Consider the following 94677-nt stretch of genomic DNA (forward strand, 5'->3'; position numbering starts at 1 on the left):
CATAAAAATAACCTCCAAACTGAGTAATTTTATCTTACATCAGTTTGGAGGTTTACACAAACTTTGGGATGCTCCCAAATGATCTCATAAGCCGTCATCGGCGCCACCTCCCTTCCTATGTATTCCGGTTGCCCGGTATCATAAAACTCGGGAGGCTACCACCCTGTCATGGGTACTTTCCTTAGACGATATTGTACCATAAAAAACAAAATATCTGCAATATACAATCCCACAAAATCACCCTTCAAATGACTGATAAATATTAATCACTTAAAAAGCTTTTAATCTCCTCACTTATTCTTCCATACTCATAATCATGCACATAATGTGGGCAATCCAATTCTATGTACTTCCCAGACTCCACTTCTGAGATGTATTTTTCCTGTATCCTTCTCCATGTTTCTTTATCAAAACCAGTTCCACCAGTACCATCAGAAATAAAAAGCAGCATAGGAACCTGTGGTACTCCATTTTGAGCTACAATTATTGCATTATCCTTAACACTCTTCGCTTCATTTATCATTGTTACAGTTGCCGTTCTGTTATAAAAAATTGCTCTATACCTATTCTTTTCGTCATTAGTCAACGTTCCATGCTTTATAGCATCACTTTCCGCAAGTGTAGGAATTAGTCTGGTAATTCCTAAATCCGCTGCATATTGTCCAAGTTTCATTAGTGGAAGATTTATTTTCATATTCTCGTAATATTCTGGCACAGCCATATCCAAACCTATGATTGATTCAATTTCATCCGGATATTCTTGTGCCCAATAAAGGGCTTCAATTCCAGACATAGAATGCGGACATAAAACATATGGACCATCAATTCCTGCTTTATTCAAAGCTAATCTTGTTTCAGATAATATAGTCTGTATGTTTCTGTCTTCATCAACAATATCACTATATCCATATCCAAACTTTTCAACAACAATAATTCTGTACTCGTCACTTAACAATGAATATAGAGATTTAAAATCCAGAATGGGAGAACATGTTCCGCTACCAGACAAAAACACAAGTGTTTTGGAACCACTCCCCTCAACATAAATGCTAATATTATTTTCATTTATATCTATAAGCTGCCCTAATGGTTCCCTTAATTTTTCCTCTTTCCTAAGCCTGTACCTATGATAGCCAAAGCAAATACATATTAAAATAACAATGATTGCTGCAACCCATAGAAAAACACGTAACATACTTTTAATTCTTTTTTTCATTATTTATGCATACTCCTCTTGAAATAAAAATGGCAATACAAATAATTATTACCTTACATATCATTGAAACAATTAGATTGCCACCAACTGATATTTGCGATAATGTATTAATCAATGCATGTGTCATTACACATATCCATAAACTCTTTGTTTTATAGTATAGTGCAGATAAAATAAAACAATTTATCAAAAGCCCAAGTAAAAAGCTACTGACCTGAACAAATTGTATTGATCCTTCAATATAAAAATAAAGAAAATGCCATATTCCCCAGAAAACAAATGTCACGCATGTCGAAAACACATAATTATGCCGTTCCTCAATTATTGGTTGAAACGTATATCTCCAGCCTATTTCTTCAATCCCACCGAACAAAATTGCTTTTACAAATAATATAACCGGAATATACCAATTCTTTACTTGTAACATTCCACCCATTAATAGATAACAAAACTCTATACTCAAAAACATAAAAACAAGCAAGTAGCCAAAGACAGGTTGCTTTATGTTCACAAACTCAATTACAATCCTCTTAAAATTTATTTTTCGATATCGAACTGTGACAATACTCCCCCACATTGCAGAAGATATTCCACCAATTCCAATTGCTATTATCCCTATCACCGTTGTATAATCCACAACAATTCCCATCCTACGCAATAGGTAGACAATAACTGCTATTACCGTTATTTGACCTATGGTTCCAGTTAAATATAATCTAATTGCATTTTTTCTATCCACAGAATTATCCATGTCATCTTCCTTCTTTAGTCAAAATCTATAAAAACTCTTTCCCATTACTCTCCCCACAAATAGAGCCAAACTAGAGCCATTTGATAAAACAAATGCCGGAAACCCGCATAAATACAGGTTTTCGGCATTTTAGTCCGTTATTCAAACTCAATCGTTCCCGGTGGCTTACTGGTCAGGTCGTAGAATACGCGGTTAACTCCCTTAACTTCATTAATAACACGATTCATAACCCTGTTCAGTACTTCATACGGAATCTCTGCGGACTCTGCTGTCATAAAGTCAATCGTCTTCACTGCTCGCAGTGCCACTGCATAATCGTATGTTCTGAAATCACCCATAACGCCTACGCTTCGCATATTGGTAAGAGCTGCAAAGTACTGGTTCGGCATCCAGGATGGTTCTTTGCCATTCTCAACTTTATAAGCTTCTGCTGCCTTATCAATTTCTTCACGGTAAATGAAATCAGCATCCTGCACAATGCGAACTTTCTCTTCAGTAACTTCGCCGATAATACGGATTCCAAGTCCCGGTCCCGGAAATGGCTGACGGAATACCAGCTTCTCTGGAATTCCAAGCTCCAGTCCTGCTTTGCGGACTTCATCTTTGAAGAGGTCACGAAGCGGCTCAATAATCTCCTTGAAGTCTACGAAATCAGGAAGTCCGCCTACATTGTGATGAGACTTGATCACTGCAGACTCTCCGCCAAGACCACTCTCTACCACATCTGGATAGATGGTTCCCTGTGCAAGAAAATCAACAGCACCGATCTTCTTAGCCTCTTCTTCAAAGATACGAATAAATTCCTCACCAATGATCTTACGCTTCGCTTCCGGCTCAGTAACTCCCGCAAGTTTATCATAATATCTCTGCTGTGCATTCACACGGATAAAATTCAGGTCAAACTGTCCATTAGGACCAAATACACCCTCAACCTCATCGCCCTCGTCTTTACGAAGAAGGCCATGATCTACAAACACACATGTCAGCTGCTTGCCAATAGCTCTGGAAAGAAGTCCTGCTGCTACAGAAGAATCAACACCGCCAGACAGTGCCAGAAGGACTTTGCCGTCGCCCACTTTCTCACGGATTTCTTTAATTGTATGCTCAACAAATGCATCCATCTTCCAGTCTCCGGCACATTCGCATACACCAAGTACGAAATTGGATAACATCTTCTTTCCTTCTACTGTATGGAGAACTTCCGGATGAAACTGGATCGCATACAGTTTCTTCTCCGCATTCTCGGCTGTAGCCACTGGACAGTCTGCTGTATGTGCAGAAATCTCAAATCCTGGTGCTGCTTGGGAGATATAGTCTGTATGACTCATCCAGACAATTGTTTTCTCTGATACTCCTTCAAAAATTCTGGAGTCTTTTTTGTCAACCAGCAGCTCTGTTTTGCCGTATTCACTTACATCTGCTTTCTCAACTTTACCGCCGAGAACATGCATCATAAGCTGTGCACCGTAGCAAAGCCCAAGCACCGGAATACCAAGTTCGAATAATTCTTTCTGGTAAGTCGGTGAATCAGCTTCGTAACAACTGTTCGGTCCACCGGTAAGAATGATTCCCTTTGGATTCATGGCTTTGATCTTCTCAAGATCGGTCTTGTAAGAATAGATTTCACAATATACATTACATTCTCTGACACGTCTTGCAACCAGCTGATTGTACTGACCACCAAAATCAATTACAATAACTAATTCTTTCTTCAAGGTTTTCCTCCTGTTTTTCCCTATAAATTCTCATTGGAATCGTTACTGTTCACACTGGAAAATCTCCGGTAAACAATAACCTTGAATCTTCTTTCCATTATAAATGAGTATTACAACTTTTACAACGACTAATTTTCTTAGCTGAATAAAATTTTCAATATATCGTAGATAGATTTTATCACCATGAAATTAAGTTTGAATGCACAGCTTTTTCATACTGTATATTCCTATGCCGGTCACTTCAGGTGCGTTCCAGTTTATAAGTTCTTTAGATTTTCCTCATATATTTTTCAATTTGTTCTCACAGATTCATCACAAATTCCGCGTATATTAATAAACAAATAAAGCGAAAGCTTTTTTACATAGATTATAAATATACTTTTTCTTTTTCATACTTGCCGGGCCAAAAGGTCCGGCCCTCCTTCTTTTTAGGAGAATTTTCGGAAGTTGCTTACGTCGGAGAATTCGAATTTGATTATAAATTTAACATAAAAAATCCCGGTCTTTAGAAAAGAACTGTCTTGATATTTCTTTTCTGACCGGGATTTTTATAATTCAGGTTCACTCTTCTTTTAACGAAAAAACACTGAGCCACAATAAAGTGTAGCCCAGTGTTTTTTCTTATAACTCATCAAGCCCATAATCTTCAAATTGGAGAGTTTCTTTATCCAATTTTAAAGCTGATCCGGTTTCTCAACTGTATAAACACTCTGATCCTGGATTGCCGTTGCTCCAGACATATCTGCTGTGTCGCTGTAGGAACCAGTTGTAATGGTGTACTCGCTGTCGCCCTGTACATACACAGTTCCGTCTGTACCCTGAATTGTTACAGTTTTTCCATTACTATCTACAATTGTTCCCTCATTTTCCAGAGATGAGACAGTACTGTCGCCAGTTACAGTCCAGGTGGAATCTGCGCTTACATAAACGTTGCAGTATCCCTCTCCGCCTTCGCCTGCATAGCTCTCATCATCTACAACTGCACCTGTCAGGCTGCTGCCTTCTGTGAGATAAAAGTCAAGATCACTGATAGAATCCCAGATCACATCTCCCTGCATATCCTGACTGATTCCTGTAAAGTGACAGTCAGCTCCGTTAACCCCAGACTGTCCCCAGCCTCTCTGGTTGGTGTTACCTGTGCACTGCAGGAAAAATTCATTGTCATCGTTATAGTTAATATCCACGTTATTTAAAGTAATCGTACTCTCTGTATTGGTTGTATAAAACACACCGCCGTTCTCAGAAGTCAGGCTGCCGCCATCCATCTGGAAGGTACTGTTACCAACCTCAGAATCACCAGACATGCTCTGGTAAAGGATTACAGTCCAGGTATTATCATTCTGATCCAGATCACTCATGTTTCCTGTCAAGTCACAATCATAAAGGTGAATAGAATTCAGACCTTCAATACAAATAGCCTCAGAACCATTTGCTGTCAGAGTTGCATTGCTTACCGCAATATCAGCTGTGCTGTAAATAGCCGGGGAACCAACGCCGTTGGAAACATAATTTCCACCATCGATCACCATTGTTCCGCCGCCTCTGTCACTTCGGATTGCAGCAGAAGACTCACCGTTCGTTTCTACATCTAAGTCCCATCCGTAAAGAGTACCACCGCCAGCTACATGAACACCACCAGAGGTATCCTGAGTCGTTTTCACAATTGTACCAGAAGCATATACAGTTCCATCACCATATGCAAAAAGCCCTGCACCACCTGCTGCATCTGTAGTCACGCTGCCATCTTTCACATAAGCAGTACCATCTGTTGCCAGAACAGCAGCTCCTACACCATAGAAGCTGGAATTGTCTCCGCCCTTGCTGTCCTCGGAAGTTCTAGTAATAGTATCATTATCAAGAGTAACACTTGCACCTGAAGAAATCAGTGCCGCATTCTCGTCAGTTCCTGTTGACTCAATTGTCTCATTTGATACAGTTGTATCTTCTGTATACTCATTTGCTGCCGTATAACTGTCCACACCCTGAGACTGGCCATCAGGACCTCCCTGTCCTGAAGCGCCTTGTCCATCACCGCCAGGCTGGCCCTGACCGCCCATTTCCATGGACATTACAGTAATGGAAGCAGCATTTCCATCCTCATCTAAAGTGATAGAAACGATATCGCCCTCCTGAATGTCAGAAAGTGAAATCTCCTCAGCCTCTGCGGACTGTCCGTTACCGTCTGGTTTTTCCGGCTCTTCTCCGTCCTGGCTATCTGTATTCTCACTTTCCTGGTTATCGTCAGCTGCGTCCTGACTGTCACTTGCTCCATCAGAAGAATCAGAATTCTGTCCATCCCCTTCCTCTCACGTCCCCCACCCGAAAAAAAACAGGGTGCCTCACGCACCCTGCTTCATCCTCTTAATAACTTTTAATCGCGTAAATTCCTCACGCTCTTTCTCCTCCAAAGCATTGGAAATATCCTTGGTCAGAGCCTCGAACTTCGGAATCGTAATATTCTTCAGCGCATTCGCCCTCTTCTGAGTCTTCTTAATATTGCTAGCCAGGCGAATCGCTGAATTCTCAATCATAGACAGCTTAATGGAAAGCTCCTTCACCCTCTCAAAAGCCGCCTTCGCCTCATCCAGAGACATCTTCGTACTATAATAAGCATATGTCGGCACATTTCCCGACTTATCATACTCTACCAGCGGAATCTCCGTACCCATAACACTACGTGTCTTAATACGGATAGAATTCTCCACCGGCACCGTATGGGAAATCTGATCCACAAACGCGATACCCATCTCCATATTCGCTTTCTGCAAAGCCTCATACGCAGTCCGGAACGTCTCGTCAATCTGTCCCTGGATATCCTTCGCCTGATCAACCAGATTCATCATCTCACGAATCAGAATATTACGCTTCTTATCCATCAGTTCGTAACCCTGACGGGAAAGAGCAAGTGAATTCTTAGCCAGAATTAAATTACCCTTGGTAGGAAAGGTATTCGGATCCATTCAAGTCACCTCACTCTTTATTTGGTAGTCTCGTGATAATACTGATCCAGAATCTTAGTATCAATACGGTCAAGCTCATCCTTCGGAAGCATACCAAGAAGCTCCCAGCCCTTATTCAGAGTATCGATAATACTTCTGTTCTCTGTATCTGTCTGACCGACAAACTCAGCCTCAAACGCCTTACCAAACTGCAGATACTTCTTATCCAGAGGAGAAAGCTCGTCCTCACCGATAACAGAAGCAAGGGCTCTCGCATCTCCAACCTTTGCATAACAGGAAAACAGCTGGTTGGCAACATCCTGATGGTCTGCTCTTGTGAAGCCCTCACCAATACCATCCTTCATCAGACGGGAAAGAGACGGCAGAACATTGATTGGCGGGTAAATACCCTGTCCATGAAGCTGTCTGTCCAGAACAATCTGACCCTCAGTAATATAACCGGTAAGGTCAGGGATCGGATGGGTAATATCATCATTAGGCATGGTCAGAATCGGGATCTGTGTAACAGAACCTGTACCACCGGAAACAATACCTGCACGCTCATATAAAGTAGCAAGCTCACTGTAAAGATATCCAGGATAACCTTTACGGGAAGGAATCTCTCCCTTGGAGGAAGAAACCTCACGCATTGCCTCACAGAAAGAAGTAATATCTGTAAGGATAACCAGAATATGCATACCTTTTTCAAAAGCAAGATACTCTGCTGCAGTCAGGGCAATCTTCGGAGTCAGAAGACGCTCAACAGTCGGATCATTTGCCAGGTTCAGGAACATAACAACATGATCGGAAGCACCGCTCTCCTCAAATGTTCTGCGGAAAAACTCTGCAACATCATACTTAACACCCATTGCAGCAAACACAATGGCGAAATTTTCATCGGAATCAGCACCCAGAGATGCCTGACGCACGATCTGTGCCGCCAGCTTATCATGTGGAAGACCGTTTCCGGAGAAAATCGGAAGCTTCTGTCCACGAATCAGGGTGGTCAGACCATCAATTGCAGAAATACCGGTATTGATGTAGTTACGCGGATACTCACGGGTAACCGGGTTCAGCGGCAGACCATTGATGTTCAGGCTTACCTCCGGTGTGATCTCGCCCAGCCCATCGATTGGCTGTCCAATACCGTTAAAGGTACGTCCCAGGATTTCCGGGGAGAGCCCGATTTCCATAGGATGACCGCTAAGACGTGTATGAGTGTTTCCAAGGGACATATTATCTGTACCCTCGAAAACCTGAATTACTGCTTTATCTTCGTATATTTCAATAATACGGCCAAGCTTTTCGGTACCGTCATCCATACGGAAGGAGACGATTTCCTCGTAGGAAGCGTTTTTAACGCCTTCCAGAACTACAAGAGGGCCGTTTATTTCACTAAGGCCTAAATATTCGATTGCCATAAAAAACTTACCTCCCTATCAGCCGTTTCTCTCTAATACGTTATCATAGAATCTGTCGATGTCAGCCTTATACTGGTCAAACATCTCAGGTTTGTTATTCGGAACATCATATTTGATAGCAATAACACGCTCAAAAATATTGTCCTCCTTCAGTACGGAAACCGGCATTCCCTGATTAACAAGGGAACGGCACTTCTCGTACAGATAAAGGATGATCTCCATCATATTGAACTGCTTGCTCATCGGTACACAGGTATCCTCTGCATGGAACGCATTCTGCTGAAGGAATCCAAGACGGATAACCCTTGCAATCTCCAGAGTCAGCTTCTGGTCATCCGGAAGAACATCACTACCGATCAGCTTAACGATTTCCATCAGGGAACTCTCCTGGTTCAGAATCGCCATCAGCTGATTACGGTCGCTTACAAATTTAGCAGAAACATTATCTCTGTACCATGGGGTTAAATCCTCCAGGTACTCACTATAACTTGTAAGCCAGTGGATAGCCGGGAAATGACGGGCATAAGCCAGAGATTTATCCAGTCCCCAGAAACAGCGGACGAAACGCTTTGTATTCTGTGTAACAGGCTCGGAGAAGTCACCTCCCTGTGGGGAAACTGCACCGATGATGGAAACAGAACCCTCTGTTCCATTTAAGTTCTGCATCATACCCGCTCTCTCATAGAAAGCGGAAAGCTTGGAAGCCAGATAAGCCGGGAAGCCTTCCTCTGCAGGCATTTCCTCCAGACGTCCGGATAACTCACGAAGAGCCTCAGCCCAACGGGAAGTGGAGTCTGCCATGATGGCAACGTCATAACCCATGTCACGATAATACTCAGCCAGTGTAACACCTGTATAAATAGAAGCCTCACGGGCTGCAACAGGCATGTTTGATGTATTGGCGATCAGAGTGGTACGGTCCATCATCAGGTTTCCGGATTTCGGGTCGATCAGTTTACTGAAATCCTCCAGAACCTGTGTCATCTCATTTCCACGCTCACCACATCCAATATAGATAATGATATCAGCGTCAGACCACTTTGCGATCTGGTGCTGTGTCATAGTTTTTCCAGTACCGAAACCGCCAGGAATCGCTGCTGTACCACCCTTTGCAATTGGGAAAAGGGTATCCAGGATACGCTGTCCGGTTACAAGCGGCACGCTTGCAGGGAAACGCTTGTAGGTAGGTCTTGGCACACGGATCGGCCATTTCTGCGCAAGTGCGATATCGCGCTCACTGCCATCAGAAAGACGAACCGTTACAATCGGGTCAAGGATAGTATATGCTCCGTCCGGAACTGCCTTGATAACCTCAGCCTCTCCAATTGTTGGCGGAACCATGGATTTATGAAGAATGGAAGCTGTTTCCTGAGTCTCGGCAATGATAGTACCTGCGCTTACCATATCTCCAACTTTAACAGTTACATGAACATCCCATTTCTTAGCAGTATCAAGGGAATCAACACTTACACCACGGGAAATATATTTTCCGGAGGATTTTGCGATCTCCTCCAGAGGACGCTGGATACCGTCGAAAATGTTATGAATGATTCCAGGTCCCAGAAGAACGGAAATAGCATCGCCTGTTCCCATTACTGTATCACCTGGCTTCAGTCCTGTTGTCTCCTCGAAAACCTGTACGGTAGTCATACCCTTTTTCAGACCAATGACCTCACCGACCAGCTTCTCAGGTCCAACATAAACCATCTCGGAAATCTTAAATCCCGGGTCGCCTTTCAGATAAATAACAGGACCGTTAACGCCGTAGATAATACCTGTTTTATTCATGGCTCAGCCCTCCGTCAAATTTGAATTCTTTTTTCAGCTTCTCATAAGCACTCAGGAAAGAGTTGTCGATCAGGATGTTTTTAGCCGGGATTGTGGCTTTGATACCACCCATAAACGGTTCATCGGAAATCTCAACTGTGAATCCGGTCTTTGCTACAATAGAGCGCTGTAATGCTGTATCTTCAGCGGAAAGATAGATAAAAATCTCATCATTTCCTGCAAATTCTCTTGCCTTCTGGATTCTGCTGCACAGATAATCCTGATACGCAGGACTCTCCATGAAATTCTCCAGATGATTCTTAACCTCTACAAAAAGCTCGTTTTTAAGCTCTGTCTGTTTGGCTGTCCAGTCACGTCTTAAAGTCAGCTGCTCAGCAGAAAGTGCCTTGTTTACCTCTCGGGTAGCATTTTCTGTCTCTGCCTTGATCTGTGCCTCGGCATCCATTTTTCTTGATTCTTTATGCTTTTCAAACATTTCTTCCAGACTCTTCTTATGTGCTTCCAGTGTATTCTCAGCCTCTGTCTGGGCTTCCGCAACGGAAGTGTCGTAGAAATGCTGCAGTTTTTCTTCAATTGTCATGCTTGGTCTTCTCCTGCCTATAACTTTAAGCCAATGGCTTCGTTAACATATCCGGTAATAAAATCAGGTTTGCGGCCTGTACCATGCCTGTCAGGGATTTCGATGATCAAAGGCGTTTTATGGTTCAGCTTTACATCGTCCACGATCTGGGGAAACTCCCTGCCGAATTTCTCGGTCAGGAGGAGAATCCCGATTTCCTTGTTGGCGATTGCTTTTTCCAGAGCGTCCTTCAGTTCGTCACGCTCATGGACTACCACGCCTTCCACACCTGCCAGTCTCATCCCTGTGCAGGTATCGATGTTGTCACTGATCAAAAACATTTTCATAATTATAATTTACCGATGATCATGAAGGAAATGATCAGACCGTAAAGAGCAACACCTTCGGCAAGACCTACGAAGATAAGGGATTTACCAAGAATGCTCTGATCCTCGCTGATTGCACCAAGAGCTGCACTTGCCGCACTGGCTACGGCAATACCACCACCAATACAGGAAAGACCTGTAACAAGAGCTGCTGCAATATATCCAAGACCTGTTGCAATACCTGCATCAGCGCCTGTTGCAGCCTGTACAGAAGAGCTTCCTGCAAACATAACCATTGCTGCTACTAACATGGTACCAAAGAAGAAAAATGCGTTTGTTGCGATTGTTGTTTTGTAACGTCCACGGCTCTTCTCGCCGATGAAATAGTAACCAAATGGAACGATAATGCTTAATACAAGCGCTACTGCTAAAATAATCTGTGTCATAACTGTCATGATAATTGACCTCCTCGTGTTTTAACATTTGTAATGTCACTGCATTTCACAGAGACATTTGATAAATATTTCACTACCAGCGGCAGTTTACTTTGCCTCCGCGTCAGAACGGAACGGCTCGAATTTTCTTCCGCTTCCTTTGTAGAAACGGCTAAACATCTCGTAATACTCAAGTCTCAGTACCTGGATACCAACGATCAGACCCTCAAGACCGCATACGAAAATATTTCCGAGAACAATCACTACCCAGTTCGGGCTTCCGTTCTCAGCACCGGCCAGCATCAGTACAACCTGCATCATAGCTGCATGGCTGACTGCATAAGCTCCGATACGCACGAAAGAAAGTGTGTTGGAGAAATAGCTCAAAAGGACTTCGAACATCTCGAAAAATCCCTGAACAATAAACATTCCCACACCGCCTTCAAAAGCTGCCGGCTTCTTTTCCACAAGGTTTGTAAGAGGCTCTTTTAAGAACATTACAAGCAGCGGAAGGATAAACATAATGCAAAGAACAATACCGCCAGGAAGCTTATGGCCTGTCATGAACAATGCAATTACAATCACTGCGGATCCATAGAATACAAGGCCTGCAACAGAGTTGGTATCAAACCATACTTTCTCTGTATCCTTTGCTTTCAGGGAATTCATAATATTAAAAATCATGCACAGAAGAATGATTCCCATACCAAAGCCAATAGCGATAATAAATACGGTATTCAGTTTTCCGATAAAAGGCACATTCATCATGGCATCCATAGGCCTTAACCATACAGGCTCTATAATATCTTCAAATCCGAAGACGCTGCCGAACATGAAGCCAAAGAATGTGGAAAAGATACCTGCACAGCTGATGATTCCGGCAAGATCAATATGCTTGAATCTGTAAAGAAGATATCCGCCGATCAATAAAACCAGACCCTGTCCTGCATCTCCGAACATTGCGCCGAAAATAAAGGAATAAGTGATGGCGATAAACCAGGTTGGATCCATCTCTCCATAAGCCGGAAGGCCATACATTTTGGTGTACATTTCGAATGGCTTGAAAAGCTTGGGGTTCTTCAGCTTGGTAGGCGGTGTCTTATGGGCATCCTCCTGCTCATTCTCATCAATCAGACAGAAAATACGGGAATCTCCGGAAATATCATTCTGGAAAGCTTTGGCATCCTTCTCTGTCATCCAGCCACAAAGGATATAAAATGGTTCCTTCGGCTTATAATCGGCTGCTGCCTCTCCCTTATTGTCCCCATGTGTGCATGCTGCCAGTTTACGGATATCAAAGTTCCGTGAAAACTGGGAAAGTGTATGTTTGCAGGAAACAATGTCGGATGCATTTTTTCTGAAGAAAGCTTTTCTTGCCGCTTTGTTTGCATCAAGATCTGCAATTGTTTTCTTGTACTGCGCTTCAAGTGCTGTGTATGCAGCTTTGGCAGTTCCATCATACTGATCCGGTACAAAGATTTTTTCAAAGTGCATAGCAGAATATACGGCATGAATTCGCTGTGCTTCATGAACGGGAACAAAATAAATTCCCCAGATATAACGGTCATCTTCATCACATTTAATGAAAATCGTATCCAGATTATCATAAATGTATGTTTTAAATTTATCGAAATAATCTTTCTCGATCCGTCCAAAGCGATAATGAATATAACGCATTTTCAGGATTGACTGCACATCAAAGTCTACATTTCGGAAAGGATAGATGATACGAAGTGATTCTGCCAGAGAATCACGTTTCTCTTCCAGTTCCTGACGGGTCTTGTTAAGGACATCCGCTTCATCTTTGATCTGCTGTACGAAAGAGAGAGCTTTTTCGATTGGCAGCTTCTTCGCAGAAGCCTGCTCCGGGTTCTCAACCTCTTCATAGAAGCTTCCGACTGTGCTTAAAGCTTCTTTATAAGGATTGATTTCAAGATAAGGGGAAAGATTCTTCACATCTGTGAGCTCAGTAAGAGCATTCTCCAGATGAATCTCATACCGGCTGAGGTAATTATTTACAACTCGGTCGATATCCTCTCTTGGCCCGGTAATGCTGACAAATTTCATTTTCTCAATCACATTGCTACCTCCGGGTTACTAATTGTTGTGAACATAATGCATTGCCTCGTCCGGATCAACCTGGTAACGAACACACTCCAGTGCGATGGTCAGACGGTTTACCTCATGCTCTTTGTGGTAAAGATAAGAATACAAAACAGCTACTGAATAAGGATCCTTGCGAGCCTCTTTCTCAAGCACGGTACGGAGCAGACTATTATAAAGCTCCTCCATGGAGATCAGGTTCAGCTGCTGATATTTCCTGCCGTACCAGGTACGGGAAAAGATCTGCTCACCTTCTTCTTTGCTGGTAGCTTCCACCAGAGCTGTGATTTCTTCTTTCTTTAGTTTATAATTCACGGGAATCAGCTGTGCGTAGATGGCTGCCGGCTCCATTTTGTAATAACGCTTGGATCGCAGGATAAACTGCAGATTCAGCATATCAAACTTCTCACCATAAGCCTTGGTGATCTCGTCCAGATCGTTTCCCTTGAATAACTTTTTGCGGACACTCCAGATCTGATTAAAATAATAAAGATCAAGAGCCATTCCGTAGTCAAATAAAAGTCCATTGCCGTTCTCATATACGCTCTGAAGCGGAGCATAGAATTCATTGCCCTTCAGGGCTGTCATGAACTCATCCATATTTCCGGCACCTGCCACTCTGTCAATGTCCAGCTTGGAATGGTGCAGGAAAAAGTCGCGGTAAGGACTCATATCCACAGGATCGGTGCTTCTGTGATCAAAAAGATTCGTCATGATCTCTTTCAGAACACGGATTTCGTAGCGCTTGGAATAAAGTGCCAGGAACTTGCGCTGCTCCTTGTTTGCAAAATTGTAAATGCGGGAGAAATTTCCGAAAATGGATTTCTTCAGAAGCTTCTCGATCTCACCTCGGTGAAGATTATTCTCATCAAGGTCTGACCATGCTTTCGCATATTCCGGCGTTTTCTTCAAATAAGCGGCTACCTGTGGAACGTCCGAAAAGCGGACGATTTCCTGAAGCTGTTCATCTGTCACCAGATGACTGCTCATAGCGCGTATTTTCGTGGAAATTCCGCTGTAGGAAAGAACGCTTCCCATTACATCACTTCCTCCTGAATGATCTTTTCAAAAATTTCTCTGGAAAGGCGTTCGTGATTCTTCGCATAGTAAGCGTCCAGCTGACTTAAGGCAGCCTGAGTGTCTTCCCGCAGGGATGACAGGCGCTTATCCTTCTCACCCTCAAGATTCCGGCGAATTTCCTTAATCTGCTCTTCTGTCTGTTTCTCCAGCTGGGTGTCGAATTCCTTGGACTGCCTTTCCATCTCAGCTGAAAGAGCTTTCCTCTTCTGCAGTGCATCCTTCATAATGGTCTCTGCAGTTGTCTCTATCTCGGATAACTTACCGATTATCTGTTCCATTTTTCCCCTCCTTTTTCAAGTTTTAAGTATCTTACACCCATTTTGATGAAAATACCAGTCAAACTTTGCCTAAAATTTTCACAAAAATTCAATACAATTCCAGATGTTTTGACTAAAAATTAACGATCTTATCAATTCCTGTCATATCGAAATTTTATACTAGGTACACGTATTAATTATAAATAGGAAGAAAATGCATATTTATACAGAGTTCTCCCACATTTTTCCGTTACTTTTCTTATTGACGCATTTCATATTCAGTCAAAATTGGTCAGTTTTTTCAATTAAAAGAACTTTGCGTTTTCCCCCTGACATAGAATGTGTTTGAAAAATCACGATATCAATATTATTGCGGAAAAGCAGGAAATCATGTATAGTAGTTTTGTTAAGAATGAATACAATTTCAGCTGATTCTGACAAGCATTTTTTACCACCCGGTAAACTTTTGCAAAGAGCCGGAATCAGTTTCATACAGCTATAAATATAATTACAGGAGGAACCTATGCGACTTAGAAATATACCAGGCGCCAAAGACGCAATTGCAGAAAGTATCTACGTGATCCAGAATCCCCAGGAGAATAAGGGAAACTGGGACAAGGTTTTCCCACAGCATCAGCCTGTCCATCTGGAGGTTGGCATGGGAAAAGGCCGCTTTCTTATGGATATGGCGAAGCTCCATCCGGAGATCAACTATATCGGAATCGAAATGTATGACAGCGTACTCCTTCGTGCCATTCAGAAGAAAGAAGCCCTTGCAGAAGAAGGACAGGAGCTTTCTAATTTAAAATTCATGCGCATGGATGCAAGACTTCTTCCCGAAGTTTTTGAAAAAGGCGAGGTTTCCAGAATCTATCTGAACTTCTCTGATCCTTGGCCTAAGGCCCGCCACGCTTCCCGCCGCCTTACCTCCCGGGAGTTTCTTTCCCGCTACGACAAGATTCTGAAAGAAGACGGAACCATCGAGTTCAAAACTGACAACCGCGGCCTGTTCGACTTTTCCCTGGAAGAAGTCCCGGAAGCAGGATGGAAACTGGAAGCTCACACCTTTGACCTCCACCATAACGAAGAAATGATGATTGGAAATGTAATGACCGAATATGAGGAAAAATTTTCCTCTATGGGAAATCCGATCTGTAAGATGATCATTCGTCGTTAAATGTTTCACCTTGCTGTATTTCTTTTCATATTATAAGGAAGAAATATCTGGCAGGAGTTTTTTATATGAAGCGAACCAGATCTTTGCAAAAATTTGCTGCTCAATTTGGCTATGAACATAAAAACAGAAGCAATCCCTTCTCCGGCATAAAAAAGCATGCCAATGAACTGTCCAAACTGCTGGACAGCATGTTTCCTAAGGATAAAAACAACAAAGAAAAATCATAAAAAGGAAGCCAAACAAATGAAAAATTCTCCGACAGAAGTGAAAAAGAAAGAAACGGAAGAGCGCAAACGTCAGGAAGAGCTGGAAAAACAAAAGCGTAACGAAACGTACCAGCTCCTTGGCGGTTCCCCAAATGACAGTGACACAGCCGACGATTCCTCATTAGACGGAAATATCCAACAGCTGGAAAATTACAGCTACTTTGACGGCGACAAAATTCTTGAATCCCTAAAGCTTGCCCCCAAAGACCGAAAAAACGGGGAAGCCATCTATCGCCAGCAGAAAATGAATGTCACAGATATTTCCTGCGGCTACGACAGGATGAACGGTCAGCGCCTTGGCCAGATTGAAGCAACCTTCCAGACTGGCAGAGATATCTTCGGCGTCACCCTTCTTTTCTCTCACGAGGAAGTTACTTATGCAAGATGCGGATGCCCGGAATGCCACAGAAAATACTGGGGCTGGTATTCTGATAATTCCAGGTGCCAGTATACAGCTGCACTTGCCTTCTATATTCGTGATTATGTAAACCACAGCAATTTTTCGGATGCCACTGACATGAACGGAGACTATCTGCTGAACTCCTATCGCAGAGGACAGCTCAAAAATGACCAGAAAGAAACACCGGCCCATGTTTCCGCAGGTGTTTCCCTGGTTCCAAGACTGACACAGAATGACAATAAGCTTTCCGTTTCTTTTAAGGTAGGAACTTCCAAAATGTTCGTGGTAAAAAAACTGGATGACTTCTGCCGTCAGGTTCGCAACGGTGAGACCGTTCAGTATGGAACCAGCACCCAGATCAGCCACAAAACGCAGGATTTCACAGAGGAGAGCCGCAAATGGATCCGCTATATTGACCGGATCGTCCGCGAGGAAGAGCAGTTTGTAGACAAAATCCAGAATTCCGGCATCTATTTGCCAAAAAAATTTAATGTTGGCAATTCTCTGGATCTTTTTGGCTGGCGTCTGGACAGTTTTTATGACAATATTTGCAATGATAAAATAGATTTTGAAGATAAAACTCCGGATGCTGCCCGTAAAAAAGCCCAGCTTCACTGCAAAACAGGGAATCCACGGATTTCCATACGGATTCTGGATGCCTCTAAGGACAAAAAGCAATTTGACAGTGTCACAGTGAAGGGATACATCCCAGAGCTTTTTCAGGGTATGGACTCTTCATACTTTATCCAGGATGACAGCTTCTGTAAAACCGAACCGGCCTTTATGGAGAAGGTCCGTCCATTGACAGCGCTTTCCAGAAATGGAGAATTCCACTTCCAGATGGGGCGTAATACACTGTCCAATTTTTATCACAATGTGCTGCCCCAGCTTCAGGAAGTGGCGGATATTACGGAGGAAAATCCGGAGAAATTCAGACAGTACCTCACGCCTGAAGCACACTTCGTATTTTATCTGGACATGGAAAACGATAACGTTATCTGCAAGGTAAGCGCCTTTTATGGAAAAAGAGAATTCTCTGTAGGAAAGCTTTTACTTCATGAGGATATCTCCCCGGACCAGCAGTTCCGTGACTTTCCTCTGGAAAACAGTGTGCTGGATCAGACCATGGAATGGCTGCCTTACTATGATCCCGACTTTGACGTACTTCACTGCAACCATGACGAAGAACTTAGCTATCAGATCATGGAGTCGGGAACTGCCGCCCTCATGGAGCTTGGCGAAGTACGCTGCACCAACCGTTTCCGCAGCAGACACACCTTAAAGACTGTAAAGGTTTCCGTTGGTGTGTCCGTATCCGGCGGACTCCTGGATCTGAATATTTCCACGGATGATATTTCCAGCCAGGAGCTTCTGGATATCCTGAAAAGCTATCAGCTGAAGAAAAAATATTACAAGCTGAAAAGCGGCGAATTTGTCAATCTTCAGGAGCAGAACCTGGAAATGCTGGCAGAACTGATGAAAACCCTTCATCTCACCCCAAAGGAATTTGTCAAAGGAAAAATGCACATTCCGGCATACCGCACCTTATATCTGGATCAGATGCTGGAGAGCAACGAAAACATATATGCCAACCGCGACCGTCATTTCCGTGAAATCGTAAAAGGCTTCAAAACCATTAACGATGCCGATTTTGAAGAGCCGGAAAGCCTTTCCAGAATCATGCGAAAATACCAGAAGAACGGTTATAAATGGCTGCGTACCCTGGAAGCATGGAAATTTGGCGGAATTCTCGCCGATGATATGGGCCTTGGAAAAACCTTACAGGTAATCGCAGTTCTTCTTGCAGCGAAACTTGAAGGAAAAACCGGCACATCCCTGGTAGTAGCCCCCGCTGCCCTTGTTTTTAACTGGGGTGAAGAGCTTGCCCGATTTGCCCCACAGCTGAAGGTATCACTGATCGCAGGAAGTCAGTCCGAACGTCAGGCGAAGCTTCAGACGTACTCAGATTTCGATGTTCTGGTCACCTCTTACGATCTTTTAAAAAGAGATATTGACCAATATGAGGAAAAAGAATTTTTATACCAGATCATTGATGAGGCACAGTATATCAAGAATCACACAACAGCAGCAGCCAAATCTGTAAAGGTGATCCACAGCCAGACCCGCTACGCACTTACTGGAACACCAATTGAGAACCGCCTCAGTGAGCTTTGGAGCATTTTCGATTATTTAATGCCTGGATTCCTTTATGGTTACGATACCTTCAAAAAGGAATTTGAAACTCCGATTGTAAAGAACGACGATGAGTCTGCCATGACCCGCCTGCAGAAAATGGTGTCCCCATTTATCCTTCGCCGTCTGAAAGAGGATGTGTTGAAGGATCTTCCTGAAAAACTGGAAGAAGTCCGTTACGTGAAATTTGAGGATGCACAGCAGAAGCTGTATGATGCCCAGGTTGTACATATGAAGGAAAAAATTGCCCAGCAGGACGAGGGCGAATTTAATAAGAGCAAATTGTGGATTCTGGCTGAATTGACGAAGCTGCGACAGATCTGCTGCTCTCCTTCTCTTTGCTTTGAAAATTACCGCGGTGAATCTGCCAAGGCTGAGAGCTGTATGCAGCTGATCCAGAGTGCTATTGATGGTGGGCACCGTATGCTTTTATTTTCCCAGTTTACTTCCATGCTGGCTCTTCTTCAGGCAGCACTGGAAAAAGAGGGGATTCCTTATTACATCATCACTGGGGAAACCTCCAAGCAGAAACGACAGGAGCTTGTGAAACAGTTCAATTCTGATACCACTCCTGTATTTCTCATTTCCCTGAAAGCAGGCGGCGTTGGACTGAATCTGACAGGTGCAGATGTGGTTATCCACTATGACCCCTGGTGGAATCAGGCTGTCCAGAATCAGGCCACTGACCGTGCCCACCGTATCGGACAGACAAAGAAAGTTACCGTGTACAAGCTCATCGCCCGCAATACCATCGAAGAAAAGATCCAGAAGCTTCAGGAAGCAAAGCAGGACCTGGCAGAGCAGATCATCAGCGGTGATATGGGACAGCTGAGTGGTATGAGCAGGGAGGATATTCTGGAATTGTTGTAGGAAATAAGGTACTATTGCTATTTAATGTGTTTAAGTTCCAGCCGACACACAGCATTTGGGCAATGTGTATTACTCCAGCGAGCCATTTCAGGCGCGCTCTTAGCGTAAGCAAAATCCAGCGCTTACGGAGACTTATGCGTGAGGGCTCTCCCGAACGCATTAGTCGCAGTTAGCGATTAGTTTGCTGGAGCGTTGCGCCGGCGAGTGAGTAATACACATTGTCCAAATGCGTCCCTCCTGAAGAACTTTCAACACACTAAATAGCAATCGTAAAAGTTTTCGAAAAAATTTAAAAAAATTATAAAATTCCTATTGACTTTTGTCCTACACTTGATATATAATACATCTTGCGTTGAGGAAATAACAAATCAACGAAATAGGAAATGCGCCTTTAGCTCAGTTGGTAGAGCACCTGACTCTTAATCAGGGTGTCCAGGGTTCGAACCCCTGAAGGCGCACTGAAAGCACTGTTTTTGCGGACAAAGCGATTGCCGCGGGGACGGTGTTTTTTTGTGCCTGCAAAGTCAGTAAGATCAAGGCTTTCGGGGATTTTAACCCTTTCGACTATAAATTGTAATCTCACGTTTTTCCAAAAACTGTTACATTTGGGGTAGTTACAAATGGTTACATTTGAATACATTTTTGAATACAAATAAAGTATGCAACTTTACCTTTCAATTTCTCTTAGCAAAAAGCCCTCTGCCATAAATCATATCTGATTCTGGCAAAGGGCTTTCTTCACTTGATTTTTATAAATTTTTCTCTTTCCTTATTCTCATAATTTGCTCCATTGGAACTCCAAATATCTGAGAGATCTCTGTAGCATTGTACTTAATATAAAAATCAGCTGTTCTGCGCCTGGGATACTCTCACGGTTGCCAACCGCATTCGTAATCCTATACTTTTTTGTCAGACATTTTATCGTTTTTGGCTTTAATTGTAATATTTTCCGCGAATATTCTATAATATTTTGATTTTGTAAAAGTCAATACCTTTTTGCCGATTTCTGTCGAATTTTACATTTTCATAACAATAACCAAAACATTTGTTTCGATTCCCATTATGTAAATCAACTCATCCACATGCTTTTCCATGTGGATAATGTGGATAACTTTGTGCATAACTTGATTTTTCAACATTTTTTCATATTTTTGAAAGTGGAAAACTTTCTACCTATTAATTCACCTATCCACATTTTTTTAAAGTCTTTGTGCAATCTGCTAATTTCAACATTTTTCGACATTTTTCCTTGCAAAATATCGTATTTACAATACCTTACAAAATACACACAAATCAATTTTATTCTCTCACTATTCCCCTTTGTATCGTGGCAGGCTCCCGCCACTGTACAAAAAGGCCGGGGAAACCTTCCCCGGCTGTAAATGTCAGAACAGGATAACCGGATTTCATATCTGTTTTATCAAATGCTCCGCTCCCTCACTCTTATTCACTAAAGAAGCCGTCCGCTTCAATATAAGTTCCTACTCCCACAGTCGCCTCATAATCATAGTTGGAAATCTTGATTCCAGACGCAGATGTACTTGCATGGATAATCTGTCCATTTCCAATGTACAGTGCCACATGGCTGATTCCGCTTCCATAGAAAATCAGATCTCCTGGCTCCAGATCTTCCACGCTTTTTTTCGCTGATTGATTATACTGATCTGCTGCTACTCTGGGCAGTGAATAGCCAAACTGTGCAAACACAGACATTACAAAACCGGAACAGTCTGCTCCGTTTGTCAGACTTGTCCCACCGTAAACATAAGGATTTCCCTCAAACTGCAGCGCAAAATCCACGATTTGCTGACGAAGCTCTTCCTCAGAAAGTACCTCCTCTGCCTCTGCAGTCTCTGTCATCCCAGCTACAAATGCCTCGCCCGCCTTTTCCACAGCAGCCTTAGTCGCTGCAAACGCAGTCTGTGGAAAAATCATCTGAGAACAGACCGTTATACACATTGTCATTCCGCAGATCAGTTTTTTCATTTTATTTTTTAACATTCATACACCTCTCAATTTATATAAAATCGCCCTTCAAAATGTTACATTTATATTAAGCATATGTAACAATTACGCATAATATCACAACAATCTGTTACCGTCAATTTTGCTCCCACAAATAAAAAAATCGCCTTTTCCGTGAAATCCAACAACTTCCCCATGACATCCCCAACTAATTTCGTCATTCCCGTCAGTCTTGTACACAAAATACACATAATCTTAAAACCATGGAACCAAATATTTCGCATACTACACTGAAATTCTCAATAATATAGTAGAAATCCCCCAGAGCAGAGGGCATCCTATGTCAAACAGACCAAAATTCACCGCCGCTATTCTGGCTTTTTTTCTTATTATCTGCTTCACATTTTCCTGGCTTTTCAGTCATGTCTTCTCCGAAAATGCCCGCTTCGAAAACTTCGCGGAGTCCATATTTGAAAAAGAGGTTTCCGGAAACGCCCTGAACCTTCATTATTCCCTGGCTTATCCGGAAAAACAGGGCATCTCACGCCCCCGCGCTACCCTTGGCACAATACATCCCAACAATGAAAAAGCCTCTGCCCAGTGCCAGGAATATGTAAAAAAGCTGAAAAAATTTTTCCAGTCAAAGCTCAGTACTTCCAATCGCCTGACCCTTGATCTGCTCCTCCTTTACTACCACACCGAAGCCTCTCTGGGCGACAATTATCTTTTGGAAGAGCCGCTTAGCCCAAGCCTCGGGATCCAGGCGCAGCTACCTGTACTGCTGGCGGAATACTCCTTCTACACCAATCAGGACATCACCGACTACCTGAATCTGCTCTGCAGCACAAAAGAATATTTCCAGAGCATTCTCGCCTTTGAACAGACAAAATCTGATGCCGGATTTTTTATGTGCGACGAAACCCTGGAACGCATTCAGGACCAGTGCCGTGCTTTTATTCAAAACCCGGATTCCAATTATATGCTGGAAATTTTTTCTCAGAAACTAAAAGCCTATGGAAAGCTTTCCGAAAAGGACCAGGAACAGCTGAACCTGACCCATAAACAGATTCTGAAGGAAAAGGTTCTCCCCGCATATCAAACGCTGATAGAAGGTCTGGAGCAACTTCGGGGAACAGGCAAAAATACCGGAGGACTGGTCAATTTTTCCGGTGGAAAGGAATATTACCAATATCTTCTAAAAAGCCAGGTGGGAATCTACATACCTGTGGAAAAACTGGAAAAGCGCCTCACCCAGCAGCTTTCCACCGATTCTCAGGAAATTTCAGAACTTTTGAAACAGCATCCACAACTTCTCACATTGCTAAATGAGAAAATGGATTTGCCAGATATGGAGCCCACACGGGTCATGGAGCTTCTGGAAAAAAATATTCAGCAGGATTTCCCCTCCACTGCTTCTGTAGATTTCGAAATCCGGTCTGTACATAAATCCATGGAAGAATTTCTCAGCCCGGCGTTTTACCTGACACCGCCAATGGACACAGGAGCGCCAAATGTTATTTACATCAATCATGGACGGCAAATTTCCAATCTGGAGCTTTTTACCACGCTGGCGCACGAAGGCTTCCCCGGTCATCTTTACCAGACCGTTTATTTCGGACGACAAAGTCCATCCCATATCCGGTATCTCATCGATTACAGCGGATACGTGGAAGGCTGGGCCACTTATGTGGAAAGTTACGCGTATGATTATGCAGCAGATTATCTGTCTGCCGGCACCTTATCCTCACAGGAAGCTTCTGCTTGCACGCGACTTTCCTGGCTGAACCGCAGCGTGAATCTGTGCATTTACTCCCTGTTGGATGTGGGAATCCATTACCACGGCTGGACTCCTGCGCAAGCCGCCCGCTTCCTGAAACTTTTCGGAATCCGTGATGCTGCTGTCACGGCCGAGATTTACCGATATATCACCGAAACACCTGCTAATTATCTGAAATACTATGTGGGATATCTGAATTTTCTGGATCTGAAAGAAGAACAGCAATCCCTCCTTGGCGAAAACTTTGATCTGAAAAGTTTTCATCAGAAGATACTGGAAATCGGCCCTGTGCAGTTTCCGGTTTTGCGAAAATACATGAACGAGAAATTGTGATTGCCTCTGAAGCTGCAGTATTTTCGCCCGGCTTCTGCCTGCCAGATCCACGCGCAATATTACCCGAAAATTCCCGAAATGCTGTAACATTTTTTTAAATATTTATGTAATAACTTCTTTCTTTGAGCACAATAATTTGCTATAATGAACTCACATTGAAAATATGCAGGAGCAATCTGATTTTCTGATCCTGCTGGTCATATTTTCCTACATTAGAGAAGGGCAAAATCATGAAAAAACGAGATAATCTCCCATTAAATTATAAAGAACGACTGAATTCCAGAACCAGCTTTCTGGTATCCGTCGCGGTTCTGGTGGTTCTCTGCCTGGTGTTTAACCAGATGGACTACACCATGATCCGCCAGCCAGCTGCCCAGGCGAAAAAGGCAGCTGACTTACAAAAACAGAAGGAAGAAGAGGCAGCTGCCACCACCCAGGAAGTCACTACAGCCACAGTTCTTGCAGTTGGGGATAACCTGGTTCAGCCAAGTCTTCTTGCATCCGGTCAGTCAGAAACCGGCGCCTGGAATTATGACAGTGTTTATGCTAATCTGAAATCCGATATACAGGCTGCCGACATTGCTATGGTCAATCAGGAAACACCTTTCACCACAGACCACAGCGCAGTCAGCGGTACCGCGCCTTACGCCACTCCTACAGAGGTTGGCGACGCACTTATAAATGCCGGATTTAATGTAATCACATCTGCCACAGCACTGATCGATGACAATGGTTCTTCCATGATCAACGAAACTTTAAATTACTGGGAAACCAGCCATCCGGATGTCACTCTGGTTGGTATTCATAAAAACCAGTCCGGTATAGACGCTCCGAAGATTGTAGAAATTAACGGAATCAAGATTGCGTTCCTTAACTATACCTTCCCGTCATATGGAAGCCAGACTGTAAGCTCCGGCGACAGCACCGATAATTCTGATGGTTCTGCAAACGACTCTGCCAGCTCGGATACTTCCGACAGTTCAACAGGAGATGCAGACAGTTCTGGAAGTACAGATACATCCACTTCCGGAAAAGGCTCTATGATTGACACGTTCAGCACTGCCGATGTTGCAGCCGCCATCAAACAGGCCAAAGCTTCCGCAGACTGTGTGATTTTCTCTGCAAACTGGGGCAAGACCGAAGAACCAATGCCTACCGAATACGAAAAAGAATGGGCCAACTTCCTTATGGAGCAGGGTGTTGACGTTGTGATCGGAACCAATCCGAATGTGCTCCAGCCATATGGCTACCTTACAGATGACTCTGGTCACAACATGCTGATCTACTACTCCCTTGGCAACTTCGTTACCGGTCAGGAAACACTGAAGCAGCTTCTTGGCGGAATGGCAGCCTTTACCATTCAGAAGACTGTAGACGGCGACCAGACCAGCATCCAGATCCAAGATGCCACACTGACACCGCTGGTTATGCATTACAGCTACGATACCCTGGAATATGCACCATATAAGCTGGACGATTATACAGACGCTCTAGCATCTGCACACAGCGTCCGCCAGTCCATCGGAGATGAGTTTTCCCTGGAAAACCTTCAGACAAAATATGATGAAATCATGTCCATGAACGTCACACCATCTACTAAGACGGATCTTCTGGATGTCACATTTGATTCCGACGGAAATATGCTGGATTCCAACGGAAATTACGTGGAGGATAATGATTCCATCACCTCCTCCTGGTACTATCAGACACTTGCCACCCAAAGCAGTTCCAGTTCTGACGGCTCTGGATCAGACAATTCCGGAGCAGACGCATCTGATGACAATTCAGAAGGTTAAATGTCACTGTTCACCGGTAACGTTCCGCGAGGTGTTTGTGTGAACAAAGTTCATACAAAACCCGAAACCTTTGACGCGAAATCATGCGAATGCATGATTTCTATGCATTACGAAGAGCGTTTCTGTGAACAGAGTTAGCAGAACCAAAAATAAATTACGCCCCATACCAGGTTCAATATTACTAATGACAAAATCTGCAGTACTATTATATATAGGCTGCAGATTTTTGTTATTCCGGCATTCCAAACATTTTTTTGTCATCAAATGGCTGGTATACAATTCCTATTTACTGCAAATCAGATAGTATCTATGTCTTATTGTCACGAAAACCAGTCATTTATCACATATAGGTTGTTTTTTCAGACAAAATCAGATAAAATTTATAGTAGAGTAGTAACGATTCCGCACATTCACAGTGATATCCTTCTGGATACACAGAAATCATGTTTTATACGATTTCGCGCCGCATTTCTCGTTTTTTCTGTGAACTTCGTTCACAAAAACACCTCGCGGAATAATGTCTGCTGAATCGTTATGTAGAATAATTAATAAAATCATTTTCGGACAATAACTGTACAAATTAACGAAACCACTATGTCTGCTCACACAGGCACCACCAGATATGAAATCCATGGTTTCTGCGCCAATGCACTCCTGCTATTGGCATCAGGTGGCATTCGTTTACATAATTTTTCCAGTCATTGACCGGTCAAAAAGAAAGGAGTTACAATATGGGACTTATTAAAGCAGCACTTGGCGCCGCAGGCGGTACACTTGCAGATCAGTGGAAAGAATTTTTCTACTGTGATGCCATCGACAATGACGTTCTGGCAGTAAAGGGGCAGAAGCGCACATCCAAACGTTCCTCCAATACCAAGGGAAGCGACAACATTATCACCACCGGATCCGGAATCGCAGTCGCAGACGGACAGTGTATGATGATCGTAGAGCAGGGCAAGATCGTTGATATCTGCGCAGAGCCAGGCGAATACACCTACGATGCTTCTACCGAGCCAAGTATTTTCTCCGGAAATCTGGGCGACGCCATCATGAACACTTTCCACACTATTGGCAAGCGTTTCACATTCGGCGGTGACACTGGCAAAGACCAGCGTGTTTACTATTTCAATACCAAAGAACTGGTGGACAATAAATTCGGAACTCCGAACCCGATTCCATTCCGTGTTGTAGACCAGAACATCGGACTGGACATTGATGTTTCTGTCCGCTGCAGCGGTGTTTATTCCTACCGCATTGCAGACCCACTTCTCTTCTATTCCAACGTCTGCGGAAACTTTGAACAGCAGTACGACAGAGAGCAGATCGAGGGACAGCTGAAAACAGAATTTATCTCAGCTCTTCAGCCGGCATTTGCCAGCATTTCCCAGCAGGGAATCCGTCCAAGCGCACTTCCGGCTCATGCAATGGAGCTCTGTGATGCCATGAACCAGGCTCTCACCCAGAAATGGAGTCAGCTTCGTGGTCTCGTGATCGTATCTGTTGCCATGAATCCGATCACTCTTCCTGAGGAAGATGCCCAGATGATCAAAGAAGCTCAGCGTATGGCTATCCTCCGCAATCCTGCCATGGCAGCCGCTACTCTTGCAGGAGCACAGGCAGACGCCATGAAGACAGCAGCAGGCAACGCTGGCGGTGCCATGACCGGTTTCATGGGCATGAATATGGCAGGCATGACTGGCGGTTTTAACGCACAGAATCTTTACGCTATGGGACAGCAGCAGGCAGCTCAGGCACAGCAGATGGCCCAGCCACAGCCAAATCCGGCCGTATCCCAGGCTCAGGCAGGCGGTTCTGCTCCGGCAGCCGACCAGTGGAAATGCTCCTGTGGTGCTTTGGTTTCCGGTAATTTCTGCCCGGAATGCGGCGCGAAAAAGCCTCAGACACCTGCAGCAAATGCAAGCTGGACCTGTTCCTGCGGCGCTGTAAATACAGGCAAATTCTGCACCAACTGCGGTTCCCCGAAACCGGCTATGAAGCCTCGGTACCGCTGTGACAAGTGCGGCTGGGAACCGGAAGATCCAACCAATCCGCCGAAATTCTGTCCGAACTGTGGCGATCCATTTAATGAAAACGATACCCAGTAAAAAAGCAGCATAAAAGGAGATGAACTATGTCCGATTTACTTGAATATAAATGCCCCTGCTGCGGCGGAGCAATCGAATTCAACAGTACGCTCCAGAAGATGAAATGTCCTTACTGCGACACTGAATTTGATATGGAAACCGTCAAAGAATTTAACGAAGCAGCAGCTAACCAGCAATCTGATGAATTGAACTGGGAGAGTGCTTCAGACAACTCCTGGAAGGAAGATGAAGCCAGCGGAATGTCCGTTTACATATGCCAGTCCTGCGGCGGGGAAATCGTTGCCGATGAAAGCACAGGTGCTTCCTCCTGCCCATTCTGCGGCAATCCAGTGGTAATGTCCGGCAAATTTTCCGGTACCCTACGTCCGGATTTTATCATTCCGTTTAAGCTGGACAAAAAGGCAGCCAAAGAAGGTCTGGTCAAACATCTTCACGGCAAAATCCTTTTACCCAAAGTATTTAAAAAGGAAAATCACATTGACGAGATCAAAGGTGTTTATGTGCCTTTCTGGCTTTTTGACACCGACGCTTCTGCAGATATCCGCTATCATGCCACCAAGACCCGTTTCTGGAGTGACAGCGACTATGATTATACGGAAACCAGCCATTACTCTGTTTTCCGTGCTGGAAACATCGGGTTCGACCAGATTCCGGTAGACGGTTCTTCCAAAATTGACAATGATTTAACAGAGTCTCTGGAGCCTTACGTAATTTCCGAGGCTGTGGACTTTGCCACTCCTTACCTGGCAGGATACGTTGCGGACAAATATGATGTATCCGCAGAAGAATCTGCTGAGCGCGCTAACCAGCGTGTGAGAAAAGCCGCTGAGGATGCTTTTCGCGATACGGTCATCGGTTATGACAGCGTTACCCCTGAAGATACCCGTATTCAGTTAAAAGGCGGTAAAACCCACTATGCCCTTTTCCCGGTATGGCTTCTTTCCACCACCTGGAAGGGCAACCACTATCTGTTCGGCATGAACGGACAGACTGGTAAATTTGTAGGAAATCTGCCTGTAGATAAAGGTATTTTCACTAAATGGTTCCTTGGACTTACTGCAGGTTTTTCCGTTGCTGCTTACGCCATTGCATGGCTGATTCACACATTTTGTTAAGGAGGAACATGCCATGAAAAAACAATCATTTGGAATTATTCTGGCGGCAGCGCTGGGAGCAGGAAGCCTTTTCAGTGCAGTTATTCCAGGCACGGATGCGCTTTTTACTACTGCTTTGCCAGGTACGGGAGCTGTTACGGTACAGGCCGCAGCTTCCAACAGCTTTGGCGGATCCGGCAGTGAGGAAGATGACTCTTATCAGGACTTTGCAGCCTCCGAATTTTCCCTTGTCCTGGACGAGGCGGATCTTCTCACAGATGAAGAAGAATCCCAGCTTCTGGATAAGCTGGAAGCCATCACCGGGGAATACAATCTGGAAGTGGCAGTTGCCACAGTAGAGTCGAAAGACGGCAATGAGATGAACTACTTTACAGATCATTTCTTCGATGAGAATGGTTACGGAACCGGCGAAAACCACGACGGAATCCTGTTCATGGTCAGCATTGGCGACCGTGAATGGCACATTACCACCCACGGATATGGTATGACTGCGTTTAACGATGACGGACTTGCTTATCTGAAGGAAAATGTAGAGCCTCTGTTAAAGGATGAAAACTTCTACGGCGCTTTCGATACCTACGCAGATCTGTGTCAGGATCTGTTGGAAATGGCTGCTAACGGGGAGCCTTATACAGAGCCCTTTTCTCCCATATGGATTCTCATTTCCCTGGGAATCGGTCTTGTGCTTGCGTTTCTGTGCACCATGGGCATGAGAGCCCAGCTGAAAAGCGTACGGACACAGGACAGCGCAGTGGATTATGTGCGCCAGGGAAGTATGGAACTGACAAGATCAAACGATATTTTCCTGTATCACACAGTTACCAAAACAGCGAAACCGAAGGATAGTGACAGTTCCTCCGGCAGCTCAGACAGCGATCACGGAGGTACAGGCGGAAGCTTCTAAAAAAGATTCCTTCTTGCAGAATTCTCCGCCTGCGGCAGGTCACCTTGAACGACACCTCCCCCATCCGCCGCAGTGCGATTCTGCCTGGTAATAGGAAATTCCAACAGCATTTTCTATTACAACATAAAAAAGAACTCGATTCATACATGGCAAATAAATGTACTTAGAGCCTCTTTGAAAAAGACTCCCGCATTTATTTACTTTGAATCGAGTTCTTTTTATATATCAGCTAAACAGACATTTCACCTGCCGGCAGCATCACCATATAGGAAAGCCAGCCGGATCAGTCGTCTTCCATCTCCTCTTTCTTCTTTGCAGTCTCAAACACATAGTCATTTCCCGGAAGAACGGCGTTCAGCAGGATTCCTACAATTGCAGCAAGTGCAAGTCCTGTAAGAGTAATATGTGCGCCTGCGATGGTAAATGTAAGTCCATCGGAAATGCCAAGACCACAAACCAGGATAACCGCTGTAATAACCAGGTTACGAGAACGTGTCAGGTCTACTTTGTTCTCAACTACATTACGGACACCAACAGCAGAGATCATTCCATAAAGAATAAAACTGATACCACCGATGATCGCAGACGGAAGGGAACTGATCACCTCAGCCATCTTCGGGATAAAGCTGAGGATAACTGCATAAATAGCAGCCAGACGGATTACCTTCGGGTCGTAAACACGGCTCAGAGCAAGAACACTGGTGTTCTCTCCGTAAGTTGTATTTGCAGGTCCACCGATCAGTGCTGACAGAGAGGTTGCAAGTCCGTCACCCAGAAGTGTACGGTGAAGCCCCGGGTCTTCGATGAAATTGCGGTCAACCGTTGCGGAAATAGCAGAAATATCGCCAATGTGCTCCATCATGGAAGCAATTGCGATCGGTGCCATTGCAAGGATTGCAGTAATGTTAAATTTGCAGAGGAAGAATTTCGGAATACCTACGATCGGCGCACTTGCTACTCCTGCAAAGCTGAGGATAGCACTTCCATCTACGTTTGTCATACCCAAGGCATTCATGATCAGGGCAACCACATAAGAAACAACAATACCCATCAGAATCGGAATAATACGGAACATTCCAACGCCCCAGATGTTGAAGAAAATAACAGTTCCAAGTGCGATCAAAGCAAGGATCCAGTTCTGGGATGCGTTGCTGATTGCAGACGGTGCAAGGCTAAGACCAATACAGATAATAATCGGACCAGTTACAACCGGAGGCAGATAACGCATGACGCGCTTTACGCCAATTACCTTAACGATCATTGCAAGTACCAGATACAGAAGTCCTGCTACAAACACACCACCGCATGCATATGGAAGCTTCTCTCCATAAGACATGTTGGCAAAAATTCCGGTGTCAAGCTCTGCAACGGTGGCAAATCCGCCAAGAAATGCAAATGATGAGCCCAGGAATGCAGGTACCTTCAGCTTAGTCAGCACATGGAACAGAAGTGTTCCGAATCCGGCACAGAACAGGGTTACCTGAATGGATAAGCCCTCACCGTGAAAATAGTTGTTTACCAGGATCGGCACCAGAATGGTAGCGCCAAACATGGCGAACATATGCTGGAGCCCCAGAATCAGCATCTGTGGGATTCCCAGCTTTTTGGCATCATAAATGCCCTCAACTCTGAATTTCATAAATATAGTTCCTCCTTTTCCCTTAGAGCGTGTTTGAAAAAGGCTTTCTGCAAGATGTGCGTCACAATTTGTGGGAGATTTTGTCCGGATGAAGGCGCCGTAGCGGGCTACGGCAACTGAATTCGGGCAAAATATACCGCAAAGTGGGGCGTGCAGATTGCGGGAATGATTTTTCAAACACGCTCTATCGCCTGTTCACGACCTGACTGGTAACGCGCTTCACAATGCACAGAAATCATACATTCGCATGATTTCTTCCAATACGGTCTATACTGTGAACAGCAATCTTGTTATAGTATAAAGTATGCGACAATTTTTTACAATTATTGACTTTCTATAGAAAGTGCGATATGATTTTTACAGTATTCCCATAAAGCATTTTCAATACGCTATAGAGCCTATTTGAAAAAAGTTCTGAAGGGATTGTTAGTTCCTGTTCACTGGTAACGTACCGCGAGGTGTTTTTTGTGAACAAAGTTCACTGAAAACCCGAGAATGAAGTTTGCGCAGCAAACGCTACTTCTTGTGCTTGTCACAAGAAGGTTCGTCTTTCTGTGCATCGCGAAGCGTGTTACTGATCACGGAGTGAACAGTAACGATTGTTATTGCATAGGGCAATGGCAACTTTATCACACTACGGAGGTTTTTATCATGTCAAATTTTTCAGATATGGACAATGTTTTTATTATGGATCACCCGCTGATCCAGCATAAGATTTCCATTCTTCGTAATAAGGAGACCGGAACAAATGAATTCCGCAAACTTATTGAGGAGATTGCAGTTCTTATGGGTTTTGAAGCTCTTCGCGATCTTCCCCTTGAGGATGTTGAAGTTGAGACTCCTATTGAGACTTGCAGAACTCCTATGATTTCTGGTAAGAAGCTTGCTGTTGTTCCTGTACTTCGTGCAGGTCTGGGTATGGTAAATGGTATCACCACTCTGGTTCCGTCTGCCAAGATCGGTCATATTGGTCTTTACCGTGACCCGGTTACTCATGAGCCTCATGAGTACTATTGTAAGCTTCCGGATCCTATCGACCAGCGTCTCATCGTTATGGTTGACCCCATGCTTGCAACTGGCGGCTCTGCTATCTCCGCCGTTAACTTCATCAAACAACATGGTGGAAAGAGCATTAAATGTATGTTTGTTATCGCTGCTCCGGAAGGTCTGAAACGACTTCATGAGGTGCACCCGGATGTGCAGATCTATGTAGGACATCTGGACAGAGAACTGAACGACCGCGCTTATATCTGCCCGGGACTTGGCGATGCAGGCGACAGAATTTTTGGTACTAAATAGATTTTTGACCAGAGCATATTTAAAAAAGACTGAATTCCGGAAATTATCTCATTTCCAGAATTCAGCCTTTTTTTGCCCGATCATGCTTTTTCCATCTTCGCCTTATACTCTACGCAAAGCATGGTAATATCATCAAACTGCGGTGCCTCTCCCACAAAAACATCAATATCTTTTTTCACTTCAGGCAGAATTTCTGATGGTGTTCTGTCTTTTACACGATTCAGAACCTGCTCCAGACGCTCCATTCCATAAAGCTGATTTTCTACATTTGTAGCCTCAGTCACACCGTCTGTATACTGGAAGATCAAATCTCCCACATCCAGCGTCATACTGCCGGCTTTATAGTTCATATCTTCAAATCCAGCAAGGACAAAGCCTGGACGGATCTTATATGCCTCAAAACTGCCGCCTGCTTTACAGATAAATGGCATTTCATGTCCAGCATTTACGAAACAGAACTCTCCTGTCACCAGATCCAGCACACCTTCAAAAGCAGTGATAAACAAGCCTTCACTGTTTGCCTCACAAAGAAGATTATTTACAGTAGAGAAAACCTCCCCCAAATCTCTTCCTGGTGTAGTGTGATCCTTGATAAGCGTTTTTCCAATGACCATAAAGAGCGCAGCCGGAACACCTTTTCCGGATACATCGGCCATAACAATTGCCAGATGTGTCTCATCTACCATGAAGAAATCGTAAAAATCACCGCCAACTTCCTTTGCAGGTGTCATAGTTGCATAAATATCAAATTCCTTACGATCCGGAAAAGCCGGGAAAATACATGGCAGCATGGATGCCTGAATATTCCTGGCGATATCCAGCTCAGTGCCGATTCGCTCCTTCTCAGCAGTCACTTTGGACAGATTGGCAATGTAATTTTCAAGCTCTTCCATCATAAAGTTGAAAGAGTCACTTAGTGCCTCGATCTCATCACCAGTTTTCATAGTAATTCTCTGATTCTCAAACTTTCCGCTCTCTGTAATCTCCTGGGTAAAATCAGCCAGCCTGCTGATCGGTCTGGTGATTGTCTTTCGCACAAAGACAATATACGCAGCCATCGTCACTGCGATAATGCAAAAAGAAATCAGCAGCATATTGATAAGAAAGGAATTCAGATAATTCCTGACCTCTTTCATATCCAGAATATACTGAATTTCTGCCAGAGCCTTTCCATTCTCGTCCAGAATCACCGAAACGCCCGTGTAATTATAGCCATAGCTGTTGTCCGTCACAAGCGGATGATCCACACCTTTATTCTGCTGATACTGGTTCCATATGGTAATATATTTCTCCATGTCAGCAGGATCATCAGGATTTGCAGCATCAGTGTACAAAATGTCACTTCCATAGGCGATCTGATTCGCAGGATCATCTCCCATTTCCTCAACCAGGGCATCTATGTAGAAATGAACACTGTCTTCATCCGGAACAACCAGAGACAGATATGTAACATCGCCGTCCTTTTTCAGCTTGTTAAACAACGTAACCATTTCCGAATATTCTTCTGTCTTGTCCCCACCTTCTGCCAGGATTTTCTTCACATCCGAAACCGACATCATATCTGCAATACTATTGCTGTTCGTCATTACCCTCTGTGCATATAGATTTTCCAGATAGGATCTGGAGCTTCTATAGCTGAAAAGAGAAATGGCAATGGTAAGGATTACACCGATCACGCCAAGTGAAAGTATAAATTTAGGAAGAAGTTTTATTTTCATTTGCAATTCCTTTCCTTAACTTTCTTAAAATAGACCTCTGCATCACACTTGCAGCGTCCTTTGCAATATGGACAATAAAGTTCTTTTTTATTATACCAGATCATCTTTGCAGAAAAAAGATGAACAAACTTACATTCCTGAAGTGCCCTTTCCAGAGGAACTTTACCGCCTGCATTCCAGCAGATGATAAACACTTCCCCTATGCCCTTCTCCACAAACTGATTCAATGCATAGTTCATAAGCCCAACTGCCAGACCCTGTCTGCGAAATGCTTCTTTTATTCCTACTGACTGAATCTTGCCAACAGGTGCCAAAGTATCCTGCTGGCATACCTGTTGGATTTTCTGTTCCGTAAGCCTGGTATCCTCTGCAATCTGCTTCTCATTGGTAAGATAGTAATAAATATATCCTGCAAGTTCTCCTTCTGCAGTTCTCAGCAGAAGGAATGCCCGTTCACTGCTTCCAATAGCCTGCTCAAGCTCTTCTTTCTGATACAGATTTTCGCCTACGCACCGGTCCATAAGCTGCAGTGTTTCCTCAATATCCTCTTTTTCCAATGAACACAGACAAAATTCTCTGCCAGAAGCCCCAAACCTCCCTGTCTTTTGTGTCATAAGCTTCCCTTCTCACAGGACAAAATCTGCATGCCCATTGTAATCTCCGATTCCTCACTCAGAATCAGCTGCTGAAGCTCTTCATAATTCTTCTTCAGCCAGTTCTGCCAGTCCTGATATTTTCTGTTATCCGGTTCTTCTGCCAGCAAGATTTCCACATCCTCGGGCAAATAGGAAAAAAAGGTCTGGAAAATATCTTCTTTTTGCTGCTGTTCGCCTTTGGCAGCGGAAATCCCCTTGCACCAGACATGGATATGATCGTATCCGCAGTTGGTCAGCCAGCCGGGAACGGCCTGACCGGTTTCTCTTTTTCCTGCGTATTTGTCCTCTTTTAAGATATCCAGAAACTGTCCAAGAAGATTCTTTTCATCTGGAGCCAAAGTGGATATGCGGTCATTGCTTTCTGTGATAAAAATCACTCCGCCTTTTTTCAAAAAATTCTTCAATGTGCGAAGCAGCTTTTCCCCATCATGCAAATGCATTAATACAAAAGAAAGACAGATCAGATCAAATTCTCTGTCTTCCGGTTCCGTGCATAGCTTCTGAAAATCCGCGGAAAACGAATCCCGATCCACATCCATCTGATAAAAAGAAAATTTAGTATTTCCGTACTGACTGTTGGCTCTTTCCACAAGCTGCTGATTATACTCCAGGCCAATCACCCTGGAAATCCTGTCATCTGAAAAGCGGTGAAAGGTTCGGGCTCCATCATTGCAACCAATATCCAGAACAGAAAGTTCTGGCTTCCCCTTAAAAAAATGCTCTAACGCAGGTTTCTCTGCCTGTGACAACAGCAAATTCTGTCTTCTCAGTCGTTCCCTCTCTTTTTCTTCCTGAAATACTAACTGACTTTGCACTACTTGTCTCCTTGTCCGTCAAAATTTACGCTCTGAATAATAACCGCTTCGCATTCTCTTCCGTCACTGCAATTACTTCTTCTGCAGTAATTCCCTTAATCTGCGCCAGGGCTTCTGCAACATAGGGCAGATTCAAGGAAGAATTTCTCCTGCCTCGATTGGGCTCCGGTGCCATATAAGGGCAGTCCGTTTCCAGAACGATCTGGGACAGCGGCGCTATGGCAGCTACTTCTTTCAGCTTCTTTGCATTTTTGAAAGTAAGCACGCTGCCAATGCCAAGATAAAGTCCCATTTTCAAATATTCCGCCGCAATCTCCTTACTGTAGGAAAAACAGTGAATGATTCCGCCGGACATATCTTTTTTCATATATTCCTTTACAATCTCCAGAGTGTCCTCGGCTGCATCCCGGCTGTGGATCATAAATGGCAGCTTCTCCTCCCTGGCAATGTCCATCTGGGCCCGGAACATCTCCTGCTGCTGTTTATGCTCCGCCGCTTCCTTATGCCAGTAATAGTCCAGACCAATTTCTCCGATGGCGACCATTTTCTTCAAATGGGAAAGACGCCGGATCTCATCCAGAGTATCCTGTGTCATAATTCCTGCATCGTCGGGATGAACCCCCACTGCGCCATACACAAAAGGATACGCTTTTATCAATTCCAAGGTCCCGCCAAATCCCCCGGCTGACGCGCACACATTTACAATACAGCCCACTCCCCCGTCTTTCATGGAAGAAAGGAGCTGATCTCTGTCTTCGTCAAATGCCTCATCATCATAATGTGCATGTGTATCAAATATCATTTTTCTGCCTCATTTTTCTTTGAAATACAACAATTATAGCATACTAAAATCATACCAGTAAAGTGTTATAAACCTCTTTTTGGAAGTTCTATTTTAGTTGTTACTGTGAATAGAACGAACATCGAACTATTTTAAACACAATTTCAAAAACACAAAAAATACTTGACAATTCAGAAGATTCGACAGATAATGTGAAGCTTGAAAAAATTGATATTCCTTATGTCTAGGTACCAGGCGGTAGCATTTTTGCATATATAAACGGAGACAGTACCGGAAAAACAGTTCTTCTCAGATCCGACATCGATGCACTTCCCATACTGGAATCCGAGACTAATCTAAAGAATAAAAAAGTATGTATTTCCAAAAATCCTGGTGTTATGCATGGCTTCGGCCATGACGGCCACATTGCTATGCTTCTTAGCGCCGCAAAAATACTGAAGAATATGGAAGCATCCCTAAATGGACGCGTTGTCCTTATGTTTGAGGAAGGAGAAGAAGGACATCGGAATATAGAAAAGCTTTTGGCTTATATGGCAGAAAAGGACATGAAGTTTGACACCTGCTACGCCTCTCATGTGCGTTGGGACATTCCCACAGGAAAACTTTCCTGCTGCCAGGGTTCTGCCATGTCAGGTCTTTACCACTTCGTACTTGAAATAAATGGAAAAGGCGGACACGGTTCCAGACCGGATCTTGCTCACAGTGTAATTGACTGTTTCCATGACATATATTCCAACCTTGATACACTCCGGTTAAAATACATAAAACCAAACACCGTTCTGACCTGGTCTCTGGGCTCTGTCAATGCAGGAGCAACCTTTAACCTGATTCCCGACAAGCTTACCTGCGAGGGAAGCATCCGAATGATGGATCGAAGCAGCGGAGAAGAATTTATCAAAGAATTTGAACGAATTGTTGCTGCAATTTGTCCTCTTAATTACTGTACCTACCAGTTTAAATTGCTGGAACAGCTTTTACCTACAGAGAACTATCCTGCATGCAGAAAAACCTATATTGATTCTATCAAGAAACAGATCGGCGAAGATGTCATATATGATTGTGAGCCATGGATGGCATCTGAAACCTTCAGTTATATGTGCAGCCTGTTTCCAGGTGTAGAAACCTTCGTGAGAATAAAAAATGACGAATTAGGTTCCGGCGCTAATCACCATACCCCGGAATTTGATCTGGACGAGGACGGACTTATCTATGGTACTGCCGCTGCCGTCAGCTACGTTTTGGAATACTTGGAAAACACGCCTGACACTTCTGCTTTTGAACCTGCATACAACAGCATCAGCGAACTGATTGCGACATTTGGTCAACAGCCAGGAAGTACCGAATATATGGATTTGATGCTGAACAGCAACAATTTCGGAATTGACGGTACTGCAGAGCTGCTTGCAAATGTAATTCGTAAAAATTTCGAATTATAGATCTTCCTAGAGCGTGTTTGAAAAAGGCTTTCTGCAAGATGTGCGTCACAATTTGTGGGAGATTTCGCTCGGATGAGGGCGCCGTAGCGGGCTACGGCAACCGAATTCGGGTGAAATCTCCCGCAAAGTGGGGCGTGCAGATTGCGGGAATGATTTTTCAAACAGGCTCTAATGTACTTATGCTGCCTCACGCCGCATATTTTACCGATCAGGCACTGGAAGATATGGTGCACAATTCACTGATTGTAACAAGCCAGTATTTTAAAACTATGAAAGAGCAGCCATAAGCAGTCTTCGTCAGCCCACAAACTAAGAATCCCCTCCACAAAAGCAACTGCTGCATAGTGGAGGGGATTCTCATTTACTATAAAATTTATGAATATTTACTGCCTTGCACAATTTCCAGCTTCCCCGGTCATAATCTCAATGCCATGACCAAGAGCTCCAATAATGTATTCCAGACTCTCCTTTACTGCTTTCGGACTGCCTGGAAGATTAATGATCAGAGTCTTTTTCCGGATTCCGGCTGTGGCGCGGCTGAGCATGGCGCGTTTTGTGATCGTCATGCTGTAGGCGCGGATGGCTTCCGAGATTCCTGGAACCTTACGTTCTGTGATATCTTCGGTGGCCTCCGGCATAACATCCCGCGGGGAAAAACCTGTTCCACCAGTAGTCAAAATCAGTTCTGCCTGATTCTCATCTGCGATTTCCGCCATTCGTCTGGAAAGCATGGCACGGTCATCCGGAAGAATATCCATAGATACTACCTGATAGCCTTCTCTTTCTGCGATTTCCTTAATTGCCGGACCGCTTAAATCTTCCCGCTTGCCCTGAAATCCCATATCACTGGATGTGATAATTGCTACTCGTTTCATTTTTCTCCCCCCTTCGTTTTTATTTCTTTGAATAAAAAATCTCCACTCTTACCGCCAGTTTTCTCTACCAGGTGAATATCCGTCATCACCATATGCTTGTCGATTGCCTTGCACATATCATAAATTGTAAGAAGAGTCACCTGCACACCTGTAAGGGCTTCCATTTCCACACCGGTTTTACCGTCTGTCTTCACAGTGCAAAAAGTGCGGATAATTCCATTTTCTTTTTCAATTTCGAAATCAATGGTACATTTGGTAACCGGCAAAGGATGGCACATAGGTACCAGATCCGAGGTGTGCTTCACAGACATGATCCCGGCAACTCTGGCAACGCCAAGAACGTCTCCCTTTGCCACAGTGCCTGCAGTAAGATGCTCCATGATTTCTGCTCCAACCTGGATAGAACCTGTTGCAATTGCAGTTCTGTGGGTAATCGGTTTATCCGAGACATCCACCATAACAGCATTACCATTTTTATCAAAATGGCTTAGTTTATTACACATAATTCGTCCCTTTTTATAACAATATTAACCTATTGTATTATATTCCGGCTATATCAGATGGACGCTTCCGGTCAAAATCAGCAGATTTCAGATCCTGTCGGCATATTTTTTTCAGGGCTGACTACGCATACATTTCCCTCAGCATCCTCTGCGCAGAGAATCATTCCCTCACTAAGAATTCCTGCAAGTTTCGCTGGTTTTAAGTTGGTTACTACCATAACCTTTTTGCCAACCATTTCCTCTGGTGTATAGTAAGCCTTGATTCCAGATACGATCTGGCGAACCTGGCTTCCAATCTTAACCTGGGAGCAAAGAAGCTTCTTGGATTTCTTCACCGCCTCACAGGCAATAACCTCACCAACCTGGAACTGAAGCTTTGCGAAATCATCAAATGTGATCTCCGGCTTCGCCTCAATATCTACAACCTTCTCCTCTGGCTTTTCTTCCTTCGGCTCTTCTTTCGGTGGATGAAGCTCGTTTACTTTTTCCATAACTTCTTTGATGTCCATACGGGCAAAAAGGATCTCCGGTTTGTCTGTTACCTTGTTTCCTGACGGATACAGTCCAAATGTCTTCAGATCCTCAAGAGTTCTCTCAGAAGCATTTAACTGACCAAGGATTCTCTTTGTTGTGTCCGGCATAAAGGACTCAAGAAGAGTGGTTCCAATGCAAATGCCCTCAACCAGATTGTAAAGAACGGTTGCAAGACGATCCTGTTTGGACTCATCCTTTGCAAGTGCCCATGGCATTGTCTCATCAATATATTTGTTGCAGCGTTTGAAAATAGTGAACACTTCTGTGATGGCATCTGCTACACGAAGTTTCTCCATCTTTGCATCAACCTTTGCAGGAACAGAAAGAATGAAGCTCTTCAGATCATCGTCAACAGGTTCTGTTACGCCTTTATTCTCTACCACGCCGCCAAAGTATTTGTTTGACATGGAGATGGTACGGTTTACCAGGTTTCCAAGAGTATTTGCCAGCTCGGAATTCATACGCTCTACCATCAGCTCCCAGGTGATCACACCATCGTTGTCAAACGGCATTTCATGAAGTACGAAATAACGGACAGCATCAACGCCGAAGAAATCAACCAGCTCGTCTGCGTAGATAACGTTTCCTTTGGATTTGCTCATTTTTCCATCGCCCTGGAGAAGCCACGGATGACCGAATACCTGCTTCGGAAGAGGCAGATCCAGTGACATCAGGAAGATTGGCCAGTAAATAGTATGGAAACGGATGATATCTTTTCCAATAAGATGAAGGTCGGCAGGCCACATCTTGTTAAACAGTTCAGAATTGTCTCCATCGCAATCATAACCGATTCCGGTAATATAGTTGGTCAGGGCATCCAGCCATACATATACAACATGCTTCGGATCAAAGTCTACCGGAATTCCCCATTTGAAAGAAGTTCTGGATACGCACAGATCCTGAAGTCCCGGAAGAAGGAAGTTGTTCATCATCTCGTTCTTACGGGATTCCGGCTGAATGAATTCCGGATGTGTCTTAATGTGCTCGATCAGACGGTCTGCGTATTTGCTCATTTTGAAGAAATAAGCCTCTTCTTTAGCTGGTACGCATGGGCGTCCGCAGTCCGGACATTTTCCGTCTACAAGCTGGGATTCTGTAAAGAAGGACTCGCATGGAGTACAGTACATTCCCTCGTACTCTCCTTTGTAGATGTCCCCTTTTGCATACATTTTCTTGAAAATCTTCTGTACCTGTTTCTCATGGTCTGCATCTGTGGTACGGATGAATTTGTCATAGGATGTGTTCATCAGATCCCAGATATTCTTGATCTGACCGGATACGTTATCAACGAATTCCTTAGGTGTAACACCTGCTTCTTCTGCTTTCAGCTCAATCTTCTGGCCATGCTCGTCAGTTCCGGTCTGGAAAAATACGTCGTAGCCCTGCTGTCTTTTATAACGCGCAATGGCGTCTGCCAGAACCGCCTCGTAGGTATTGCCAATGTGCGGCTTGCCAGATGTATAGGCAATGGCTGTGGTGATGTAATATTTTGGTTTACTCATTGTATTTCCTCCTTTTCTGTGTAACAAAAAGAGCTGGTTAAACTTCTCCTTCCTGTCACAACATAAAAAAACGTCTTCTCAAATATACTGAGAAGACGAGTTATCCCGTGTTACCACTTCTATTCATTCCCGCCTCACGGTACAGATGGAAAAACCATCTTCGGGAATCTCACCGGGTACCTTCATACCCTTACGCTATAACAGGCGTTCCTGTCGCAGCCTAAATTACTTCAACTGCGCCCCTCCAAAGCCATCTTCCATCTGTTCCATACACACCCCCTCTCAGCCTGGAAAAGCAACTCTTAACTGCTCATCTCCCGGGGGATTCTCTGTAATGCGGTACGCAAATGTACTCTCTTTTTCTATGGGTTTGGCTTATAAATTCATATAAAAGAGCGTATCACATTTTAATGGGTTTGTAAACCCAAATTTATCATTTTACAGCGATGCAATATTTATAATTTTAGTGTAAATTTAGCCAAATTACTATTGACAAATTTGCAATTATCTTGTATATTAATATCAGTAACAATTACTATTATCGAGAGAAAGGAGGAATCAGATGGCCACATTGAAATACAGCCGCCAGAGAGAATCTATTAAGGAGTTTCTTACTGGCAGAACCGACCATCCCACCGCTGATTTTGTTTATGAGAATATGAAGCAGATTTATCCAAACATCAGCCTTGGAACTGTATACCGAAACCTCTCTCTTCTCGCTGATCTGGGTGAAATACAGAAGCTTTCCAGCTTTGGCGGAGCAGACCGATTCGATGCCCGCACCGTTCCCCATTGTCACTTTATGTGCACCCGCTGCGGCAGAGTGATGGACGTATTCAGCGAACATATTGATAAAAGCCTTGAGAGTATTGCAGCTGACTTTAAGGATGGTCAGATTTCCGATTATAAAGCAAGATTTTTCGGAATTTGCAAGGAATGCCTGAAGGAAGAGTCTCACTAATCAGTTGAATAAATTTTTCATTTTCTGATCATAGCTATTCTGTAGGGAATTACAGCCGCTCGACAAGCAATGGCCACAGCACCAAACTTTAAGTGAACATTCGATCCTGTTAGAAAAAAGTTTCAATAACTCTTGACAAGCAAGAAACAATATGTTATCATAAAACAGTAATGATTACTATTATTAAAAACTAAATAAAAATTTTATATAAGAAAAGGAGAATTTAATTATGGCTAAATGGGTATGTAGTGTATGTGGTTATGTTCATGAAGGTGACACAGCTCCGGAAGTATGTCCAATCTGCAAGGCTCCGGCTGAGAAATTTACGAAACAGGATGATGAAATGGCATGGGCAGCTGAGCATGTTGTAGGCGTTGCTAAAGGTGTCAGCGAAGACATCCTTGCTGATTTAAGAGCAAACTTCGAGGGCGAGTGCTCTGAGGTTGGTATGTATCTTGCTATGGCACGTGTTGCTCACAGAGAAGGATATCCGGAAGTTGGTATGTATTATGAGAAAGCTGCTTATGAAGAAGCAGAGCACGCAGCTAAATTCGCTGAGTTATTAGGTGAAGTTGTTACAGACAGCACCAAGAAGAACCTTGAGATGCGTGTAGCCGCTGAGAACGGTGCAACAGCTGGTAAGACTGATCTTGCGAAACGCGCTAAAGCAGCTAACCTTGACGCAATCCATGACACAGTTCATGAGATGGCAAGAGACGAAGCAAGACACGGAAAAGCATTCGCTGGTCTGCTTAAGAGATATTTCGGAGAATAATTTTTACCGGGGAATCGCATAAAATAAAGCTTTTTATAAAAGGGAATCACTTTCGTGATTCCCTTTTTGGGCAGACTTCCGTCATTTTTAATATGTAAATCAGGTGTCCCTAACCCATTTTTCACTCTTAAAAACTCTCAAAATGTGTCTCTCCCGTTTCGTTTAATTTGTGCGGACCACAGTCCCTCCCCGCATAGCTTCTCTCGCTATTTTGTACTTAATTTTCTGTAAATTCATACAACGGCATATTGTTCTCATCATATAAAACAATCATCATAACCGCATTCACCTCGCCGGTTGCACTTTCAAAGCATAATAAATAATAGCCGTCACGGTCTAATGATTTCACAATATAACGTTTTTCCTGATTTCCAGATGTAATTGTTCGGATCAGTTTTCCATCTTCGATTCGCCAGCTTCCATTAATCTCAGGCCAGTTGGGATTTATTTCTTCTCTTGTGCGATAGCTGTCATCTGTTCCAAAGCTTCCAAGCTGTTTTGTATTACCATCTGCGTCATATTCATAAAGGTCTCCGGCACCAGTGGTTCCGCCAATTGCCCAGTTGACCGTATAATACCGGAATCTGCATGGAAAAATGGAGGATAATTCCTCTTCTGTTAAAGTCTCAAACTCGTCTGCATGAGCTTTGAAGTAATAAAATCCACTTTCATAGTCATTATCCGCATCTGTATGATTCACATATGCAGCAATAAAATCATCTTTGGATTTTATAACCTTCTCCGCCTGTGCAAGCTCTGCTTCCTGTTTTTTCCTGCTGCTTTCCTGCGCTTCTTCTATTTCATGTTTACTTTTTCTTTCCTTCCTGCCTTCCTCATCTAACGGCGCACCATATCCGCCTTCATCAATTAGCTCTGCGATATTGCCTGCTTCCAATGCAAAGCTATATTTAGATGAACCAAGATTCAGTACACAACGTATATCATTTCCTTCATATAAATATTTCACAATATCTTCTCCTGAAGATCCGCTGACATAAACATTGCCATTGGGTTCCTCACCTAGCAAACCATATTCATATACCGTATTTATACTTCCAACTTTTATTTTCAATTCTTTAGAATCAGAAGAAAAATAAGTAGCAGGGGTATCCTTATACTCTAAAAGTTTAAAAGATAAATCATAACAATAATCAAATTCATCAAAATTAATATATGCTGTGACAAGCACATCACTTCCAGTTGTTGCCGTATTGCTAAAGGTTCCGGAAACAACCGTACTTATAACAGATTGCCCCGTTGCATCCCCGAGGTCATCTACTACCGCAACTTTTCCCCAGGAGTTATTGTTTCCTTCATCCATACTGGAATCCTCTTCTATTTCTGAAACTACCTCTGCATTCTCTTCCCCATAGGAAAGCGTTGGAGACATAAATACACCCCCCCAATGCCAACGCCAGCGCTAATGTTCTTTTCTTCATCCTTTGACCCCCATTTTTTGTAATTTTATTTGAGACTGATAAGTTATTATATAATAATAGGAGGAAGGAAAGCAATTACCTGAAAGCATAGTACAAGAAGAAATTATTACTATTCACGACCTTCTCAGCAACACGCTTCGCGATGCACAGAAGTCATACTTTGCAGGCTTCTCTTACTGTTGCAGGGAGTCCCGGCGGCATCTGCCATTGTGCCGTAATATAAAAAAGAGTTACAGACCGCAAATTGATCGATCTGTAACCCTAAAAATCTTATTAAAATATTACTTGAACGCTATATAAAAAAGTCCTCACAGAGCATTACTCCGAAGCAGTCTCAAAATTCGCCTTCGCCGTATCCACCGAATGCTCTGCCTTATTATCAATATCCACATCATTTCCTGAAAAAGTGCTTCCCGCGAAATCAAGAACTTCATTTCCAGGCAGATTCTCAATGCAGACCGCCGTTCCATTTCCGGTAAATGTATTATTCAGATAGTTGGGCGCTGTACCATAAGCCATGCTGCTGTTAAACTTCAGTGCAATTTTATTATTGGTAAAAGTACAGTCCATTGCATTTACCCAGGCTTCATTATTGGCAATTGCAGCCGTATCCCAACCATTAAAACTGCATTTGGAAAGTAAAGTAAGACAATACGCGTTCACCCCAATTCCAGAATTCCCTTTAAACTGGATTCCTGACATTTCCGCGTAATTTCCATTCAATCCGCGCAAGCTGACGGTTCCTGTGAAAGTAGTCACGTCATCTCCGTCTGAGCTGCCATAAATTCCCCACACATGATTTCCAAAAACAATATCACCATCATAAGTTACTGCCGGAAGATGAAGGTAAACCGGAGTTTCCGATGACACCTCTTCCTCAATGGAAGCCAGCAATGCATTCAGTTCCTCTGTGGTCTCCATAGGCGTATCCTCTGAAAAATAGGTAACTGCTGCCTGCTTTTCAATGGTAAGCCGTGTGCTAAGAGAAATCGTATCTCCGTTTTTCATCGTCAGGTTCCACAAGATATCGTTAGTACCGCTGTCTGAGGTATAAATAATATCAGAAACATATGCTGCATTTGGAAAACTCTCGTTATGAACCGGTTCTACATAATCTACCTTCCGGGAATTTTCTCCAGGTTTTGTATCCACCTTACAGGAAACTACCTTTTCTGTAAATTCTTCCCACGCCAGTTCTCCAGTCTCCTGATCCAGAACATACAGCTGACATGGAAGGGCACTCTCCATTCCCTGTGCCAGTGTATCAGTACGTTCACCCTGGGCATGTCCTGTTACTCCATCATCTTCGGAAAAATTCAACAGCAGTTTATAAGATTTTCCTTTGTCTGTATAAACCACCTGCGCCCCTCCCTCATAGGACTTCGGACGGTGATGCAGGGAAAAAGCTGCTCCAACAGCTGCCAGAAGCACTACCACAGCAGCTGCTCCAAAAGCCGCCTTTCTCCATCGTTTCGGTGCTTTTATCTCCTGTTTTTCCTTCTGGACTGCTGTACAGTGAGGACAAAAAGAAGCGTTGTCCGAAAGAGGCTGTCCGCATTTTATACATTTTTTACTCATATTTTTCTCCTATTACGATATATTTATGGTTAACATACCTTACAGCTAGAGCGTGTTTGAAAAAGGCTTTCTGCAAAATGTGCGTCACAATTTGTGGGAGATTTCGCTCGGATGAGGGCGCCGTAGCGGGCTACGGCAACCGAATTCCGGTGAAATCTCCCGCAAAGTGGGGCGTGCAGATTGCGGGAATGATTTTTCAAACACACTCTAGTAAGTAATTATCCATCTTGTATTATAAATTTACAGGCTTTTTTCCAGAGACCATAAGCTTTTTATGCTTTACAAAACCTCCATCAGATGAAGGATATTCTTGTATCTTTTCTCCGGATTTACCATGGTACAACGCTGGACGATCCTGCCCATTCTTCCGCTGGCAAGCTTCCTGGAGGGATGTTCCCCAGTCAGCATAATGTTCAGCAGAACTCCCAGTGCATAAATATCCGCACGCCCATCAGACTGGGAGAGCCCATACTGTTCCGGTGCTGCAAAGCCTGTGGTTCCAAGAATCTGTGTATCTTCTCTGTTTTCATTTTTATAAATTCTGGAAGCATCAAAATCGATAAGAACCGCTTCGGTTCCACGTATGATCACATTATCTGGCTTTACATCTCTATGTACAACTCCCAGGGAATGAAGCACCCACAAAGCCATGCACAGCTGGCGGGTGATCTGCTTTGCCTGTGCCGCTGTCAAAAGTCCGCCCTGTAAAATCTCCCCCAGCGTATCACCTTGCACATATTCTTCCAGAAGAGCTGTTTTTCCCTCCTTTTCCCCCACCTCCATGATCTGGGGCAGATTGGGACAGGATACCGTAAGAAGCTTCCGGTACACTTCACTGCTGCCGGAAAAATGTCTGAAAATATAGCGGTTTCCGCTTGCCCTGTGGCGTATCAAGGTTACTTCGCCCCGCTCGCTTTTTTTGATCAATGTGACCCTGTCATATTCGTCACAAACTGCGCCTAAAAGACTGTCATAAATTTCCATATTTCTCCTTATCACCAACTATCATTCCCCAAATGGACATATCACCTGCACGCTATGAGAATCAGCTGTTCCTCGCCAATGGCACTCCCACAGCTATGGAACACTGCCAGAGGGCAACAACCACTATGCTGACTGCATATTGTTTTTCAGAATTTTTTATAGTATAGTTTTATTTGATTGTATTGTTAAAATTATTTTAACTTATTGACAAATTATTGTAAAGGCGCGAATATGAAAAAGAAAAATACAGATGGTTTACAGCAGGAGCTTATGGATTCCCCGGATCTGAGCCAGTTTCTGTCCCAGAACCAGGAGCAATTTGAAAATAAGAGTGTGGCAGAATTATTAAACCGTCTGTTCGAGAAGAAACATATCTCTAAGGCAGCGCTTGCCAAACAGGCCGGTATGAGCGAAATATATCTCCATCAGATTTTCGCAGGCCGCCGTAATCCATCGCGGAATCGTCTGCTGTGCCTGTGTTATGGGCTTGAAGCGACGGTTGACGAAACCCAGGAACTGCTGAAGCTTTGTGGAATGGCACAGCTTTATCCGAAATTAAAAAGAGATGCCATTATTTATTATGGACTGCTTCATAGGCTTAAGTTGTTTGAAATTAATGATAAACTATTTGAGGAGAATGAAGAGACGTTGTTTTAATTCTCTTCCCCCAACGCCTAATGATACAAAACTTAGATTCTACATGTTACAAAGCACGTTGTTGTGCACAGGTTACTGTTCACTGGTAACATTCCGCGAGGTGTTTTTCGTGAACAAAGTTCATAGAAAACCCGAGAATTAAGTTTGCGCAGCAAACGCTACTTCTTGTGCTTGTCACAAGAAGGTTCGTCTTTCTGTGCATCGCGGAGCGGTTACTGGTCACAGAGTGAGCAGTAACGTGCACAGCCGAAGTTGTTATTTGATTTATAATTTCTTCTTGCCACCACTTTTATAATGTGCTATTATACCACCAGAAACAAAGGGGAATGAATGTCTCCCCGGGATCATCCCGAACCGCTTATTAAGCTGATGACTTCTGTGATAACAATTGTCGCAGGAAGCATCAGCTTTTCTGCGTAAAAAGGAGGAATTTATAACAATGTTAACATCTCTGGCTTTTATTTTTCTTGTGGGACTTTCCCTGGCTGCTATTTGCCAGACACTGAAACTACCGCGTATTATCGGTATGCTGATCACCGGTATTTTACTGGGACCTTATGTGCTGAACGTATTGGATCCGTCGATTCTGTCCATCTCATCGGAGCTGCGGCAGATCGCGTTGATCATTATCCTGCTGAAAGCGGGACTTTCCCTGAATCTTGCCGATCTGAAGAAAGTGGGACGTCCTGCCATCATGATGGCCTGCATTCCTGCAACTTTCGAAATCCTGGCTTACTTTTTGCTGGCACCGTATTTTCTGGGAATTACCAGACTGGAAGCGGCTGTGATGGGCGCTGTAATGGGTGCGGTATCCCCGGCTGTAGTTGTCCCAAGAATGGTACAGTTGATGGATGAAAAATACGGCACAGCCAAAAGCATTCCCCAGATGATCCTGGCAGGCGCTTCCTGTGATGATATTTATGTGATCGTGCTGTTTTCCACATTTTCTACTATGGCACAGGGCGGCAGTGCACATGTGAAGGATTTTATCAACATTCCGGTTTCCATTGTCCTGGGTATTGTACTTGGAAGTGTGACTGGTTATCTTCTTTCCCTGTTTTTCGAGACAGCCTACGCCCACAGCCATATGGTGCGGAACAGTATGAAGGTGATCGTGGTAATGGGCATGTCTTTCCTGCTGATGTCTATTGAGACATGGCTGAAACCGGTGGTTTCTATTTCCGGGCTTCTGGCTGTGGTAAGCATGGCTTGCGTTTTAAAGCTAAAGTGTACCTCTTCCGTCTCCGCCCGTCTTTCCCAGAAATTCGGAAAGCTGTGGCTGGCTGCTGAAGTCCTGCTTTTCGTACTTGTGGGTGCATCCGTAGATATCCGCTATACCTTGAAAGCAGGTCCTGCAGCCCTGGCTATGATCTTCGCCGCCCTGCTAATCCGCACCCTTGGCGTCACCCTCTGCGTAGCCGGAACCAACCTGACCGCAAAAGAAAAACTGTTCTGCTCCATCGCCTACCTGCCCAAAGCAACCGTCCAGGCCGCCATCGGCTCCGTCCCAATGGCCATGGGCCTCTCCTGCGGACAGATCGTGCTCTCCATAGCAGTTCTGGGCATTCTGATCACCGCGCCGTTGGGGGCTATTGGGATGGATTGCAGCTATAAGAGGCTGCTGAAACGAGAATCGTGTAGCTAAAATGGCAAAAGGCACCCTTACACAAATTCGTTTGAGGATGCCTTTTTCACTATTCTATTTCAGTTACATATATTTGTTTGAGTTCTCAATCTCTGAATCGTTACGACAATTTTACTTAGAGAATACTGCATCATTTCTGGAAAGAAGATATACACAATATTGATTCATGCTGATTCCTTCTCTCTTAGAATGTTCTGCCAATGATCTATGCAGGCTTCGAGGTATTCTCAACTTAAATTGTCCCGAATAATCTTCCAAGCTGTCTGGCTCATGAATTTCTATCCCATCTTCTAATGCAGCCTCAAGCCAGGCTTTTTTCGCATCCACCGCATTTGCCACTGCACGTTCTAAAGTTTCTCCGCAAGTAATGCAGCCAGGTAAATCTGGATAAGAAACTACAAATCCGCCTTCGTCTTTATCTTCCACAATTTCCATACGATAGGACATTGCCATATAATCATTCAACGTCTTCATCATTTTTCACCTCGCCTTCCACAATCAGTCTTACCATCTCCACATACACTTTCTTGATTGGTTCATGCTTCGGTATTGTAATTGGTGTGCACCCTTGTTTTCTAAACGTATAATGACTGCTTCCACTTCTCGGTGCATTCATTTCATATCCATAACTTTCCAATACCTTCCGCAATTCGTCAAATCGGAGGTCTTTCGATAAATTGCATATACGTGTTATCAGTTTATCCCATTTTGACATTTATTATATCTCCTATTCACATTATATGTGGTGTCGCATATGGTGTCAATCATTTTTTTGTTTGTCAATCTCATCATACCGTTTACATAGATTCAAAATGCTTCTGATTTTTTCCATATTATTATCCCAATATTCATCAGCTGCATCAAATGGCATCCCATCAAGCAGCTCCAGTCTAAATTTTGCTAAATTATATCCCTCTCTCATACCATCAAAATATATTTCTTTAATAAAATTTCCAAGCTTGTCATCTCCGTAACAATACATCGTTTTAGAAAATTTCTTATTATCGATCAATTTTCCAAGGTCTTCTTTTGACATTCTTTTTCGCCTCCTTGTGGTATATTTTTTATACATTTAGTTTATCAATATAGTAGTAGTATTGTCAAGCCATTTATAAGAATATACAAATATCATAATTTTGACTTTAACATAGATGACCGAATTCGCAAAAGTAATGGATATTTTTCAAATCCTGCTATATAATGGGCTCAGAATAAAAAAACTGCTGTTGCATATTTTTACGGAGGAACTTTCTTATGATAAATTTTGATTTTTTCACTCCTACTAAGATTCTGTTTGGAGCTGGGCGTGAGAGTGAGGTTGGAAAACAGGTTGTAGCCTTTGGTGGACATAAGGTTATGATCGTTTATGGAAAAAAGGGCGGACACATTGAGACTTCCGGGCTTTTGGACAGGGTTCATAAGAGTTTAAGTGATGCAGGTCTTTCCTACGTAGATTTGAACGGTGTTGTACCAAACCCACGTCTTTCCCTGGTAAAAGAGGGGATCCGCATTGGACGTGCGGAAGGTGTTGACTTCCTTCTGCCCATTGGCGGGGGCAGCGTAATTGATACGGCTAAGGGAATCGGTTACGGAATTGCCAATGATTTTGAGATGGAAGACCTGCTTTATGGATGTGTAAAAACAGATAAAAACCTGCCCATTGGCGTTGTTCTTACAATTGCCGCGGCAGGCTCTGAAATGTCTTCTTCCATGGTCCTCACAATTGAAGACGGCATGATGAAGCGTTCTTATGGACATGACTGCGCACGTCCGAAATTTGCTATTATGAACCCGGAGCTGACTTACAGCCTTCCGGCTTATCAGACTGCCAGCGGCGCTGCTGATATCATGATGCACACCATGGAGCGCTATTTTACCCCAACTGACACGGATACCAGCCTTACTGACCGAATCGCAGAGGGACTGATGGTTTCTGTCCGCGATGCAGCCCAGGTTGCGGTAAAGGAGCCGGAAAACTATGAAGCCCGGGCTACTCTTATGTGGGCTGGAAGCCTTTCCCACAATGGACTAACTGGTGCAGGACGTATTTCTGATTTCGGAACACACAAGATCGAGCATGAGCTGGGCGGTATGTTTGATGTGGCACATGGTGCCGGACTTGCAGCTATATGGGGAAGCTGGGCGAAATATGTGTATAACACAAATCCAGGAAGATTTGCACAGTTTGGTGAAAAAGTTTTCGGGGATAGTGATTCCATCACCGCCTGGAAAACCTGGTGCCACTCCATAGGCATGCCAATCACCCTTACTGAACTAGGCATCCATCCAACCGACGCCCAGTTTGAGGAAATGGCTGAGAAATGCGTTTTCGGCAGAAATGGACATGTTGGATTTTTCCAGCCGCTGACGAAAGGAGATATTGTGGCAATTTTGAAAATGGCAAAATAACACCGCTCCAACATATTTAAACTGGGGTACAAATTGTATCCCAGTTTAAATATATACGTTTAATTGAAATGAATGTTTTTTATTTTGCTTATTCTATTCCAAACTCATCCATAAGTTTTTGGCAAAATTCCGGATCTTTTACAGCTCTTTTGCAGTCGTCTACTCTATTTTCTTCCAGCAACTTGTCCATTAGCTTGGCTATAGAGTTACGCCCTTCTGCACGCGCCTTGTCTTTTTCCATTTCCATTTCTTCCTATCTCTGCATATATTTCACACTCACTTCCTCACTGGATTTGATACTGCATATACGCTCCTGCATCTTATGTATTCTAGGACTTGTGCAAGAATCTGCCACTTCCTGAGTTGTATTTTCTATGTAGTGAAGCAATTCCACCAGTTCCGGGCTCACGTCTTCTGGATTCGTTCCATGCGTGTTTAGAAAAATGCGGGTTGCTCCATCATTTAGCAATACCGAAAAAGATTCCTGACATGTCATCTGAAAGGTGTACATATATTTTCCTTCGCCAAACAAATCAAATGGAGCTATTAATATAATGTACACATCATTCATCTTATTAAAGTCTTTTTCTCCAGGCTCCAATAATTTTGAATCGATCATGCTCTGGTAAAACCTGCTTCTTTTCGGAAGATTCTTAGTATTTTTTCCAAAAATGATCTCCAACACATCCCGCATATTCTCCGGATCCTCCATCGCCTCAGCAAACAGAAAACGGTCCAGCAGATTCAATTCCTTAAGATCTTTCATCAAACAGTTTTCCTTTTATTATATAGTTTTCTATATTGAAAGTAAAGAATAACTGTGCACCGTTTTTCTTGTGTTTTCCTATATTTAAATAGCTTACAAGGTTATCTGCATAAAGTAAAGTTTTATCGTTCGTAAAATTCTCCTATAAAACGACATATCTTGCAACAGTTCAGAACCCCAGGGGACTGTGAAAAAGCTGAAAACTATGATGCCCCTGTAGGCTGTCTATTTTTGACAGCCCACAGGGGCATTGAAATTTCGAAGCAATTTAGCTTGCGCATTTTATGCTTCCTGCTCTTTTTTCTTCTTTCTGTAATTAAGAATTACTGCAACCTCAGCAACAACCAGAAGTACACCTAAAATCACATCAACTGTAATAAATGTTTTTCTCCATGCAGGCATCTTGGTTGCATTTTCATATGCCTGATCGGTATAAGCACCACTGTTTACAACCATATACAGAATATTCTTGGATGCCTGGCGAAGAGCCTTTGTCATAGTTGCACTCTTATCTGTGATATGCGCAAACTGGCTTACCATGTTCAGCATAAGGTCTGTTCCCGCACGCACCCCTGCATCTGCATTCTGATAACCATATCCACCAAAATAGTCTGTAATTGCCGCGCCGCGGAAGCCCCACTCATCTCTGAGAACTTCTGTCATTAATGGCTTGCTTGCTCCCACCCATGCAGTTCCAATGAAGTTAAAGGCAACCATAACGCCAATGCTTGTACCTTCAAAATTCTTTATTGCAACCTCAAATGGTTTCAGATAAATTTCACGCATAGCCTGCTCGGTTGTCCATGTGCAAAGCATTTCTCGAGTATTGATTTCCTGGTCATTTAATGCAAAATGCTTCAGATATGCATAAACACCTTTTGTTGCTGCACCATTAATCTCAGCAGCACCAATGTAACCGCCAAGCACGCCATCTTCTGAATAATACTCAAAGTTTCTTCCGCCAAACGCAGATCTGTGAGTATCCATAGCAGGACCATACCAGCCATAATTGTCAATATCAGCAAACTCCTGCCCCATTGCCTCACCGAATTTCTCAGCAATCTCTTTGCTCCAGGTCTGTGCCAGCATTACCTCTACGCAATAAGACGTTCCATAATGCTGTGTCATAAAGTTATTTACACCAGCTGGTCCGTCGCATTCCGCTGTTTCCACCTTGTCAATGGATTTGATTGCCGCAGTATGCCAGCCGCCAAACTCAATCATATTCTCCATCTCGTCATAGGTCAGCTCATCCAGCAGATCATCCCATTTTGGATCATCATAATCCAGACCTCTTAAATCCGCCAGTTTCACACCATTCTTTGCTCCGGTAATCGGCATACCATCGGAATCATCATTATAAATAGTTCCATCGTAATTTGCGTTGGAAACATACGTTGCCAGAAGCTCATCACTCATATTGTGCTGTTTTTCAGATGGAGCAGAAACTGCCTCTTCGTAATTTGCGAAACCATCTTTTCTGGAAAGATAAGTAATGTCACAGCTATCGTCACCTTCCACATCTGCAAAACGCGTTACTGCTGCTGTATCATCAGAACTTCTTGGATTGCTCTCATCATATACAATCGTATCAGATACTTCGTAAGTTTTTTCATCCAGAATATTATGGGAGTCAGAACGAACACTGATTCCATATTCTCCTTTTTCCAGTACATAACACTGATTATCATAGCTGTCAAAAGCTGCCATATCATCTTTGTTGAAAGAAATCGTTACAGTCTGACTCTCACCTGGCTGAATCAGGTCTGTTTTTTCAAACTGGATCAGGTTTGCAGAAGCCTTCTCAATTCCACCGTTTGTATATGGCGGATTGTAATACACTTCTACTACATCTTTTCCTGCAGTATCCCCTTCATTTGTTACTGTAACATCAAATGTAATGTTTCCATTTTCGTCTTCCTGAATCTCACCCATTTTCTGGGAAAATTCTGTATAGGAAAGTCCATAACCAAATGGATACTGTACAAAATCATCATAATCAATGAGTCCTTCCTCAGCTGCAGTCTCATAGAACTTATATCCTACATAAATGCCTTCATTGTAATCAACAAATGTTCCCGGATAGAGAGAACCATTATCTGCTGCGATGATCTGGTCTGTATAATCCTGGATATTATCATATGTAAAATCTCCAATATTGTTGAAATATGGAGTGTTTGTCAGATCCTTTACCCATGTATCAACTGTTTTTCCGCTTGGATTTATTTCACCGGAAACAATCTCTCCCAGGGCATTGAATCCAGTACTTCCTGCACCAGGACAAAGAATCACACCTCTGATCTGCGGATACTCATCAGTCCAATCCATCTCCATTGTGTTGGCACCATTGTAAACAACAATTACACTATCAAAATTTTCACAAACAAGATTTACCATATCCTGTTCTGTTTTGTCCAGTGTAAGATAAGACTGCCCTTTTTCAAAATCATCGTAATCGCCATTATTGGTATATGTACCATTTTCAGCAATGGACTGATTATCTGGGTCAAAATTGTCATTGTGGATTACCTCATACATATCAGTCGGAAGGTCGAAGCACTCTCCGCTAACACGGGAAACAACAACCACTGCATAATCAGAAAAATTCTTTGCGTTTTCCAGCATTTCTTCACTGTAGGAATCTGCCGTAGGCTCAGGTAAAGTATAATCCTGCACAGAAGTACCAGCTTCCGGCCTTGCCTCTGCATAATCCTTATAGAAATCTGTCAGTTCTGTATTCAGCTCAAATCCTGCATTTTCAAGTCCCTGCAGCAAAGATACAGAAGATGAAGAATCAGAAGCTCCGGAACCGGATCCTCCATAGATTGGGTTCGTAGAAGCCCAACCAAATACATTTAACTTTTTCTCATCTGTTACAGGAAGCACTTTGTCCTCATTCTTTGCCAGAATGATTCCTTCCTCTGCTGTTTCTTGTACTGTGTTTCTGGATGCCTCTTTGGCTTCCTCGGAAATATCCTTTTTCTCAGCTAACGCCGCGTTTAAAGTATCTCCATAGACTCCAAAGCAAATTGCGTTTACACAAACTACTACAGCCAGCAGCCATGCAAACAAAGCTTGCCATCTGATCAGACGTTTCTTCGGCTTATCCATTTTACGAACTGCTACTACCACTGCAATTGCTATCACCAGAAGAACAGCCATTACGATCAGATATCCTGAGATTGTACTCAGGACCATTTTTACATCTTCTGCACTAAATGTCATTTCTTTTTCCTCCCTTGTTTTTCTACCATTTCTCAGACGTTTTTATTTTCCTGTTTCTTTATAGAATAACCAGGAACATTTTTTGTTCCTTTTGTCTGATTACCGGCTCTTTTTACAAGAGAGAACATAACACAAATGCTTATTCCATTGAGATATTTTACCTGTTTTGACATTTTCCTTACATAATTGGCATCAAAACCTTTATTACAAACCAGTTATCTTCACACTGAATCTGAACATGTCCATTATATTTTTTCACAGTATAAATAATGCTGGTAACACCATATCCATGCCTGTTCTTATCTTCCTTTGTAGTTACAGGAACACCTTTTTCAAATTTCAACTGCTCATAGCAGCAATTTTCAAAGCGAATGATCAGAAACTTGTTTTTCTGATAAACAGAGCCTTGAATTATTCTGTCATCTTCATCCTCATATTTTGCCACACATTCCATGGCATTATCTATAATATTTCCAAAAATATTGCTGATATCGCGGACAGCCAGATTCTTCAGCAACCTTCCATCTGCATTGCAGATAAATTGAATATTTTTCTGCGCACACTGCATCTGCTTCTGGGTAAGAATGGAGTCCAGCACTGCATTTCCAGTTACCTTTTGAGAATCATATTGTTGTACAGCCGCTTCCAGTTCCTTCAAATAAGTCTCCCGTTCTTCTGACGAGCAAGCACTCCGAAGCGCCGCAATCTGGTGTTTCAGATCATGGCATTGGCGACTGATATATTCCGTGTTCATTTTATAATCCAGATATTGCTTGTACTGCAAATTTAGCATATGATTGATTGCCGTCAATTCTTTTTTGACACTCTCTTCCTGCCAGCTTCTTTGAAGAAAAAGAATTACCGCAATTGCCCCGAAATCAACCAGTGTTCTGATGATTGCCAAAATCATACTTGCATCAATTTCCACTGTAGTCCGATAATCCACACGATAAAAGCCCAGATTTCCAACAATCATAGCTAACAAAGCAATCAGAACAAATACCAGTGTCTGTTTCTTTTCCATATCTGCAAAGCGTTCTGAAATTTTTCTTTCCAGATAATAGAAAATTCCATACGCAAGCAAAAAAGAACTGACCAATATAAAAAATGCCCATCCATTCCATAAAGTAGCTCCACCAATAAGCCAGCAACTCAGCATCCATTCTGCGGACGCGGCAAATTCACCGGTTACAAATCCAATCATGCCGTAACCTATTGCACTACAAAAATCTATTTCACAGATTACCCATATGCATAAGATCATTACAAGAACACTGATTACCATATCAATAATCCATTCAATAGTAGTTCTCTGCAACCAGCTTACGATTACAAAATTTAATGTTAAAATTACAATCTCAGATAGTAAAATTTCAACCAAAGAAATTATTTTGGACTTCCTTTTTTCCAGAAGCAGGATCATTACTGTAATTCCAAGCCACTGAGACAACGCTGTAATAAGCCGAGGAATTCCCGGCAATGCCGCTTCAAACATATTCTCCCTCTCCCATATATTCTGTCAATTGTTCCATAAACTCTTTCTTTCTAGAACGGCTCACCGTCAATGTCTCGCCATGTACCAGAATCTCATTATTTTTCACACTCTGTACCTTTGCAAGATTTACGATCAGTCCGCTGTTACAGCGAAAGAACGGCTTCCCTTCCAATCTTTTCTCCATTTCTTTAATGGTACAGTAAAAAATAATATCTTCCTGTTCCAGGTGAATATGAAGATAATGTTCTCTGTTTTCCATATAGAAAATATCGTTTAAACTTACATTTCTTACACCTGCCTGAAGCTGTAAGGACAGATACTCCGCTTTTTTACTTTCCAGTTCTTTGCGTGCCCTGTCCATCTGCTGGGCAAAAAGTTTATAGCGCACTGGCTTCAAAATAAACCCTCTGGCCTCCACATCGTAGCCTTGTATGGCATACTCTGCCATATTCGTAATGAAAATAATAATAACCTCTTTGTCTTTTTCCCGAATCTTTCTAGCAGCTTCCATACCATCAATATGCTTCATGCGAATGTCCAGCAGGATAACTTCAAACTGACCTGCATATTCATCCAGAATATCAATTCCGTCACAATAAATTCTGGTCTGTATGGAAATCCCCTTTTCCTTCCCATATCTGGAAAGAAACTCCGATAACTGCTCTCTGTACTTTTCTTCATCTTCCACTACTGCTACATGAATCATTTCGTTTCTCCCTGATTTTTATTGTATCTACTATTATTCAAGGTAGCATCTTTTATTCAATATTACAAGTAAGTAACTGTCATAGAATTATTCTCCAATTGTTCCTGTTCACTCCGTGACCCGGAATCTCCAATTTCCCCACGCAGGCTCTTATTTTTTCGCCACTGCTTCGCCCAGTCGGTTATAAATTGTTTTCGCGTCCAGAATGTGCGGCACTCCCGTAGCGTCCGCCGCGGCGCCTGCAGTTACCAGAATGTACTCCCTGTCATATATCTGTGCAAAGCTTGCCAGACAATGCCCTGCCTCAGAGGTATACCCGGTTTTGCCACCTAGAATTTCCCCGCCGGTTACCGATGTATCCGACATATTTTTAAACATGGTACTGTAATAGGTAATTCCATCCGGATGTACATTGGTAGCTGGCGTAGAATGGAAATGGCTTTCTGCCACTTCACGGAAAGTATCATTATGTAACGCATACTTAAGCAGCAGCGCAATATCATATGCTGTACTATAATGCTCTGGATCATGTAAGCCAGTACAATCCATAAAATGGGTATCCTTCATCCCAATGGACTTGGCCTTCTTATTCATCTTTTCCACAAATGCTTCTTCTGAGCCGGATGCTTCATCTGCCAAGGCCAGACAACATTCTGCTCCGGAAGGCAGCATTACGCCGTAGACCAGATCACGCACTCTCACGCTCTCCCCTGGCTGAAAGCCTGCCTGTGTGGCATCATGTCCGTCCAGAGCATAAAAAATATTCTCACTTAAAGTAATCTCATGATCCAGATCTGAAAATGCTTCCAACGCCACAATTGCAGTCATGATCTTCGTCATGGATGCCGGATAAATCCGCTCTTCCCCATTTAGATTTCCAATGACCTTTCCGCTTTTTACATCCATTAAAAGCACATTTGAGCTGTTCACTCCCGACACATCCAGTTCCGTCGCAGGCGGTCTGTCGAAAATCCCGAGCACTCCCGACACTTTAGCACTAAGTCCTCTATCCCAACAAAACGCCAAAGCCAACACTGCCAGAATCAAAACTTCCACCAGCGCACTAATCAAAACCCGACGTCTCTGTTTCTTTCTACGAATTCTCCTCTTCCGCTCCATCTGCGCCCGTTTGCTTCGCTCATCCATTTAGACTCTCCTTCCATTTTCCACTGCTTTTATACGCTCCTCTTGCTTTCGTCTATTTCTATACTCTGCCACAGCAAAGCACCATCTTTCACCTCAAGCTCCATTCCAGATTTTCTTTTTGTATCGCTGGTATTTTCCATACTACCACATCTCTCTTTATAATTTCTATAAAAATGAAAAAAAATAAGAGCAAAGTACACATACGCATACCTTGCTCAGTCCTTTTAGTCAAGCGAATATTCGCAATCCGCTTCACTACTTGCTCATAACCAAATAACTGCTTCGCAGTTTATCAATTAGTTTCAAGACCCTTCTGGCACAAATACGAATTTCTTCTTCTGAAAGCTCCCCGCTTCTGTAACCATCCAGAATACTTTTATGATCATTCTCACTTCCCGGCATGATAATATCATTTCCGGCAGCTGTGCACTTCCATGGAATACTTCCGTCCTTGGGTTCCGTAGTATTCCAGTCCGACATGATCACGCCCTCAAATCCCCACTCATCACGCACAATTCTGGTACACAGATCCTTGCTGTTTGCGGCATGTACCCCATTTACCAGATTATAGGAGGACATAATTGCCACAGGTTTACTCTCCTTTATGGCAATCTCAAATCCACGACAATAAATCTCACGAAGAGCCCTTTCAGAAAGATGAACATCTACTCCCATACGATTATCTTCCTGATTATTGCATGCAAAATGCTTAATCGTTACCCCGCATCCTGCTTTACTCTGAACCCCTTTGGTAACTGCTGCTGCCAGACTTCCTGCAAGCAGCGGGTCCTCTGAATAGTATTCAAAGTTTCGTCCGCACAGGGGATTTCTGTGAATATTCATTCCCGGTGCCAACCAGAGATTGACGCCAAATTTCTCCATTTCCTCAGCTATCATTTCTCCAAACTCTTTCAACAGCTGCCGATTCCAGGACTGCGCCAAAGCTGTACCAACCGGAAAAGCAGTACAGTACTGATAATACGTATCTGCATTTTGGTGAGGCTTTTCTGTTACCAGAAATCCATTTTCCAAAGAACCAAGAACACCGATTCCATAAACAGAATCATTCTCGCGATTTACCTCATAACTTCTTTGCAGTCTGATACCAGCTGGTCCGTCTGCCATGATCAATACCGGAACTCCATATTTTTCATAAAGAGCTTCTGAAGTTTCGCCAGCTGAACCAGGCACTTTAATCCCTGCTGCTCCAAGATTGCTGCTAATACCACCAGTATTTCCGTATAAAAGTGGGATCAATTCTTCTACAGGCAGCTCTTCTGCCAGAATTTCCAGCGAGTTTCCCATGGCCAGAGACTCTCGGTCAACATTTCCAGCCTTTTGTTTTCTCTGCAATGCTTCAAACTGTATGGTGGGAAAATCAGCATTTCTACTTTTCTCCAGCTGCTTTTCTGCAGCCTTTACATTCTTCGAAGCTTCCAGTTTTTCAGATAATTCAACCAATGCTTCCAGTTTCTGCGTCTGCTCCAGAACTACATCCTGGTTCACATTTATAAAAGCCTCCAGCTTCAGATTGGCTGAATTATTTCCAATCCAGAGACCATACTTTCCTGTTTCCACAATCCAGGCATTTGCATCCTCAAAAAAGCTTGCAATAGTTTTTCCATCAAACAGGATTTTTAATTCCTGTTTTTCTCCCGGCTTTAATACATTTGTCTTTGCATATCCAACCAGGCGATGGTATTCTTTCTCTATCCTGCCCCGGGGAAGTGATACATACACCTGTACAACTTCTCTTCCTGCAAAAGTATTTCCAATATTCTCTACAGATACATTTACTGCAATCTTATCCTTGTCAATTTCAATACTGCAAAACTGAATCTTAAAATCTGTATAAGAAAGACCGAAGCCAAAAGGAAAAAGTGGCTTTACACCAAAACTATCGAAATACCGATAGCCCACATAAATTCCTTCTTTATATTCTTCCAATTCCAGATTTCCATTCAGATAACTAAAATTCTCTGCAAATGGCACATCCGCATATTTTTTTGCCCAGGTTGTTGTAAGCTTTCCGCTTGGAACAGCTTCTCCAAGAAGGATCCTTGCAACCGCACGTCCCCCCTCCTGTCCAAGCTGGGAAATATTGAGGATACCTTTTATCCACTGCGCTTTTTCCAGAATATCTGTAAGCTCCACAGGACCACCGGCATTTATAAGCAGAACAATAGGCACACTTCTGCTGTTTAGAAAAAGAATATCTTTCTCTTCTCGTTCACTAAGATAATAGTCACCTTTTTCAAGACGACGATCTTTTCCTTCACCAGAAATACGGCTGATTACATAAACAACAATTTCAGCTTCCTGGATATCCATTTCAGAAACAGGACGCCCCTCCGGCATGATAAATGGATTGGATGCATAGGCATCAAAAGGATTATTTACATGCTTTGCTTCTTCAAGAATTTTCTCTTTCCATATAAGTCTCGCTTTCTGATAGCGATGTTCATAATCATCCAGCCAGTCCCTGCTGGTGATCCGAATTCCGGATTCTTCCATTCCTTCGTAAATGGTAATATTCTGCCTGTTATTTACATCTCCGGAACCAATCCCCCCTTTTACAGTTTTATCCGCACCGATGCCCAAAAGGGCAACCGATGCAGATAATGAAATGGGAAGAATATTTTCATTTTTCAATAGAACAATGCCTTCCTCTGCCGCTTTTTCTGCAAAAGAGCTATGCTTTTTCTCGCAGACAGATATTTCCGGATTCAAAGTCCCACTGTGCTTAAACTGTGTAAACGCCATTACTCTTTGACACCACCAAGGGTAACACCTGCAATAATATACTTGGAAAGAAGCAGGTACACAACAATGATCGGCACGATCGCAACTGTGATCATCATGTAAATTTTACCCATATCAAAATTCATATAATCAGCACCACGAAGAGTAGCGATCAGAATCGGCACCGTCATTTTACTCTTGGACTGGATGATCAGGGCCGGTACAAAGTAGTTGTTCCAGGAACCAACAAATGTAAAAATCGCCTGAACTGCAATTGCAGGCTTCATAATTGGAAGCACAATGCGATTAAAGGTATGGAATTCTCCGGAACCATCGATTCTGGCAGCCTCTACAAGAGAAAGCGGCAGAGATGACTGCAGATAACTGTACATAAAATAAAATACAGCTGGAGATGCAATGGAGGGAATGATCAGCGGCAGAAGGGAATCATATAATCCCATCTTCGTAACCAGACGAAGGAATCCCATTGCAGTAACCTGCGTTGGCATTACAAGAATTGCCATGATAAATGTAAAAGCAACCTTTCTTGCCTTAAACTCATAAGCATAAAGACCATATGCCGTAAGGGATGAAAAATATGTACAAAGTGCGGCACTGCAGGAAGATACGATCACACTGTTCAAAATTCCCCGAAACATTGGAAAGCTTCCGTCGTTTGCCACGTTTTTCAGATTCTCAAGGAAATATTTTCCTGGAAGTGCTGAGAAACCTTTCTGCAGATCCCCATGAGATCTGGTTGCATTAATTATCAATACGTAAAAGAAGAACAGGCACATAAAAGACAGAAGAATCAGTACGATATGTGCGAAAACTGTTCTGAATTGGCTTCCTGCTTTCTTCTTCATCTTCTTAATCTTCTCCTTTCTTCCTTAGCACGTTTTTTTGCAGCCTTTTTGGAACCATCCGGATCATTATCATTGGTCATGCGATATACGATGAAGCATAAAATACCACTGATAATAAACAGGTAAACAGATAATGCACCAGCCATACCATAGTTCTTACTCTTCAGATGACTGTTCAGGAACATGATCAGCGTCATAGACGTTCTATCTGGATTACCCTGTCCATTTGTCAGGATCTGTGGTACATCAAACATCTGAAGACCACCAATTATAGATGTGATCAATGTATATGCAAGAATCGGTCTGATCAGCGGCAATGTAATATAATAGAAACGTTGAATACTATTGCAGCCATCCAGGTCAGAAGCCTCAAAAATATCCATACTGATACCCATAACAGCCGCCATCAGCATAATCGTTGTATTTCCAAACCACATAAGGAAGTTCATAAAGCCAATTAATGATCTTGTTCCAACTACAGATCCCATAAAATCAATAGGGTCTTTAATCCATCCAAGAGACATCAGAATAGAATTTATTGGTCCGTTTGTAGAAAACATAGTAAAAAATAAAAGTGCAAATGCAGATGCCATAATCAGGTTCGGCAGATATATTACCACTTTAAAAAACTGTTTTCCTCTTATTTTCAAACGGGCATCTGTAAACCAGGCTGCCAGAACTAACGCAACCACAATCTGCGGCACAAATCCGATCAGCCACAGAATCAATGTGTTTGCTCCATATTTAAACATATCGGATTTCAGCAGACTGATGTAATTTGCCATTCCAATAAAATTGGGTCCGATTTCTTTAATTCCAGAACGGAAATATTCAAAAAAGCTGTAACGGACCGTATCAACCAATGGAATCAAAGAAAAAATCAAATAGATTATAAAAAAAGGAAGGATAAACAGGTAGCCCCATTTTCCATAATTAATGCTTTTCTTGTTTTTCTTCATAACAGTTCTCCTTTACACACATCTTACAGAACAGGAGAGAATCCTATGTTACAGGATCCTCTCCACGTTCCTTATACCAATTTTCAAATGTCACATGGACATTATTTTTTTAATAGTATTCTGCAAGATGTTTTTGCAAACAAAATCCTCAGAACTATCTACATTATTCCGGCCATTTAACCTCAGAGATCTCAGGATAACGCTCTTTAATAGCAGTCTCGAAGTTTGCCTTTGCTTTATCAAAGTCAACATTTCCCTGGAAATAATCACTGAAGGAATTCTGGATCAGTTCTACGCATCCCTGGTCATAGGCAGAAAGCGGAGCAATCTTAATGTTCTCTGCAACAGGTGCAAAATATGCAAATGGGTTCTGTCCGCCAAGGAACTCAGAAGAGAAGTTTGCATCATCTGTAGCAGCCTCTGCCATACCACTCTTTGTATTTGTGAAGTCTGAATAATCCTTAGAAATCTTTAACAGGTTGTCTTTGTCTGCAGTCATAGCAAGGATAATGTCTTTTGCATGCTCTGGATTATCAGTACCTGTTGCTGCATGAATGTAAGAACCGCCCCAATTGTATTCCTGTGGAGGATTTGTAACTGCCCATGAACCTGCATCGCCATCCCAGTTTGGACTTAATGTAAAGTCGATTCCCCATGCCGGGAACAGAAATGCAAATACTTTTGACTGAGAGCCCATAGCTTTGTTCCAGTCATCGTTCCACTGTCCTTTTACAGTCGGGTTAAGGAAACCTGCATCCAGCCACTCTTTTGAATCATTTACCCAATCCATAATCTTCTGGTCAACTGTAATGGTTGTCTCACCAGGCTGTACCCAGGACTGTGTGATGCTGTTTCCATATAAACGGAAGGTATCTGCATAAGAAGCAAATGTGTAGTAACCTTTCTCCTTCAGTTGAGCAGCAGTCTCTTTCATTGTATCCCAGTCTTTTACTTTCTCGCCTACTTCTGCCGGATCATCTGTTCCAAAAACTTCTTTTGCAATATCACGACGGTATACCAGGGTTCCTGGGCAGCACTGCCATGTAGAACCTCTCTGTACTCCGTCAGAGTCAGAAGCAGTTGTTCTTGTGAAATCGTACTGATCTGCAAGATCTGTATCCGGGTCAATTCCAAGATCTGTAAGCGGCATTGCTACATCTGCATCTTTGTCTGTATATTTGAAAACATAATCGGTCTCAGTTAAGAAAATATCTACTTTATCATCATCAGATGCATCAGCCTGATTCAGAAGCGCCTCATCAAGCTTCTGCTGGTAAACACCATCCTGGTTTGGGTTGATGATCCAATGGATCTCAGTTCCGTCTTTTAAGGTTGTAACAGTTCCATCGCTGGAAGTGGACTCAACTTCTGGATAAATAGCCTCCAGACGTGTACGGAACTCATCGTTCCAGGAATAGATGTTAATAACCTTTCCCTCTTCTCCTTCTGCATGTGCTACGGTTGCTGTTGCAGCCATACCGGTAACTGCCATAACAGCTGTAAGTAACATAGATACTGCTCTCTTCTTCATATAAAAGATCCTCCTTTTTTGAGCATTTTCTTAATGCTGTATCTCTTTGGTGCAATAAATATACCATTTTTATTTTTGACATTATATTATTTCTCTTAACAAAATATCAGATTCATGTCATAATATAAAAAATGACACATTTTTGTTTTGGAGGGGATTACATGGCAATATCAAAAGACTGGTACAACACAGAATTTGAAGAAAACGAAACTGAATCCAAGCACAGGCCGCCTTCTGTTGAATATTCCTTTTATACGGCAGTAAAAACCGGAGATATGGAAACTGTCATACAGAACTGTAATGCAGATTCTTTTACGAATCTGGAGGGAACCGGAGTCCTTTCCAGAAACCCTGTCACGAATCTGAAATACCACTTTGTGGTTACAGCTGCGATGCTTACCAGATATTGCATTGACGGAGGAATGGAGGCAGAGCAGGCCTACCGGCTTAGTGACTTTTACATTTTAAAAATGGATTCCTGCACTTCCCTGCGACAGATTGCAGACCTTCACCACACTATGGCAAAGGATTTTACCGGAAAAATGATCCTGCAAAAAAAATTATCCGTACTTTCCAAGCCAGTTATGCAGTGCATTGATTACATCTATGCTCATATAAAGGACCGTATCACCATAGAAGACCTTGCCTGCCACACCGGTCTTTCCCAGAATTATCTATCCAGGGTATTCAAACAAAATCTTGGAATTTCCATCAGTGACTACATAAGGGAGAAAAAAATAGAAAAAGCCACACATCTTCTTCGCTACTCGGACAAAGCAGTAGTTGACATCGCCAATTACCTATCCTTCTCTTCCCAGAGTCACTTTATTCAGGTATTCGAAAATTTCACTGGTCTGACTCCAAAAAAATACAGGGATAGGTATTATAAATCCATGTGGTAAGCTGACCTAGAGCGTGTTTGAAAAAAGCTTTCTGCATGATGTGCGTTACAATTTGTGGAAGATTTTGTCCGGATGAAGGCGCCGTAGCGGGCTACGGCAACTGAATTCGGGCAAAATATACCGCAAAGTGGGGCGTGCAGATTGCGGGAATGATTTTTCAAACAGGCTCTAGCACGTAAGGCTCCTGCAATGCATAATTCTCCGCCTTACATAAAAAGACCGGATATTCAGGAATAACCTTTATTTATGCATTGTTATTCCTGAATATCTGGTCATTTTTCTAATTCTTTATCCAGATTAGTTCAAAATAATATTAATTTCATGTACTTTTTCCAAAGTCAGTTTTTCTATTTCAGAGCGCTTCAGGCGAGCCTGCCTGCCGCCTTCTGCCGACAGCAAAGTACCATCACAAAAGGCTTCTTTTATCTGCACTTTATTCCATTCTTTTTTCTCCCTGTTAAAAATATGAATGGAAAATTTCCTTCCGGCAAATTCTATTTTCAAGGAAGCTTTTCCTTCCTGATCGTACTGCTCAGGCATAAGTGCAGGTGCTATCACCATATCGCCCAGCTGGCCTTTTACTCCAAAAACTTCTGTTATCATGGTCAGCATATACCAGCTTGCAGCTCCGGTCAGATATGCGTATAAGCCTCTTCCCTGATTATCGAAATATTCCGGGATTCCCGGGTACATTTTGCTGCGTTCAAAATCCATTGCAGTATCAAGCAGAGTCTGAAGAACTTTGTATCCTTCTTTGGCGTGACCGGTTTTGTACAATGCATTGGCATACATAACTGCCATATGGGAAAAGACGGCACCATTTTCCTTTTCTCCATATGCAAATCCAAACATTCTTCCCAGGTCAAATTTTTCCTCTTTGAAATCTGTATTCAGGCGGTATCCGCCGGCTTTCCTGTCATACAGATATGCATCTGCACTCCTGCAGATTGCCTGGATCTGTTCCTCTGTAGCGGTACCACTCATGACAGCAAATACCTGTCCGGTAAGCATCATTCGGGTGTTACACTCTGCACCAGCTTTATTGTCGGTTTCATCTGAAACCGCGCTATATTCTACTTTTCTTCCATGATTATCATAATATCCATTAAACCAGCCTTTATCCCCATCCTGGATCCATTCATTTTTCCGAATATTTTCCACGAGCCAGTCTGCTTTTTCTTCCAGATTGCTGCATACCATTTTCAGAGAAAGCACTACTTTATTTCCACTGAGATTATGGGCACTCAAATCAGTATATTGCTTCAAAACCTTCTGTTTTTTCTCAGGGTTTTCATATAACTGTTTTCCACAGGCAAACAGACATTCCATTTCTTCTGCAAGCTCAATCCTGTTAATTCCCTGAACACTCTCTATTTCTCTAAGCACATAAGCGATATCCTTCAAATTTCCGGCATAAGCACAGGTAAAGGCCACACTCTCACCTTTTTCCCAGGCCATGTCTAAGGCATCATTCCAGTCTGCTCCATGCAGACACATTTCATTATGATCTCCCACATCAAAAAATGCGCACAGATTTTGAAGAAGAATATGTTCCAGAACAGTTCCATGATATATTTCATTAGCATCTGTTTTCTGTAAATTACCATAACTGCTGTTCCATTCTTCATCATGAGCTGTTCCGCGTTTTGACTGAAGATCCTTAAAATATGGAATCTTCTCAAATAAAACATCAAGATCCCCGGTCTGATCCAAATAAAGCTTCGTAGTTACAAACGGCCAAAAGCTATGATCCATCCATACACGGGTAATATTATTCCTGTCTGCAATAAATTCTCCCTGACCACTTCCTATAATTGTGGCATTTGTTCCATCAATACGAACACCTCCATAATTATCAATGATCATCTGTCTTACCTCAGATGGCTCCATGATCAACAAGGCAAGGCAATCCTGCCATAAATCGCGCCAGCCGCGTCCCCCTTTTCCATAATCATGATAGGGGAGAAAAGAACATCCATAAATTCTTCTGAGGATTGGCTGGAAACAGATCCATTTCAGATAATTATCCGCATCTTCGCTTCCAGTTTCAAACGCTACATTAACCTTCCGAATCCAGTGTTCTTTTACTTCTTCCAGCATATTCCGTACCTGGGAGCGGGTCCTGCAGCCAGAAGTCAACGACTCTATCCATTTAGAAGCTTTTGCCGGATCTATTGCCTTTTTATCTGTATTCTCCTTTCTTGGGAACTGCTGCTCACCGGCATCTGCAATCCCACATAGTAAAATATAACCAGCTGTTTCCCTTGGTTTCAGTGTTTTCCGGCTGAATCGGATGCCTCCAACAGCCTCTTTTCCCTGAAGTTCTGTTCCAGAGGGTTTTCCGGGCTTATTAATTCTTACTGCCTCTGGATTCAGAAAGGTTCCGCCTTCTCCTATAAACTCCTCCACCGTAGGATAAAATGACTCCGGCTTCTCTCCGTTTTCATCTGAACCGTATACAAAATATGTAGTATTATTTTTCTGATGTCCCCGCTCGTCAAAGGACAAAACCGGGGTTACTTCCACACCATAATCGGTGGTCCGAATTCGGTGGAGAAGGGAGGTAACATGGCGGTGATCTCGAAGATTATCTGCACTTCTTCCATATACTGGAATTGCACCTGTTGGCACAATTTCCACTTTTTTTTCGGAAATATTTGTGATTTCCACATATTCTACTTCCATGTCCCCGGAAATTGTAACAAAAGAAGTTACTTCTGCCTGAAGACCATATTTTTGTGATTTTCGGGAAATCTTCTGCCACATAAAACCAGCTTCCAGTGTGCTTTCGTCCTGCTTATCTGTAAATTTCTGAAATTCCTGTTCTGCGGAATTTCCACAGACAGACCAACAGCCCAGAAGCTTCGGATCTGCTCCAGACAGAGCAGTATCACCTGCTTCTGTGTTTTTATATACCTGACACCAGAAATTTCTGGTATTTCGGTTATTATGCAGGTTTTCAATACTTACAGGCTCAAGAAGGAAATGATTCTGATCTGTTTTGCTGTCACCTCCCAGATTAGGGGTGATACTGGATTTCAGTCCTTTTTCTCCCGCCAGAGGCAGATACAGACCACTATAATTTTCCGGATCATGTATAATAAAGCTTCCGTTTTTATCCTGAAATTCTATATGTTTCATCAATGTTTCTCGCTTTCTGCCTGCGTCCACCCACCAGGCCTACTAAATTTTTACGACAGATACAATTCAACCTCAGTTTCAGCAGTCAGCTTATCCTGTGGAATATAATTATCTTTTAACTCTTCACCGTTTACAGTAAGTTTCTTAAATCCACTCTCTGCATGTCCCGGATTTTGCACTTTAATGTGCAGATGACAGCCGCGGAAATCTTTTTCGACTTCAAATCCATCCCATTCTTTCGGTATGGACGGTGCGATACGAAGACCATAGAAATCAGGACGCATTCCAAGAATGCCTTCCACACATCCTACCATAACAGTAGACGCAGTTCCAGTAAGCCAGTGTACATGAGAACGGCCAAAATTCGGACTTGCTTTCCCCTCTGTAAACTGACCATAGCAATATGGCTCAAGCCTGCGGATCTCCGCCTTATCATTCTGTGCAGCCGGAGCATTTTCCATAAAGTAGCCAAATGCTCTTTCTCCATGTCCCATTAATGCTTCTGCCAAAATGATCCATCCCTGTGACTGGGAAAAAATTCCTGCATTTTCTTTTGTTCCTGCATTATAAATTACAGCCAGTGCGCCGTCAAAAGCATGTGCGTGATATGGGGGATCCATGAGAATAGCACCATACTCTGTATTCAGTCTTTCATAAACCTGCTCAAGTGCCAGTTCTGACTGCGCCTTTGTTGCAAGCCCACTGATCACAGCCCAGCTCTGGGGATTCAGCCACATATTTGCTTCCGGATCTGTACGCTGTCCGATTATTTCTCCTGCTTCTGTAAAACCGCGGATAAACCGGTCTTCATTCCAGCAAAGCTTTTCAATCAGTTCCCCAAGCTTTTCCTGGCTTTTTTCCAGATATGAGATATATTCTTCATCTTTTTCGTAAGCCGCAAACTCCTTCAAAATGGTCATTGCATAATAAAACTGCAAAGCTACAAAAGTAGATTCTCCATCTTTTCCAAGCCTCAGGCAGTCGTTCCAATCTGCATAAAGTCCCGCCGGCATTCCATGTTTTCCAAGATGTTCCATCGAGAACTGGATCGCACGTTTCAGATGCTCATATACTGTTCCTTCATCTTTATTGGCAAATGGGATTACCTCATCAATAAAATCTACATTTCCTGTCTCTGACACATACTTATATACAGTTGGAAAAAGCCATAGAGCATCGTCAGCACGATATGCCGGATGCCCTGTTTCCTGTACATAAGAAGCATCGTCCGGCGTATCCTCATGTCCTGGATTGTGGGTGAATTTAACAAGAGGCAGACCACCACCATTATCTACCTGGGCAGACAACATAAAACGGATCTTATCCGCTGCCATTTCAGGTGCCAGATGGATCACGCCCTGAATATCCTGCACAGTGTCGCGGTATCCATATCCATTGCGCAGACCGCAGTAAGTAAAGGATGCTGCTCTGGACCAGATAAAAGTCATAAAACAGTTGTAAGCGTTCCATGTGTTGATCATGGTATTAAATTCATTACTTGGAGTTTTTATCTGAAAATGTGAAAGCTGTCCATGCCAGTAACTGATCAGTTCTTCCAGTTCCCTTTCGCAAACCTGCTGGCAATTTTGGTCATAACGCGCAACAATCGCTTCTGCCTCGTCATTTTTTTTCATACCTACAAGAAAAGCCATCTCTTTCTTTTCTCCCGGGGCAAGCTTTAACACTGCTGTCAATGCACCACAGCTGTTTTCATTATAATTTCCCTCACAATTAAGCTTGCCGTCAATTACTCCTACCGGGTTTCCATAACCGTGATATCTCCCCAGAAATGCTTCTTTTTCACCGCACCAGGAATCCACTGGCACGCCGGCCAGACCCAGGAACCGATTTGTCACATCTTTGTTATCTACCTTTTCCCCTTCATCAAGACGATCCAGATTTGCATGGATCATCTGGCGTACACGGTTTCCTCTGAAAACAGTTTTGGTAATATACTGGGAATACTGCAGATTTACCTGATCCTGCTCATAGTTGCTGTTGTTGGTAAATTCCGCATATCCGGTTACATTAATTTCTCTTTCCTTATCAGAACAGTTCTCCACACAAAGGCTCCACACCTCATAAGACTGTCCCAGGGGTACATAATACCTAACCTCAGAATGAATACCGCTGTAATCTGCCATCATCCTGGTATAAGCAGTACCGTGGTGACATTCACTTTTATATTTTTCAAGATCCTTTCCTACAGGCTGCCATGACGCTGACCAAAAATCTTTCGTTTCATTGTCCCTCAGATAAATATATCTTCCCGGCTCGTCAAACTGATTAAAAACATAACGTAAAATTCTTCCGTTAGCCCCAGACTTTACAAAGCTGTATCCGCCTGCATTATTGGACACAATGGCACCATACTCAGGATCTCCCAGATAGTTTACCCAAGGCGCTGGTGTATCTGGTCTGGTAATCACATATTCTCGTTTCTTATCATCAAAATATCCATATTTCATCCCTGCACACTCCTCCTGGTCTTTATATTGACCCGATTTTCCCATATGATATCTCATATGATAAAAAACATATACCAAAACTCACTATAAAATATCAAAATTATGACATGAAAAAAAGCACCCACCTCGCGGTGAGTGCTCTTCATTTTCATCTATTAAGCTAACTTGATCGGGTTGATCTTCACTCCAGGACCCATTGTCGGAGCAATAACAACGCTCTTTAAATACTGTCCTTTCAGTGTGCTAGGTCTAGCCTTTACAATAGCTCCAATCAGCGTCTGGAAGTTGTCGCTTAACTGCTCCTCAGTAAAGGAAGCTTTACCGATCGGCACATGGATAATGTTTGATTTGTCAAGACGATACTCAATCTTACCAGCTTTGATATCATTGATAGCCTTTGTAACATCCATAGTTACAGTACCAGCCTTCGGGTTAGGCATTAAACCTTTCGGTCCAAGTACACGACCAAGACGTCCAACAACACCCATCATATCCGGAGTTGCTACAACAACGTCGAAGTCAAGCCATCCCTCATTCTGGATCTTCGGAATAAGGTCCTCAGCGCCAACGAAATCAGCACCTGCAGCCTTAGCTTCCTCAGCTTTTGCATCCTTAGCGAATACAAGAACGCGAACAGTTTTACCTGTACCATGTGGCAGAACTACTGCACCACGGATCTGCTGATCTGCATGACGTCCATCGCAGCCTGTGCGGATATGAACTTCGATAGTCTCGTCAAATTTGGCAACAGCAGCTTTTTTAACTAAGCTGATAGCTTCATTAGTATCGTATAATGTTGCGCGGTCAACTGCCTTAGCAGCCTCCACGTATTTCTTTCCTCGTTTCATTTCTATAACCTCCTGTGGTATTTGCGGGGAAAAGCCCTCCCACTTACTATTTGTGATTAATCAACTACTTCAATTCCCATACTTCTTGCAGTACCAGCAATCATGCTTGCTGCTGCTTCGATGGATGCTGCATTTAAGTCTTTCATCTTAAGCTGAGCGATCTCCTCAACCTGAGCTTTTGTAACTTTAGCAACTTTTGTTTTGTTCGGTACGCCGGAACCGGATTTGATGTTTGCAGCTTTCTTAAGAAGAACTGCAGCCGGCGGAGTTTTGGTTATGAAGCTGAAACTTCTATCTGCATAAACAGTGATTACTACAGGAATGATCATACCATCCTGATCTGCTGTTCTCGCATTGAACTCTTTTGTAAACTGAACGATATTTACACCGTGCTGTCCAAGAGCCGGACCTACAGGTGGTGCTGGAGTTGCTTTACCAGCGGGAATCTGTAATTTGATATATCCTGTTACTTTCTTTGCCATTTTCGGCACCTCCTATGTGGTATTGGCGGGGGTATGTCCCTCCCACGATATTGTGTTACCTTTGTCTGTTACATTTTCTGAACTTCTGCGAAACTGATTACAACCGGTGTTTCGCGTCCAAACATCTCTACATTGATCGTTACAAGCTGCTTCTGCGGATTGATGGCAGTCACAACGCCTGTAGTCTCTTTCCAGGCTCCGCCTGTTACAACAACGGTATCGCCCTCGACGAAATCAACGCGGACAGTCTCATCTTTGATGCCCAGCGGCTTCATTTCCTCTTCTGTGAGCGGTACAGGCTTGGATCCCGGACCAACAAACCCAGTCACTCCACGGGTATTCCGGACAACATACCAGGTATCGTCGTTCATGACCATGTTGATAAGAACATAGCTTGGGAACATTTTTCTCTGGACCTGCTTGGAAACACCATTACGCATCTCCACAACGTCTTCCAGAGGAACCCGTACTTCCAGAATCTGATCCTCAAGATGTCGGTTTTCAATTGTCTTCTCAATGTTGGCCTTTACCTTGTTCTCATAACCGGAATAGGTATGGACAACGTACCATTTTGCTTCTGACATACAATCACCTTTGTCCTTATTTGATTAAAAGATTAATGCATTCCAGAATGCCTGCATCCATCACACTGATGATCACACCGAGAATTACGGTTATGACAATAACAACAACTGACTGTTTCATCAGTGTATCGCGGTCTGTCCAGACAATTTTGTTGAACTCTGCCTTCAGCCCCTGGAACCAGGATTTCTTCGGCTCCTTAGCCTTGGCGGTCTTGCCTGCAGATTTTTCTTTTTCTTGCATAGCCTAACCTCACAATCTAAAGTGACTATTTTGTTTCCTTGTGCATTGTGTGTCTCTGGCAGAACTTACAATATTTCTTGGTTTCCATTCTCTCAGGATGGTTCTTTTTCTCCTTGGTCATATTGTAGTTACGCTGCTTGCACTCTGTACATGCTAATGTAATCCTAACGCGCACAACTTCCACCTCCAGTGTTTTCATTTGCATGGTCTTAAATCAGCCTTTTCGGTGTATCCGCCACCGTTTTTCGGCATAAAAAAAAGACCTAACTTCCATGTCGCTTGTACAGTTTACCACACAGCGGACATATCCGTCAAGTCTTTTGCATATAATTCTTAAGGATTTTTTGACTAAAAATAAGCTCCAATCCATGCTGGATAGCAGCAAAAGGCAGTAGTGTCACAGAAGCTCTGTAAAGCCCTTGGGCGGCAAAGAAAAATCACTTTCCATGCACACTGAGAAAATATAATTCTCAAATTCCATTGTCCTGAAAAAGCCTGGTCTTTTCGGTGATTTTCCCAGAACAAAGCCCTGATCTTTTCGAATGATCTCGAAAGAATCAAGCGGAAGGCTCATCCCCCTGCCTGTCATTTTCATATAACTTTCCTTTAAGGTCCAAAGTGTAAAAAAAGCTTTGCCCGGGTCAGAAGCAGCTTCTATATATTCCCGCTCTGTCGAATGGAAATAATGCTCCGCAATTTCCAGAGGCGCATTGACATTCCGCTCAATGTCGCATCCCACTTCATCATCCGACACCACTCCCACCACATAGTCTCCGGCATGGGAGATATTAAAATGGAGATGATCCGCCACAGGCTTCCCATTTTCGGAATATTTCAGGCTGCTTTCGGAAAGTCCGTTCCCATTCAGGATCTTCCGGATCATAATTCCTGCGCCCAGACTCCTTTTTCGGTCATCCGGCTGAAGATACCGGATGACCTTCTTTCTTCTCTCTGGTCCAACTTGTTCCAAAAGACTTTCATTCTGCAAGGGATCCTCAAGAGTATTGATATTGATTCTATATAATTTTATCATTTCTTACTATAAAAAGCACCGGGTAGCAACTGTAGATTCCCCAGGCCTGCTCCAGACAGGTTGCTGTTCACTTCGCTTACAGCAATACGCAGCAATTCTCGAGTTTTCTGTGAACTTTTTGTCCAAAAAGCACCTCGCGGAATGTTGCCTGTGACATGCAATGCGCTTCGCCATGCACGAATTCAGCCTTTATTTCTTCTCAATATTAATCTTCTGATCAAATCCGGTAAGGCTGAAAACATCGTACACTTCATCAGAAACATTTACAATCCTGAAGCCTTCCTTGCCTGCCATCTTCTTATAAGCGGCGATTACCAGACGAAGTCCGGCAGAAGAGATATATTCCAGGTTTGCAAAGTCAAATACCAGGCTGGTTGTACCAGGATCAAGTGCTGACAGCTCCTTTTCCAGCTGCGGTGCAGTCTGGGTGTCAAGCCATCCTGTGATCTCCATAGTTACCTTGCTGCCCTCTGTCTTACTTACAATTTCCATTACAATTTCCTCCTTTAAGTTACAGGAAACACGCTCAACGGGTTTCCGGGGTTATCACGCAGCGGGCCCAGGAGGGGACTTCCAACACGAGCTCCCACCCTGCCCACTGAGTAAACCAGTTACTGTCCAGCTGTATGTAAAACTTCATCTGTGGGCAGTAACTTTGTTCCATCATCAATCAAAAAATGCAAGTCTGTCAAGTGCCTCAATAGCGCTTTCCAGATATCTGTCATCTGTAACCGGCCATTTGTAATCCAGTCTGTAAAGAACCTGTGCTGTAAACCGGTTGCTGTAATCCAGGGTATAAATCTCATTTTCATTATGAGCCGTATACGCGATCAGTCCGGAAACAACATCCGAATCATCACTGTTCTTTGCAAATTCTTTTACTGCAGCCTCAAACTCTTCATCACTTACAATGTCAATGTCAAATCCATGGCTCCGCATTGCATAGATCAGATCCGCCATATAGATATGATGGCTGTTGCAGGCGTGAAATACGGTAAATCTCCGGTCTGTCTGCACCAGTTTCAACACTGCAAGTGCAGTAGAATCAATTGGTGAAAATTCTGTAACTTCGTGCATAGCCCCAATTGGGAATTTACCAACTGCCTCATATCCTCTCAGGCTTCGCAGGAATCCGTTTGTAATAAAGTTGATCTGGAATTCACCATCTGAATTTCGGCTCATCAGATTTCCTACACGGATAACCTTTCCGTCAAGCCCACTGGAAACAGCTTCCAGTACAGCTCTCTCTGCAAGGAATTTTGTGCGGATATATTCATTTGTGATGTTCTGTCCAATATACAGATCGTTTTCATTAAAGACTCTGGACATTGGCGGAACACCATCGGAACCTTCTCCGGCAACAGAAACAGTAGAAATCTGGATCAGTCTGCGTCCACTATTTTTACAGAATTCAATCAGATTTTCCACTCCGTGTACATTTATCTTCTCCAGTACATCACCAGCTGCAAAATGCTTTACGCAGGCTGCGCAGTTAATAATGGTGTTAAATTTGTAATCTGCAAATTTCTCCACCTGTTCTTTCGAGGTAATATCGCCATCCACACAGATAATACGCTCTCCAAACAGTTCCTGGCACGGATTATCGAAGTAATACATCAACATATGCATCATTCGTTTCTCCATGGACTCATATTTACCCTTACGTACCAGACAGTAAACCTTACCGTCATAATTATCCAGGTAAGCCTTCAGAACATGAATTCCCAGGAAGCCGGTTGCACCCGTGATCATGATATCACCAATTTCTTCCTTTGTCACCTGGTTTACGTTTTCTTCCACATTTCCGCTGATCACGCTCTGAATCCGGTTATAATTGTAGCTGGAGAATTCGTTCTCACTCTGCGGATTTTCAAATGCCTCACTGTTATCCACGATTGCAGAAAGCTCACGGATGGTCGGATATTTGAAAATGTCTGCATATACAATGGAAATATTCTTGGAAAGGCACATAACAGCAACTTTTGATGCAGTAAGTGAGGAGCCTCCAAGTTCGAAGAAGTTATCCTCAATTCCTACTCTTTCAATGCCAAGTGCTTTTTCAAATATCTCGCAAAGTTTAATCTGGACAGCGGTAACAGGCTCCACATAGGCTGTGCTTGCTGTGGTGGTTACTTCTGGTACCGGAAGCGCCTTTTTGTCTATCTTTCCGCCAGGAGTCACCGGCATTTTCTCAAGATGGACAAAGAAGGATGGCATCATGTAATCCGGAATCAGCGGGTTCAGGAACAGTTTCAGCTCATCTTCCGGAATGATTTCACCAGTATAATAAGCTGTGATATATTTGTTTCCGCCTTTTTCGATCACTATAACAGCAGCATTCTTCACCTTATCGTGCTTCAGAAGAGCTCCTTCGATCTCACCAAGTTCAATACGATATCCTCTTATCTTTACCTGGGAATCGATTCTTCCGATATATTCAATATTTCCGTCACCTTTCATGCGGACCATATCACCGGTTCTGTAAAGACGTTTGTCCTCGTCACATACGGAGAACGGATTTTCCACAAATACGGAAGCCGTCTTCTCAGGAAGATTGTGATATCCTCTTGCAATCTGACGTCCGGCATGGCAAAGCTCACCAGAAGCGCCTACCGGAAGCCGTTTCATATTTTCGTCCACAATGTAGCTGCGGATATTCCGCTGTGACTTACCGATCGGGATGTTGTCGTACTGTTTGTCAACCCAGAACTCTGTGGAGGAAACAGTATTCTCCGTTGGACCGTAGCCATTGATCATCTGGTAAGTTCTATCCCGGTAATATTTGAACTTCTCACCACCCAGGGTGACAAATTTCAGGCTCGGAGCATCGTCAAGAAGCTCTGCAACCAACTCGCCCATCTGGGTTGGGAAGGTAGCTGTGGTAATTTTTTCTTCTTTTATAAATTTTCCAACAGCAACTGCATCTTTTCGTATGCTCTCTGGCAAAATGTACAGTACCGCGCCTGCAGTAAGCGGAGCAAACAGGTCGATCACGGATGCATCGAAGCAGAAGCTTGCAAACTCTGCCACAATATCATCTGGTGTCAGTTTTCTTGTCATAAGGATATACTCGATCAGGTTCAGCAGGTTCCGCTGTTCAAGCATAACACCTTTTGGTTTTCCGGTGGAACCGGAGGTGTAGATCATATAAGCCAGGTTCTCTGGTTTCGGAGCTGTGAGCTCTACAGAAAGTGCAAAGTCTTTGGATTCTGCTGCCACGTCATCCAGGCTGATCACATTCTGGTCGTAGAAGCCTACCAGACTGCGGTAACGGTCTATTACAAGCAGGTTTTCTGCCTCGGAATCCTTCAGCATGTACTCAATTCTACTCTGCGGATATTCCGGATCCAATGGAACATACGCACCGCCGGCTTTCATAACACCGATATAAGCTACGGCATATTCCTTTGTTCTTCCGCACAGAATACCTGCAACCTTTTCCCTGCCAAAGCCATTTTCCGTAAGCTTCTGAGCAACATAATCTGACATATGGTCCAGTTCTTTATAGGTAAGCTCGCCCATTCCGTCTTTTACCGCCGGTCTGTCCGGATATTTTGCAACAGTTTCCCTGAACAGGTCTACAAAGGTCTTTCCGGCATGGGAAGGATCATCTTCCATTTTGGTTTCTTCCTCAAACATCAGTCTGATGTCTGCCGGCTCGTATTCTCTCAGGATTCCATCTGCCGTTGTTTCCAGGTTATCTGCAAGGTATTTGATGGTTTCCTCGTTGTACATGTCGCCTCTGTACTCAATCTCAAAGACAAACTTATTTCTCTCAATTGAAATACTGATGGAAACAGGTGCCTTTGCCGCATTCAGCTGAACAGGTTCTTCCTGCGCATATTCCCCGCCGATATTATCAAAGGCGAAGTTGTCGCCCTGATAGATCACCATGGCATCTGCCTTGATGTTGAACTCATGGCTGATCTGGGAGAACGGATAAATATCGTTGTTCATGGAATTAATCAGCTGCTGCTGGACAGCATTCAGGCAATCCGCAGTGCTTCCTGAGAAATCACAGTAAACGGGAAGAGTCTTTACCAGCATACCCACGGTATCGGAAAGTCTGGAATCGTTTCTGCCGTGGTAAATAGTGGTAAATACCGCATCCTTCCTGAAATTGTATTTTCCAAGAGTAATACCAAAAGCAGAGATAAAGAATACATTCTCTGTAATTCCGTGCTTCTTACAGAATGCCTTCACGTCCTGTACGGAGAACTCACTGGTCTCACGATGATACATCTCTGCGGTTGGAGCTGCTCCGCTCTTGTCTGGATAGAAGTTGATGCTTCCGCCCGCATTTTCAAAAACGGATTTATAGTAGTTCTCTGCATTCTTATAAGCATCACTTGCCAGAGCATCCCTGTTATCAAGGGCCAGATCATAGGAAGTATACTCTTCCACTTCCAGCTTTTCTCCGCTGTAAGCCCTGTTAATGTCGTTCAGGATAATGCCCAGGGAGGTACCATCTGCAACAATATGATGAATGTCAAGGAACAGATAATTTCCATCACAGGTTCTGTGAATCTCAAAGCGGAAAAGCTGTTCATTAAACAGCATGTACGGACGAACCAGAGTTTCCCGGTTCATTCCATTTATAATCTGCGTCTTATAAGTGAAAGCATCATTACGTTTCTGAAGGACTTCTCCTTCGTCGCTCATAAAGAGACGGGTTTTCAGGTAAGGATGAGCTGCAACGGTGCTGTCAATTGCTTCTGCCAGCTTATCCAGGTCAACCTTTTTGTCAAGCTTCAGAAGATATGGAATGTTGTAAATGGTGGATCCCATATTGGCTGTACACTCGATGAAAATTCCCTCCTGAGTATTGGTGAGAGGATAATTTTCCTGGATTTCCCTCTTGGTTTCTTTTCCGGCAGTCTTCACAAAGCTCTCTAACATCTGAATGGTTGGGTGATCCTTGATGTCAGATGTTTTTATCACAATGTCAAAAGCTTTGGAAATAAGGATATTCAGCTTAATAGCAGTGATAGAGGTCAGTCCTGCCTCGTAAATATCTGTGGTAATGCCGAATTCGGTATAGCCAAGAACCTCAGCAATACAGTCAAACAGCTTCTGCTGAGTCTCATTCTCCGGTTTCACGATTTCTTCCACTTTTCGCTCTGGCAGTGGAAGGGCTTTTTTGTTTACCTTCTGATTCTGGTTCAGCGGGATCTTGTCGATCTGCATGGTAACTGCCGGAACCATGTATGGAGGCTTGGTTTCTTTGATGAAATCATTTAACTTATTTATGTCAACCTGACTGTCAGATACTACATAAGCTGCAATGTATTTTCCACCGCCATTAGGATCATCAAAAGCTACTACGGTCGCATCCTTTATACCTTCATATCTTCTTATGACCTCCTCAACCTCGGAAAGCTCAATTCGAAAGCCTCTGACCTTAACCTGGGAGTCTTTTCTTCCAATGATCTGGATATTTCCATCTGGAAGATATCTGGCAACATCACCGGAATGATACAGGACTTCATAGCCTTCTGCATCGTCATAAATATTTTTTGTATAAACTTCCGAAGTTTTCTCTGGTTTATTCAGATAGCCTCTGGAAACCTGCCATCCGGATATCATCAGTTCACCGCAAGCACCGTATGGAAGCAAATGGCCAAACTTATCGGCTATATAAAGCTTAAAGTTATCAAGTGCCTTTCCAATTGGAATGTTGGAGTAGTACTTATCTACTTCAAATATAGTTGTAAAAATTGTACACTCTGTAGGGCCATAAGCATTAAAGAATCTATAATCCTTCGGCGGCTCCATAGGAACAAGCTTCTCTCCGCCTATGGAAAGATATTGCAGGCTCTCGCAGCTCATTTCCATTGCAAACTGTCTTCCCACCTGTGTAGTCATAAAGGAATGGGTAACGCCATTCTCTTCAAAATAACGCTGAAGTGCAATGAAATCAAGGCGGATTTCTTCCGGAATAATGTGAAGCTCTGCACCGTTTGCAATTGCACCGTAAATGTCCATCATGGAAGCATCAAAACCAAAGGACGCATAAGCTGCTATTTTGGAGCTGTGATCTACCTGGTAATACTTTTTGTACCAGTGGCAGAATGCAGTGATATTTCCATATTCCAGCATACAGCCTTTCGGCACGCCGGTGGAGCCGGAAGTGTACAGTAAAATAAACAGATCATGAAGCTCTGGCTTCTTAAGTTCCACATCACGCTCTTCCAGCTGTGGGATCTCATCTGTAAATAAAACAGGTCCCTGATAGCCGTCTACCAGCGGCAGAAGCTCTCTGTCTGCGATCAAAAGCTTAGCAGCAGAATCCTCCAGCATGTACATCAGGCGGTCTTTCGGGTAAGTAGGGTCAAGAGGCTGGTATGCCGCACCGGCTTTGATCACGCCCATTGGTGCGATGGCCATGTATTCGCAGCGGGGGATCAGAATGGAGACTACATCCTCCCTGCCGATTCCCTGGGATGCAATATATTTTCCAAGTCTGTTGCTGAGCTCGTCCAGTTCTTTGTATGTATATTTCCGGTCTTTAAATACCACTGCGGTGTGGTCTGGAATGGTCTCTGCCAATTCAGCGAACATGTCAGAAATGGTTTTGCTTCTGTCAAATTCGTTTTCTGTATGATTGAATTCTGCGATCTTGTTTACCCCACTCTGAGAGATCACAGAGATTTCAGAAACATATTTTGTTTTCAGCATGGAGCTCATGGCAGCTTCATAGGAATCCAGGATTCCGTCAATAAAGGCCTGGCTGTACATGTCGCTGCGGTATTCTGCTGTAAGCACATAAGTGTGGTTGTACTCTCTTACCTGGATCAGCAGAGGCATTTTGGCCATATCCAGGGAAAGGTCGTGGCCTCTGGCAATGGTGTCTCCAATTGGATAATCGTCGCTTAACTCTGCCTGGTATGCAAAGGTAAGATCCGAATTCAGCCCGTATTTTGCACAAATATCGGAAAATGGGAAAATATCGTTTGCCATGGAGGACAGCATCTGCTCGGAAAGCTCTGCCATATACGCCTGTACGGTGGTCTTCGGGTCGAATTTGCAATAAACAGGAAGGGTTTTTACCAGCATGCAGACTGTGTTTTCAAGCCTGGAATCGTTTCGTCCATTATAAATAGTAGAAAACAGACTGTCCTCTGCATTGGAGTATTTTGCCATAAGGATGCCGAACAGACCTGTAAATAAAATATTCGGGGTAACACCCAGCTTCTCGCAATAGGAAAGAATGGCCTCTTCTTTCAGGCCCATGGTCTTCTCCAGATAACCTTTTTCAGGAGCTTTTCCATTCAGGTCTGGCATAGGGAGGGTTTCCGTTTCAATTCCTTCAAAAATACTGTCATAATATTTCTCAGCTTTTTTGTATTTGCCCTCTTTCATCTGCTGTTCTTCGTCAAGGGCCGCATCAAATCCGGTATAGGACTCTTTTTCCAGTTTTTCACCCATATAGGCCTTATTGATATCCTCGAAAATGATATCATAGGAGTTGCCGTCAGCAATAATATGGTGGAAATCAGTAAAGAGGTATTTCTTATCTTCTGTCACATAAATTGCCACACGAAGGAGACGTCCCTTTTCCAGCTTAAACGGACGTACAAGGCTTTCCTTCTGGCTGGCAAATTTCTCATTTGTGGTCTCGATCACTTCCGGCACAAATGTCTCATTTCCAGGGCGCTGTACCATCTCCCCATTATCGTCAAGATATACCTGTGTAAGCAGATAGGAATGGGCGCTTACCATTCTGGCAATTGCATCGGATAATTTCCGGGTATCCACTGTTGGATCCAGTTCAAAAAGGAAGGGGATATTGTATACGGTACTCTCAGGATTTTTGCTGCATTCTGCAAAAATACCCTTCTGGGAACCGGTAAGAGGATAAACCTCTCTCTTTTCGTAGGTTCTGAGTTTCGGCGCCAGCATGACATATTTTTCCAGCTTCTCCACGGTATTGTTCTCGTGGATATCGCTTGTTTTTACGGTAACACCAAATTCCTCTGAGATCAGGACACAGAGCTTCATTGCACTGATGGAGGAAAGGCCGGCCTTATAAAAACTGGTGTCGATTCCGAAGAAGTCGTTTTCTACTACTTGGACCACAATGTCAAAAATCTTCTTCTGCATTGGATTTTCCGGCTCTTTCAGGTTTCTGGGCTGCGCCACCGGCTTGGGCAATGCTTTTTTGTCAATTTTGCCATTCTGTGTTAAAGGCATTTTTTCCAGCTGGATGAAAACATCCGGAACCATGTAATGAGCCAGGGATTCTGACGCATAAGCGGTAAGCGCTTCAACATTGATCTGGCGGTCTGCCATAAAGTAGCAGCAAAGATATTTATTATCCACCGGTACTGTAATACTGGTGATGATTCCTTCGAAGCTGTTAACAACCTCCTCGATCTCACCAAGCTCGATTCTGAGACCGCGAAGCTTGATCTGATTGTCAATTCTTCCGAAAAATTCGATCTCGCCATCTGGAGTGATCTTTGCAAGATCGCCTGTTTTATAGGCTCTTTCTCCGTTGAGAGTGATGAAAACTTCTGCTGTTTTCTCCGGCAGATTGATGTAGCCACGACCTACTCCAAGACCTGCAATTACAAGCTCTCCGGTCTCTCCGTCCGGAAGGATCCTGTTCTCTTTGTCAACCACATAAACCTGAACATTGCCGTTTGGCTCTCCGATGGTAATGTTTTTGCTGTCGGTGATCACCTTCATGGTACAGCTGATGGTAGTCTCGGTTGGTCCATAGCCGTTCATAATATAAGCATCCGGGTTTACTGCGTGAATCTTGTCAAAAAGTGCAGGCGGGAATGCTTCTGCTCCTACGTCAAATACCTTGATCTGGGCAGCTGCTTCCTGAAGCTGGGGCAGATCGATCATATTGGAAAGATAGGTAGGAGTTGTGGTCATAATATCCACTTTATTTTTTACAATTAAATCTCCAAGCATAATGGGATTCAGGATCTCTTCATCGCTTGCGATCACTGCAGTCATTCCATTGGTGAGAGGGAGAAATTCCTCCAGTACCGAAACATCAAATGTCATGGCTGCCATGGAAAGGGAAACGCTTCCCCTGCTTACATAGCCATAGGTTTCCGCATTCTTTGGATTAGGATTTACAAAATTGGCAAGGTTGATATGCTCGATCATAACACCTTTTGGTTTTCCCGTGGAACCGGAGGTGTAAATACAGTAGCAAAGATCATGTTCCTTAATCCTGGTATCCGGGTTCCCGGCATTTGGATTTTCCAGCAATTCTTCAAGCAGAAGCACCGTACAGGAAAGCCTGGAAAACAGCTCCTGGCGGTCCTTCGCGATTTCCTTTGTGGTGATAATAAAGGGAACTCCTGCATCTTCAAAAATGAACTGCACACGGTCATCGGGATAATCCGGGGCTGCGACAGCAAATGCACCACCAGCCTTCAAAATACCCTGACGGACTGCGTAAAAGTCACAGCAGCGCTCCAGTACCACACCTACGATTTTTTCACAGCCAACGCCTTTTTCAATAAGAGAATTCGCAATTCTGTTTGCTCTTTCATTCAGCTGTGCGTAGGTAAAGCTTTCCTTGCTGGAAGCTACAGCACATTTGTCAGGATGAAGCCGCACCTGCTCTTCAAACAGCTTTGTCACAGGCTGAAATTCAAAAACAAAATTGCTCTTTTCGTTAATGTCAGACATTTCCTGCACCTCCTAAAATGATATTATAGTATTATTCATATCAATTGCGCGGATATAATCCATTGATTTTGAAATCTTTTTCACCAGCTCAATTCCATGGATATCAAACTCCTCATGGTCATAGCTGTATTCCAACGGATTAAAATTCACTCCGTTGTCTCTTATCCTTAACTGGCAAATGTCATCTTCCAGGCAAAGATTGATGTCGATCCAGTTGGAAGTTTTTCCACCAAATTTAATGATATTCACAGTCATTTCTTCTGCACACACGGCAGCAAGATTGGCTCTGTTTCCGGATACACCGTTTTCCTTGCAGAACTCCAGGATTTTTCTGTTAACCGCGCCAGCTTCTTCCATGATGCTCTTAATGGAAAAATCAAAATTGATTCCGGGATTTTGGTCCGGAACAATATAAAAAGTAGAATTTTTGTGTTTGATCTTTCGGAAAATCCAGGCTGTGATCAAGGTTATGATCTCTGTGGCAACAAATGCAGCACCAATTCCATTTGTACCGATTCCATCAATCTGTTTCCAGATAGAAATTCCTATAAATGTTGCAGGAAGAACTGCCACTGCGTTTTCAAGGAAGGTAACAAAGCTTGCAATTGCAGTCTCTTCAATAGATTCATAATAGCTTACGGTAAATTTATTCCAGAGATAAGGCACTACACATAAAGCAAAAATACGCAGTGCATGAACCATCTCCCGTCCCAGCTCTCCGCCGCCTCCGAACATAATGGTGATCTGTTCTGTAAACAGCATGATCAGAACGAATATGACTGCCAGCACGATGTAGCTGTATTTCAGCATTTTTTTGCACAGGACACGGATTCCCACATAGTCTTTTTCTCCAAAAAGAATTCCTGCAACATTAGGAATTACGCCAATGATTCCGCCTGTAAGCATTTCCACGATCAGCAAAACATTGTCGCAGACCGTAAATACTGCCATTCCGTCTTCCCCGATCTGATTCATAATGATGGTGTTCAGGCCAAGGGCTTTTACAAAATTGGTTGCCATGAAAACAAGCATGGGCACACCTGTAATCACTGCCTCCTTCACGATTCCGAAATCCTTTGCATTCAGCCGCACGAAACTGATATTCCTCTTATCTGAGCGAATATAGAAAAGGAAAACCACCATGGCAAAAAGAAAGCCAAGTACCGTTGATAAGGATGCACCTGTAACTCCAAGTGGTGTAAATCTAAGAAATATGTAATCCAGCACAAGATTTATCACATTGGCTGCGATCAGATAAACAGAAGCAAGCTCCGGATGGTTTTCCACCCCAAGGTAGTTTACCATCATCAGACCGATTCCGATTACCGGTGCACCTAACATGCTGATGCGGATATAGTCTCTTGTATAAGTTGTCAAAACTCCGTCTCCGGATACCAGAAATCTGGCAATAGGTCCTGCAGCAGGAAATGCAATAAGAGAAAACAGCAGTCCCACCACGAGTGTGACAATAAAAGTGGCCGAAAACAATCTCGAAGCCCCTTCTTTGTCACGTTTACCAAGCATATTTCCTGCGGCTATGGAACCTCCCACACCCAGACAGTAACCGGTAAGCTGAACTATCGTTTCAACCGGAAGACTCATTGTGACTGCGGACATTGCTTCTACACCAATTAAATTACTTACAAAGATAGTGTCCACAATGTTTCCAAGCTGAAGTGCCAGCGACATCATAATACCTGGAACGATATACTTGTTTAATTTCGCATTCAGCAACCTGTTATTTCTGTTTTCCACCATTCCATCCCCTTTCGAAATTTTGGAGTATTTCTAAACAAAATCAGAATACTCCATATTTATATATAATTTAGCAAAAAATGAAATATTTTTCAATAAAGCAACGAAAATAACGTCAAATTAAACAAAAATAGCTTAAAAAAATACCGGTTTCCCGAAGATATCCCTTTAATGGAATTCTTTGGAAACCGGTAGTATCCTTCCTGATATGTAATTATTCAGCAGACTCCAGAACATGTTTAAAAAGGCTTTCTACAAAATGTACGTCACAATTTGCGGAGCCTGCAGATTGCAGGAAATAAATTTTCAGGCAAGCTCCAAAGCCCTGTGGCAGGCTGCTTTATGCCCCTTTTCCACCTCCTGAAGCACAGGAGCTTCCTGCCTGCAGCGGTCTGTTGCATAGGGACAGCGGGTATGGAATTTGCATCCTGACGGTGGATTGTAGGCACTTGGCACGTCACCCTCCAGAATGATACGCTGACGTTTCTTCTTCACATCTGGAAGCGGGATTGCAGAAAGAAGAGCTTTTGTATAGGGGTGCATCGGATTGGAATAAAGCTGGGCTTTTTCTGCAACCTCAACCACACTTCCAAGATACATAACTGCAATCCTGTCACTGATATGGCGGACTACACTCAGGTCATGGGAGATAAACAGGTAGGTCAGATTTTTCTTCTGCTGCATATTTCTCATAAGATTCAGCACCTGCGCGCGGACAGATACGTCCAGTGCGGAAACCGCCTCGTCACAGACAACAAATTCCGGATTCAGGATCAGTGCCCTTGCAATTCCGATTCGCTGCCTCTGACCGCCCGAAAACTCGTGAGGAAAACGGTTCAGATACTGTTTATCCAGTCCAACCTCCTGAAGGATCTCTTCCACCATTTCCCTGCGTTCTTCCTTCGTCCCCACTTTATAAACCTCAAGAGGGGCACTGATCAGATCATAAACGGTCATTCTGGGATTCAGGGAGCTGTATGGATCCTGGAAAATAATCTGCAGCTTCCGGCGCATTTCCCACATTTTTTTCTTATCATAGGTAAGGATATCTTCCCCATTGTACATAACCTGGCCCTCTGTTGCCGGGATCAGGCGGAGAATAGTTCTTCCCAGAGTGGATTTTCCGCAGCCGGACTCTCCGACCAGGCCCAGTGTCTCACCCTTTCTCACAGAAAGACTTACATGGTCTACTGCTTTTACTACAGATGGATTACGGTTCAGAAGCCCTTTTTTTGCCGTAAAATATTTGGATAAATCCTTTGTTTCCAATAAGATTCCTGTGTTCTCACTCATTATTTCTCACCCTCGTATCTGAAGCAGCTTACCAGAGAATTTTCAGCATGGTAAACGCCTGGTTTTTCTTTCATGCAGCGGTCTTTTCCGTAAGGACATCGGGGAGCAAATCTGCAGCCTGCAGGCATGGCGTCCGGTGCCGGAACGGTGCCCTCAATGGTATTCAGCAGCTCTACATCCTCATCAAGGCGGGGAATAGAGTTCAAAAGTCCCTGTGTGTAAGGATGCTTCGGTCTTTCAAAAATATCCTCAATGCTGCCGTATTCTACTGCTTTTCCTGCATAAAGAACAAGCACATCGTCTGCGGTCTCTGCTACTACCCCCATATCATGGGTAATCAGCATAATGGCTGTTCCCATTTTTTCCCTGAGCTCACACATCAGCTCCAGGATCTGTGCCTGGATGGTTACGTCCAGGGCTGTGGTAGGCTCATCTGCAATAAGAAGTCTTGGCTCGCAGGATACTGCCATGGCGATCATCACTCGCTGGCGCATACCGCCAGAAAGCTGATGCGGATATTCCTTCATCCGCTTCTCCGGAGCAGCGATCCCAACTCTTTTCAGAACGTCCACAGCTCTTGTCCAGGCTTCTTTTTTACCGCAGTTCTGGTGGAGCATAATTGGTTCCATCAGCTGGGTTCCAATAGTCAGAGTCGGATTCAGGGCAGTCATTGGATCCTGAAAAATCATGGCAATATCATTTCCACGGATCCTGCACATCTCTTTCTCCGGAAGCCCTATCAGTTCTTTTCCATCCAGTTTGATGCTGCCGCCGGAAATCCGGGCGTTGCTTCCAAGAAGCTGAAGGATAGACATGGATGTGACACTTTTTCCGCATCCGGACTCTCCTACAATTCCGAGGATCCTGCCTTTTTCTACAGAAAAGCTTACACCGTCAACGGCTGTGTTAATGCCTTTTTTTGTCTGAAACTGTACCTGTAAATTCTCTACTGAAAGTAAAGATGCCATAGCTGTACTCCTTTTTCTCTTAATTAACTCACTGTGATTCTTTCACAGCTCCTGAAATCCGCCAGACATGAGAGTCTTTTCTCTCATATTTGGCGGGTTCCAGGATCAAAAGCTTTATCCGCTTTTGTCCTGTTTCCCATTTTTATTACTCTTTATCCCACTCCCAGGAAGACCAGTTCAGACAATTAAAGTCTGCAACGTTCAGGTTCTTCATGCTCTTGTTGTAAGCGGTAAGAAGGTTCTTTGTATATAAGTAGCCCATAGCTGCTTTTTCTACAACCTTTTCCTGATACTCATCGAAGTATGGTTTTCTTGCTTCAAAAGTAAGCTCTGCGTTTCCTTTGTCGATCAGGTCAGAAAGCTCTGTATCCTGAAGCTGGCAGAAGTTGCAGGAGCTTTCCGGATAGATCATTTCACGGCTCTCACTTGGGTCAAGAGTTCCGCCGGAACCAATGATTCCAAGATCATGCTCGCCGTCAAGCATACGGCTCATCAGAGTTGCAAAGTCCATCTGCTCAATTTCTACATTTACACCGACATTTGCAAAATCCTGTACGATCAGGGCTGCACATCTCTCGGTAATGCTGCTTCCAGAGGAGATGAAGAATTTCAGTGTCTGTCCAGCCGGGAAGCCTGCTTCTGCAAGCATCTCTTTTGCCTTTTCAGGATCGTACTGAACCTGAACTTTGTCATTGTAGTATGGGCTTACCGGTGCGATCGGGGTCATGATCGGAGTTCCCTCTCCCATAAGAAGACCATTTACCAGTACGTCACGGTTGATTGCCATATTCAGTGCCTGGCGAACTTCCTGAGTAAGATATTCCTTCTGAGTATTGAAGATCAGAGTGGTATAGGAAGTGGTAGGAACAGACTCTGTTACCAGGTTATCCTGGGACTTGGCTGTTTCCCAGTCATCAGTCAGTACGGAACCGAATCCGATCAAATCAAGCTCGCCGTTCATAAGACCGGAAAGAACGTTTGCGGACGGTACTACACGGATGATCAGACGGTCAATATTTGGAGTTCCAAGATAGTAGTTTTCGTTCTTTGTGAACTCCATACGCTCACCATTGATCTCACTGTCATAGATGAATGGGCCGGAACCTACCGGATTTGCCCAAAGGTCAGGAGCATTGATCTCTTCTGCTGTTTTTCCTTCAAATATATGTTTCGGGATGATGAAAACAGTGTCGATATCCTGCAGGAATGTATCAGGATACATAGCCTCTTTTAATTTGAAGGTTACTTCATAATCGCTGTCTGCAGTTACTTCGATAGAATCCTCGGAAAGCTCTGCTCCGGAATCATCCACACCGGCAATGTACTCCAGGTGATAACGGCTCTTTGCCTCTACAGACGGATCAGAATACATCTGGTAGCTGAATACAACGTCCTCTGCTGTAACCGGCTCACCATCAGACCATACTGCGTCTTCATGAAGCTTAAAGGTAACTGCGTCACTGGCATCGTTTACAGTCCAGGACTCAGCAAGGCGTCCCTCAATGGAACCGTCTGCGTTTGTCTGTGTCAGGCGGTCATAAATCTGGTCACAGATAAAACGGGTGTAGTTGCTTGTGGTGTTCAGCGGCATCATGGTATCCCATGCCTGGTCCATGGCAGCTGTTACAACTTTTTCCTCTGCCTCAGCAGCAGCCGGAACAGCATAGCCTGCTACCATGCTTCCTGCAAGCAGGAGCGCTGCAGCCTTTTTCATGTTGAATTTCATAGGTCTCCTCCTTTTTCTTTTGTCAGGGATGTTTTTTCTCTGACAGGTTTTGTGAAGCAAATCAGTCCGGGAAACTCCCGGAACCAATCTTATGTCAACGGACTGTCCGGTCTTGCATCAAGACCTTCATGATCCTGAGACATTACAGTTTGATTTTCGGATCCAGCGCATCGCGGATGCCGTCGCCCAGAAAATTAATACTTAACACCGTGATCAGAAGTGCAAGTCCCGGCGGAAGCCAGATCCACAGCTTCTGGGAAAGCACAGTAATGGACTGCGCATCGTAGAGCATATTTCCCCAGCTTGCTCCCGGCGGCTGTACACCCATGCCAAGGAAGCTTAACGATGATTCAGAAAGGATGGCACTCGCCATCTGGAATGTGATTGCGATCAGGATCGGGGCAAAAGAGTTTGGAAGAACATACTTTGTCACGATCTTGAAATTGGAGGTACCAATTGCCCTTGCAGATTCTACATATTCTTTCTCGGATACGGAAAGTACATTTGCATAGATCAGTCTGGCAAACTGTGTCCAGCCGAGCACACCAATGACACAGGTTACAGACCAGACAGACGGTCCAAGAACTGCAACCAGTACCAGGATCAGCACAATTGAGGGAAAAGACATAAAAATATCTGCAATTCGCATAATAACTGCTTCCGCCTTTCCTCTGGCATAACCAGCAACCAGGCCAAGAGGAACTCCGATTGCGCAGCTGATCAGTGTGGAAACAAAACCAACCAGCAGAGAGGTTCTTCCGCCATACATCAGACGGGCAAAAACATCACGCCCGATAGCATCAGTTCCAAGGATGTGCGCTCCTCCCGGAGCTGCAGAAAAGGCAGTGTAATCTGAAGTATAAGGATCCAATTTCAGGATCATGGGAAGAAAAACCACCATCAGGATTTCCACGATCAGGACCACCAGACCTGCCATAGCCATTTTGTGTTCTTTCAGTTTATCAAGTACCTCGGAAAGATAGCTTACATTTTCGTTTTTCTGTTTTTTCATTTCTGTCTTCTATCCTCCCTTACTTATAGCTGATTCTCGGATCCAGAATTCCGTATGCAACATCAGTGAGAATATTCGCAATAAGAACCGCTGCCGCGATCATAACCGTGATTCCCATAATAACCGGGTAGTCTCGTCCGTTGATCGCTGTTACCATAAGAGAACCAATTCCCGGCCATCCGAAAACCTGCTCGGTTACAACTGCGCCGCCTACAATAGAAGGAATGGACATTCCCACAACTGTAACGACCGGTGTAAGGGCATTTTTCAAGGCGTGCTTCATGATCACTTTCCATTTGGTAAGACCTTTGGACTTGGCGGTACGAATGTAGTCGTCCTGCATAACTTCCAGCATACTGCTTCGCATGTGCCTTACCCATCCTCCGATCTGCTGAAAGGAAAGGACCAGACAAGGCAGGATCATGTGCTTCATCAGATCTCCGAATGTATGAGCTCCGCTTGAGCTGTACATTCCTCCTGATGGCAGAATGTTAAATACAATGGCGAACAGATAAATAAATACCAGTCCTACAAAGAAGTTCGGAGTCGCCATCATCAGCATAGACAGACCGCCGGAAAAGTAATCTCTTCCTGAATTCGGCCTGGATGCAGCAAAGATTCCAAGAGGAATGGATACGATCAATGACAGTACAATGGAGCTTGCCGCCAGAATCGCAGTAGCCGGAAGACGCTCCAGTATCATCGATGCCACCGGTCTCTGGGTGCTGTAGGAAAATCCCAGATTTCCCATAAGCAATTGTTTCAGCCAGGTAAAATACTGAATGATCACCGGCTGATCCAGTCCAAGTGCCACTCTCTTACGTTCCAGCTCTGCCGGAGTAATTCCCGGATCTGCCAGAAGTGCATCCAGCGGTGAACCAGGCGCCATATTCAGAATAAAATAGGCCAATATGGTAATTCCGAAAAAAGTGGGAATGGCAATCAGTATTCTTTTTAATATGTATTTCCACTTCATAGTGTTTTCCCTTCATCTCCTTTTCCTAGAACCTGTTTGAAAAAGTATTTCCGCAAGCTCCCGCAAATTGTGGCGCACATCTTGCAGAAAGCCTTTTTCAACCACGCTCTACCATAATCCGGATAATCTCTTTATCCGTTTCGCACATACCTTCCTTCGCCAGCTGTCCCACGTTCCGGATGGTATTTTCCACACCGTGGGTAACGATTCCATCACCGCCGTAGAACTGCTGTCCCTGTATGTACATTTCATAGCCCATGATTCCGGCATCGACTGCTGCTGAAATCTTGGCTGCGCAGGAGGCTTTCGCTCCGTCACAGATGATTCCGGAAACAATTGCCAGGGAATTCACGATTGTATGTGCAATTACTTCATAATCGCCGCCGTAGAGATAAGCAATTCCTGCACCGCTTCCGCAGCCTGCACTTACTGCACCGCAATAGGCAGAAAGAGTTCCGATTCCCGTCTTCAGATGAATGGTTACAAGATTGGAAAGCACCAGGGCGCGAAGCAATTTGTCATGGGAAACCTGCAGCTCTCTGGCAAATTCAATGACCGGAATGCTGGCAGTCATGCCCTGATTGCCGCTTCCGGAGTTGATCACCACAGGAAGCTCGCAGCCATTCATTCGGGCATCGGAACCGGCTGCTGCCTTGGCTCTGGCACGGATCTTAATATTGTCGCCGTAGGTGTGAAGAAGGACTTTTCCGATGTTCGCTCCATAGTTTCCACGAAGTCCCTCCTCAGAAATGGCTGTATTGTAACGGATCTGACGCTCCAGAACCTCCTTTACATCTTCTGTGTCCACAGTGTTGGCAAAGTCGATAATGTCTTCTATGTTTAATATGGAATGGTCGATCTTTTTCTCTTCCTTACCTGAACAGACATCTTTCTGGAAAACAGGCTGGCCGTTTTTCTCAATAAGGATGATATTGGTGTGCGTATCTACAATGCGGACACGGGCCGTTTCGGTACCTTGGGCTACGGTCAGATCAATTTCAAATACATGCCCGGTGGATGCCGGAATGATCCTGGGTTTCACCTGATCCATGTAGGACTTGATTTCCTCCTTCTGACCGGATGTTACTCTTGCAATTACTTCAAGGAGCGCTTCCGCATCGCCTGCGATCACACCCGCGCACAGAGCAGCTGCAATTCCCCTCATGCCGCCAGTATTGGGAACGATGACGCTTTTTACATTTTTGATAATATTTCCACTTACTTTAATATCCAGCTGTTCCGGCAGATTACCTAAAGTTTTTCTCGCCACTGCTCCTGCATAGGCAATGGCAATGGGTTCGGTACATCCCATTGCAGGAACCAGTTCTTCCTCTAGGATTTTTACGTAAGCCTGGTATTTTTCATCACTTTTGTGCAATGTTTTCTCCTCGCTTTCGCACAACATTATAAATACTTTAGCACACTATCTTCTTAAAATCAATTAATTCCAGAAATTTTATATTTAGAAAAATCCCGAACTATATTTGTGAATTTTGTTTTTGTTAATCACTTCGCGAATATAATCCTGATACAGATTTTTTATTTGGAATCAGATCACAGGATTCTTTTTAGAAATAGTCATATCCGCCATGAATGTCTACAACGCTTCCATTCATGTATCCATTTTTCAGAACTTCGTATGCCATATCTGCCACTTCGGAGATCTCTCCAAAGCGGTGAAGCGCAATCTTACGGTTAATACGTTCATAACTTTCCGGGGTGCGGTTTTTGTGCCAGCTGGTTTCAATGAATCCCGGGGCAATGGCATTGACCCGGATCTGCTTTGGTTCCAGTTCTTTTACCAGAGATTTGGTAAGGAAATGAATGGCGGATTTGGTGACGCCGTAAACCAGAGATGAGGAATAAGCCTGCTGTCCTGCGTAGGAGCCTGTAAAAAGAATGCTGCCGCCTTCGCTCATAATGGGGCGAAGTTCTTTCACCAGAAATACCGGAACAGACAGGTTGGTATTCACAATTTTGGTCCATTCGTTGAAGGTGTAGTCTTCATATTTCGCATAGGTGCTGATTCCTACGTTGTTTATCAGCCAGTCTACATGGCTCGCTTCTTCTTTGACCCGGGATACAAATTTCATCATTTCATCATAGGATGACATATCAGCCTGGAGCAACCGGATTTTTTTCTGATTTTCCTCTGTTTGTGCATGAAGAAATTCCTCCGCCTGCTCCGTGTTATGTCCATAGCTCACATATAAAATATCGTCCGACGCAGAATTTTCCAGAATTTTCTCCGCAATCCCTCTTCCGATTCCAGATGTACCGCCGGTGATTATGGTTACTTTGCTCATGGGATGTCCTCTTTTCTGTATATTTTATTACTATTTAGTGTGTTGAAAGTTGTTAAAGGCGGACGCATTCGGACAATGGTGATTGCTCACTCGCCGGCGCAACGCTCCAGCGAACTAACTGCTAACTGCGAC

74 protein-coding genes, 1 tRNA gene, 6 pseudogenes, 1 riboswitch and 1 other annotated feature are annotated in these 94677 nt (G+C 43.5%); of the genes and pseudogenes, 22 read left to right on the plus strand and 59 right to left on the minus strand.

The features are described 5' to 3' along the window. Window positions 1–262: 262 nt before the first annotated feature. From ACESTK_RS14075 to ACESTK_RS14140, 14 genes are all read right to left on the minus strand, one after another. Window positions 263–1216, minus strand: a complete 954-nt coding sequence (locus ACESTK_RS14075; protein ID WP_373120019.1) for an alpha/beta hydrolase — start codon at window positions 1214–1216, stop codon at window positions 263–265. Continuing rightward, window positions 1200–1967: a CPBP family intramembrane glutamic endopeptidase gene (locus ACESTK_RS14080; RefSeq protein WP_373120021.1), complete on the minus strand. Its 768-nt coding sequence runs from the start codon at window positions 1965–1967 to the stop codon at window positions 1200–1202. The genes ACESTK_RS14075 and ACESTK_RS14080 overlap by 17 nt, the downstream gene beginning before the upstream one ends. Window positions 1968–2104: 137 nt before the next feature. Further along, entirely contained in the window at window positions 2105–3682 is a 1578-nt protein-coding gene (gene guaA / locus ACESTK_RS14085; protein WP_118579374.1) for a glutamine-hydrolyzing GMP synthase, read from the minus strand. A 674-nt stretch (window positions 3683–4356) separates the two neighbouring features. Continuing rightward, window positions 4357–5751 carry a hypothetical protein gene (locus ACESTK_RS14090; protein ID WP_373120023.1) on the minus strand — a complete coding sequence of 465 codons (1395 nt, stop codon included), beginning with the start codon at window positions 5749–5751 and terminating at the stop codon, window positions 4357–4359. Between the two features lie 32 nt (window positions 5752–5783). Then, on the minus strand, window positions 5784–5978 hold the full coding sequence (locus ACESTK_RS14095) for a hypothetical protein (protein WP_173716941.1): 195 nt from the start codon (window positions 5976–5978) through the stop codon (window positions 5784–5786). A 43-nt stretch (window positions 5979–6021) separates the two neighbouring features. After that, window positions 6022–6642, minus strand: a complete 621-nt coding sequence (locus tag ACESTK_RS14100) for a V-type ATP synthase subunit D (RefSeq protein ID WP_118579368.1) — start codon at window positions 6640–6642, stop codon at window positions 6022–6024. 17 nt (window positions 6643–6659) lie between these two features. Continuing rightward, a complete protein-coding gene (locus ACESTK_RS14105; protein ID WP_118579365.1) occupies window positions 6660–8042 on the minus strand; it encodes a V-type ATP synthase subunit B in 1383 nt (460 codons plus the stop codon). An 18-nt stretch (window positions 8043–8060) separates the two neighbouring features. Beyond that, window positions 8061–9830, minus strand: coding sequence for a V-type ATP synthase subunit A (locus ACESTK_RS14110; protein WP_118579362.1), 1770 nt, complete (start codon window positions 9828–9830; stop codon window positions 8061–8063). Continuing rightward, the gene (locus tag ACESTK_RS14115; RefSeq protein ID WP_118579359.1) at window positions 9823–10410 is read right to left on the minus strand and encodes a V-type ATP synthase subunit E; all 588 of its coding nucleotides are present in this window, start codon (window positions 10408–10410) and stop codon (window positions 9823–9825) included. The genes ACESTK_RS14110 and ACESTK_RS14115 overlap by 8 nt, the downstream gene beginning before the upstream one ends. Before the next feature lie 17 nt (window positions 10411–10427). Beyond that, window positions 10428–10736, minus strand: coding sequence for a V-type ATP synthase subunit F (locus ACESTK_RS14120; protein ID WP_117851005.1), 309 nt, complete (start codon window positions 10734–10736; stop codon window positions 10428–10430). A gap of 2 nt (window positions 10737–10738) precedes the next feature. After that, window positions 10739–11170: an ATP synthase subunit C gene (locus ACESTK_RS14125; RefSeq protein WP_118579356.1), complete on the minus strand. Its 432-nt coding sequence runs from the start codon at window positions 11168–11170 to the stop codon at window positions 10739–10741. Between the two features lie 87 nt (window positions 11171–11257). After that, entirely contained in the window at window positions 11258–13228 is a 1971-nt protein-coding gene (locus ACESTK_RS14130; protein ID WP_148462110.1) for a V-type ATP synthase subunit I, read from the minus strand. Between the two features lie 18 nt (window positions 13229–13246). Further along, the gene (locus ACESTK_RS14135; RefSeq protein WP_118579353.1) at window positions 13247–14290 is read right to left on the minus strand and encodes a V-type ATPase subunit; all 1044 of its coding nucleotides are present in this window, start codon (window positions 14288–14290) and stop codon (window positions 13247–13249) included. Further along, the gene (locus ACESTK_RS14140) at window positions 14290–14610 is read right to left on the minus strand and encodes a hypothetical protein (RefSeq protein WP_373120025.1); all 321 of its coding nucleotides are present in this window, start codon (window positions 14608–14610) and stop codon (window positions 14290–14292) included. Before ACESTK_RS14140 ends, ACESTK_RS14135 begins: the two co-directional genes overlap by 1 nt. A 502-nt stretch (window positions 14611–15112) precedes the next feature. Between ACESTK_RS14140 and trmB the strand changes: the two genes are divergently transcribed. The 4 genes from trmB (at window position 15113) to ACESTK_RS14160 (ending at window position 19953) form a co-directional block, all read left to right on the plus strand. Further along, window positions 15113–15766 (plus strand): tRNA (guanosine(46)-N7)-methyltransferase TrmB, encoded by a 654-nt coding sequence (trmB, locus tag ACESTK_RS14145; protein ID WP_118579347.1) that lies wholly within the window; start codon window positions 15113–15115, stop codon window positions 15764–15766. 65 nt (window positions 15767–15831) lie between these two features. After that, complete coding sequence (locus ACESTK_RS14150) at window positions 15832–15993, plus strand: hypothetical protein (protein ID WP_195698969.1); 162 nt, start codon at window positions 15832–15834, stop codon at window positions 15991–15993. Window positions 15994–16009: 16 nt separating this feature from the next. After that, complete coding sequence (locus ACESTK_RS14155; protein WP_373120026.1) at window positions 16010–19495, plus strand: DEAD/DEAH box helicase; 3486 nt, start codon at window positions 16010–16012, stop codon at window positions 19493–19495. Window positions 19496–19880: 385 nt separating this feature from the next. Then, window positions 19881–19953, plus strand: a tRNA-Lys gene (locus ACESTK_RS14160). Between the two features lie 985 nt (window positions 19954–20938). On the opposite strand, the gene ACESTK_RS14165 is transcribed toward ACESTK_RS14160, so the two are convergent. After that, window positions 20939–21496: a C40 family peptidase gene (locus tag ACESTK_RS14165; protein WP_195379946.1), complete on the minus strand. Its 558-nt coding sequence runs from the start codon at window positions 21494–21496 to the stop codon at window positions 20939–20941. Window positions 21497–21800: 304 nt separating this feature from the next. On the opposite strand from ACESTK_RS14165, the gene ACESTK_RS14170 reads away from it, so the two are divergent. The 5 genes from ACESTK_RS14170 (at window position 21801) to ACESTK_RS14190 (ending at window position 29490) form a co-directional block, all read left to right on the plus strand. Then, on the plus strand, window positions 21801–23570 hold the full coding sequence (locus ACESTK_RS14170) for a DUF885 family protein (protein ID WP_204452729.1): 1770 nt from the start codon (window positions 21801–21803) through the stop codon (window positions 23568–23570). 230 nt (window positions 23571–23800) lie between these two features. Beyond that, window positions 23801–25366 (plus strand): CapA family protein, encoded by a 1566-nt coding sequence (locus ACESTK_RS14175; protein WP_148463724.1) that lies wholly within the window; start codon window positions 23801–23803, stop codon window positions 25364–25366. A 731-nt stretch (window positions 25367–26097) separates the two neighbouring features. Continuing rightward, the gene (locus ACESTK_RS14180) at window positions 26098–27471 is read left to right on the plus strand and encodes an SPFH domain-containing protein (protein WP_195698962.1); all 1374 of its coding nucleotides are present in this window, start codon (window positions 26098–26100) and stop codon (window positions 27469–27471) included. Window positions 27472–27497: 26 nt separating this feature from the next. After that, window positions 27498–28586, plus strand: a complete 1089-nt coding sequence (locus ACESTK_RS14185; RefSeq protein WP_173718511.1) for a hypothetical protein — start codon at window positions 27498–27500, stop codon at window positions 28584–28586. A 13-nt stretch (window positions 28587–28599) separates the two neighbouring features. Further along, window positions 28600–29490, plus strand: a complete 891-nt coding sequence (locus ACESTK_RS14190) for a TPM domain-containing protein (RefSeq protein WP_373120029.1) — start codon at window positions 28600–28602, stop codon at window positions 29488–29490. A 283-nt stretch (window positions 29491–29773) separates the two neighbouring features. Here the strand turns inward: ACESTK_RS14190 and ACESTK_RS14195 are convergent. Further along, window positions 29774–31246, minus strand: a pseudogene (locus ACESTK_RS14195) (solute carrier family 23 protein); the annotation flags it as partial. On the opposite strand from ACESTK_RS14195, the pseudogene ACESTK_RS14200 reads away from it, so the two are divergent. Both ACESTK_RS14200 and upp read left to right on the plus strand, forming a co-directional pair. Then, window positions 31163–31342, plus strand: a pseudogene (locus tag ACESTK_RS14200) (DUF6783 domain-containing protein). The pseudogenes ACESTK_RS14195 and ACESTK_RS14200 overlap by 84 nt on opposite strands. 456 nt (window positions 31343–31798) lie before the next feature. Next, a complete protein-coding gene (gene upp / locus ACESTK_RS14205; protein WP_118579383.1) occupies window positions 31799–32428 on the plus strand; it encodes a uracil phosphoribosyltransferase in 630 nt (209 codons plus the stop codon). Window positions 32429–32508: 80 nt separating this feature from the next. Here the strand turns inward: upp and ACESTK_RS14210 are convergent, their stop codons facing one another. From ACESTK_RS14210 to ACESTK_RS14225, 4 genes are read right to left on the minus strand one after another with little or no spacing between them, the layout of a single operon-like run. Further along, window positions 32509–34146 carry a SpoIIE family protein phosphatase gene (locus ACESTK_RS14210; protein WP_373120031.1) on the minus strand — a complete coding sequence of 546 codons (1638 nt, stop codon included), beginning with the start codon at window positions 34144–34146 and terminating at the stop codon, window positions 32509–32511. Beyond that, entirely contained in the window at window positions 34143–34760 is a 618-nt protein-coding gene (locus ACESTK_RS14215) for a GNAT family N-acetyltransferase (protein ID WP_373120032.1), read from the minus strand. Before ACESTK_RS14215 ends, ACESTK_RS14210 begins: the two co-directional genes overlap by 4 nt. After that, window positions 34757–35617: a bifunctional 2-polyprenyl-6-hydroxyphenol methylase/3-demethylubiquinol 3-O-methyltransferase UbiG gene (locus ACESTK_RS14220; protein WP_195698958.1), complete on the minus strand. Its 861-nt coding sequence runs from the start codon at window positions 35615–35617 to the stop codon at window positions 34757–34759. The genes ACESTK_RS14215 and ACESTK_RS14220 overlap by 4 nt, the downstream gene beginning before the upstream one ends. Window positions 35618–35642: 25 nt before the next feature. Then, the gene (locus ACESTK_RS14225; protein ID WP_373120034.1) at window positions 35643–36419 is read right to left on the minus strand and encodes a TatD family hydrolase; all 777 of its coding nucleotides are present in this window, start codon (window positions 36417–36419) and stop codon (window positions 35643–35645) included. Between the two features lie 242 nt (window positions 36420–36661). Here ACESTK_RS14225 and ACESTK_RS14230 point away from each other — a divergent pair, with 242 nt between their 5' ends. Further along, window positions 36662–37855, plus strand: a complete 1194-nt coding sequence (locus ACESTK_RS14230; RefSeq protein WP_195698985.1) for a M20 family metallopeptidase — start codon at window positions 36662–36664, stop codon at window positions 37853–37855. Here the strand turns inward: ACESTK_RS14230 and ACESTK_RS14235 are convergent. Then, the gene (locus ACESTK_RS14235; protein ID WP_334285437.1) at window positions 37741–37995 is read right to left on the minus strand and encodes a DUF6783 domain-containing protein; all 255 of its coding nucleotides are present in this window, start codon (window positions 37993–37995) and stop codon (window positions 37741–37743) included. The genes ACESTK_RS14230 and ACESTK_RS14235 overlap by 115 nt on opposite strands. Here ACESTK_RS14235 and ACESTK_RS14240 point away from each other — a divergent pair. Next, window positions 37885–38142 (plus strand): annotated as a pseudogene (locus ACESTK_RS14240) (DUF6783 domain-containing protein); the annotation flags it as partial. The gene ACESTK_RS14235 and the pseudogene ACESTK_RS14240 overlap by 111 nt on opposite strands. 96 nt (window positions 38143–38238) lie before the next feature. Here ACESTK_RS14240 and ACESTK_RS14245 read toward each other — a convergent pair. The 3 genes from ACESTK_RS14245 to metG form a co-directional block, all read right to left on the minus strand. After that, window positions 38239–38730, minus strand: coding sequence for a molybdenum cofactor biosynthesis protein B (locus tag ACESTK_RS14245; protein ID WP_195698955.1), 492 nt, complete (start codon window positions 38728–38730; stop codon window positions 38239–38241). Next, a complete protein-coding gene (gene moaC, locus ACESTK_RS14250) occupies window positions 38727–39233 on the minus strand; it encodes a cyclic pyranopterin monophosphate synthase MoaC (protein ID WP_118577929.1) in 507 nt (168 codons plus the stop codon). Before moaC ends, ACESTK_RS14245 begins: the two co-directional genes overlap by 4 nt. Before the next feature lie 77 nt (window positions 39234–39310). Beyond that, window positions 39311–41269, minus strand: coding sequence for a methionine--tRNA ligase (metG, locus tag ACESTK_RS14255; protein WP_195698954.1), 1959 nt, complete (start codon window positions 41267–41269; stop codon window positions 39311–39313). Between the two features lie 88 nt (window positions 41270–41357). Further along, window positions 41358–41643: a binding site (T-box leader), on the minus strand. A 188-nt stretch (window positions 41644–41831) separates the two neighbouring features. On the opposite strand from metG, the gene ACESTK_RS14260 reads away from it, so the two are divergent. Together ACESTK_RS14260 and ACESTK_RS14265 are read left to right on the plus strand one after the other, a co-directional pair. Further along, window positions 41832–42230 (plus strand): transcriptional repressor, encoded by a 399-nt coding sequence (locus tag ACESTK_RS14260; RefSeq protein WP_118577930.1) that lies wholly within the window; start codon window positions 41832–41834, stop codon window positions 42228–42230. 229 nt (window positions 42231–42459) lie between these two features. After that, window positions 42460–43005, plus strand: a complete 546-nt coding sequence (locus ACESTK_RS14265) for an NADH peroxidase (protein WP_148463755.1) — start codon at window positions 42460–42462, stop codon at window positions 43003–43005. A gap of 217 nt (window positions 43006–43222) precedes the next feature. On the opposite strand, the gene ACESTK_RS14270 is transcribed toward ACESTK_RS14265, so the two are convergent. Further along, a complete protein-coding gene (locus ACESTK_RS14270) occupies window positions 43223–44395 on the minus strand; it encodes a hypothetical protein (protein WP_373120037.1) in 1173 nt (390 codons plus the stop codon). A 367-nt stretch (window positions 44396–44762) separates the two neighbouring features. Further along, a complete protein-coding gene (locus ACESTK_RS14275; protein ID WP_373120064.1) occupies window positions 44763–46022 on the minus strand; it encodes a zinc ribbon domain-containing protein in 1260 nt (419 codons plus the stop codon). On the opposite strand from ACESTK_RS14275, the gene ACESTK_RS14280 reads away from it, so the two are divergent. Next, window positions 45920–46240: a DUF6783 domain-containing protein gene (locus ACESTK_RS14280; RefSeq protein WP_373120038.1), complete on the plus strand. Its 321-nt coding sequence runs from the start codon at window positions 45920–45922 to the stop codon at window positions 46238–46240. The two genes, ACESTK_RS14275 and ACESTK_RS14280, sit on opposite strands and share 103 nt — an antisense overlap. A 61-nt stretch (window positions 46241–46301) precedes the next feature. On the opposite strand, the gene ACESTK_RS14285 is transcribed toward ACESTK_RS14280, so the two are convergent. Further along, the gene (locus ACESTK_RS14285; RefSeq protein ID WP_148463804.1) at window positions 46302–47006 is read right to left on the minus strand and encodes a serine/threonine-protein kinase; all 705 of its coding nucleotides are present in this window, start codon (window positions 47004–47006) and stop codon (window positions 46302–46304) included. Window positions 47007–47237: 231 nt separating this feature from the next. Here ACESTK_RS14285 and ACESTK_RS14290 point away from each other — a divergent pair, with 231 nt between their 5' ends. Together ACESTK_RS14290 and ACESTK_RS14295 are read left to right on the plus strand one after the other, a co-directional pair. Beyond that, complete coding sequence (locus ACESTK_RS14290; RefSeq protein ID WP_148463803.1) at window positions 47238–47663, plus strand: helix-turn-helix domain-containing protein; 426 nt, start codon at window positions 47238–47240, stop codon at window positions 47661–47663. A 313-nt stretch (window positions 47664–47976) separates the two neighbouring features. Continuing rightward, window positions 47977–48049: riboswitch (Fluoride riboswitch) on the plus strand. 53 nt (window positions 48050–48102) lie between these two features. After that, entirely contained in the window at window positions 48103–49308 is a 1206-nt protein-coding gene (locus tag ACESTK_RS14295) for a sodium:proton antiporter (RefSeq protein WP_195698950.1), read from the plus strand. Window positions 49309–49419: 111 nt separating this feature from the next. Here ACESTK_RS14295 and ACESTK_RS14300 read toward each other — a convergent pair whose 3' ends face one another. From ACESTK_RS14300 to ACESTK_RS14310, 3 genes are read right to left on the minus strand one after another with little or no spacing between them, the layout of a single operon-like run. Continuing rightward, a complete protein-coding gene (locus ACESTK_RS14300) occupies window positions 49420–49782 on the minus strand; it encodes a type II toxin-antitoxin system HicB family antitoxin (protein WP_195698984.1) in 363 nt (120 codons plus the stop codon). Further along, entirely contained in the window at window positions 49766–50023 is a 258-nt protein-coding gene (locus ACESTK_RS14305; protein ID WP_195698949.1) for a type II toxin-antitoxin system HicA family toxin, read from the minus strand. Before ACESTK_RS14305 ends, ACESTK_RS14300 begins: the two co-directional genes overlap by 17 nt. A gap of 45 nt (window positions 50024–50068) precedes the next feature. Beyond that, window positions 50069–50344: a hypothetical protein gene (locus ACESTK_RS14310; protein ID WP_195698948.1), complete on the minus strand. Its 276-nt coding sequence runs from the start codon at window positions 50342–50344 to the stop codon at window positions 50069–50071. 218 nt (window positions 50345–50562) lie between these two features. Here ACESTK_RS14310 and ACESTK_RS14315 point away from each other — a divergent pair, with 218 nt between their 5' ends. Continuing rightward, a complete protein-coding gene (locus ACESTK_RS14315) occupies window positions 50563–51717 on the plus strand; it encodes an iron-containing alcohol dehydrogenase (RefSeq protein WP_373120042.1) in 1155 nt (384 codons plus the stop codon). 88 nt (window positions 51718–51805) lie between these two features. Here the strand turns inward: ACESTK_RS14315 and ACESTK_RS14320 are convergent, their stop codons facing one another. The 10 genes from ACESTK_RS14320 to ACESTK_RS14365 all read right to left on the minus strand — a co-directional run bounded on the left by ACESTK_RS14320 (window position 51806) and on the right by ACESTK_RS14365 (window position 65153). Beyond that, the gene (locus ACESTK_RS14320; protein ID WP_243284452.1) at window positions 51806–51958 is read right to left on the minus strand and encodes a hypothetical protein; all 153 of its coding nucleotides are present in this window, start codon (window positions 51956–51958) and stop codon (window positions 51806–51808) included. A 12-nt stretch (window positions 51959–51970) separates the two neighbouring features. Beyond that, complete coding sequence (locus tag ACESTK_RS14325) at window positions 51971–52483, minus strand: hypothetical protein (protein WP_243284451.1); 513 nt, start codon at window positions 52481–52483, stop codon at window positions 51971–51973. A gap of 282 nt (window positions 52484–52765) precedes the next feature. Further along, complete coding sequence (locus ACESTK_RS14330) at window positions 52766–55708, minus strand: glycoside hydrolase family 3 C-terminal domain-containing protein (protein WP_195698946.1); 2943 nt, start codon at window positions 55706–55708, stop codon at window positions 52766–52768. A gap of 178 nt (window positions 55709–55886) precedes the next feature. Continuing rightward, window positions 55887–57203, minus strand: coding sequence for an ATP-binding protein (locus ACESTK_RS14335; RefSeq protein WP_195698945.1), 1317 nt, complete (start codon window positions 57201–57203; stop codon window positions 55887–55889). Next, complete coding sequence (locus ACESTK_RS14340) at window positions 57196–57909, minus strand: LytTR family DNA-binding domain-containing protein (RefSeq protein WP_195698944.1); 714 nt, start codon at window positions 57907–57909, stop codon at window positions 57196–57198. Before ACESTK_RS14340 ends, ACESTK_RS14335 begins: the two co-directional genes overlap by 8 nt. A gap of 150 nt (window positions 57910–58059) precedes the next feature. Further along, window positions 58060–59055, minus strand: coding sequence for a D-alanyl-D-alanine carboxypeptidase family protein (locus ACESTK_RS14345; protein ID WP_373120047.1), 996 nt, complete (start codon window positions 59053–59055; stop codon window positions 58060–58062). Between the two features lie 255 nt (window positions 59056–59310). Continuing rightward, window positions 59311–61818, minus strand: a complete 2508-nt coding sequence (locus ACESTK_RS14350) for a glycoside hydrolase family 3 N-terminal domain-containing protein (RefSeq protein ID WP_373120048.1) — start codon at window positions 61816–61818, stop codon at window positions 59311–59313. Beyond that, window positions 61818–62663 carry a carbohydrate ABC transporter permease gene (locus ACESTK_RS14355; protein ID WP_173717007.1) on the minus strand — a complete coding sequence of 282 codons (846 nt, stop codon included), beginning with the start codon at window positions 62661–62663 and terminating at the stop codon, window positions 61818–61820. The genes ACESTK_RS14350 and ACESTK_RS14355 overlap by 1 nt, the downstream gene beginning before the upstream one ends. Continuing rightward, entirely contained in the window at window positions 62660–63622 is a 963-nt protein-coding gene (locus tag ACESTK_RS14360) for a carbohydrate ABC transporter permease (protein WP_148463497.1), read from the minus strand. The genes ACESTK_RS14355 and ACESTK_RS14360 overlap by 4 nt, the downstream gene beginning before the upstream one ends. A 163-nt stretch (window positions 63623–63785) precedes the next feature. Then, a complete protein-coding gene (locus ACESTK_RS14365) occupies window positions 63786–65153 on the minus strand; it encodes an ABC transporter substrate-binding protein (protein WP_294433317.1) in 1368 nt (455 codons plus the stop codon). 161 nt (window positions 65154–65314) lie between these two features. On the opposite strand from ACESTK_RS14365, the gene ACESTK_RS14370 reads away from it, so the two are divergent. Then, the gene (locus ACESTK_RS14370) at window positions 65315–66055 is read left to right on the plus strand and encodes a helix-turn-helix domain-containing protein (protein ID WP_148463499.1); all 741 of its coding nucleotides are present in this window, start codon (window positions 65315–65317) and stop codon (window positions 66053–66055) included. Here ACESTK_RS14370 and ACESTK_RS14375 read toward each other — a convergent pair. Then, window positions 66037–66156: pseudogene (locus ACESTK_RS14375) on the minus strand (DUF6783 domain-containing protein); the annotation flags it as partial. The gene ACESTK_RS14370 and the pseudogene ACESTK_RS14375 overlap by 19 nt on opposite strands. On the opposite strand from ACESTK_RS14375, the pseudogene ACESTK_RS14380 reads away from it, so the two are divergent. Further along, a pseudogene (locus ACESTK_RS14380) lies at window positions 66106–66234 on the plus strand (DUF6783 domain-containing protein). The pseudogenes ACESTK_RS14375 and ACESTK_RS14380 sit on opposite strands and share 51 nt — an antisense overlap. Before the next feature lie 118 nt (window positions 66235–66352). On the opposite strand, the gene ACESTK_RS14385 reads toward ACESTK_RS14380, so the two are convergent. The 16 genes from ACESTK_RS14385 to ACESTK_RS14460 all read right to left on the minus strand — a co-directional run bounded on the left by ACESTK_RS14385 (window position 66353) and on the right by ACESTK_RS14460 (window position 92239). After that, on the minus strand, window positions 66353–69196 hold the full coding sequence (locus tag ACESTK_RS14385) for a GH36-type glycosyl hydrolase domain-containing protein (RefSeq protein ID WP_173769695.1): 2844 nt from the start codon (window positions 69194–69196) through the stop codon (window positions 66353–66355). 50 nt (window positions 69197–69246) lie between these two features. Continuing rightward, window positions 69247–71664, minus strand: a complete 2418-nt coding sequence (locus ACESTK_RS14390) for a GH36-type glycosyl hydrolase domain-containing protein (protein ID WP_373120051.1) — start codon at window positions 71662–71664, stop codon at window positions 69247–69249. Between the two features lie 155 nt (window positions 71665–71819). Beyond that, entirely contained in the window at window positions 71820–72512 is a 693-nt protein-coding gene (gene rplA / locus ACESTK_RS14395) for a 50S ribosomal protein L1 (protein WP_118577943.1), read from the minus strand. 56 nt (window positions 72513–72568) lie between these two features. Then, entirely contained in the window at window positions 72569–72994 is a 426-nt protein-coding gene (gene rplK / locus ACESTK_RS14400) for a 50S ribosomal protein L11 (protein WP_117852954.1), read from the minus strand. Window positions 72995–73062: 68 nt separating this feature from the next. After that, window positions 73063–73578 (minus strand): transcription termination/antitermination protein NusG, encoded by a 516-nt coding sequence (nusG, locus tag ACESTK_RS14405; protein WP_173718537.1) that lies wholly within the window; start codon window positions 73576–73578, stop codon window positions 73063–73065. 16 nt (window positions 73579–73594) lie between these two features. Then, window positions 73595–73819, minus strand: a complete 225-nt coding sequence (gene secE, locus ACESTK_RS14410; RefSeq protein WP_173718538.1) for a preprotein translocase subunit SecE — start codon at window positions 73817–73819, stop codon at window positions 73595–73597. Between the two features lie 25 nt (window positions 73820–73844). Beyond that, window positions 73845–73994: a 50S ribosomal protein L33 gene (rpmG, locus tag ACESTK_RS14415; protein ID WP_117853039.1), complete on the minus strand. Its 150-nt coding sequence runs from the start codon at window positions 73992–73994 to the stop codon at window positions 73845–73847. Between the two features lie 222 nt (window positions 73995–74216). Beyond that, on the minus strand, window positions 74217–74789 hold the full coding sequence (locus tag ACESTK_RS14420) for a 4'-phosphopantetheinyl transferase superfamily protein (RefSeq protein ID WP_227201027.1): 573 nt from the start codon (window positions 74787–74789) through the stop codon (window positions 74217–74219). Between the two features lie 252 nt (window positions 74790–75041). Then, window positions 75042–75344 (minus strand): STAS domain-containing protein, encoded by a 303-nt coding sequence (locus ACESTK_RS14425; protein ID WP_118577945.1) that lies wholly within the window; start codon window positions 75342–75344, stop codon window positions 75042–75044. Window positions 75345–75518: 174 nt separating this feature from the next. Beyond that, window positions 75519–84509, minus strand: coding sequence for an amino acid adenylation domain-containing protein (locus ACESTK_RS14430; protein ID WP_373120055.1), 8991 nt, complete (start codon window positions 84507–84509; stop codon window positions 75519–75521). Between the two features lie 12 nt (window positions 84510–84521). Further along, window positions 84522–86267: an MATE family efflux transporter gene (locus ACESTK_RS14435; protein WP_373120056.1), complete on the minus strand. Its 1746-nt coding sequence runs from the start codon at window positions 86265–86267 to the stop codon at window positions 84522–84524. Between the two features lie 303 nt (window positions 86268–86570). Beyond that, a complete protein-coding gene (locus ACESTK_RS14440; RefSeq protein ID WP_148463505.1) occupies window positions 86571–87557 on the minus strand; it encodes an ABC transporter ATP-binding protein in 987 nt (328 codons plus the stop codon). Next, entirely contained in the window at window positions 87557–88525 is a 969-nt protein-coding gene (locus ACESTK_RS14445; protein WP_373120057.1) for an ABC transporter ATP-binding protein, read from the minus strand. Before ACESTK_RS14445 ends, ACESTK_RS14440 begins: the two co-directional genes overlap by 1 nt. A 145-nt stretch (window positions 88526–88670) precedes the next feature. Then, entirely contained in the window at window positions 88671–90251 is a 1581-nt protein-coding gene (locus tag ACESTK_RS14450; RefSeq protein ID WP_148463506.1) for an ABC transporter substrate-binding protein, read from the minus strand. 142 nt (window positions 90252–90393) lie between these two features. Further along, complete coding sequence (gene opp4C, locus ACESTK_RS14455; RefSeq protein WP_173718543.1) at window positions 90394–91263, minus strand: oligopeptide ABC transporter permease; 870 nt, start codon at window positions 91261–91263, stop codon at window positions 90394–90396. Window positions 91264–91282: 19 nt separating this feature from the next. Continuing rightward, entirely contained in the window at window positions 91283–92239 is a 957-nt protein-coding gene (locus ACESTK_RS14460; RefSeq protein ID WP_373120059.1) for an ABC transporter permease, read from the minus strand. 32 nt (window positions 92240–92271) lie between these two features. On the opposite strand from ACESTK_RS14460, the pseudogene ACESTK_RS14465 reads away from it, so the two are divergent. Then, window positions 92272–92331 (plus strand): annotated as a pseudogene (locus ACESTK_RS14465) (hypothetical protein); the annotation flags it as partial. Between the two features lie 5 nt (window positions 92332–92336). Here ACESTK_RS14465 and ACESTK_RS14470 read toward each other — a convergent pair. Beyond that, complete coding sequence (locus tag ACESTK_RS14470; protein WP_373120061.1) at window positions 92337–93617, minus strand: serine dehydratase subunit alpha family protein; 1281 nt, start codon at window positions 93615–93617, stop codon at window positions 92337–92339. 190 nt (window positions 93618–93807) lie between these two features. After that, entirely contained in the window at window positions 93808–94545 is a 738-nt protein-coding gene (locus ACESTK_RS14475; RefSeq protein ID WP_173735412.1) for an SDR family NAD(P)-dependent oxidoreductase, read from the minus strand. Between the last annotated feature and the right edge of the window lie 132 nt (window positions 94546–94677).

This window comes from Ruminococcus sp. Marseille-P328, from assembly GCF_964249465.1.
Taxonomy (GTDB): Bacteria; Bacillota; Clostridia; order Lachnospirales; family Lachnospiraceae; genus Blautia_A; species Blautia_A faecis.

Bases quoted from the DNA above. Each gene is read 5' to 3' on its own strand.
- ACESTK_RS14075 (WP_373120019.1), bottom strand. From the start codon at position 1,216: ATGAAAAAAAGAATTAAAAGTATGTTACGTGTTTTTCTATGGGTTGCA.
- ACESTK_RS14080 (WP_373120021.1), bottom strand. From the start codon at position 1,967: ATGGATAATTCTGTGGATAGAAAAAATGCAATTAGATTATATTTAACT.
- ACESTK_RS14090 (WP_373120023.1), bottom strand. From the start codon at position 5,751: ATGTCCATGGAAATGGGCGGTCAGGGCCAGCCTGGCGGTGATGGACAA.
- ACESTK_RS14095 (WP_173716941.1), bottom strand. From the start codon at position 5,978: ATGGACAGAATTCTGATTCTTCTGATGGAGCAAGTGACAGTCAGGACG.
- ACESTK_RS14100 (WP_118579368.1), bottom strand. From the start codon at position 6,642: ATGGATCCGAATACCTTTCCTACCAAGGGTAATTTAATTCTGGCTAAG.
- ACESTK_RS14105 (WP_118579365.1), bottom strand. From the start codon at position 8,042: ATGGCAATCGAATATTTAGGCCTTAGTGAAATAAACGGCCCTCTTGTA.
- ACESTK_RS14110 (WP_118579362.1), bottom strand. From the start codon at position 9,830: ATGAATAAAACAGGTATTATCTACGGCGTTAACGGTCCTGTTATTTAT.
- ACESTK_RS14115 (WP_118579359.1), bottom strand. From the start codon at position 10,410: ATGACAATTGAAGAAAAACTGCAGCATTTCTACGACACTTCCGTTGCG.
- ACESTK_RS14120 (WP_117851005.1), bottom strand. From the start codon at position 10,736: ATGAAAATGTTTTTGATCAGTGACAACATCGATACCTGCACAGGGATG.
- ACESTK_RS14125 (WP_118579356.1), bottom strand. From the start codon at position 11,170: ATGACAGTTATGACACAGATTATTTTAGCAGTAGCGCTTGTATTAAGC.
- ACESTK_RS14135 (WP_118579353.1), bottom strand. From the start codon at position 14,290: ATGGGAAGCGTTCTTTCCTACAGCGGAATTTCCACGAAAATACGCGCT.
- ACESTK_RS14140 (WP_373120025.1), bottom strand. From the start codon at position 14,610: ATGGAACAGATAATCGGTAAGTTATCCGAGATAGAGACAACTGCAGAG.
- trmB (WP_118579347.1), top strand. From the start codon at position 15,113: ATGCGACTTAGAAATATACCAGGCGCCAAAGACGCAATTGCAGAAAGT.
- ACESTK_RS14150 (WP_195698969.1), top strand. From the start codon at position 15,832: ATGAAGCGAACCAGATCTTTGCAAAAATTTGCTGCTCAATTTGGCTAT.
- ACESTK_RS14155 (WP_373120026.1), top strand. From the start codon at position 16,010: ATGAAAAATTCTCCGACAGAAGTGAAAAAGAAAGAAACGGAAGAGCGC.
- ACESTK_RS14165 (WP_195379946.1), bottom strand. From the start codon at position 21,496: ATGTTAAAAAATAAAATGAAAAAACTGATCTGCGGAATGACAATGTGT.
- ACESTK_RS14170 (WP_204452729.1), top strand. From the start codon at position 21,801: ATGTCAAACAGACCAAAATTCACCGCCGCTATTCTGGCTTTTTTTCTT.
- ACESTK_RS14175 (WP_148463724.1), top strand. From the start codon at position 23,801: ATGAAAAAACGAGATAATCTCCCATTAAATTATAAAGAACGACTGAAT.
- ACESTK_RS14180 (WP_195698962.1), top strand. From the start codon at position 26,098: ATGGGACTTATTAAAGCAGCACTTGGCGCCGCAGGCGGTACACTTGCA.
- ACESTK_RS14185 (WP_173718511.1), top strand. From the start codon at position 27,498: ATGTCCGATTTACTTGAATATAAATGCCCCTGCTGCGGCGGAGCAATC.
- ACESTK_RS14190 (WP_373120029.1), top strand. From the start codon at position 28,600: ATGAAAAAACAATCATTTGGAATTATTCTGGCGGCAGCGCTGGGAGCA.
- upp (WP_118579383.1), top strand. From the start codon at position 31,799: ATGGACAATGTTTTTATTATGGATCACCCGCTGATCCAGCATAAGATT.
- ACESTK_RS14210 (WP_373120031.1), bottom strand. From the start codon at position 34,146: ATGAAAATAAAACTTCTTCCTAAATTTATACTTTCACTTGGCGTGATC.
- ACESTK_RS14215 (WP_373120032.1), bottom strand. From the start codon at position 34,760: ATGACACAAAAGACAGGGAGGTTTGGGGCTTCTGGCAGAGAATTTTGT.
- ACESTK_RS14225 (WP_373120034.1), bottom strand. From the start codon at position 36,419: ATGATATTTGATACACATGCACATTATGATGATGAGGCATTTGACGAA.
- ACESTK_RS14245 (WP_195698955.1), bottom strand. From the start codon at position 38,730: ATGAAACGAGTAGCAATTATCACATCCAGTGATATGGGATTTCAGGGC.
- moaC (WP_118577929.1), bottom strand. From the start codon at position 39,233: ATGTGTAATAAACTAAGCCATTTTGATAAAAATGGTAATGCTGTTATG.
- metG (WP_195698954.1), bottom strand. From the start codon at position 41,269: ATGAGTAAACCAAAATATTACATCACCACAGCCATTGCCTATACATCT.
- ACESTK_RS14260 (WP_118577930.1), top strand. From the start codon at position 41,832: ATGGCCACATTGAAATACAGCCGCCAGAGAGAATCTATTAAGGAGTTT.
- ACESTK_RS14265 (WP_148463755.1), top strand. From the start codon at position 42,460: ATGGCTAAATGGGTATGTAGTGTATGTGGTTATGTTCATGAAGGTGAC.
- ACESTK_RS14270 (WP_373120037.1), bottom strand. From the start codon at position 44,395: ATGTCTCCAACGCTTTCCTATGGGGAAGAGAATGCAGAGGTAGTTTCA.
- ACESTK_RS14275 (WP_373120064.1), bottom strand. From the start codon at position 46,022: ATGAGTAAAAAATGTATAAAATGCGGACAGCCTCTTTCGGACAACGCT.
- ACESTK_RS14285 (WP_148463804.1), bottom strand. From the start codon at position 47,006: ATGGAAATTTATGACAGTCTTTTAGGCGCAGTTTGTGACGAATATGAC.
- ACESTK_RS14290 (WP_148463803.1), top strand. From the start codon at position 47,238: ATGAAAAAGAAAAATACAGATGGTTTACAGCAGGAGCTTATGGATTCC.
- ACESTK_RS14295 (WP_195698950.1), top strand. From the start codon at position 48,103: ATGTTAACATCTCTGGCTTTTATTTTTCTTGTGGGACTTTCCCTGGCT.
- ACESTK_RS14300 (WP_195698984.1), bottom strand. From the start codon at position 49,782: ATGAAGACGTTGAATGATTATATGGCAATGTCCTATCGTATGGAAATT.
- ACESTK_RS14305 (WP_195698949.1), bottom strand. From the start codon at position 50,023: ATGTCAAAATGGGATAAACTGATAACACGTATATGCAATTTATCGAAA.
- ACESTK_RS14310 (WP_195698948.1), bottom strand. From the start codon at position 50,344: ATGTCAAAAGAAGACCTTGGAAAATTGATCGATAATAAGAAATTTTCT.
- ACESTK_RS14315 (WP_373120042.1), top strand. From the start codon at position 50,563: ATGATAAATTTTGATTTTTTCACTCCTACTAAGATTCTGTTTGGAGCT.
- ACESTK_RS14320 (WP_243284452.1), bottom strand. From the start codon at position 51,958: ATGGAAAAAGACAAGGCGCGTGCAGAAGGGCGTAACTCTATAGCCAAG.
- ACESTK_RS14325 (WP_243284451.1), bottom strand. From the start codon at position 52,483: ATGAAAGATCTTAAGGAATTGAATCTGCTGGACCGTTTTCTGTTTGCT.
- ACESTK_RS14330 (WP_195698946.1), bottom strand. From the start codon at position 55,708: ATGACATTTAGTGCAGAAGATGTAAAAATGGTCCTGAGTACAATCTCA.
- ACESTK_RS14335 (WP_195698945.1), bottom strand. From the start codon at position 57,203: ATGTTTGAAGCGGCATTGCCGGGAATTCCTCGGCTTATTACAGCGTTG.
- ACESTK_RS14340 (WP_195698944.1), bottom strand. From the start codon at position 57,909: ATGATTCATGTAGCAGTAGTGGAAGATGAAGAAAAGTACAGAGAGCAG.
- ACESTK_RS14345 (WP_373120047.1), bottom strand. From the start codon at position 59,055: ATGGATGAGCGAAGCAAACGGGCGCAGATGGAGCGGAAGAGGAGAATT.
- ACESTK_RS14350 (WP_373120048.1), bottom strand. From the start codon at position 61,818: ATGGCGTTTACACAGTTTAAGCACAGTGGGACTTTGAATCCGGAAATA.
- ACESTK_RS14355 (WP_173717007.1), bottom strand. From the start codon at position 62,663: ATGAAGAAGAAAGCAGGAAGCCAATTCAGAACAGTTTTCGCACATATC.
- ACESTK_RS14360 (WP_148463497.1), bottom strand. From the start codon at position 63,622: ATGAAGAAAAACAAGAAAAGCATTAATTATGGAAAATGGGGCTACCTG.
- ACESTK_RS14365 (WP_294433317.1), bottom strand. From the start codon at position 65,153: ATGAAGAAGAGAGCAGTATCTATGTTACTTACAGCTGTTATGGCAGTT.
- ACESTK_RS14370 (WP_148463499.1), top strand. From the start codon at position 65,315: ATGGCAATATCAAAAGACTGGTACAACACAGAATTTGAAGAAAACGAA.
- ACESTK_RS14385 (WP_173769695.1), bottom strand. From the start codon at position 69,196: ATGAAACATATAGAATTTCAGGATAAAAACGGAAGCTTTATTATACAT.
- ACESTK_RS14390 (WP_373120051.1), bottom strand. From the start codon at position 71,664: ATGAAATATGGATATTTTGATGATAAGAAACGAGAATATGTGATTACC.
- rplA (WP_118577943.1), bottom strand. From the start codon at position 72,512: ATGAAACGAGGAAAGAAATACGTGGAGGCTGCTAAGGCAGTTGACCGC.
- rplK (WP_117852954.1), bottom strand. From the start codon at position 72,994: ATGGCAAAGAAAGTAACAGGATATATCAAATTACAGATTCCCGCTGGT.
- nusG (WP_173718537.1), bottom strand. From the start codon at position 73,578: ATGTCAGAAGCAAAATGGTACGTTGTCCATACCTATTCCGGTTATGAG.
- secE (WP_173718538.1), bottom strand. From the start codon at position 73,819: ATGCAAGAAAAAGAAAAATCTGCAGGCAAGACCGCCAAGGCTAAGGAG.
- ACESTK_RS14425 (WP_118577945.1), bottom strand. From the start codon at position 75,344: ATGGAAATTGTAAGTAAGACAGAGGGCAGCAAGGTAACTATGGAGATC.
- ACESTK_RS14430 (WP_373120055.1), bottom strand. From the start codon at position 84,509: ATGTCTGACATTAACGAAAAGAGCAATTTTGTTTTTGAATTTCAGCCT.
- ACESTK_RS14435 (WP_373120056.1), bottom strand. From the start codon at position 86,267: ATGGTGGAAAACAGAAATAACAGGTTGCTGAATGCGAAATTAAACAAG.
- ACESTK_RS14440 (WP_148463505.1), bottom strand. From the start codon at position 87,557: ATGAGTGAGAACACAGGAATCTTATTGGAAACAAAGGATTTATCCAAA.
- ACESTK_RS14445 (WP_373120057.1), bottom strand. From the start codon at position 88,525: ATGGCATCTTTACTTTCAGTAGAGAATTTACAGGTACAGTTTCAGACA.
- ACESTK_RS14450 (WP_148463506.1), bottom strand. From the start codon at position 90,251: ATGAAATTCAACATGAAAAAGGCTGCAGCGCTCCTGCTTGCAGGAAGC.
- opp4C (WP_173718543.1), bottom strand. From the start codon at position 91,263: ATGAAAAAACAGAAAAACGAAAATGTAAGCTATCTTTCCGAGGTACTT.
- ACESTK_RS14460 (WP_373120059.1), bottom strand. From the start codon at position 92,239: ATGAAGTGGAAATACATATTAAAAAGAATACTGATTGCCATTCCCACT.
- ACESTK_RS14475 (WP_173735412.1), bottom strand. From the start codon at position 94,545: ATGAGCAAAGTAACCATAATCACCGGCGGTACATCTGGAATCGGAAGA.